The organism is Methylobacterium brachiatum (genome assembly GCF_900113845.1).
Taxonomy (GTDB): Bacteria; Pseudomonadota; Alphaproteobacteria; order Rhizobiales; family Beijerinckiaceae; genus Methylobacterium; species Methylobacterium brachiatum.
The window spans coordinates 111934-209167 of the sequence record NZ_FOQW01000013.1 but is presented as its reverse complement, the minus strand read 5'-3'; the positions used below and the strand labels follow the sequence as shown (position 1 = coordinate 209167).

Here is a 97234-nt window from a genome sequence, read left to right as displayed (position 1 = left end):
GATCGTGCCGGTGGCCATGGAGGAGAAGCTGCGCTTCGCCATCCGTGAAGGCGGCCGCACCGTCGGCGCCGGCGTCGTCGCCGCCATCAACGACTAAGCCAGGACAGCATCCTTAGCAGGGCGCGGCGGGGACCTGTCCTCGCACTCCCCGCCGTCCCTCTCAAGGTTTCAGGATTATGAACGGTCAGAACATCCGCATCCGCCTCAAGGCGTTCGATCACCGCATCCTCGATGCGTCGACCAAGGAGATCGTCTCCACGGCCAAGCGCACCGGCGCGACCATCCGGGGTCCGATCCCGCTGCCGACGCATATCGCGAAGTTCACCGTGAACCGCTCGCCGCACATCGACAAAAAGTCGCGCGAGCAGTTCGAGATGCGCACGCATAAGCGAGTGCTCGATATCGTCGATCCGACGCCGCAGACCGTGGACGCGCTGATGAAGCTCGACCTCGCCGCCGGCGTGGACGTGGAGATCAAGCTCTGAGTCCCGCTGGGACTTAGAGCTTACCGTTTCATCGCGCGAGGGAGAGACCTATGCGCTCAGGCGTCATCGCACAGAAGGTCGGCATGACCCGCGTCTTCACAGACGCGGGGGAGCATGTCCCCGTCACAGTGCTTAAGATCGATCAGTGCCAGGTGGTGGCCCACCGCACCGTTGAGAAGAATGGCTACGTCGCCCTCCAGGTCGGCGTCGGCAAGGCCAAGGTGAAGAACGTGTCGGCTGCCGAGCGCGGCCGCTTCGCGATCGCCAAGGTCGAGCCCAAGAAGAAGCTCGCCGAGTTCCGCGTGTCCGAGGACGCGCTGATCCCGGTCGGCGCCGAGATCACCGCGGACCACTTCATCCCGGGCCAGTTCGTCGACGTGACGGGCACGACCACGGGTAAGGGCTTCGCCGGCGGTATCAAGCGCTGGAACTTCGGCGGTCTGCGCGCCACCCACGGCGTGTCGATCTCGCACCGTTCGATCGGTTCGACCGGCGGCCGTCAGGACCCAGGCAAGACCTTCAAGAACAAGAAGATGCCGGGTCACCTCGGCGTCGAGCGGGTCACCACCCAGAACCTGCGCGTCGTGCGCACCGATCCCGAGCGCGGCCTGATCCTGGTCGAGGGCGCGGTGCCGGGCGTCGCCGGCGGCTGGATCCAGATCCGCGATGCGGTGAAGCGCAAGCTCCCCGCCGACGTTCCGCTGCCGGGCAAGTTCCGTGAGAACGGCGCTTCGACCTCGGCCCCCGAAGCCGCCGCGTCTGAGGAGACCGTGTGATGAAGCTCGATGTCACCACCCTCGACGGCGCCGGCGCCGGCTCGGTCGAGCTGAACGAGACGATCTTCGGCCTCGAGCCGCGGGCCGATCTCCTTCAGCGCATGGTCCGCTGGCAGCTCGCCAAGCGGCGCGCCGGCACCCACGCCGTGCAGAACCGCTCGGACGTGAACCGGACCCGCAAGAAGCTCTACAAGCAGAAGGGCACCGGCAACGCGCGTCACGGCGCAGCCTCGGCCCCGCAGTTCCGCGGCGGCGGACGTGCCTTCGGCCCGGTCGTGCGTGACCACAGCCACGACCTGCCCAAGAAGGTCCGTGCGCTGGCCCTGCGCCACGCCCTGTCGGCCAAGGCCAAGGCCTCGACCCTGATCGTCGTCGACGACATCAAGATCGAGGATCACAAGACCAAGGGTCTCATCGAGCGCTTCGGCAAGATGGGCCTCTCCAACGCGCTGATCATCGGCGGTGCCGAGGTCGACGTGAATTTCGGCCGCGCCGCGCGTGCCATCCCGCAGATCGACGTGCTTCCCGTGCAGGGCATCAACGTCTACGACATCCTGCGCCGTAACACGCTCGTCCTGACCAAGGCCGCCGTCGACGCGCTGGAGGAGCGTTTCAAATGAGTGCCGATCCGCGCCACTACGACATCATCGTCTCCCCGGTCATCACCGAGAAGGCGACGAACCTGACCGAGCAGAACAAGGTCGTCTTCCGGGTCGGCCCCAAGGCGACCAAGCCTCAGATCAAGGAGGCGGTCGAGAAGCTGTTCGACGTGAAGGTCACGGCGGTGAACACCCTCGTGACCAAGGGCAAGAAGAAGATTTTCCGCGGTCTCCGCGGACAGCGCTCCGACGTGAAGAAGGCGATCGTGACCCTGGCCGAGGGCCACACGATCGACGTCACGACCGGGCTCTGAGGACGGGTTTTAGGGATCCAAGCCGATGGCCTTGAAGACATTCAAACCGGTCACGCCGAGCCTGCGCCAGCTCGTGCTCGTCGACCGCCGTGAGCTCTACAAGGGCAAGCCGGTGAAGGCGCTGACGGAGGGCAAGAGCTCCTCCGGCGGCCGTAACAACCTGGGTCGCATCACGGTCCGCTTCCGCGGCGGTGGCCACAAGCGCGTCCTGCGCAACGTGGACTTCAAGCGCCGCGAGCAGCCGGGTGTCGCCGCGACGGTCGAGCGGATCGAGTACGATCCGAACCGTACCGCGTTCATCGCCCTGATCAACTTCCCCGACGGGAAGCAGAGCTACATCCTGGCTCCGCAGCGCCTGCAGCCGGGCGACAAGGTGGTGACCGGCGAGAACGTCGACATCAAGCCGGGCAATGCCGGTCCGGTCGGCTCGATGCCGGTGGGCACGATCGTCCACAACGTCGAGCTGAAGATCGGCAAGGGCGGCGCGATCGCCCGCTCGGCCGGGAACTACGCCCAGATCGTCGGGCGCGACCAGGGCTACGTGACGCTGCGCCTGAACTCGGGCGAGCAGCGCCTCGTGCACGGTCAGTGCTTCGCGACCGTCGGCGCGGTCTCAAACCCCGACCACATGAACATCTCGCTCGGCAAGGCCGGGCGCAACCGGTGGCTCGGCAAGCGCCCGCATAACCGCGGCGTGGCCATGAACCCGGTCGATCACCCGCACGGCGGCGGCGAGGGCCGTACCTCGGGCGGCCGCAACCCGGTCACGCCGTGGGGCGTGCCCACCAAGGGGAAGAAGACCCGGTCCAACAAGCGGACCGACGTGTTCATCCTGTCCAGCCGCCACAACCGCAAGAAGTAATCGCTATGGCACGCTCTCTCTGGAAGGGGCCGTTCGTCGACGGCTACCTCTTCAAGAAGGCCGAAGCGGCGCGGGGCTCCTCGCGCTCAGAGGTCATCAAGATCTGGAGCCGCCGCTCCACGATTCTCCCGCAGTTCGTCGGGCTCACCTTCGGTGTGCACAACGGGCAGAAGCACATCCCGGTCTACGTCTCCGAGGAGATGGTGGGGCACAAGTTCGGCGAGTTCTCGCCGACCCGCACCTTCCACGGGCACGCGGCCGACAAGAAGGCGAAGAGGCGCTGAGATGGGCAAGCAAGCCACCCCCCGCGCGCTCCCCGAGAACGAGGCCAAGGCGGTCGCGCGCATGCTGCGCGTGAGCCCGCAGAAGCTGAACCTCGTGGCGCAGATGATCCGCGGCAAGAAGGTCGACACCGCGTTGGCCGACCTGGAGTTCTCGCGCAAGCGCATCTCGACCGAGGTCAAGAAGTGCCTCGAGAGCGCGATCGCCAATGCCGAGAACAACCACGACCTGGACGTCGACGACCTCGTCGTGTCCCAGGCGTTCGTGGGCAAGGCCCTCGTGCTCAAGCGCTTCCACGCCCGCGCCCGCGGTCGCGGCGCCCGTATCCTGAAGCCCTTCTCGAACCTCACCATCGTGGTTCGTGAAGTCCGCCAGGCCGAAGCGGCTTAAGGAGGATCTCATGGGCCAGAAAGTCAATCCGATCGGTCTCCGTCTCGGTATCAACCGGACCTGGGACTCCCGCTGGTTCGCCGGCAAGGGCGAGTACGCCAAGCTGATGCACGAGGACGTCGCGATCCGCGCCGCCCTCATGAAGCAGCTGAAGCAGGCCGCCGTCTCGAAGATCGTCATCGAGCGTCCGCACCGGAAGTGCCGCGTCACCATCCACTCGGGTCGTCCGGGCGTGGTGATCGGCAAGAAGGGCGCGGATATCGAGAAGCTGCGCAAGCTCGTCGGCACGATGACCAAGGCCGACGTGACGATCAACATCGTCGAGGTGCGCAAGCCCGAGATCGACGCCACCCTGGTGGCCGACTCGATCGCGCAGCAGCTCGAGCGCCGCGTCGCCTTCCGTCGCGCCATGAAGCGCGCCGTGCAGTCGGCGATGCGTCTCGGCGCCGAGGGCATCCGCATCAACTGCTCGGGCCGCCTCGGCGGCGCCGAGATCGCCCGCCAGGAATGGTATCGTGAGGGCCGGGTCCCGCTGCACACGCTGCGTGCGGACGTGGATTACGGCACCGCCACGGCGTTCACGACCTACGGCACCTGCGGCATCAAGGTGTGGGTGTTCAAGGGCGAGATCCTTGAGCACGACCCGATGGCCCAGGACAAGAAGGCCCAGGAAGAGGGCGGCCGCTCCGGCGGACGCCGTGAGCGCGATGGCGAGGGCGGCCGCGAGCGCGGACGCCGCGAGCGCGAGCACGCGTAAGGTAGGAAGCCATGCTGCAACCGAAAAAGACTCGCTTCCGTAAGCAGTTCAAGGGCCGCATCCACGGTGCGGCCAAGGGCGGCTTCGAGCTGAACTTCGGCCAGTTCGGCCTGAAGGCGGTGGAGCCCGAGCGCGTCACCGCCCGGCAGATCGAGGCGGCCCGCCGCGCGATCACCCGCGAGATGAAGCGCCAGGGCCGTGTCTGGATCCGGGTGTTCCCGGACGTTCCGGTGTCCTCGAAGCCGACCGAAGTCCGCATGGGCTCCGGTAAGGGCGCCCCGGATTACTGGGCCGCTCGCGTCCATCCCGGCCGGATCATGTTCGAGGTCGACGGCGTTGCCGAAGACATCGCCAAGGAGGCCCTGCGCCTCGGCGCCGCCAAGCTCCCGATCCGCACGCGGGTCGTCCAACGCATCGCCGACTGAACGGAGGCTATCGTGAAGTCGACCCAGAGAGTGTCTGATCTGAAGGCGTTGTCGCCGGATCAGCTCAGTGACGAGTTGCTGAACCTTAAGAAGGAGCAGTTCAACCTGCGCTTCCAGGGGGCCACCGGCCAGCTCGAGAACGTCGCCCGCGTCCGTGAGGTCCGCCGCGACATCGCCCGCGTCCGCACCCTGCAGCGTTCGAAGACGCTGCAGGCGTCCAAGAGTTGACGAAGGGCTTAGGAGAACACCATGCCGAAGCGCGTCCTGCAGGGCACCGTCGTCAGCGACAAGGGCGAGAAGACCATCGTGGTGAAGGTGGAGCGTCGCTTCACCCACCCGGTGATGAAGAAGACTGTGCGCCGCTCGAAGAACTACCATGCCCACGACGAGGCGAATGTCGCCAAGGTCGGGCAGACGGTGTTCATCGAGGAGTGCCGTCCCTTCTCGAAGACCAAGACCTGGAAGCTGGTCGAGGACCAGGCTGCCGCGGTCGCCGAGACCGGCGAAGCCGCCTGATACACGGGAATCGGCGGCTGCGGGTTTCCGCGTCCGCCTCAACGGGGCTGGATGTCTTGAGATTGGGCTGATGCACCGTTGACGGTGCCGTCCCGACCTTTGGGACCTCCAGAACGACGAACGCCCGGACGAAGTTCGACCCTTACGGGGCCGGATTCGTGCCGGGCGTTGTCGTTTCTGATGTCGGTCGTAAAGCGGACGCGTCGGGTTGGATTCAGCCCGACGCGTCCGTGGCGTCTGCGGGTTCGAGGCAGGCCCTGCTGCTGGGTTTCCCCGACGGATCAGGACGCTGTCCCGAAGCCTCCAAAGGGCGTGACGCCCTTTGGAAGCCTGCGATGCGCCGAAGCTCTCAGGCCTCGCCCTCGTCGAGCTCGTCGTCGGTCGGCTTGGCGTTCTCCAGGATCTTCTCGGCCACGAGTCCGGAATTCTGGCGGATCGAGGCTTCGATCTTGCCGGCGATCTCGGGGTTGTCCCGCAGGAAGCCCTTCGAGTTCTCGCGGCCCTGGCCGAGACGCTGGCTGTTGTAGGAGAACCAGGCGCCGGACTTCTCGACGATGCCGGCCTTCACGCCGAGATCGATCAGCTCGCCCACTTTCGACACGCCCTCGCCGAACATGATGTCGAACTCGACCTGCTTGAACGGCGGCGCGACCTTGTTCTTCACGACCTTGACGCGGACCTGGTTGCCGATCGCCTCGTCCCGATCCTTCAGGGTCGAGATGCGGCGGATGTCGAGGCGCACCGAGGCGTAGAACTTCAGCGCGTTGCCGCCCGTGGTGGTCTCCGGGCTGCCGTACATCACGCCGATCTTCATCCGGATCTGGTTGATGAAGATCACCATGCAGTTCGAGCGCGAGATCGAACCGGTGAGCTTGCGCAGAGCCTGGCTCATCAGGCGGGCCTGGAGGCCGGGTTGGCTTTCGCCCATCTCGCCCTCGATCTCGGCCCGCGGGGTCAGCGCGGCGACTGAATCGACCACCAGCACGTCGATGGCGCCGGAGCGCACCAGCGTGTCGGTGATCTCCAGGGCCTGCTCGCCGGTATCGGGCTGCGAGATCAGCAGGTCGTCGAGATTGACGCCGAGCTTGCGGGCATAGACCGGATCGAGGGCATGCTCGGCATCCACGAAGGCGCAGACGCCGCCCTTCTTCTGGGCCTCGGCGATGGTGTGCAGCGCCAGCGTCGTCTTGCCGGAGGATTCGGGGCCGTAGATCTCCACGACCCGGCCGCGGGGCAGGCCGCCGACGCCGAGGGCGATGTCGAGGCCGAGCGAGCCGGTGGAGATCGTCTCGACCTCCTGCACCTTGTCGTTCTTGCCCAGACGCATGATCGAGCCCTTGCCGAAGGCGCGCTCGATCTGGGACAGGGCGGCGTCGATCGCCTTGGACTTGTCCTTGTCCACCGGGGGCATGTCGACCACTTTCAATGCAGGCTGGGCCATCTGGCGGGCTCCTTATGAAGGGGTTGCGCGCCATTCACAACGCGCGGCAACACCGCGTCTATGTACCTGTTTTGTTCTATTTCGGCAAGGGTGCGGGATACGAGAACGCCGCCCCGTGGGGGCGGCGCGCAGGTTCTCCACCGGGTCGGTCGCGGTCGCGGCGTCAGTCGGCTGCCATGGTCTTCTTCACGGTCTCGACCAGCTGCTTGAGGCTGAAGGGCTTGGGCAGGAAGTTGAAGGCCTCGCCCTCGGGCAGGTTCTTGCGGAACGCGTCCTCGGCGTAGCCGGAGACGAAGATCACCTTCAGGTCCGGCTGGTGCTTGCGCACCTCGCGCAGGAGTGTCGGGCCGTCCATCTCGGGCATCACGACGTCGGAGACGACGAGGTCGATCGGCTGGCTGCCCTCGCGCACGATCGCCAGGGCCTCCAGGCCGGAAGCCGCTTCCAGCACCGTGTAGCCGCGGGCCGAGAGCGCCCGGCTGTTGACCGCCCGGACGGGATCCTCGTCCTCGACCAGCAGGATCGTCCCCTGCCCGGTATGGTCGGCCGCGGGCTTGCGTGGGGCCGGCTTCTCCGGAGCCTTCGTCTTGGCAGCCCGTTCGGCGGCCTCGCCGGTTCCGGTGGGCTTGGCCGGCGCCTGGCCGGGCGCCGGCAGGTCGGCCCGCGGCAGGGCCGGGATCGCGGGGGCGGCCTCCTCGGGCTCCGCCACGGGCACGTGCCGCGGCAGGTAGATGCGGAAGGCGGTCCCCTCCCCGATCTTCGACTGGACGTCGATGGTGCCGCCGGATTGCTTGACGATGCCGAACACCGTCGAGAGGCCGAGGCCGGTGCCCTTGCCGATCTCCTTGGTGGTGAAGAACGGCTCGAAGATCTTCTCCATCAGCTCGGGTGGGATGCCCTGGCCGGTGTCGCGCACCTCGATCAGCACGTGGTCGCCCGCGGGCGCCCCGCCCCGCCCGTCCACAGTCGCGGCCGGGCCCGGATCGGTGACGTTCTCGGTGCGGATCATCAGCTTGCCGCCGTCCGGCATCGCGTCGCGGGCATTGACCGCGAGGTTCACGATCACCTGCTCGAACTGGTTGACGTCGGCCTTGACCGGCCAGACGTCGCGGCCGTGCTTCAGCTCCAGGGCGACGCGCTCGCCCAGCAGCCGCTTGAGCAGCAGGGTCAGCTCCGAGAGCCCCTCCCCGACATTCATCACCTCCGGGCGCAGGGTCTGGCGGCGGGAGAACGCCAGGAGCTGGCGGACGAGGCCCGCCGCCCGGTTGGCGTTCTGCTTGATCTGCATGATGTCCTGGAAGGCCGGATCGGTCGGCCGGTGGCTCGCCAGCAGCAGGTCCGAGTAGCCGATGATCGCCTGCAACACGTTGTTGAAGTCGTGCGCGATGCCGCCGGCGAGCTGGCCGACCGCGTTCATCTTCTGCGCCTGGGCGACCTGCTGCTCCAGCTGCCGCTGCGCCGTGGTGTCGAGGGCGTACAGGATCACGCGCTCGGCCTCGTCGGCCTGGTGGGTGGCGTCGCTGCTGTCGGCCGGGCTGAGCCAGAGCCGCGCCGAGCGCCCGCCCGGACCGCTGAGCTGGACCTCGATCGGCTCCGGGTCGGACAGGCCGCTCGCCGCACGGGCGAGGCCGGCCTCCAGGGAGGCGCGGTCGACCACCGAGTCGGCGACGTTGGGCTCGGCGCCCTGGTTGCCCTCCCCCTCGGGGCCGCCCTCGTCGGCCTGGCGCGGCACCGTGCCGAACAGACGGGTGAACGAGGTGTTGGCCCGGGCGATCCGGCCGGACCGGTCGAGGGTCGCGATGGCGATCGGCGAATTGTTGAGGAAGCGGGCGAGCCGCACCTCGGCGGCGCGCTGCGGCTCGTCGGTCTCGGCCCCGGCCGAGCGGTTGATCACGAAGGTCCGCGAGGAGCCGGGCTTGCCGTCCTTGCCGAAGGCGACCCGGTGGTAGAGCCGCACCGGCAGGGTGTGGCCGTTGCGGCGGCGCAGGTCGAGGTCGAACCGGTCGGTGCGGACTTCGCCGGGCAGGCCCGCGGTGCGGACCAGGACGTCGGCCTCCGGGGCGATCTCGGTGAGGTGTGGGCCGCCGGGGCCGACGCTCGCCAGGTCGTAGCCGAGCCAGGCCGCCAGCGTCGCGTTCATGTAGACGATCGCGCCGGCCGGATCGATCGACAGGAACCCCGCCGGGGCGTGGTCGAGATAGTCGATCGCGTGCTGGAGCTCCTGGAAGACGTTTTCCTGGCGCTCGCGCTCGGCGGTGATGTCGGCCACCGTCCAGAGCGAGGCGGCCCGGCGCGGGCGCGCCAGCGGGCGCACCGAGACCCGGTACCAGCCGAAGCCGCGCTCATGCGCCTGCGGCCCGAGCGGCGGCGACATCCGGATCTCTTCGGTGTGCGCCCGGCCGTCGCGCGAGGCCTGCGACAGGCGGTAGACCGCCTCCGAGACTTCCGGCGAGCCGACCAGGATGCGCTCGACGGGCACGAGGTTCGAGAAGGCGTCGCCGCCGGCCACCCGCAGATAGGCCTCGTTGGCGTAGATCAGCCTCCCGCCATCCTCGACCACCAGCGCCCCGTCCGGCGAGGCGTCGACGATGCCCTTGGTGATGTCGTCCCGGGTGGCGGTGCCGCTGAGCTGGAGCGCCCCGATGGCGAGCGCGAACAGGAAGAACACGCCGGCCATCGCCAGCAGGGCGAGCAGCCAGACGATCAGCGACTGGGCCTGCTCGTTGGCCACGAAGGACAGGCCGATGGCGGCTCCGACCAGCAGACCCGCGAGCACGAGCAGCAGCCCGACGCGGCCCGGCTGCTCCGAGCGGTCGATCGCGCCGTTCCCGTGAGAACCCGAGATCTGCGAGCCCGTCGCGGGCGCCGGAGGTCCAGTGACGTCGGCCATCGGCATCATTCCAGAACAATCACCCGGTTAGGCCCGCCGGCCATAGCAGGGCTCGGGCAGCACGGCATCACTCTCGTCGCGTCGGTCGTGTCGCGCCAAGCCGTGGTGCAGCCTCGCAAAAAAAGGTGGAGGAAGCGTGGCTTTTCCGCGCCTTCGGAGACGGAGTGGCACGCCGGTGCCATGGACGGCCGTCTCGGCAGACCCCATATTGCGTTTGCCTATCGAGGACAGGGGAGTCGGCGATGGCCACGGCACGGCGACAGGAGGCGGGTTCAGGCAGCCCGCGCGTCCGCGTCAGCAATACGGCAGCGAACATGATCGCGTCGCTGCACCCCTTCGACAAGGCCCAGGCCGAAGCCGCGCTGGCGACGATCAAGGCGAGCGTGCTCGACGAGGCGAAGGTCAGGAAGATCGTCGGGGTCGACAACGCCTTCGTCGCGCCTGCCGGCGATCTGCGCGTGCTCTTCGAGAATGAGGGCGATTCGATCGTCATCACCTCGATCGTCGCCCGAGACTGATGGCAAAGCCCTATTTCGACGTCCACGACTTCCGTCTGACCAACGCGGAGGCCGAACTCGCGGAATTCAGGCTCCTCCTCGACACCAACGCCGATCTTGCCGAGCGCGATCAGGTGCTCGCCAATTTCAAGACCTGGCCCAACCTCTGCGCCCTGATGGGGCAGTACAATTCCCGTCTGGGCATCGGCGATCTGATCAGGCGGGAGTTCCGGATTCTCCCCCATTTCCGGACTGATCTCACCGTCCGCCGCGCCGGGACCGACAATATTTGCTTGGTTGAGTTCGAGGGTGCGTCCGGCCGGCATATTTTCGAAGATGGCGGGCGCGGTATCGACACATGGGCACGCGCCTTCGAAAAGGGATTCAGCCAAGTCGTCGATTGGACCTGGGCGCTCGATCATTATCGCACGACCGCCGATTACGTGGACGCCTTCGGCGGCGAGCGGCCCAATATCGTAGGCGTGCTCGTCATCGGCCGCTCCACCTCCTTATCGACCTCAGTCCGCAAGGATCGGTGGGAGTGGCGGCGCAACAAGGTCAAGGCCGACAGCTTCACGCTGATCCTCGTCACGTTCGACGAGTTGTATCGCGACTTCGACAGGTGGCTTGGCCTCAGAAGGATGGATGCCGGACTCTCCTGACGGATCCCCGACATGCCCAGAGCTGTACGGTCGGAAAGCGACGTCTTCACGGTGAGCGGGGCTTGCCGCCGGCCGCTCCTCTGAAGCCTTCGCGTCGGCTCCTTGTCCAGGTGGAGACCTCAGTGTCTCGAGACCGCGCCGGCGCAGGTCTGGCGGCGCCAGTGTTACGCCGCCCGCCGGCGCAGGCGCAGGACGAAGCCGATGACTTCCGCCACCGCCCGGTAATGCTCGGCGGGGATCTCGCGGTCGATCTCCACGGTGGCGTGCAGGGCGCGGGCGAGCGGCGGGTTCTCGATCACCGCGACGCCGTGCTCGGCCGCCACGGTGCGGATGCGCAGGGCCAGGGCGTCGACGCCCTTGGCGACGCAGATCGGCGCGGCCATGCCGGCCTCGTAGCGCAGGGCCACCGCGTAGTGGGTCGGGTTGGTCACCACCACGGTGGCGGTCGGGACGGCGGCCATCATCCGCTTCTTCACCCGGGCCATGCGCAGCTGCTTCATGCGGCCCTTGACCTCCGGGTTGCCGTCCGCCTCCTTCATCTCCTGCTTCATCTCCTCCTTCGACATGCGGTGGCGCTTGCGCCAGCGGAAGCGCGCGTAGAACGCGTCGCCGAGCGTGATGGCGAGGTGCATGCACAGCATGCCGGCGAGCAGCCGGAGGCTGAGGGAGAGGATCGCCGACAGGCTCCCGGCCGGGTCGAGCCGGGCGAACACCTCAAGCCGGTCGCGGTCGTTCCAGAGCAGCACGGCACCGACGATGCCGACCGCGCCGATCTTGGCGAGACCCTTGCCGAACTGGAACAGGGCCTCGATCCCCATGAGCCGCTTGACCCCGGCCATCGGCGAGATCCGGTCGAATTTCGGCATCAGCGTTTCGGTGGTGAGCACCAGCGGGTGCTGGAGCAGCCCGGCGGCGAGGCCGGCCGCCGCCGCCATCCCGACCGGCACCGCCACCGCCTGCAGCCACAGCCAGAGGCCGCGGGTCGCCGCCTGCTTCATGGCGGTGGCGTCGTCCGGCAGGGTGTGGGCGTTGGCGAGGTAGGCCTTGAGGCCCTGGGTCAGGCTCTGGGCGATGCTGGGGGCCGCGATCACCAGGGCCAGCGTGAAGGCGCCGAGGATCGCGAAGGTGTTGATCTCGGCACTCGTCGCGACGTCGCCGCGCTCGATCGCCTGATCGAGCCGCCGCTGGGTCGGCTCTTCGGTCTTGTCTTCCTGCTCCGCGCCCTCGGCCATCTTGTCTGCTCGACCTCAGTGCACAGGGACGCTCAGCGCCCGACGAACTCGCCGAGATACCGGCCGAGATCGTCCAGGAAGACGCCCATCATGACGCCGAGCGAGCCCATCAGGATCAGCATGCCGACGAGCACCGAGGCCGGGACCGCGAGGAAGAACACCTGCAATTGCGGCATCAGCCGCGACAGCACGCCCAGCCCGAGGTTGAACAGCAGCCCGAAGGCGATGAACGGCCCGGAGATCTGCACCGCCAGGGTGAAGCCCCGGGTCAGCGCCTTGAGCGCCAGCATCAGCGCGTCCGAGAAGGCCGGGACCCCGTCCGGGGGCAGCACCACGTAGCTCTGCGCCAGGCCCTCGATGGCGAGATGATGCAGGTCGGCGGCGAAGATCAGCGTGACGCCGAGCAGCGACAGGAAGTTGCCCAGCGCGGCCTGCTGCCCGCCGTAGCTCGGATCCACCGTCATGGCGTAGGCCAGGCCGAGCTGCTGCGAGATGATCAGGCCGGCGGTCTGCAGGGCGGCCAGCACCATCCGGACCGACAGGCCGAGCACCAGCCCGACGATCGTCTCGGCGAATAGCAGCCCGATCAGCCGGGGGCCGGCCAGGCCCTCGGTGCCGCCGAGCAGCGGCCGCACGCTGGGGAACAGCACCAACGTGGTCAGCAGCGCGAAGGCCAGCCGCATCCGCGGTGATACCATCTGCTCGCCGACGCCGGGCATCAGCATGATCAGCGTGCCGACCCGCGCGAAGGTGATCAGATAGGCCGAGGCGATGCCGGGCAGGAGCAGGTTCATCGCCGCCCCTATGGCATGCGCGCGCCGCCCCTGTCCCGCCGCCGGTCGCCATCAGCCGCCGGCCGCGATGCGGGCGGCGATGCGGGTCATGTAGCCGGCCATCGCGTCGCCGATGAACGGCAGCATCAGCAGCAGCGCGGCGAAGACCGACACGATCTTGGGCACGTAGATCAGGGTCTGCTCCTGGACCTGCGTCAGCGCCTGGATCAGCGAGACGATCAGACCGACCGCGAGGGCAACGAGCATCAGCGGCCCGGCGACCTTGAGGAAGACGAAGATGCCGTCGCGCGCGACGTCGAGGATGGCCAGGCCGGTCATGGGGCGTGTTGCTCAAAGGGGAGGCAGGGGAAATCCGGGATCCGGCTGGCCCATGCTCAAATCTGCATCCGCATGATCTCTTCGTAGGCAGAGATCATGCGGTCGCGCACCGCCACCATGGTCTGCAGGGCGGTCTCGCTCTCGGCCACGGCGGTGACCACGTCCACGACGTTGGCCTTGCCGGAGGCCGCCGAGATCGCCTGGCCGTCGGCCCGCCGCCCGGCATCCCCGACATTGTCGAGGGCGTTGCCGAGGAGCTGCATGAAGTTGCCGCCGGCCTCGCCGGTCGACTGGACCTTGGGGGCCGGGCGGCCGTTGGCCATGCCCTGGACGGCGGCGTAGGCACCGGCCGCGAAATTGCTCGTCGCCATCGACTAGGCTTCCTTCGCGTTCACTTGCGCGCTCACTTGAGGATCGACAGCGTCTGCGACAGCATCTTGCGCGTGGACGTCACCATGTTGAGGTTCGCCTCGTAGGAGCGCTGAGCCTCGCGCAGGTCCATGTTCTCGATCAGCGCGTTGACGTTGGGCATCTGCACCTCGCCCCGGGCGTTGGCCGCGGGGTTGCCGGGCTCGAACTTGGTCCGGAACGCGGAGGGGTCGCGCCGGACGCGGCCCGCCTCAACCAGCTTGGCCCCGGTCTCCGGATCCATGTGGCTGGTGAAGGACGGGATCTTGCGGCGATAGGGCTCGGTCCCGGGCGAGGCCGGGGCGGAATCCGCGTTGGCGATGTTCTCGGCGATGATCCGCATCCGGCCGGACTGCGCCTTGAGGCCGGCGGCCGCCACGGTGAGCGACTTGCTGAATTCCATGGCTCAGGGCCCTCCTCCGCCGCTTGTCGACGACACGTCCGGTTCGGTTCCGGCGCGGTCAGCTCTTGCCGATGGCGATCTTCAGGGTGGTCAGGCTGTGCTGGTAGAGCGAGGCGGCGAGCTGATAGTCCGACTGGTTGTCGCCGGCCTTCATCATCTCGTCCTCGAGGTTCACCGCATTGCCGTTCGGGCGGATCTCGAAGCGCTTGGCGCCCTTGGCATCGGCCCCCGCCTCGGATTGGCCGGGGGGCGCGAGATGGGCCGGGCTGGTCAGCGCCAGGCCCGGCGAGGCGTTGATTGCGGTGCCGGTGGCCCGGTCGAAGCGCAGCTCCGCCAGGTCGCGCGGCTTGAAGCCCGGCATGTCGGCGTTGGCGACGTTCTCGGCGATCAGGCCCTGGCGTGCCTGCGCCCACTGCATCCGGGTGCGCAGCATCCCCAGGACGGGCAGGTCGGTCAGGGCCACGTTCGCCTCCGGTCTCGCGACGCCGCGCGGGATCGGGCGGGCTCGGCAAAATCTGCCGCCTGCTTGGTTAATGCATGGTTAAGCGCGGGCGAGGCCGGCCCCGGCCCGGGCCGCCACCGTGCGGCCCGCCGGCCATGTTCCTGGGGATGGCGGCGGACGGTGCTTCACAACCTCTTGTCTTGATGGCGCTAAACTTAAGGGCCTGTTAACGAAGTCTTAACGTCGTTTGCCTTGCAGGCCCGCCGGCGTGGTATGAGCGAGGCTCGTGCCGGGCGCGGCCCTGCGGCGGCCGAAACGTGCGAGTGCGTAACCTTGCAATGGCTGCAATCCGTGTTCGGTTCTGAGGGCTCCCCCATCGTCCAGTATGTCGTGATCTTCGCCGTCATCTTCACGGCGTTGGCCGCGATCGTGTTCACGGTGCGCCGCCTGACCGGTCGCAGCCTGGCCCTGCCCGGGCGCACGCCCGCCCGCGGACGCCAGCCCCGGCTCGGGATCGTCGACGTGTACGAGCTCGACCGCGCCCGGCAGCTGATCCTGCTGCGCCGGGACAATGTCGAGCACCTGCTGCTGGTCGGCGGCCCGAACGACGTGGTGGTCGAGCGCAACATCCAGCGCACCCAGCGCCCCCTGCCCGAGGCCACCCTGCGCTCCGACGCCGGGTCGGAGCCGATGGCCGAGCCGCTGCCGGACCCGCTGGCACAGGGCGGACGCCTGGCCGAGCCGCCCCGGGCCCTGGCCGAGATCGCGGGCCGCCGCTCCGAGCCGCTGTTCGATCCGGGCTTCGAGATGCCGGTCGTCGTGCCGCCGCCGGTCCCGCGCTCGGCCGCCGCGCCGCCGGTGACCTTCCCGCTCGACGTCAACCTGCTGGGCGGCGACGAGCCGGGACAGGAGGTCTCGACCCCCGCCGCTCCGCAGCCCCGCGCCGCCGAGCCTCGCCCTGCCGAGCCCGCGCCGTCGGCCCCACCACCGCCTCCGCCGCCGCTGCGGGAGACGCTCTCGCCCCGGCGGATCCTGAGCCGCACCGCACCGCCGCTGGCCGAGCCGCGGCCCAATCCGGCCTCGGAGCGCAAGCCGGACCCCGTGCCCGAGCGCGACGAGCCCGCCCGCGCGGCGCCGAGCCTGATCGTGCCGTCCGAGCGCCGGTCCGTCGATCCGGCGGTGCTCTCCGACATGGCAAGGCAGCTTCAGGCCGCCCTGTCGCGCCCGTCCTCGGCGGTGACGCCCGCGCCGGCCCCGGCTCCCGCACCCGCGCCTGAACCGACGCCCGCGCCCGAGCCGGTGGACCCGGTGGCGGCGATGATGGCCTCCGCGCCGCCGCTTCCGCCCACTCCGCCGCCCGCGCCAGTGCCCCCTGCCCCCGTGCCCCCGGCCCCGCCGCCGCGCCCGGCGCCGTCATCCCCGCCTGCGGCATCGGCCGAGCCGTCTCCGGTCGCGCCGCCGGTGCTCAAGCCGCCGGCCCCCCGGACCTCCGCGCGCGTGACGCCGCCCGCCCCGCCGCCCCCGGCCGAACCGCCCGCCGAGCCCGCGCCGGCTCCGCGGCCGGAGCCGAAGGCAGCCGGCAACCCGTTTTCCGTGGAGGAGATCGAGGCCGAGTTCGCGCGCCTGCTGGGCCGGCCTCTCGACAAGCGGAGCTGATGGCGGCCGTTTACGGACGGTTAACCGAATGCCGGAAGGCTCGGACCTCAGAGGAGGATCCGATGCTCAACCTGGATGCACAGACCGCTCAGCGAAGCCGCGCCTATCGGGCGTTCAAGCTCGACCGTGCCGGACGCGTATTCTCGGCCGAGGTCGTTCCGGCCCAGGACGACACGCAGGCGCGCCGCCGCGCCCGGGCCATGGCCACGGACGAGGCGATTGAGCTGTGGGACCGGACCCGGTTCCTCGGCCGCTACGAGCCGGCCGTCCCGATCCGCGCCTGACCGATCCGTCCCTGCCGGCCGGGACCGTCAGTCGTGCGCGGTCTCGCGCATGGCCAGGACGGCGACGAAGCTCAGCACCGCGGCGACGGCCAGGTACAAGCCGACGAACCCGATCCCGCCATAGGAGGCCAGCTCCTGGGCGATGTAGGGCGCGCCCGAGGCGCCCAGGATCCCGGCGAGGTTGTAGGTCACCGACGCGCCCGTGTAGCGGACCCGGGTCGGGAACAGCTCGGGCAGCACGGCGCCCATCGGGCCGAACACCCAGCCCATGGTCAGGAGGCTGAGGCACAGGAAGCCCAGCACCGGTGGCCAGGTCCCGGCGGCGGCCGCGTTCCCGAGCATCGGACCCATCAGAAAGCCGAGCAGGAAGACCGCGACCATGCCGGAGAGCAGCACCGGCTTGCGCCCGAACCGGTCGGCCGCCGCCCCGGAGATCACGGTCCCGATCGCCATGAAGCAGACCGCGATGCACTCGAACAGCAGGAAGGTCGGCCGGGTGTAGCCCAGCGTCCCCGTGCCGTAGCCCAGGGCGAAGACCGTCGAGAGGTAGAACACCGCGTAGACCGCCACCATGGCGAAGGTGCCAATCAGGACCGCGCGGCCGTGATGGGTCAGCATCGTCGCGAAGGGCACGCGCTCGGGCCGCGCCTCCGTCAGCGCCGCCTTGAAGGCCGGCGTCTCGGTGAGCTTGAGGCGGACATAGAGCCCGACGCCGACCAGGGCGGCCGAGGCCAGGAACGGCAGGCGCCAGCCCCAGGCCTGGAAGCTCTCGGGCGTCAGGCCGAAGCTGAGGCACAGGAAGCCGAGATTGGCCAGGATGAAGCCGACCGGTGCGCCGAGCTGCGGGAAGATGCCGTACCAGGCACGCTTGCCCGGCGGCGCGTTCTCCACCGCTAGCAGGGCCGCCCCGCCCCATTCGCCGCCGAACCCGATGCCCTGGCCGCAGCGCAGGACGCACAGGGCGGCGGGCGCCCACCAGCCGGCGGTGGCGTAGGTCGGCAGGCAGCCGATCAGGACGGTGGACACGCCCATGATCAGCAGGGACGCCACCAGGGTCGCCTTGCGGCCGACCCGGTCGCCGAAATGCCCGAACAGGGCCGCCCCGAACGGCCGGGCGATGAACGCGATCGCGAAGGTCGCGAACGCGCTGAGCTGCTGCACCCCGGGGGCGCCCGGTGGGAAGAAGACCGGCCCGATCACCAGGGCGGTGGCCGTGGCGTAGATGTAGAAATCGAAGAACTCGATCGCCGTGCCGACAAAGCTCGCGGCCAGGATGCGACCGGGGCTGGCACTCGGTGCGGCGCCGCCCGGGCCTGCGGTCTCGACAGTCTGCAGCATGATCTGTTGGTGCTCGGGCGGTACGGTGCCGCTTCAGATTGAACGCGGCGCTTTCGCACGGGGCGGCCCCGGCGGGAACCCTGAATCCGCCCCGCGGACGGCGTAGCTGTGTGAGGCCCGCGCAGCGGCCTTGCGTTCGCCCGCCCCGTTCGCCAAGCTGATCGGCCTGTTTTCGTGAGGGATGCCGGCCGCGGCGCCCTCCCCCATCACTTGAGTACTGCGATGAGAGTCACCGTCGAGCGCGCGGCCCTGCTCAGGTCGCTCGGCCACGTGCACCGGGTCGTCGAGCGCCGCAACACGATCCCGATCCTGTCGAACGTGCTCCTGCGTTCGGACGGCTCGAGCCTGCAGCTGCGCGCGACCGACCTCGATATCGAGGTCACCGAGAGCGTGCCGGCCGACGTGGCCGATCCCGGCGCGACCACGGTGCCGGCGCACGTGATCTACGACATCGTGCGCAAGCTGCCCGACGGCGCCCAGGTCTCGCTGGAGACCGGCGGTGAATCCGGCCAGATGACGATCCGCTCGGGCCGGTCGCGCTTCGCGCTCGGCGCGCTGCCGGAGGGCGATTTCCCGGATCTCGCCGCCGGCGAGATGCCGCACGGCTTCGAGGTCGCCGCCGCCGACCTCAAGCGCCTGATCGACAAGACGCAGTTCGCGATCTCCACCGAGGAGACGCGCTACTACCTCAACGGCATCTACCTGCACACGCTGGAGACCGAGAGCGGCCCAGTGATGCGCGCGGTCGCCACCGACGGTCACCGGCTCGCCCGGGTCGAGATCCCGGCCCCGCAGGGCAGCGTCGGCATGCCCGGCGTGATCGTGCCCCGCAAGGCGGTCGCCGAGATCCAGAAGCTCCTGGACGATGGCGGCGAGACCGTCGCGGTCGACCTGTCGCCCGCCAAGATCCGCCTGCGCTTCGCCGGCGGCCTGACCCTGATCTCCAAGCTGATCGACGGCACCTTCCCCGACTACCAGCGGGTGATCCCGGCCAACAACGACAAGCGGCTGACCGTGGAGCGCGACGCCTTCGCCAAGGCGGTGGACCGGGTCTCGACGATCTCGTCCGAGCGCGGCCGCGCCGTGAAGCTCGGGCTCACCGAGGGGCGCCTGGCGCTCTCGGTCAACAACCCGGATTCGGGCAGCGCAACGGAAGAGCTCGACGTCGATTACGAGGCGGCAGGCCTCGATATCGGCTTCAACGCTCGTTATCTGCTCGACATCACCGCGCAACTCGAGGGCGACACCGCCCTGTTCAAGCTCGCCGACCCGGGCTCGCCGACCCTGATCCAGGATCGCGAGGGTGCGCCGGCCCTGTACGTGCTGATGCCGATGCGGGTGTAGTCGTAGGCCGCCATGCCGAAAGCCGTCATCCTCGACCCCGTTCAGGAAGCCTCGCTCGATCGTCTGGTCGCGGCGGGTCGCTACGGTTCACCGGAGGAGGCGGTCGCCGCCGGTGTCGCGTTGCTGCTCCAGCACGAGGATCGCCTTGGGACGATGCGCGAGGCTTGGCGGGAGGGCGTCGAGAGTGGAGATTACGAACCGCTCGACGCCACGCTGGATGCCTTGGAGGCGCGCTATGCCGCCATGGAGAAGGCTGCTCCTTGAAGCCTGTCGTCGTGTCGCGACGTGCCCGAGCCGATCTGCGCGAGATCGGTGACTTCATCGCGGCTGACAATCCCGCCCGCGCTCGCAGCTTCGTCGCGGAGCTGCGCACCCGATGTCAGGCGCTCGGTCGGCAGCCGATGATGGGCAGGCCCGCGCCGGAGATTGCTCTCACCGTACGGATCCTCATATTCCGATCTTACCTGATCCTTCATCGCGTCCTCGACGACCAAATCTTGATCGATCGCGTGCTGCACTCAGCGCGCGATCGGTCCAACGTGCCGCCTTATGAGTGAACTCGACACCGCTGGATCCACACGCCTTACCCGGTTGATCGCCCGCGACTTCCGCAATCACGCCGATCTCGAACTCAACCCCGGCGCCCGCTTCGTGGCCCTGGTCGGCGAGAACGGCGCCGGCAAGACCAACCTGCTCGAAGCGATCTCCCTGTTCGTGCCGGGGCGGGGCCTGCGCCGGGCCGAGTTCGCCGCGATGGCGCGCGCCGACGGCCCGGGGGGCTTCGCCGTGTCGCTCACCCTGGACCGGGACGGCGCCGAGCATCGCCTCGGCACCGGCCTTGAGCCGCCGGGGCCGGACGGGCGCTCGAGCCGGCTGTGCCGGATCGACGGCGCCCCCGCCCCCTCGCCGGTGGCGTTCAGCGAATTCGTCCGGGTGGTCTGGCTGACCCCGGATCTCGACGGCCTGTTCCGCGGCGCCGCCGGCGACCGGCGCCGGTTCCTCGACCGGCTGGTCCTGGCGGTGGATGCCGGCCACGGGGCACGGGTCTCCGCGATGGAGCGGGCCCTGCGCTCGCGCAACCGGCTGCTCGAGGACCGGCCCGATGACGGGCGCTGGCTCGATGCGGTCGAGCGGGAGGTGGCCGAGCTCGGGGTCGCGGTGGCGCTCGCCCGCCGGGAGACCGCCGAGCGCCTGGACCGTCTGATCGCCGAGACCCGCGATGACGCGCAGCCCTTCCCCTGGGCGTCGATCCGGCTGGAGGGCGACCTCGACGACCTCGTGGCGGTCTGGCCGGCGATCGAGGCGGAGGACCGCTTCCGGCTGGCCCTGCGCAACGGCCGCAACCGCGACCGGGCCGCCGGCCGCACCCTCACGGGGCCGCAGACCACCGATCTCGTGGTCCGGCACGGCCCCAAGGACGTCCCGGCCGGCACCGCCTCGACGGGCGAGCAGAAGGCCCTGCTGATCGGCCTGGTCCTGGCCCATGCCCGGCTGGTGCGGGCGATGAGCGGCATCGCCCCGATGATCCTGCTCGATGAGGTCGCGGCGCATCTCGACCCGCGCCGCCGGGCCGGCCTGTTCGAGGCCCTCGACGCGCTGCCCGGCCAGGTCTGGATGACCGGCGCCGACCCGGCCGCCTTCGCGCAGGTGGGCGACCGGACCGAGGTGCTGCGGATCGGGGGGTGACGGGAGGCGACCGGGCAATCGGCCGCCTCACCCGGCCGTCAGCTTCGGATCCGCGTCACGACGCCCGCCGCAGGGTGATCCGCGTCAGCTCGGACGGGCGACCCAGCCGAAGGGCGAAGCCGGGCCACAGCGCGGTGCCGTTGCTGACGTAAAGCAGCATGCCCCCGACCCGGTACGCGCCGGAGACGAACCCGGCATTGCCGCGCGCCACCAGCCGGTCCAGGCCGCGGATCATGCCGCCATGGGTATGCCCCGACAGCTGCAGCGCCACCCCACGCGACGCGGCCCGCGCGGCCCGGGCCGGCTGGTGATCGAGCAGCACGATCGGCGCGCCCGCCGGGGCCCCTGCCAGGGCGGCCTCCGGGTCGGGCCCCGGATGGCCGGTGGCGGGGGCCGAGCGATCGGTGACGCCCGCCAGCACCAGCGCATGGCCGTCGCGCCGCAGGACCGTGTGGGCGTTGGCGAGGATGCGGATCCCCAGCCCCGCGAGGTGGCGCATCCAGGCATCGTGATCGAAGAAGTATTCGTGGTTGCCCGGCACGGCCCAGACGCCGTCCCGCGCCCGCAAGGCGCGCAAGGGCTCGACATCGTCCCGCCGGGACGCGAGCGAGCCGTCGATGAAGTCGCCCGTCACCGCGATCAGGTCGACCTCGAGGTCGTTGGCGCGCGCGACGACGGCCCGCGCCCAGGCGGCCGGGAACAGCCGGCTGATATGCAGGTCGGTGAGGTGCAGGATCGTGTAGCCGTCGAAGCCGGGGGGCAGGTCCGCGATCGCGACGGTGAGGTCCTTCAACGGCGGCACGCGCACGGCCTGCCGCACCGCGATCGCCGCGAGGAGCGCCGCCGCGAGGGCAGCCGCGTAGCGCCAGGCGGTGGGGATCGCCCAACCACCCCCGGGGAGGGCCAGGGATGCCAGCGCCACGACGTCGAGGGCGAGCAGCATCAGGGCCGCCAACGCGATCGCGCCGAACGCCCAGTTGAACAGCACCACCACCGGGCGGGGGAATTCGGGCGCGAAGACCGAGCCCGAGGAGATCCGGCTCCACAGGTGGTACTGGGACGCGACCAGCAAGACGCCGGCCAAGCCCAGCTTGAGCGCGAGCGGCCATGGCAGGGGCCACGCCCCCCGCGCGATGACGTAGAAAGCGGGCAGGCTGGGGATGAGGCGGATCATGGGCCGCTACATGGACCGGGCGACGACCCGAAGGCAAAGCGTGCCGCGATCCCGGGGATCTGCGGCCCATTCGGATCCGCCGCCCGATCCGGACGCCGCACGGTTTCGGCCACACTCGCGACGTAAAGGCCGAGCTTGCCTAGAGAGATCGGCCTTGCCAATCTCAGCTTAGCCGTATGCGCGACTGATGTCGCCCGGAGCGTTACCGCATCGGGCCGCGTGTCATAGGAAGTCCGGGATGATGATCAGGGACGGTTGGAACGCCGGTGCCGGCGACAGGGACGAGGCGGCTCTGCGCGGGCGCCCTGCGGGGCTTCTCAGCCGCCGGTCGTTTCTGGCCGGATCGGCCGCCGGTCTCGGCGCGCTGGGACTGGCCGGCTGCGCGACATCCGACGGCCTGCTCCTCGCCGAGGCGGCGAAGGTTTACGGGCCGATGCCCGACGAGAAGTTCCCGATCCCGGCGGTCGACATCAGCAAGGTCAATCCGAAATATTATCGCCGGACGGTCCGCTACGACACGAAGGAAGCCGCCGGCACGATCATCGTCGATCCCAGCAACTACTACGTCTACCGCGTCGAGGGCGACGGATCCGCCACCCGGTACGGCGCCAATGTCGGCCGCGACGGGTTCCTGTGGAGCGGCGACGCCTATGTCGGGCGCAAGTCCGAATGGGCGACCTGGACGCCGCCCAAGGAGATGATCAAGCGCCAGCCCGAGGCGGCGAAATACGCCCGCGGCATGCCGGGCGGCCTCGACAACCCGCTGGGCGCCCGCACCCTGCATCTCTACCAGAACGGCGCCTATACGCTCTACACGATCTACGCCAGCAGCGACCCCGAATCGATCGGCTCGGGAATCACGAGCGGCTGTGTCGGCCTGCTCAGCCAGGACATGATCCACCTCTACGCGCGCACGCCGGTCAAGACGAAGGTGGTCGTCCTGCCGGCATAGAAGGCGGATCTTCGGATCACGCCGCCCGCACGGTGGCGAGGAAGCGCGAGACCTCGGCGCCGAGATGCTCCGACTGGCGCGACAGCTCGCCGGCCGCATCGAGCACCTGGCTGGCCGCGGAGCCGGTCTCCTCGGAGGCCTGGGCGACGCCGGCGATGTTGGTCGTGACCTCGTTGGTCCCGATGGCCGCCTGGGCGACGTTGCGGACGATCTCCTGGGTCGCCGCCCCCTGCTCCTCGACGGCCGCGGCGATCGAGGTCGCCACCGAGTCGATCTCCCGGATGCGGGCCGTGATCCCTTCGATGGCTGAGACGGCCTGGCCGGTCACGCCCTGGATCTGGCCGATCTGCTGGCTGATCTCCTCCGTCGCCTTGGCGGTCTGCGCGGCCAGCTCCTTCACCTCGGACGCCACCACGGCGAAGCCCCGACCCGCCTCCCCGGCGCGGGCCGCCTCGATGGTGGCGTTCAGGGCCAGCAGGTTGGTCTGGCCGGCGATGTTCGAGATCAGCCCGACCATGTCGCCGATACGGGTGGCCGCCTGGCTGAGCGCCTGGACGAGATGGTGCGTCTCGTCCGCCTCGCCCACCGCAGCCTGGGCGAGGTTGGCCGAGCCGAGGACCTGCCGGCCGATCTCCTGGACCGACGAGCCGAGCTCCTCGGCGGCCGCCGCGACGGTCTCGACATTGGCGGCGGCCTCCTCGGCGGCGGCCGCCACCGTGGTCGACTGGCTGGCGGTCTCGGTGGCGCTCGCCGTCATGGTCTGGGCGGTCGCCTGCAGCTCGGTGGCCGAGGACGAGACCAGGCCGACGATGCCCCCCACGGCGCGCTCGAACCCGTCGGCGAGTTCCAGCATGGTCCGGGTCCGCTCGGCCGCAGCGGCGGCGTCGGCGGCGCGCCGGATCTCGGCCTCCTCGGCGGCCTTCCGGGCCACCATCGCCTTGATGCCCTCGACCGCCTTGCCGACCGCGCCGATCTCGTCCTTGCGGGCAGCCTCCGCGATCTCGGCGTCGATCTCGCCCCGGGCCATCCGCTGCAGCACGGAGACGAGGCGGTCGAGCGGGCGGGTGATGCCGATGGCGGAGATGAACACGGCCGCGAGCAGGCCGGCCAGCATCCCCAGCGCGCTGAACAGGATCAGGCTGAAGCAGGTCGCGTTGGTCTGGTCCGTGAGGTCGTCCGAGCCCTTCACCATGTAGGTGCTGATGTCGTCGGCGAGCGTGTTGCCGTTCTCCACCAGCTCGGAGAAGACCGGATCCAGCGCGGTGTGGACCAGCGCGATGGCCTTGTCGTTCTGGTTGCTGGTGCCGAGCCGGCGCACCTCGCCGACATCGCGCATGAACCGCTCGATACGCCCGTTCTGCTGGTCGATCCGGGCGGTGAAGGTGGGAGCGCTCTTGCGCAGGGTTTCGAGGGTCGGCTTCACCTTGAGCACGGCGGCCTCGAAGCCGCGATTGGCGCTCTGCATCTGCGCCTCTTCGGTCTCGGCGATGATTCGGTAGACCCAGTAATTGAGCTCGAACACCAGCCGGTTGAGCCGGCGGGCCTCGGCGGCCGCGGCCGCCTCGTTGTTGATGAAGGCGCTGTAATCCTGATCGATCTGGCGCATCCGCGACTGGGCGTACCAGACGCAGCCGCCGACGATGACGCCGATCAACGTGAGGATCACCATCAGCTTGGTGAAGATCCGGATGTTGGACAGGCGCAGCATGGAGCTTCCGTTTTGTTTGGCCCGGCCGGGCAGCACGGCATTGATGTCTATCAACGTTACAGCAAACGCGTTAAGCGTGCGCTAAAATCTGCATGTCACGCGTGAGGATGGTCAATTCTTGCCGCGAAGGCAATGTCGGATGCTTCGGAATCGCCATTCAACCGTCTGATGTGGCAGGGCGGCGTCCGAAATAGGCGTATGAATGCATGAAGTGCGGAATGAATACATTCCATAATTGAGTTATGGGGGAAAATGTGGGTTTATATTAGAGATCGTCCGATGTTGGGCGGATCTGTTTTGGTAACCGCAGCCGGACATGGGCGGTCGCTGCCGTGGCGCTGTGCAGCCGCCGATCCGATGGGAATGGCGGCAGGCCGGCCCTTTCCGCGGCAGCGGGCCGGCGCCACATAGGCCGCGTCCGACATTCTTCGCACGATCCGGAACCGCCGCCGCATGTCCAAGCCTGTCCACGCCATGATCCGCGTCCGCGACGAAGCGTGCGCGCGGGATTACTACGCGCGCGCCTTCGGCTTCGAAGTCGCGGACCGCTACGATTTCGACGACTTCACCCTGATCTACCTGCGCGACCCGGCCTCGCCGTTCGAGCTCGAGCTCACGGTGAACAAGGGCCGCGACAAGCCCTACGATCTCGGCGACGGCTACGGCCACATCGCCGTCGTGGTCGACGACGTCGAGGCCGAGCACGCCCGGCACGTCCGCGAGGGCTTCCCGGCCACCGACGTGAAGACGCTCAAGCACGGCGAGACCGTGCTGGCGCGGTTCTTCTTCGCCACGGACCCGGACGGCTACAAGATCGAGGTCATCCAGCGCGGCGGCCGCTTCGCCTGAGCGTTCCGCCCTCCCGCCACACGCCACAGCCGAGCCTCATGCCCGAGACCACCCGCATCATCTGCATCCGCCACGGCGAATCGACCTTCAACGCCGCCCGCCGGCTGGGCGGCAGCGATCCCGGCCTCCTCGACGCCCGGCTGACCCCACGGGGCCAGGCCCAGGCCTCTGAGGCGCGGGAGCGCCTGAGGGACATCCCGTTCGAGCTGGTGGTGGTCTCGCCGCTGACCCGGGCGATCGAGACCGCCGCGATCCTGTTCGGCGAGCACCCGAGCCGGCCGCGCGTGCTGGTCGAGGTGCTGCACCGGGAATGCCAGGAGAGCAGCTGCGACGTCGGCCGGGCGGCCTCCGAGATCGCCGCCGAGTTCCCGCATCTCGATGTCGGTCACCTGCCCGAAGTGTGGTGGCATGCCGAGCCCGGCTGCGAGGTCGGCGGCTACCCGGTGGAGCCGCGGCACCTGTTCGACGCCCGCGTCGCAGGATTCCGGGACTGGCTGCGGGCGCGCCCCGAGACGACCATCGCGGTGGTCGGCCACGGGACGTTCTTCTACCACCTCACCGGCACGTTCCTGGAGAACTGCGCCACCGTCGAGCTGGACCTCGCCGCCGAACCCGTCCTGGCCTGATCAGGCCGGGACCCGGCCCCGGGCGGCATCGAGGCGCGCGCGGGCGCCGCGGAGGTCGATCTCCGGCGCCTGCCGGCCGATCGCCAGGGCATCGTCGAGGATCGCGCAGGCCCGCGCCCAGACGTCCGGCACGAACGGGGCCGCGCCCTCGGCGACCTCGGCGGCGCAGCGGGCATCCTCGGCGGCGCGCTGGGCCGCCGTCGCGGTGCGGGCGACCGCGGATTGCAGGGCGCCGTCCCGCCAGCGCCGCGCCCGGGCCGCCTCCTGCGCGAGGGCGCCGCCCTGCCACGCGGCCGACCGCGCCGCCGCCAGAGCCAGGGGCAAGTCCGGCGCGCCGGCGCAGGCCTCCTCATGCTCGGCCATACCGGCCCGGGCGCAGAGCGGCGCCAGGATCCGCCGGATGCTCTCGAGCGCGAGCCGCCGGGTGCGGGCGGCCTCGACCTCCGGCCGGTCGGCGCTGCCCGACAGCCGCAGCACGAAGGCGATGAGCTGCGTCCGGGCCTCGTCCGGCATCGCGTCGTTGAGGCCGAGCGCGTAGGCCGCGATCGGCCTCGAGAAGCAGGGCGGGCAATCGGCGCTGGAGCGGATCGCCCGGTAGGGCAGCCCCGCGGCCACGATCGCCGCCTCGTTGATGCAGGTCCCGCCATCGGGGCCTGGGAAGGGATGCGATCCGGCCAGCAGGCGCCAGTTCAGGATCGTCTGGAAGTCGGCGTGCATCCGCGCTCCTCCACCGCAAGAATGCAGCGTGACACGCGCAAGTCCCGTTGGCGAGACGCGATTTCGCGTCCGGCCCCCCAGATGCCAGGGCCCTGCCCTGGACCCGCAAGAGGTCTCGGCCTTTTGAATCCGGGATCAGCCGCCGAGATTCAGCGCGAGGCCGGACAGCATCGCCACGCCCAGCACCAGCACGAAGGCGGCGGCCAGCAATTCCAGGCCGCCGATCGCCAGCACGCCCCCCTGGCCGCGGCCGCCCGCGAGCCGCAGGGCCGCGCGCTTGGCGAAGACCGCCAGGCAGGCCAGGGCCGTGGTGGTCAGCGCCGTTCCGAGCGCCATGGCCAGGACCGCCAGGATCCCCGCCCCCGGCACCCCCTGCGAAACCGCGAAGACCAGGACGAGCACGGCCCCGGCGCAGGGCCGCGATCCCGCCGCCAGGACCACGCCGGCCCGCGCGCGCCAGCCATCGAGGGCGTCGATGGTCCGGGCATCGGGCAGGTGGGCGCAGCCGGGGCCGCAGGGCGTCCCGAGCTGGACGAGCTGCCCGGCCTTGCGCCAGGTCAGCGCCAGCCCGACCAGGGCGACGAGGGCGAAGCTGACGGTCTCGATCAGGGTTCCGGCCCGGGTCACGCTCGCCGCGGTGGCATTGAGCACCACGGTGCCGATCCCGACGATCGCCCCCGCGACGAGGGCCTGGAGCAGGGCCGCGCAGGCGCTGAGCGCGCAGCCCCGGCGCAGGGCCCGCTCGCCGGCCAGGATGTAGCCGGCGATCACCGCCTTGCCGTGGCCGGGGCCGGCGGCGTGGAACACGCCATACGCGAAGGCAAGGCCGACCAGCGGCGTCCAGTCGCCGCCGCCCTTCAGCGCCACGACGGCGGCGTTGAGGCTGCGGGAAAAGCTCGCCTGCAGGGCCAGGATCACGCCGCCGACGCCGGTGGCGGCCGGGGCCGCCTCGCGGAAGCCGATGCCGAAGGGCGAACGCGGCGGTGGCGCCGCGATCCCGGGGGCGATGAGCCAGGCCAGCCCGGCGGCCACGCCGGCGGCCAGCACGACGGCGCCGGCCATCAGCCCCAGCCGCAGCCCGAGCCGCCCGAACCGGGGCGGCGCCGCGATGCCGATCCCTACGGACACGCGACCAGGACCCGGCTGGCGAACTGGACGCCGTAGGACGAGGCCGCCGTGAGCGCCTCAAAAAACGCCTCGGTCATGCCCGGGGAGCCCGCCTCGGCGGTCTTGGGCTGCTCCGTCTTCGGCCGTGTCACGGTGGCGGCGCAGCCCTGCGGCGCGCCCGCCAGGGTGGCGGCGTCCGAGCCTTCCGCGAACGAGAAGGCGACGAAGTAGGTCGGGTCGTAGACCTCCAGGGCGGCCACACCCCGTCCCTGCTGGATCGGCGCCTTGAGCGGCAGCAGGAAGCTCAGCACCAGGGCCTTGCCGTCCAGGCGCATCGCCGGCTCCTTCGGGTCGGCGAAGGCCTGGTCCTTGCCGCCGACCTTCAGCTTCGTGAAGTAGCCGAATTCGGCGAGATTCGCGGTGTTCTCGGCGGCGAGCCCGGCTAGCTCGTCGGGCGCCAGCCTGCCGTCCTTGTTGGCGTCGAGGCCCTGGGTGACGAAGGCTGTGTATTCCGGGTCGAAGCTCCAGGTGTCGCGCACGCCGACGAGCTTGCCGTCCTGGTAGACGAGCTGCGCCTTCGCGGTGACCCAGACATGGGGATGGGCGGACGCGGCGGTGGCCGCGCAGGCGAGGCCGGCGGCCAGGACCAGGGCGGCCGTCTTGGGGAAAGGCGCGGCGATCGGCATGGGGCGGCGGCACGCTCGCTGCAGAGGGGGGACCACGAGAAACGCGGTCCCTTCCTCATCCGCTGGTTGGGCGAAAGCGAGGCACCCGGCGCGGGTGGCGGCCCGAAACGATCACTCCTGCGCGTCCAGCCCCATCAGCTGGAAGCTCGTGCGCAGGTCGTTCGACATCGGGATGTCGAGGCGCTCGCCGTTGGGCAGGCGCTTCAGGAACCAGCGCTCGTAGGTCCAGCGCAGTTCGCGCGATTCCGCGAGCCGGGTGAAGGTCTGGGTGACGATCCCAGCGAGCTCGGGATCGTCCTTGCGGAACATGATGCCGTAGGGCTCGTAGGAGAGCTTGTCGGGCAGCACCGTGTAGGTCGCCCCGTCCTGGCTGTCGGTGGCGATCAGCCCGTAGAGCAGCACGTCGTCGGTGGCGAAGGCGTCCGCCTGGCCGGCCTTCACCATCGCGTAGGACGCGGCATGGTCGGGCGCCGTCACGATCTGCGCCTGGATCTTCAGCTTGGCCAGGAGGTCGCGCACCGCCTTCTCGTTGGTGGTGCCGGCCGTGACCACGACGGTCTTGCCGCCGAGGTCCCGATAGGACGCGATGCCGGAGCCCTTCTTCACCAACAGCTGCGTGGCGCTGATGTAGTCGACCGGCGAGAAGGCGACGCTCTGGCGCCGCTCGGCATTGGCGGTGGTCGAGCCGCATTCGAGGTCGATCTTCCCCGAGGTCAGGGCCGGGATGCGCGTCTCCGCGGTGACCGGCTCGTACCGGACCGCCACTTTCCGGCCGATGGCGGCCTGGATGTCGTCGGCGATCTCGCCGCACAGGTCGATGGCGTAGCCGATCACCCGGGGGCTGCCGTCCCGGTGCTTGCCCTCCACGAAGGAGAACGGCACCGAGCTCTCCCGGTAACCGAGCACGATCTCGCCGCGCTCGGCCACGTGCTTGAGCGTGCCGGTGAGCACCTCGATGGCGGCCGCGGGGCGCGGGAGCGCCGCCAGCGCCAGGGCGAGGACGCCCGCCAGGACCGAGCCGCACCGCATCGCCGACATCCCGTGCCCTCCGCGTGACCCCGTGCCGTCCTACTCGGCCGGCGAGGGAACCGTGCCGACATGGTCGAGGCGCTGGTCGGTGGCGGTGAGCTGGCCCTCCCACTTGGCCACCGCCACGGTGGCGATGCTGTTGCCGAGCACGTTGGTCGCCGAGCGGCCCATATCCAGGAACTGGTCGATGCCGATGATCAGCAGCAGGCCGGCCTCGGGGATGTTGAACTGCGCCAGCGTCGCCGAGATCACCACCAGCGAGGCGCGCGGCACGCCGGCCATGCCCTTCGAGGTGACCATCAGCAGGAACAGCATCGTGAGCTGCTGCCCCCAGGAGAGCGGGATGTTGTAGGCCTGGGCGATGAACATCACCGCGAAGGTGCAGTACATCATCGAGCCGTCGAGGTTGAACGAGTAGCCCATCGGCAGCACGAACGAGGTGATGCGGTTGGGCACGCCGAACTTCTCGAGGTTGGTCAGCATCTTCGGGTAGGCCGCCTCGCTCGACGCGGTCGAGAAGGCGAGCACGAACGGCTCCTTGATCAGGTTGAACAGCCGCATGATGCCGCTGCCCCCGAGCATCAGGAACCCGACGCCCATCAGCAGCGCCCAGAGCACCGCGAGCCCGGCATAGAACTCGACCAGGAACTTGCCGTAGGTGACCAGGACGCCGATCCCCTGCGTCGTGATCGTCGCCGCGATGGCGGCGAACACCGCCACGGGGGCGAACAGCATCACGTAGCCGGTCACCTTGAGCATGACGTCGGCCAGGCCCTCGATGCCCTGGGCCAGGAAGTGCCCCTTCTCGCCCAGCGCCGCCAGGGCGACGCCGAAGAAGATCGAGAACACCACGATCTGCAGGATCTCGTTGTTGGCCATCGCCTCCACGGCGCTCTTGGGCACCAGGTGGGTGACGAATTCCTTCAGCGACAGCGAGGCGGTCTTGAGGCCGGTGCCGGCGCCGACATCGGGCAGCGGCAGGTTCAGGTTGTGGCCCGGCTGCATCAGGTTGACCAGGATCAGCCCCAGCATCAGCGAGCAGAACGAGGCGCCGACGAACCACAGCAGCGCCTTGCCGCCGACCCGGCCGACCGCGGCGGTGTCCCCGAGATGCGCGATGCCGACCACCAGGGTCGAGAACACCAGCGGCGCGATGATCATCTTGATGAGGCGCAGGAAGATGTCCGACACGAGGGCGATGTAGCCGGCGATCTCCTTGGCGGTCTGCGGATCCGGCCAGGTGATGCTGCAGGCGTAGCCCACCGCGATCCCGAGCAGCATACCGATGAAAATCAACGTGGTGAGCCGTGAACCCGACATCGGTACTGCTCCTCGTCGCCGCCCGGGATGGACCAGCATTGATTTTCGTTAACGTGAAGCACGAACTACGCCAGGCGCAAGCCCATTCGGGGCTTGTTACTGACCTGCCCGACTGTTTTCTCGGGACGTTCGCCCGGGGTTGAAACCTGTGGCCGGAACGACGCAGCTGCGGTACGGGACTTGCTCTCCCAGCTCGCCTGCCGTCTCTGCAGGCTGGACGAAAAACCTGCGCCCGCGAGAATACATGGACGTCTTCGTACAACAGCTGATAAACGGGCTCACGCTCGGCTCGATATACGGTCTGATCGCGATCGGTTACACGATGGTGTTCGGCATTATTGGAATGGTGAACTTCGCCCACGGCGATGTGTTCATGGTGTCGTGCTTCATCGCGCTGATTACCTTCCTTCTTCTAACGACCTGGCTGGGCGTTAGTTCGATCGCCCTGGCGTTCCTGGTCGTCCTCGTGGTCGCCATGATTCTGACCGCCCTGTGGGGCTGGGCGATCGAGCGCATCGCGTACCGGCCGCTGCGCGGCTCGTTCCGGCTGGCGCCGCTGATCTCGGCGATCGGCGTCTCGATCTTCCTCTCGAACTTCGTCCAGGTGGTGCAGGGCGCGCGCAACAAGCCGACGCCGCCGATGCTCTCGGGCGGCATCACGCTGTTCGAGCGCGACGGCTACGCGGTGTTCCTGGCCTACAAGCAGTGCCTGATCATGGCGGTCACGGCCGTGCTGCTCACCGGCTTCTGGTACCTCGTGCAGCGGACCCCGTTCGGCCGGGCGCAGCGCGCCTGCGAGCAGGACCGCAAGATGGCCGCGCTGCTGGGCATCGACGTCGACCGGACGATCTCGCTGACCTTCGTGCTCGGCGCCGCGCTGGCCGCCGTCGCGGGCGTCCTCTACCTGATGTATTACGGCGTCGTGTCCTTCTCGGACGGGTTCGTGCCCGGCGTGAAGGCCTTCACCGCGGCGGTGCTCGGCGGCATCGGCTCGCTCCCCGGCGCCGTGCTCGGCGGGCTGATCATCGGGCTGATCGAGACCTTCTGGTCGGCCTACTTCTCCATCGAGTACAAGGACGTTGCCGCGTTCTCGATCCTGGCCATCGTGCTGATCTTCATGCCGTCTGGCATCCTGGGCCGGCCGGAGGTCGAGAAGGTCTGATGGCGAACTCCAAGCCCGCGACCCAAGCCGCCATCCCCGAATCGGCGATGGCCGGCATCCTGCGCGACGCCGCGCTCTACGCGCTCGTCGCCTTCGGCCTCTGCGTCCCGATCATCGCCTACCGGACCGATCCCGGCCCGGGCAGCGACCTGCTGCTGACCCCGCGCTGGGGCCTGGTGGCATGCCTGTGCGCGGCGATCTTCGTCGCCCGCATCCTCCAGCGCCTGGTGCTCCTGCGCCGGGACGCGCGGCGCGCCCTGACCCCCTCCCCGGCCCAGGCCACCGAGGCGGTCCACGGCGAGCCCGATGCCGGCCAGAAGACGTCGAAGCTCGGCCTCTGGCTGTTCGTCGGCATCGCCCTGACCCTGCCGGCGATCGCCGCGGCGGCCACCGGCGGCCTGTCCTCGGCCCGCTACTGGATCGATCTCGGCATCCTGATCCTGACCTACGTGATGCTCGGCTGGGGCCTCAACATCGTGGTCGGCCTCGCCGGCCTGCTCGACCTCGGCTACGTCGCCTTCTACGCGGTCGGCGCCTATTCCTACGCGCTCCTGTCGACCACCTTCGGCCTGTCGTTCTGGATCTGCCTGCCGCTGGCGGGCGTGTTCGCCGGCCTGTGGGGGATGCTGCTCGGCTTCCCCGTGCTGCGCCTGCGCGGCGACTACCTCGCCATCGTGACGCTGGCCTTCGGCGAGATCATCCGCCTGGTGCTGATCAACTGGACGGACGTCACCGGCGGCGGCGCCGGCATCTCGTCGATCCCGCGGGCGACCTTCTTCGGCATCCCGTTCAGCGCCGGCGAGGACGGGTTCGCCGCCCGGTTCGGCATCCCCTACGATTCGATGCACCGGCTGGTGTTCCTCTACTACCTCATCCTGGCGCTGGCCCTGTTCACCAACTTCGTCACCTTACGCCTGCGCCGCCTGCCGATCGGGCGGGCCTGGGAGGCGTTGCGCGAGGACGAGATCGCGTGCCGGTCGCTCGGGATCGACACGACGGCGACCAAGCTCACGGCCTTCGCCCTGGGGGCGGCGTTCGGCGGCATCGCCGGCTCGTTCTTCGCGGTGCGCCAGGGTTTCATCAGCCCGGAGAGCTTCAACTTCCTGGAGAGCGCGATCATCCTGGCGATCGTGGTGCTGGGCGGCATGGGCAGCCAGGTCGGCGTCGCCATCGCGGCGGTGGCCATGGTCGGCGGCCCGGAGATGCTGCGCAATCTCGGCTTCCTGAAAGCCGTGTTCGGCGAGGGCTTCGACCCCAACGAGTACCGCCTGCTGCTGTTCGGCCTCGCCATGGTGGCGATGATGGTCTGGCGGCCGCGGGGGCTGATCTCGGTGCGCCTGCCCTCGGTGTCGCTGGGCGAGCGCCGCGCCGTCTCGGGCGCGCATGTGAGCGAGGGGCACGGCTGATGGCGCTTCATCCGGAACCCCGGGCGCAGGCGCAGGCCTCCGCCCCGTCGGTGCTCGCCGTCGAGCACCTGACCATGCGGTTCGGCGGGCTCACCGCCGTCTCCGACCTGTCCTTCGAGGCCAGGCGCGGGGACATCACCGCCCTGATCGGCCCCAACGGGGCCGGCAAGACCACGGTGTTCAACTGCATCACCGGCTTCTACAAGCCGACCGAGGGCATGCTGCGGCTCGCCCATGCCGACGGCACCACGCACCTGCTGGAACGGCTGCCCAATCACGCGGTCAACAGTACCGCCCGGGTGGCCCGGACCTTCCAGAACATCCGCCTGTTCCAGGGCATGACGGTGCTGGAGAACCTGCTGGTCGCCCAGCACAAGCCGCTGATGCGCGCCTCCGGCTACACCCTGTTCGGGCTGCTCGGCCTCAAGGGCTACCGGGATGCGCAAGGGGAGGCGATCGAGCGGGCCAAGGCCTGGCTCGACCGGATCGACCTGATGGCGCGGGCCGACGATCCGGCCGGCGCCCTGCCCTACGGTGCCCAGCGCCGGCTGGAGATCGCCCGGGCGATGTGCACCGATCCGGTACTGCTCTGCCTCGACGAGCCGGCCGCGGGCCTCAACCCGCGCGAATCGGCCGAGCTCAACGCGCTGCTGCGCCACATCCGCGACGCGCACGACACCTCCGTGCTGCTGATCGAGCACGACATGTCGGTGGTGATGGAGATCTCGGACCACGTGGTCGTGCTGGATTACGGCCAGAAGATCGCCGACGGCACCCCGACCGAGGTGCGGGCGGACCCGAAGGTGATCGCCGCCTATCTGGGCGTCGAGGACGACGAGGTGGAAGCCGTGGAAGCCGAGGTCGGCATCACCGTGCCGCACGGGGACCCGACCCTTCCGGACGTGAACCGCTCGGAGGCGTCGCTATGAGCGTGGCCGGCATCAACGTCCTGGTCGAGGAGACCCGGGCGATCCAGGCGGGGGGCAAGCCCCCGCTCCTCGCGGTGCGCGACGTCTCGACCTATTACGGCAGCGTCGCCGCCCTCCGGGGCGTCGACATCGACGTCGCCGAGGGCGAGATCGTCACCCTGATCGGCGCCAACGGCGCCGGCAAGTCGACCCTGATGATGACGATCTTCGGCAGCCCGCAGGCGCGCACGGGGACGATCACCTATGACGGGCGCGACATCACCCGGATGCCGACCCACGCCATCGCCCGGCTCGGCGTCGCCCAGTCGCCGGAGGGCCGCCGGGTCTTCGCGCGCATGAGCGTGTTCGAGAACCTCCAGATGGGCGCCTCGCTCCACGGCGAGCGCTACTTCCAGGAGGATCTCGAGAAGGTCTGCACCCTGTTCCCGCGGGTGAAGGAGCGCCTGCACCAGCGCGCCGGCACGATGTCGGGCGGTGAGCAGCAGATGCTCGCCATCGCCCGCGCCCTGATGAGCCGGCCGCGCCTGCTGCTCCTGGACGAGCCCTCGCTCGGCCTGGCGCCGCTCGTGGTGAAGGGCATCTTCGACGCGATCCGCGAACTGAACCGCACGGACGGCATGACGATCTTCCTGGTCGAGCAGAACGCCTACCACGCCCTCAAGCTCGCCCATCGCGGCTACGTGCTGGTCAACGGCCGGGTCACGATGAGCGGGACCGGGCGGGCCCTGCTCGACGATCCGAACGTCAAGGCCGCCTATCTGGAGGGGGGCCATACCGGCCCGATCGGGGCATGAGCATGCTTCAGGGGATCCTGTACGAGGAGCAATCGGCCTGGCTGTTCCTGCTCGTCACCGTGGTGATGGGCGGCTGGGCCGGCTGGATGGCCGCCCGCGCGATCGCCCGGGGCTGGCGGCCGTTCTGGCAATGCCTGGGGGCCCTGCTCCTCGTGGCCGCTTCCGTGCGCTTCATCCATTTCGCGCTGTTTTCGGGCACGCTGGTCTCGCTGCACTACTATGCGATCGACGCGATCGTGGTCATGATCATCGGCACGGTGGGCTTTCGGTTCACGCGCACGCGCCAGATGACGAGCCAGTACCGCTGGCTCTACGAGAAGACCTCTCCGCTGACGTGGCGCGAACGCACGCCCGTCTCCGGCGGGGTCGGGTGAGTTCGGCCGGATCCACCGGGGCGGACCGAGTATCGAAGGGGATGTTCGCGATGAGATCGATTCTGCTGGCCGGGCTCGCCCTCGGCACGATGATCGCTGCGGCCCAGGCCGCGGAGGTCAAGCTCGGCGTCGCCGCGCCGATCACCGGCAACAGCGCCGCCATCGGCGCGCAGATCAAGAACGGCGCCAGCCAGGCCGTTGAGGATCTCAACAAGGCCGGGACTCTGAAGGGCACGACCCTGACCGTCACGGTCGGCGACGACGCCTCCGACCCGAAGCAGGGCGTCTCGGTGGCCAACAAGTTCGCCAGCGACGGCGTCAAGGTGGTGGTCGGCGACTACAATTCGGGCGTGTCGATCCCGGCCTCCGACGTCTATCTCGACGCCGGCATCATCCAGGTCACCCCGGCGTCCACGAACGTGAAGTTCACCGAGCGCGGCATGTGGAACACCTTCCGCACCTGCGGCCGCGACGACCAGCAGGGCGCGGTGGCGGGCGCCTATCTCGTGGCGAACTTCAAGGACAAGAAGATCGCCTTCGTCCACGACAAGACCCCCTACGGCAAGGGCCTGGTCGACGAGACCCTGATGGTGCTCAAGGCGAAGGGCGTGAAGCCGGTGATGTTCGAGGGCATCAACCCGGGCGAGAAGGATTACTCGGCGCTGGTCTCGAAGCTGAAATCGGCCAATGTCGATGTCGTCTATTTCGGCGGCTACTACACCGAGGCCGGCCTGATCCTGCGCCAGATGCGCGACCAGGGCCTCAAGGCCCCGATGATGGGCGGCGACGGCATGGTCGACCGCGAACTGGTGGCGATCGCCGGCCCGGCCGCCGAGGGCACGCTGACCACCTTCCCGCCGGATGCCCGCAAGAACCCGAACGCCAAGGCGGCGCTGGCGGCGTTCAAGGCCAAGAACATCGATCCTGAGGGCTACACGCTCTACTCCTACGCGGCCGTGCAGGTTCTGGCCAAGGCGATGGCCGAGACCGGCTCCAGCGATGGCAAGAAGCTCGCCGAATGGCTGCACCAGGGCAAGCCGGTCGACACGGTGGTCGGCCCGATCGCCTACGACAAGAAGGGCGACATCACCCGGCCGGACTACGTCCTGTACGAGTGGAAGAAGGGCGCCGACGGCAAGATCGACTACACCGGCAACGAACTGACCAAGTAGTCCGACCCGCATTCCGGGCCGACGCCGTCCTGCATCGCTATGCGGGGCGGCGTCTCTGTGTTCGGCGCGGTGGATTCGTCAGCCTTAATCGTTATTGCGGCCGCACCGCCGCGTGCGTACGCCCAAGAATTGTGCATGATGCCGGCGGCACGGGGAGCAGGGTGTCTCGACGGGCCGGAGGAGGCCGAATGACGGCGGAGGGGCACGCAACCGTGGACGCTCGCGCGGCGGCGGCTGGTCCTGCGTCGTCTGCCACGGTCCCGCGCGGCACCGCGGCCGGCCTCCCGGCACCATCATTGCAAAGGCCTCGCCCGAGCGGGCGGGCCCGAGCGCCGAGCCGCCAGCCGATCCCGTTCGGCCTGATCCAGGAGTTCCGTACCGATGCAGTCTGATATCGCTCGCCGCGGCCTTGCCGCGGCGCTCGGCCTGAGCCTCGCCCTGGCCCCCCTCAGCCTGCGGGCCGAGGAACTGACCGGTACCCTCAAGAAGGTGAAGGATAGCGGGGCCATCGTCATCGGCTACCGCGACGCCTCGGTGCCGTTCTCCTATCTCGGCGGCGACCAGAAGCCGATCGGCTACGCCCTCGACATCTGCTTCAAGATCGCCGACGCCGTGAAGGCCAATCTCGGCCTGCCGAACCTCGAGGTGAAGCTCAACCCGGTCACCTCCGCCACCCGCATCCCGCTGATGGCGAACGGCACGATCGACCTCGAATGCGGCTCGACCACCAACAACGCCGAGCGCGAGAAGCAGGTGAACTTCACCAACTCGCACTTCCTGACCGCGACCCGCTACGTCTCGAAGAAGTCGGCCAACCTGCACACGATCGACGACCTGAAGGGCAAGACCGTCGTGTCGACCTCGGGCACCACGAACATCAAGCAGATCAACGAGGCCAACACCGAGCGCAAGCTCGGCCTGACGATCCTGCCCGCCAAGGACCATGCCGAGGCGTTCCTGATGGTCGAGACCGGCCGCGCCGTGGCCTTCGTGATGGACGACGTGCTGCTCGCCTCGCTGGCGGCCTCCGCCAAGGACCCCTCGGCCTACGAGATCTCCACCGAGGCCCTGTCGAAGCCCGAGCCCTACGGCATCATGGTGCGCAAGGACGACCCGGCCTTCAAGAAGGTCGCGGACGAGGCCACCGCCAAGCTCTACACGAGCCCCGAGGGCAAGGCGCTCTACGACAAGTGGTTCACCAAGCCGATCCCGCCGCGCAACATCAACCTCAACCTGCCGATGAGCGCGGAGATGAAGAAGCAGTTCACCACGCCGATCGCCAGCCCCGATCCGGCCGCCTACTGAGCGTTCGCCGCGAATGATGCGCACCGCGGGACCGATCCCGCGGTGCGTGTTTGCAAGATCAGGATAGAACCGGCGCGATGAACTACAACTGGAACTGGCGGATCTTCTTCGACGCCTCGCCGGAGGGCACCGGCACCTATCTCGACATGCTGCTCTCCGGGCTCATGTGGACGATCGCCACCGCCCTGTGCTCATGGTTCATCGCGTTCTTCCTCGGCTCGTTGATCGGGGTGATGCGGACCCTGCCGTCCAAGACCGCCAACGCGATCGGCACGACCTATGTCGAGCTGTTCCGCAACGTGCCGCTGCTGGTGCAGATGTTCCTCTGGTACTTCGTGCTGCCCGAGGTGGTGCCGACGCAGGTCGGCGACGCGATCAAGCAATTGCCCGACGCGCCGTTCTACACGGCCGTGGTGTGCCTGGGCTTCTTCACCGCCTCGCGGGTGGCCGAGCAGGTCCGGGCGGGCATCCAGTCGCTGCCGCGCGGCCAGCGGATGGCCGGCACCGCGATGGGCTTCACGGTCTACCAGACCTACCGGTACGTCCTGCTGCCGAACGCCTACCGGATCATCCTGCCGCCGATGACCTCGGAATTCCTGAACAACCTGAAGAACACTTCCGTGGCCCTGACCATCGGCCTCCTGGAACTGACCGCCCGGGCCCGCTCGATGCAGGAATTCTCGTTCCAGGTGTTCGAGGCGTTCACGGCGGCGACACTGCTCTACGTGATCATCAACCTCGTGGTTGTCACCGCCGCGACCTTCCTGGAGCGCGCCGTCACGATCCCGGGCCAGCGCTGAGGCGCCGGCCCGCCCCCCGACCTTCCCGCTCCGCCGGCGCACGGCCACCGCGAACAGGCCCCGATGCTCTCGAATTTCGACTTCAACGTCATCCTCTCGTCCCTGCCCTACCTGTTCGGTCAGGGCATGGTCTTCACGGTGACGCTCACCGCCATGGCGGCCGTCGGCGGCGTGATCATCGGCACGTTGCTGGCGATGGCCCGGCTGTCGAGCGTGCCGGGGCTCAGCCACATCGCCAAGGGCTATGTCGAGCTGTGCCGCTCGCTGCCGCTCGTGCTGGTGATCTTCTGGTTCTACTTCCTGGTGCCGTATATCGGCGCCTACCTGACCGGCGCCTCGACCCCGATCCAGGTCGGCGCCTTCCCGTCGGCGCTGATTACCTTTATGGCCTTCGAGGCGGCCTACTTCTCCGAGATCATGCGCGCGGGCATCCAGTCGATCCCCAAGGGGCAGACCGGGGCGGCCTTGGCGCTCGGCATGAACTACTGGCAGACCATGGCCAACGTCGTGCTGCCCCAGGCCTTCCGCAACATGCTGCCGCTGCTGCTGACGCAGACCGTGGTGCTGTTCCAGGACACCTCGCTGGTCTACGTGCTCTCGCTCACCGACTTCATGGGCGCCGCCTCGAAGGTGGCCCAGCGCGACGGCCGCCTCGTCGAGATGTATATCTTCGCGGCCATCGTCTACTTCGTGATCTGCTTCACGGCCTCGTTCCTGGTGCGTCGCCTGCAGCGCCGCGTCGCCATCATCCGCTGACCGACACTGGAGTCCGCGCCATGACCTCGACCCCGATGCCGGCCCCGTCCGTCAAGGAACCCGTCGCCGACGCCGCCCACGCCCCCCGGGATGCCGGGCTCCAGCCCGGCACCCTCGTCGCCGGCGTGCCGGATGCCGCGCCCGGCGAGACGATGATCGCCATCGACAACATCAGCAAATGGTACGGCGACTTCCAGGTGCTGACGAATTGCACCACCAAGGTCGCCAAGGGCGAGGTCGTGGTGGTCTGCGGCCCGTCGGGCTCGGGCAAGTCGACCCTGATCAAGTGCGTCAACGCCCTCGAGCCGTTCCAGAAGGGCCAGATCACGGTCGCCGGCACCAAGGTCGCCGACAAGGCGACCAACCTGCCCAAGCTCCGCTCCCGGGTCGGCATGGTGTTCCAGCATTTCGAGCTGTTCCCGCACCTGTCGATCACCGACAACCTGACCATCGCCCAGCGCAAGGTCCTGGGGCGCAGCGCCGAGGACGCGAAGAAGCGCGGCCTCGACCTGCTGGCCCGGGTGGGCCTGAGCGCCCATGCCGACAAGTTCCCGGGCCAGCTCTCGGGCGGCCAGCAGCAGCGCGTGGCAATCGCCCGGGCGCTCGCCATGAACCCGGTGGTGATGCTGTTCGACGAGCCGACCTCGGCGCTGGACCCCGAGATGGTCGGCGAGGTGCTCGACGTGATGGTGGAGCTCGCCAAGGAGGGCATGACCATGATGGTCGTGACCCACGAGATGGGCTTCGCCCGCAAGGTCGCCGACCGGGTGATCTTCATGGATCGCGGCGAGATCGTCGAGGATGCCAAGAAGGAGGACTTCTTCGGCAGCCCCCGCTCCGAGCGCGCCCAGACCTTCCTGTCGAAGATCCTGCAGCACTGATTTTTTGCGCTGGTCATCTTGGCGTGACGGGGGCGATGCCCGCCCGCGTCACGCAGTCCGCTTGCGACCGCGCAGGCCGGTCTTGAGACCGGCCGCGAGAACCTCACCCATCCGCACCTGCCAGCCCGGGCCGGTGGCCTGGTAGCCCTCGATCACGTCCGGCGGCAGCCGCAGGGTCACGAGCTTCTTGCGGGTCTCCGATCTCGGACGGCCGCGCTGCGAGAGTCTCGCGAAGAGTGCCGGATCCAGGGCTTCGGAGGCCGGACGTGCCTGCGCGGCCTGTTCGTCGGTGACCTCCGGTGCGTCCGGATCGCGGGCGATCGCGGCCTGGATCCGGGCCTCCTCGGCGTCGCTGATCGGGCCCGCCTTACGCTTGGTCATAGAGGCTCCTCTCCTTGCGGCTGGCCGGGCGGAGGCTGATGGCCGTCACCGCCTCCGTCCCGAGCGGCGAGAACACCAGCGCCCGCAAATGCTCGTCGAGCCAGCCGATGGCGATGAATCGCGGGCGGCCGTCGGGTCCCGGATAGGTCGGAACGATGACGGCGCTGTCCCATTCGAAACGGTCGCGGGCATCGACGAAATCGAGACCGTGCCCCTCAGGCTCGGGGCGCAGGTTGATCGCGCGCTTGCGCTCATCCCAGACCATATGCACGGCAATATCGTAGTTACAGAATAACCCGCCGGCAAGGACGTTCGCACAGCGATTCCCGTGCCCTGTCCGGGCTCATCGATCGGCCACAAGAGGCGCAAGACGGTCCTAACCCGCCCCCGCCTGCGCGGCCCGATACTCGCGCCCGTGCTGGCAATAGCCCTCGACGATCCGGATCATCATCGCGCGCTTCTCGGCGTCGAGGGGGGACAGGATCCGGGCCGGGCGGCCGCCCCAGAGATAGCCGGCCTCCAGGATCTGGCCGGGATCCGTGGTGGCGCCGGCCGCCAGCATGACGTCGTCGGCGATCAAGGTGCCGGGCGCCACCGTAGCGCCGATCCCGATCAGCGCCCGGGCGCCGATCCGGCAATCGGCGATCCGGACGTTGTGCGCGATGGTCGTGTCGCGCCCGATCACCACGCCCTCGGCCCGGGTGCGGATCGCGGTGTTGTCCTGGATGTTGGTGTCGGCCCCGACCACGATCGGCCCGACCTCGGCGTTCAGGTCGCAGCAGAACAGCACGCTGGCGCCGGCCCCGAGGCTGACCCGGCCGCGCAGGCGCGCGGTGCGGGCGACGAACACGCTGTCCTCAACCTCGGGCGGCTGCCCGGGATCGGCGGCCGCGCCGTCGCCCATCCGCTCGCGCAGGCGCTCGGCCCGCTCGGCGACCTCGTCCGGGCCGACCGGCCGGCTCGGCCGCGCCGGGCTGCCGGCATAGGCGTGGCCGCCTTCGAGCTTCATGCGGGGGAACACGGTCGCGCCGGCCTCGATCACCGCGTGGTCGCCGATCTCGGCCCCGTCGAGGATGACCACGTCGTCCTCGATCACGACGTCGGAGCCCACCGTGCAGGCATGCACGACGCTGTTGCGCCCGACCGTGACCCGGTCGCCCACCTGCGTCCCGTGGGTGAGCGTGGCGATATGCACCGTCGAGCGGTGGCCGAGCCAGAACCGGTCCCCGAGGGTGATGGCCTGCCCGTCGGCGCGGATCACCGCCTCGTCGCCGATCCAGGCCTGCGTGCCGATGCGGGCGGCGCCGATCACCGTGCTGCCGCGCCCGCACCAGACCGGGCGGCTCGCAAAATCCGGCAGGACGCCCGCGTAGGGCAGGATCAGGTCGGGGGTCACACGGTCATCCTTCTCCGCCGGTTGCCAACCGATCACGCCCGCGGGCGAATGCGGCTCAGCGTGCCATATAGAGGCGCGGCCGGGTGTGACAGGCGCGGGAGCATCCCGCGCCGCCCGAAGACCGCCGGACGAGGATCGTTGGACCCGACCATGAATGCCCCCGCCCCGAGCGTCGCCATCCAGGCCGAGCCCTTCGACACCGCCGCCGAGATCGCCCGGATCGGCGCCGAACTCGGCGGCCGGGCCGGCGCGATCGTCACCTTCACGGGCCTGTGCCGGGACGAGGGCGGGCGCCTCGCCGCCCTGGAACTCGAACATTACCCCGGCATGGCCGAGGCCGAGATCCTCCGGGTCGCCGAGGCGGCCGTCGCCCGCTGGCCGCTCCAGGCCCTGCGGGTGATCCACCGGCACGGCTTGGTATCGCCGGGCGACGGCATCGTGCTGGTGGTGACCGCCTCGAGCCACCGGGTCGCGGCCTTCGAGGCGGCGGATTTCCTGATGGATTATCTCAAGACCCGCGCCCCGTTCTGGAAGCGCGAGCACCTGGCCGACGGCACCACCGGCGGCTGGGTCGAGGCCGCCGCCCACGACGACGCGGCGGCCGAGCGCTGGCGCTGATCCGGCCTACAGGATCGCGTTGAGCAGCACGGCCGCGAGGCCGCCCGCGATCGCCAGGCCGAGGAGAACCACGCTGCTGAGCTGGTCCCCCGTATCCACGGTCCGGCCGGGGCCGAGGGAACGGGTATGGGGCTCGTTGCTGCTCACGCGGTCTCTCCTGGGGCGCCCGGCTCCCTGCGGGAGCGGCTGCGCGGGCGGACAACGCGCGAAACGCCGTCCGGTCTCGGCGCACCGCACACAAGCTGATAGAGAGCCACACTTGACCATGGCCGGCCCGCGGCGTTCGTGAGCCCGCGGTACGGGAGCGGTGATGACGGACGGTCAATCTCGGGACTTGGACGGCCCGGTCGGGCCCTGGCAGGGCGCCTTGCCGCTGGCGGCCTCCGGCATCGCCGTCGTCTGCTTCACGGCGGCGCTGGCGCTCGCCTGGATGTCGGTGGGCACGCTGCTCCTGATCTTCGCGGGCGTGCTGCTCGGCGTGTTCCTCGACGGCCTGACTCGGGGGCTCGGCCGCGTCCTGCCCCTGCCCAGGGGCGTGCGCCTGACCATCGCGAGCCTCGCGGTCGCGGTCGCGGCGATCGGCTTCGGGACCTATGGCGGCGCCACCATCGTGCAGCAGGGGCGCGACCTCGGCACCACGATCAAGGACCAGGCCGGCACCGTGTCGAGCTGGCTGTCCGAGCGCGGCATCGACGTGCCGAGCCTCGCCCCGCAGGGCGGCGGCAAGGACGGCTCCACCGACGCGAGCCAGCGGGAGGGCGGTCTCGGCGGCCTCGCCAACGGCCTGCTCAAGGGCAGCAGCTCGATCGTGTCCGATGCGGGCAGCGTCCTCGGGCCGGCGGCGGCCGTGATCCTCGGATTGTTCGACGCGCTGGGAAACCTGCTGGTGATCGCCTTCCTGGGGCTCGCCTTCGCGGCCGACCCGGAGGCCTACCGCGACGGGGTGCTGCGCTTCGTGCCCCCGCAGAAGCGCCGCCGCGCGGCCAAGGTCCTCGACGGCGCCGGCGAGACCCTGCGGCACTGGCTGTTCGGCCAGCTGATCATCATGGCGGTGATCTTCGTCTGCACCTGGGCCGGGCTCGCCTTCCTGGGAATCGGTGGCGCGCTCATCCTCGGCCTCCAGGCCGGGCTGCTGGCCTTCGTGCCGACGGTGGGCCCGCTGGTGGCGGGTCTCGTGATCATCCTGGCGGCCCTGGCCTCGGGCCTGAAGGCGGTCATCGGCTCCATCGGCGTCTACCTGGCGGTGCAGTGCCTGGAGAGCTACGGCCTGACGCCGTTCATCCAGAAGCGGGCGCTGGACATCCCGCCGGCCACGATCTTCGCCGGCCAGCTGATCCTGGGCGTGATCTTCGGCCTCTGGGGCATCGCCCTGGCGCTGCCCCTGATGGCGGTGATCAAGGTCCTGCTGGAGCAGCTCTACGTCGAGGACACGCTGCACGAGCAGCCGAGCAGTTGAGGCGCGCGGCGCGCCGCCGTCACGGCCAGATCGGCGCGCCGTCCAGCCCCTCGGTTTCCGGCAGGCCGCAGATCAGGTTCGCGTTCTGCACCGCCTGACCGGCGGCGCCCTTGCCGAGATTGTCGACCACGCCCATCGCGATCACCAGGTTGCGCGCGGGATCGGCCGCATAGCTGACGAAAGCCAGGTTCGAGCCGGTCGCCCATTTGGTCTGCGGCGGCCTGTCGGTCACGCGGACGAAGGCCCGCCCGGCATAGAAGCGCCGGGCCGCGTCCAGGCACTGGCTCGTGGTGGCCTGGCCGCGGCCATAGATCGTGACGAGGATGCCGCGGGTCATCGGCACCAGATGGGGCGTGAACACCAGGCCGGCCGCGCTGCCGCCGCTCAGCCGCTCGATCGTCTCGGCGATCTCGGGCATGTGGACATGGTCGAGCAGGCCGTAGGGCACGAGGTTCTCGTTGGTCTCGGCGTAGCCGAACCGGCTGTCGGCGCCGCCCCGGCCGGCTCCGGAGAGGCCGGTCTTGGCGTCGATCACGATGTTGCCGGGCTCGATCAGCCTTTCGGCCAGCAGCGGGGCCAGCGCGGTCAGCGTCGCCGCGGGGAAGCAGCCCGGGTTGGCGACGCGGGTCCGGCCCGCGATCTGAGCTGGCCAGACATCGGCCAGGCCGTAGGCCCAATGCGCGACGTAGCGGTGGTCGCCGCCGATATCGACGATCTTCACGTCCGTGGGGACGCGCGCCAGCGCCGCTTCCGACATGCCCGTGGGCAGCGACGCGAACAGCACGTCGAGCTTCGGCAGGGCCTCGGGGTCCCATGGCTCGATCCTTAGCTCCGCCAGCTTGGCCGGGACACCGGGAAAGCGCTCCACCAAGCGGCTGCCGGCGCTGCCCTCGCCCGCGGCGTAGACCAACTCGAAGGACGGGTGGCTCGCGATCAGGCGCATCGCCTCGCCGCCGCCAAACCCGCTGATCCCGACAATGCCGACGCGGAGGCTCATGGTGGTGTCCTTCTGGAGTTCGGGCAAAAGAAAACCCCCGGAGCCGAGGGCTGCGGAGGTTCAGGAACGCGGGCCTGGGCCGGTCCGGCGGGCGGGGCCTACGGTGAGGCCGTCACGACGCGGAAGGACACGGATCGACGCGCAGCCCGAGAAGCCGCCGCTTGGGGGCAGCGACGTCGGCGTCGGTCACAGAGGGGCCGGTTCCTGGGCATGGCGCGCAAGCATGTTGCTGCCCGCCGGCCTCGTCAACCGGAATGTCGGCCCAGCCCTCGGGCGGGGACGCGGGCAGCGGCCGCGCCAGGACCCCTTCCGGGTGGCTTAGCGTGGGTTGGAGCCGCTCGGTGGAGCCGGCGACCGGACCAGTGGGCGCGATCGACCCGGGCCTCGCCCGGTTCGGTCAGACCTGCGCTTGGCCGCCGTCCACGAAGAACTCGGCGCCGTTGACGAAGCTCGCCGCGTCCGAAGCCAGGAAGAGAACCACCTTGGCGATCTCCTCCGGCTCACCGACACGCCCGAGCGGGATCCGCGAGCCCAGGGCGTCGAGAAGGCCCTGCTGCTTTTCCGCATCCTCGCCGGCCAGGCCGACGAGGCCCGGCGTGCGCGTCGCGCCGGGGCTGACGACGTTGACGCGGATGCCGCGATCCTTGAGGTCGAGGATCCAGCTGCGGGCGAAGTTGCGCACCGCCGCCTTGCTGGCCGAGTAGACGCTGAAGGCGGGCGTCCCCTCGATCCCCGCGGTCGAGCCGGTCAGCACGATCGCGCCGCCATCCTTCAGGAGCGGAAGGGCTTTCTGGACGGTGAAGAGCGTGCCCTTCACGTTGGTGTCGAAGGTCTGGTCAAACTGTTCCTCGGTGATGGCACCGAGCGGGGCGAACCCGCCGCCACCCGCATTGGCGAAGACGACATCGATCTGCGCGTGCTTCTGCTGGACCGCATCGTAGAGGCGGTCGATATCGGCGAAGGTCGCCATGTCGCCGCGCACGCCCGTCACGCGACCGCCGATCGCCGTCACGGCCGCGTCCAGCGCATCCTGACGGCGTCCGGTGATGAAGACGGACGCGCCTTCCTGCGAGAAGGCCTTGGCGGTCGCGAGACCGATGCCGCTCGTGGCGCCGGTCACCACCACCACCTTGTTCTCAAATCGGTTGGTCATCGTCGTTCCCTTCGGTTCAGCGGCGCGGCGGCCGATGCCGAGAGAGATGCGCCGACAACGATGATCCTTGCAGAGGGCAAATCTGGCACTTAGCGTTCCATTTAAGGAACGATGATGCGCCACAATCTCAACGACTACGTCTACTTCGCGGAGGTGGTGGCCCATGGCGGCTATGCCGCCGCCGGGCGGGCGCTTCGCGAGCCCAAATCGAAGCTCAGCCGCCGCATCTCGGCGCTGGAGGCGCGGCTCGGTGTGCGGCTGATCGAGCGCTCCAGCCGGCGCTTCCGCGTCACCGAGGTCGGGCAGAGCTTCTACGAGCGCTGCCGCGCGATGATGCTGGAGGCGGAGCGGGCTGAGGCGCTGGTCGCCGAGGCGCAGGTCGAGCCGCATGGCCGCATCCGGATGAGCTGCCCGGCGAATCTGGCGAAGGTGATATCCGCGATCGCGCGCGGCTTCCTCGCCCGTTACCCGAAGGTCCAGCTCCAGCTCGTCGTGACGGATCGGGCGGTCGATCTCATCGAGGAGCGGGTCGACCTCGCTCTGCGCGTTCGCCGCGCGCTGACGAGCGATGCCTCCCTCACCCTGCGCGTGCTCGGCAACTCGCGCTGGATACTCGTCGCCAGCCCCCAGACCGCGAGCCAGCTCGGCGCCGACATCGCGGATCTCGCGTCCTTCGCGACGCTCGGCACCAACGACGAGGCGGGCGAAGTCACCTGGACCCTCGAGCGCGACGACGGGGCCGTGCATGTGCTGCGCCACGAGCCGCGCATGACCTGCGCCGATTACGCCGTCCTCTGCGACGCGGCCGCGGACGGGCTGGGCGTCGCCTTCCTGCCCGACCATGCCTGCGCGGCGCATGTGGCCTCCGGCAAGCTGGTCCGCATCTTCCAGGACTGGCGGAGCAAGGACGGCATCGTCCATCTCGTCTTCACGACCCGGCGCGGCCTGCCGCCCGCCGTACGGGCCCTCATCGACCACGTCGCCAAGGAGTTTCCCGAGCTGTGAGCGGAGGCGGGTTTCGGACGTGCGCGCGGCGCCGGCGACCCGTCACCCCCGCAGGGCGTCCTCGATCATCCGGGCCACCGCCAGCGCCCGGCCGTCGTCGCCGAAGCGGCCGATCACCTGGACGCCCACCGGCAGGCGCTCGCCCGGCACCGGCACGTTCACGCAGGGCACGCCCATCAGGGTCCAGAGCTGGTTGAAGCGCGGATCGCCCGTGGAGGCCAGGGTCGCGGGGGCCGGGCCCGGGGCCGAGAAGGTCAGGATCGCGTCGTACTCGGAGAACAGGCCCTTGAGCACCCGGCGGGCCCGGTGGGCATGGCGGCGGGCATCGTCGTATTCCGCGGCCGCGATCGCCGCGCCGGCATCGAGATGCTCCCGGACCCGCGGCGGCAGCGCGTCGCGATGCGAATCGTACTCCCAGGCCAAAGCCAGCCGGCCCTCGTAGTTCTGGATGATCCGGTGGCGCTCCCAGGCGAGCGCCAGCTCCGGCGGCAGCGCGAGGTCGGTGACCTGCGCCCCCGACCGCTCGGCCGCCTGCCGGGCGCGGGCCAGGGCGGCCTCGGCTTCCGGCTCCGGCGCCTCGGCGAAATCCTGCCGCACGAGGCCGATGCGCGGCGCCGAGCCGGGCTCGCACCGGGCGATCTCCGGGCGGCCGGTGACCAGCGCCAGGGCGTGGGCGACATCCGCGACACCGGCCGCGAACAGGCCGACCGTGTCGAGCGCCCAGGAATAGGTCTTCACCCCGACCGTCGGGATCAGTCGGAAGGACGGCTTCACCGCCGCGCAGCCGCAATAGCTCGCCGGCCGGATCACCGAGCCCGCCGTCTGGGTGCCGAGCGCGAGGGGCAGCAGCCCCGCCCCCACCGCGGCGGCCGAGCCCGCCGAGGATCCGCCCGGGCTGTGGCCGGGATCGTGCGGGTTGACCGTCGCGGTCGGGTCGCTGCTCGCAAACGCCGTGGTGGTGGTCTTGGCCAGGGCCACCGCGCCGAGGCCCTTCAGGCGCGCCACCACCGCGGAATCGCCCCGGGGCCGCCAGCCTTCATAGAGCGCGGAGCCCATCTGGGTCGGCAGGCCGGCGCTGTCGATGATGTCCTTCACGCCGACCGCGATACCGGCGAGCGGCCCGGAATCCGGGATGACCGGGTCGTCGTCCAGGGTGACCAGCGCCCGCAGCTCCGGCTCCCGCGCGGCGAGGGCCGCGCGGCATAGGTCGATCGCGCCCGCGGGCGTCAGGGTGCCGGCTTCGATGCGGGCGCGGAGGTCGAGGATTGACAGCATACTGTATTCAGTCCCCGGGCCGGGTCGCTGTCAACTCAAGCGCTCGCCGCCGAAGTGGAGGCCGGTTCGGCCTCGGCGAGCGCGTGACATCGAGGGTTGAGAACCGCCCCCGACCGCATGGCGACCGGGGGCGGTTCTCGAAGGCCACAGGCCGGGCCATTCGCGAATCGGCGTTGACGAACGCTTTACGCGACCGTGCGCATCGTCTGGGTCATGTGGCGTGGCGTATCCCTGTTCTCCGCCCTGGCGCTGTTCGGCGCGGGGCTCACCGCTTGCTCGATCAACCGGTTCGAGCGGCGCGACCCGTGGCGCGACCAGGCGGAGCAAGTCTGCCTGGCGAAGAAACTGGTCGAGCCGACCGAGTTCATCACGCCGATCGCGGCGATGGACGGGCCGGGCCCGTGCGGCATGCAGCAGCCCTTCCGGGTGACGCGGCTGGCCGGCGGCACGGTGGTGATGAAGCAGCGGATGACGCTGGGCTGCCCGGCACTCGCCGAGGCCGAGGCCTGGCTCGCCGACACGATCCAGCCCGCCGCGAACCTGTATTTCGGCGTGCCGGTGGCCGAGATCAACGCCGGCTCCTATTCCTGCCGGGGGCGCAACAACCAGCCCGGCGCCAAGCTCTCCGAGCACGGCTTCGGCAACGCCATCGACGTGATGTCGATCAAGCTCGCCGACGGCCACGTCATCACGATCAAGGGCGGCTGGCGCGGGACGGAGGCCGAGCAGGGCTTCCTGCGCGAGATCTTCCTGGGCGCCTGCCAGCGCTTCACCACGGTGCTGGCCCCGGGCTCGAACGTGTTCCACTACGACCACATCCATGTCGACCTCGCCCGGCACGACCCGCGGGGCCTCAAGCGCATCTGCCAGCCGCTGATCAAGTTCACGCCCCAGCTCGTGACCGGGGCCGAGCGGCCCCTGTCGCGCCCGCTGCCGCCGCCGCGTCAGCCGGCCGCCCCGCAGGCCCCGGTGGATATCGAGGAGGACGATCCCTACGGCGTCGCGCCGATGTCGAAGGCCCCGAGCCCGACCCAGGTCGCCCGCGCCCCGGCCCGCCTGCCCGCGGCCTCGGCCTACACCGCCGCGCCGCCGGTCCGCCCCGCCCCCCGGGTCGCCGCCGCCCCCGAGGAGCCGGCGCAGGATTACGACGAGCCGCTGCAGCTCGGCGCGCCGCCGCCGAGCACGGGGCCGATCTACTGAGACGGTCGGTCTTCGGCGACTCGAAAAGAGGCCCGGACCTGTAGCGGCCGAGCCGCACAGATCGGCTAAAGCGTGCCTGTTTGCATGCGAGAGCTTGACTGGCGCCCCGGCGGGGCCATCGTCTCGCGCATGCAGGACAGCACCCCCGTTGAGGCACGCGCCATGCGCCCGATCCTTCACAGCCTGGCCCTCGGGCTGGCCCTCCTCTCCGTCGCGCAGCCGGCCCTGGCCCGCTCGGCCCGGGAGGATATCGAGCCCGCCGAGGAGCGGATCTTCCCGTTCGACGCCCAGATCCCGGGCTGCCAGGATCCGAGCGTGCTGGAGCGGGTCTCGACCAACTTCGCCGAGAAGGAGGCGAAGTACTGGAATTCGTCGATGACGATCCGGTCCTTCGACACGATCGAGCGCACCGCCTGGCGGCCCTGGGGGCTGGACACCTATCCGCGCCGGTTCTGCTCGGCCACCGTCACCACCTCGGACGGCGTGCGCCGCAAGGTCGATTACTCGGTCCGCGAGAGCCTCGGCATCATCGGGGCGACCTGGGGCGTCGAGTTCTGCGTCCACGGCCTCGACCGCGACCTGGCCTACGCCTACGCCACCGCCTGCCGGATGGCGCGGCCCTGATCATGCGCGTCCGCGCCGCCTGCCTGGCCGGCCTGCTGCTCGCGGGGCCGGCCGCCGCCCAGGATTATGGCGGCTTCAGCCGCCGGGGCGAGCCGGGCGCGTTCGATTTCTACGTGCTGGCCCTGTCGTGGTCGCCGACCTACTGCGCGGGCGTCGGCGAGCGCCGGAACGACGTGCAATGCACCCCCGGCCGCGGCCTCGGCTTCGTGGTCCACGGGCTCTGGCCGCAATACACCCGCGGCTACCCGCAGAACTGCTCAGCCGTGGAGCGGGCGCCGACCCGGCAGGCGCTCGAGGTGGCCGGCCAGGTCTATCCGAGCGAGGGCCTCGCCCGGCACGAATGGCGGGCCCACGGTACCTGCTCCGGCCTCGACCCGGCCCGCTACTTTCAGGCCGCCCGCGACGCGCGCCTCGCCGTGACCATTCCCGACGGCCTGAAGGGCGGCGGCGCCCCGCAAAGCCTGGCGCCGATCGAGATCGCCCGGCAATTCGTCGCCGCCAATCGCGGCCTGCGCCCGGACATGATGGCGGTGACCTGCACCCGCGGGCAGCTGCAGGAGGTGCGGATCTGCTTCTCCAAGGACCTGCGCGGCTTCACCCCCTGCCCCGAGGTCGCCCGCGGCAATTGCCGCGCGCCCGAAATCACCCTCGACGCCGCCCGCTGACTTTTTTGACCGTTTTCGCGGTTCGAGGCTGGACCCGGGCCGCGGGATCCGCTTGACGGCGACGCCATGAACTATCGGCACGCCTTCCACGCCGGCAACCATGCCGACGTGCTCAAGCACCTCGTCCTGGCGCGGGTGCTCGCCCATCTCTGCCTCAAGGACAAGCCGTTCCGGGCGCTCGACGCCTTCGCGGGCCTGGGCGTCTACGACCTGACCGCCGACGAGGCCTCCCGCACCGGCGAGTGGCGGGACGGCTGGGGCCGCATGGACGAACCCTTCGCGCCCGAAATCGAGGCGCTGCTCGCGCCCTACCGGGAGGCGGTGGCGGCGGTGCAGGCCCGCTACGGCGCCACCGCCTATCCCGGCTCGCCCGCGGTGATCCGCGAGGCCCTGCGGCCCGGCGACAAGGGCGTGTTCGTCGAGCTCCACCCGGAGGACGCCGCGACCCTGCGGGAGCGCTACGAGCGCGACGGGCGCACCAAGGTCCTGAGCCTCGACGGCTGGACGGCGGTGAACGCGCAGATCCCGCCCCCGGAGCGGCGCGGCCTCGTGCTGATCGACCCGCCCTACGAGGTGCCGGGCGAGATCGAGCGGCTCGGGACCCACCTAGCCCGGGCGGTGGCGAAATGGCCGACCGGCCTGTTCCTGGCCTGGTACCCGATCAAGGATGCGGCCGCGATCGACCGCATGGTCCGGGACCTCGACGCCGCCCTGCCCCGCCCGGCCCTGCGCCTCGACCTGCTGATCGACCGGCCGGACGACCCGACGCGGCTGTGCGGCAGCGGCTTGATCGTGGTCAATCCGCCCTGGCGCCTCGCCGAGGAGGCGCTGCTGTTCTTGCCGGCTCTAGCTCAGCGCCTGGCCCGCGGGGAGTTCGGCGGGTTTCGCTGCGATCCGATCGGCCCGCGGGATTGATTCGTCACTATTGGGCCGAGTTCGCGCCGGCGTCGCACTTCCTTAAGACGTTTCGCGCAGGCGCTGGGCAAGCTGTTGTGGCGACAAAGCCACATTTCTCTGCAGACCCGCGGCGGCCCTGCAAGAATGACTAAAAACTAGGCAAGTGCCATTTGTTTGCTTTTGTGTCATCGGCGGGCCGGTGTCAGCTTGACCGGGAACCAATTCCAGCGAGCTGCGACATCATGCTGAAGCGATCCACCCTGGCCGGCTTGGCCACCGTGCTGCTCTCCTCGACCGGCATCCTCGCGGCCGACCTGCAAGCCCCCGCCCCCGTGCCCGTGCCGCCCCCGGCCGAGCCCTGCAAGGCCACGCTGATCGGCCCGGCCTATGGCGGCGTCATCAAGGCCAACCCGAACCCGACCTGCTTCTCGGCCGGCCCGCTGGGGGATCTCTATGTCGGCGGCGCCGTCACCGGCTACGCCTATACCCAGACCAACCCGTTCGCGTCGTTCTCGACGCCCGCCGCCCCGAACGACCGGGACCGCTCGGCGCGGGTCGACTTCTCGAATCTCCAGGGCATCATCCAGAAGCCCGAAGGCGCGTTCCAGTTCTACGTTCAGGCGGGCGCCTACTCGATCCCGCAGCTCGGCTTCCCGACCCTCGGGACGTTCACCCAGACCGATCTGCTGTTCGGACCGGTCCCGGTGGCCTTCGGCCGGATCCAGATCAACGATGAATGGTCGGTCCAGGGCGGGCGGATGTTCACCCTGATCGGCACGGAGCTGCTGTTCACCTACCAGAACCTGAACATCAACCGCGGCCTCCTGTTCGTGCAGGAGAACTTCATCAACCACGGCGTGCAGGTCAATTACAGCAGCGGCCCGCTCTCGGTCTCGCTCGCCGGCACCGACGGCTTCTTCTCCAACGAGATCAGCTGGCTGACCGGCAACGTCGCCTACAAGCTCGACGACTACAACACGATCGGCGTGAACGGCGGCCTCAACCTCGGCCGCACCAACGCCCTCGACCGCAGCCCGCGCTACCAGTTCGCCACCCCGAACTTCCAGCAGAATAGCGGCATCTTCAACATCAACTACACCTACGCGAACGGCCCGTGGATCGTCTCGCCCTACTTCCAGTTCACCAATGTCGAGCGGGATGAGCGCGTCGGGATCACGAGCAGCGCGTCGACCTACGGCGGCGCCCTTCTGGCCGCCTACTCCTTCAACGACATCTTCTCCCTGGCCGGGCGCGTCGAGTACACCGAGCAGACCGGCGTACGCGGCGGGACCACCCCCAACCTGCTCGGCTTCGGCCCCGGCAGCAACGCCTTCTCGGTGACCGTCACGCCGACCTTCACGTTCGACCGCTACTTCTTCCGGGTCGAATACGCCCATGTCGAGCTCGGCGGCATCACGCGCGCGTCCGTCCTGGACGGCGGGACGATCGCGCCCGGTACCGGCTTCGGCCGCTACGGCAACCGCACCTCGCAGGACCGCTACATGGTCGAGACCGGTATCACGTTCTGATCCGATTCTCCGGACCGGCCTCCGGGCCGGGCTTTTCGACGACCCCCGGGCAGCCGCCCGGGGGTTTTTTCATGCGCGAAGACAAATGCGCATGCATCGCGCGGACCGGGTCGAATTCCGACTTCCTCTGTAAGTTCAAATATAGGATATCTCTATCCTGATAGATTTCGTGACGTAGATCTCCGACAACCGAACGGTTCATCCGCGTCGCTGAGCGCGCGGAACTTGCGATGCGGGCGCGGAGTCACGTATTGTCCTTTGCCTATTGTGCATGAGTGGGTTGAGGACATCTGGAAATGCCGCAGATCAAGGCTTTGTCGGACACGTTGCGGAGTGTCGCCGCGCCCGGCATGACGCCGAAGGCGTTGCGCGCGGCCGTCCGCGAGAAGCATCCCGATGCGACCAAGAAGGATATCGTGCGGGCCGCCTTCTACGCCTTGACCGAGGAGCACTCGAAGGATCTGGCCTGCCTCGCCGAGCTGCACGGCTTTGCCCTGGTGGAGCGCGTGTCCGAGGATGAGCGGTTGATCAGGGTCGACGGCCACAAGAAGAAGCGTCGGCAAAAGCCCGTCGCGGCGGCGCCCGCCGAGGCGGCGCAGGCCGCGAATTGACGGCACCGGCCGGGAGGCTGCCCGCCGGGCCGGCGTGATCGCGCCGAGTGCCGCTCAGCTCCTCCGGAGCAGGCGTCGGCCGGGACGATGCCCCTCCTCCCCGGTGTCGCGGAAGCCGAGCTTCTGAAGCAGCCCCCAGGAGGCGACGTTGCCGGGGCGGCATTCCGCCACGATGATCCGCGCCGGGAAACGCCGGACGAGAAGCCCGATGATCGCCGAGACCGCCTCGAAGGCGTAGCCGCGCCCGCGCGCCGCTCCGCCGATCCAGTAGCCGATCTCGATCGCCCCGGGGCCGCGCAGATGGGTGCCGACCACGCCGACGAGGTCGGGCCCGGCCGGGTCCGGGGAGGTCCCCGTGCCCGTCTCAGGCGCCCCCGCGGGGCGCGCCCAGGCCCCGAGGAAACGGTCCTGGCCCCGCGCGCCGCTGCGGATCAACTGCTCGGCATCGCGCACCGTGAACGGAGCCGGCAGGAAATCGACCGCCGCGGTGATCGCCGGGTCATCGGTGAGCCGGCGCAGATCCTGGGCATCCTCGGGCCGCAACGCCGCGATCGACAGGCGCGCGGTCTCGATCCGGGGCAGGTCGGCGAGGCTGTCGCGGGTGGCGCGAATGGTAAACATCATTGCGATGTGGGGTCGCGGCCGGGCCGGGAAAGGCACGGTCATACCCCCGCGGTTCATCCCGCGAAGACTTTGACGACCTGTCGAACAGAGCGCGACGGCGTCACGGATATGCCGGACGGGAACGGTTGCTTAACCTGAATCCGTCTTCATTGGGGCATCAAGTTGCGTCAGGCAAACGGGTGCGTCGATGCGGGTGCGTGGTACGGGTCGAGGGTTACGGACGCTGTCGCGCGTCGCCCTCATCGGCATCATCGGCGGCGGTGCCGCCGCCTGTTCCTCGGACGCATCGCGCCTGAGCAACCCATTCTCCAACCCCTTCTCGTCGGAGCCTGCCGCCACCGGCAGCCTGCCGGAGGGCGGCCTCAAGCCGGCGCCGGCGATCCGCACGGGCCGGATCCAGTCCGAGGCGCTCGGCGCCCCCGGTGCGGCTCCCCGCCCGGCCGCCACGGCGATCCCGGCCCCGACCCCGGCGGCCGCGCCGGCCACCCGCGTCGCCTCCACCGGCACCCCCGGCTGGAGCGCGCAGGGCGGCACGCAGATCACCGTGTCGAAGAACGACAGCCTGAACCAGATGTCGACGCGCTTCGGGGTGCCCGCCTCCGCGATCCTGTCGGCCAACGGCCTGTCCAATGCCAGCCAGATCACCCCCGGCCGGCAGATCGTGATCCCGGTCTACAACGCCTCCGGTCTGAACCCGGCCGCCGCCCCGATGACCGCGCGTCCGGCCCGGGCCGCCGAGGAGAAGCGCGAGGATGCGCGCCAGGTGGAGGCCAAGGTCGCCTCGAAGCGCGAGGAGGCCAAGGAGGCCGCCAAGCGTGAGGAGGCCAAGCGCGAGGAAGCCAAGGAAACCGCCAAGCGCGCCGCCGCCGAGAAGGAAGCGGACCGCAAGGAGGCGCTCGCCCGGGATACCGCCGCCCGCAAGGCCGCGGAGGAGAAGTCCCGCAAGGAGGCGTCCGTGAAGGAGGCCGACAAGAAGCAGCATGTCCGCCCCGGCCAGGTCGCCAAGGCGGACGAGAAGAAGGCCGATCCGAAGGCCGACGCGAAGGCCAAGGCCGAGGCGAAGGCCCAGGAAGCCAAGGCCGAGGCCAAGGCGGCCGCGAAGGCCGAGGCCGCCCAGAAGCTCGCCGAGGCGAAGGCCGCCAAGGAGGCGGCCCAGAAGGCCGCCGCCGCCGAGAAGCCCGAGAAGGTCGCCGTCAAGGAGACGCCGAAGCCGGCCGCCGCCGCGGCGCCCGCCAAGCCCGAGCCCGCCGCCACCGGGTCGGTCGCCGACGCGACCCCGTCCGAGAGCTTCCGCTGGCCCGCCAAGGGCCGGGTGATCTCGGGCTACGGCACCTCCGGCAACGAGGGCATCAACATCGCGGTGCCGGAAGGCACGCCGGTCAAGGCCGCCGAGGAAGGCACCGTGGCCTATGCCGGCTCGGACGTGAAGGGCTACGGCAAGCTGGTTCTGGTGCGCCACGCCAACGGTTTCGTCTCGGCCTACGCCCATAACGGCGAGATCGACGTGAAGCCCGGCGACAAGGTCAAGCGCGGCCAGACCATCGCCAAGTCCGGCGCTTCCGGCAACGTGACCTCGCCGCAGCTGCACTTCGAGATCCGCAAGGGCGGCTCGCCCGTGGACCCGATGTCCCAGCTCGCCAGCAACTGAGACGACACGACGCGGTTTGAGGCGGCGGTCCCGGGAGGGGCCGCCGTTTCTTTGTCAGCGCACCTGCGTGCTGAAGTTCGGCTGCGGTTTCAGGCGGCCATCCTCGCTCTGGGCCGCGACCGCGGCCGGCAGGAACTCGGCGAGCGCCGTCGCCACCCGCCCGGCGGGCAGGTTGAGGTCGTAGGCCAGCCGCTCGGTGACCGCATCCGGCAGGCATCGCGCCACAGCCTCGACCGGGACCGGGCGGTTCTCCCCGGGGCCGATCCAGGATTCGACGGCCTCGCCGTGGCCGGTCTCGCGCAGCCGGTCCAGGAAGGCGACGAGGCCGCCCGGGTAGAACTTGGCCAGCGCCAAAGCGAGCTTGCCGCTGCCGGTGCTCACGACCGCCCGGTCGGCCGCCGCGACCACGTCGCCGATCATGGTCTTCACACCGTCGAGCAGGCCCATCGCGTCGTGTCCCCCGGTTCCGTCACCGCGCCCAAGGTCGGGCGGATCGGGCCGCCGGCAAGAGCGCATGCGGCAATTGCGCGGGGGTCGTATAGGATGCCGTCGTCATCGAGGGCGTGATCCATGAAGCGCGTGCAGGCCGGTGTACTCGACGTCGCCTACCGGGAGGTCGGCCCGCCGGACGGCAAGCCGGCCGTGCTGCTCCACGGCTTCCCCTACGACATCCACGCCTACGACGCGGTGGCCGAGCGCCTTGCCGCGGACGGCGTACGCTGCCTGATCCCGTATCTGCGGGGCTACGGGCCGACCCGGTTCCGCGACGACGCCACCCTGCGCTCCGGCGAGCAGGCGGCCCTCGGCGCCGACCTTCTGGCCTTCCTGGATGCCCTCGGGATCGAGCGGGCCGTGCTCGCCGGCTACGATTGGGGCGGCCGGGCGGCCTGCGTGGTGGCCGCGCTCTGGCCGGCCCGGGCGGCCGGGCTGGTCAGCGGCGGCGTGGCCTACAACATCCAGAATATCCCGGCCGCGGGCAATCCGGCCCCGCCGGACGTCGAGCACAGGCTGTGGTACCAGTACTATCTCCACGGCGAGCGCGGCCGCGCCGGGCTTGCGGCCAACCGCGCGTCATTCTGCGCCCTGTTATGGCGGCTCTGGTCCCCGACCTGGCAATTCTCCGACGAAACCTACGCCCGCACCGCCCGATCCTTCGAAGAGAACCCGGATTTCGTGGAAGTGGTGGTCCATTCCTACCGCCACCGCTTCGGATTGGTCCCCGGTGACCCGGCGCTCGTCGAGATCGAGGCCCTCCTGGCGGCCCAGCCGGAGATCACGGTCCCATCGGTCGCGCTGCTCGGCGCCGACGACGGCGTCGGCCCGCCCCCGGCGGAGGATACCGATGCCCGGCACTTCACCGGGCCCTACCGGCGCGCCATCGTCGCGGGGGTCGGCCACAACGTTCCCCAGGAGGCGCCGGACGCCTTCGCGGCGGCCGTGCTCGGCCTGCTGTGACGGCCTGAGCGCGGGGCGTTGCTTTCGGGAAGCCCCTGGCTATAGTCCGCGCGCTTTCAGACAGGTCTGCGGACGCCGTATCCGGCGGCAGGCCTGCGTGCCAATCGCAGGAGACGCTCGTTGATCACCCCCGCCTTCGCGCAAGGGGCCGCTTCGGCCGCTGGCGGAGCGGAGATCGCCTTTCAGGTGATCCCGTTCGTCCTGATCTTCGTGATCATGTATTTCCTGATCCTGCGACCGCAGCAGAAGCGGGTCAAGGACCACCAGGCGCTGATCCGGGCGGTGCGCCGGGACGACACGATCGTCACCAATGGCGGCCTGGTCGGGCGCGTGGTGAAGGCCGTGGACGACCAGCCCGAGATCGAGGTCGAGATCGCCCCGAACGTCCGCGTGCGGGTCGTGCGGACGATGATCTCCGAGGTCCGCGCCAAGGGCGGCCCGGCCAAGGCCGCCTGACACCCCCCGTGAAGCGGCCGGCGTAACCCGCCGGCCCGAAAGAGAAAATTCCGGCCGATGCTGCGCTTCTCCCGTGCGAAGATCATCACGACCCTCGCGGCGATCCTGATCGGCCTGATGCTGGCGGTCCCGAGCTTCTTCACGCCCGAGCAGCGCAAGGGCTTCGTGGCGAGCCTGCCGTCCTGGTTCCCGACCTGGATCGTCCCGACCCGGGGCATCGTGCTCGGCCTCGATCTCCAGGGCGGCTCGCAGCTGCTGCTAGAGGTCGATCAGAACGAGCTGATCGCGTCCCAGGCCAAGGCGCTGCGCGACGACGTGCGCCGCACGCTCCAGCAGGAGAATGTCCGCGCCGACGGCGGCATCGGCCTGCTCCAGCGCGGCGTCCAGGTGAAGGTTGCGGACGACGCGGCCAGGGCCAAGGTCCTGCCCAAGCTGCAGGAATTGTCGCTGCCGATCACCAGCGCGATCGGCCAGACTGCTGCCCGCACCCTCGACATCACCGAGCAGCCCGGCGGCGTGATCCGCCTGACGCTCACCGATGCCGGCATCACCGACCGCACCCGCCGGGCGGTCAGCCAGGGCATCGAGGTCATCCGCCGCCGGCTCGATTCCACCGGCACCACCGAGCCCTCGATCCAGCAGCAGGGCGCCGACCGGATCCTGATCCAGGTTCCGGGCGAGCAGAACCCGGAGCGGCTGGAGAAGCTGCTGGGCTCCACCGCCAAGCTCGAGTTCCGTATGCTGGCCGACAGCCCCTCGGGCGACGTCGACATGCTGCCCTCCAAGGACGAGAAGGGCGCCAAGGTCCCGGTCGAGCGCCGGGTCATGGCGGATGGCGGCGAGCTGACCGACGCCCAGCCGGCCTTCGACCAGCAGTCGCATGAGCCGATGGTCAGCTTCAAATTCAACCTGCGCGGCGCGCAGCGCTTCGGCCAGGCGACCTCCGAGAATGTCGGCCGGCGCATGGCGATCGTGCTCGACAACGAGGTGGTCTCGGCCCCCGTGATCCGCTCGGCGATCACCGGCGGTTCGGGCCAGATCACCGGCAACTTCACGGTTCAGCAGGCCAACGACCTGTCGGTGCTGCTCCGGGCCGGCGCCCTGCCGGCGAAGTTCACCGTGGTCGAGCGCCGCGTCGTCGGCCCCGGCCTCGGCCGGGACTCGATCCAGGCCGGCAAGCTCGCGACCCTGGTGGCGGCGGGCCTCGTCGTCTGCTTCATGTTCGCCACCTACGGGACCTTCGGCTTCATCGCCAACATCGCCCTCATGGTCCATGTCGGGCTGATCCTGGGCCTGATGTCGGTGCTGGAGGCGACCATGACCCTGCCGGGCATCGCCGGCATCGTGCTCACCATCGGCACCGCGGTGGATTCCAACGTGCTGATCTACGAGCGCATGCGCGAGGAGAGCCATGCCGGCCGCTCGCTGATCTCCGCGCTCCAGGCTGGGTTCGACCGGGCGTTCGCGACGATCATCGACTCGAACTCGACCATGGCGATCGCCGCGCTGATCCTGTTCTTCCTCGGCTCCGGGCCGGTGAAGGGCTTCGCCGTGGTGTTCATCCTCGGCATCCTGACCACCGTCATCACCGCCGTGACGCTGACCCGGATGATGATCGCGGTGTGGTATAAGACGTTCAGGCCGAAGGCCCTGCCGTTCTGAATGAACTTCCTTTCGGGAGATGCATCGCCGCCGGTGTGATCCGCCGCTCCAAACCCCGAACCTCATCCTGAGGTGCCCGCGCCAGCGGGCCTCGAAGGAGGGATCCAGGGACCGCGCGCAGCCTGGAGGCCTCCTTCGAGGCTTGCGCGGGGCGCAAGCACCTCAGGATGAGGTCGCGGGTGGGACGGGATCGTGCCGGTGCTGACATCTCCCACACGTTAGGTCCGAAAAAAATGCGCCTGCTCCGCCTCTGGCCCGATGAATCGCATTTCGACTTCATGCGCTTCCGGCGGCTGACCTTTCCGCTCTCGGCGGTGCTGTCGCTCGCCACCGTGGTGCTGTTCCTCACCATCGGGCTGAACTTCGGCATCGACTTCAAGGGCGGCACCCTGGTCGAGCTGCAGGCCAAGTCCGGCACCGCCGACGTGGCCGCGATCCGGCACACCGCGGTGGGCTTCGGCTTCGGCGAGCCGGAGGTGCAGGAACTCGGCAACCAGGGCACCGTGCTGGTGCGCCTGCCGCTCCAGCCCGGCGAGCAGGGCCAGACCGCGGTGATGAACAAGGCGCACGCCGCCTTCGACGCCGATTACGACTTCCGCCGCACCGAGACCGTGGGCCCGCGCGTCTCGGGCGAGCTGGTCCAGTCCGGCACCCTCGGCGTCGTGCTCTCGGTGGTCGCGGTGCTGCTCTACCTCTGGTTCCGGTTCGAGCGGGAGCTGGCGCTCGGCGCCATCGTCGGCACGCTCCACGACATCGTGCTGACGGTCGGCGTGTTCATCATCACCCGCATCGAGTTCAACATGACCTCGATCGCCGCGATCCTGACCATCGTCGGCTACTCACTCAACGAGACCGTGGTGGTGTTCGACCGGACCCGCGAGCTGATGCGGCGCTACAAGACCATCCCCACGGTCGACCTGCTGAACCTGTCGATCAACTCGACCATGTCGCGCACCGTGATGACCTCGATCTCGTCGGGCCTGTCGCTCCTGGCGCTGGTCCTGTTCGGCGGCGAGGCGATCAAGGGCTTCGCCATCGTGATGCTCTGCGGCGTCGTGATCTGCACCTACTCGGCGATCTTCGTCTCGACTCCGGTGTTGATCTATCTGGGGCTGATGCTCTCGGGCGCCCGGGCGGCGGCCGAGCGCTCCGGCGTCCCGCAACCCGCGGAGTAGTTTTTTCCCGAGATGGCCGAGCAGCCGAGTCCGAAAAGCTTCGATTCCGGCTTCGTGCCGGGGCGCCACATCATCGACACCTACGGCAATGGCGGCTTCCGCTTCGCCGGGATGTCGCATCGCGGCTCGCTCCTGCTCCTGCCCTCGGGGGTGCGCGCCTGGGACGTGACCTCCCCGAAGGCGATCGACCGGACTGCGTTGCGGCCGGTCCAGGCCGAGGCGGCGGGGATCGAGCTGCTGCTGGTCGGCACCGGCCTCGACATCGCGGCGATCGACCCGTCCCTGCGCGGCTGGCTCAAGGATGCCGGCGTCGGCCTCGACGTGATGCAGACGGGGGCGGCGGCCCGGACCTACAACATCCTGGTGGCCGAGAACCGCAAGGTCGCGGCCGCCCTGATCGTGGTCGATTGATGCCGGAGGTCGACGACAAGCCCGCCGAGACCGGCCTGCCCTTCGCGCAGGCCCATTGCGAGCAATTGGTCCGGGAGGGCGACCCCGACCGCTACTACGCGACCCTGTTCGCCCCGGCCGCCGCCCGCCCGCACCTCTTCGCCCTCTACGCCTTCAGCCTGACCATCGCGCGGGTGCGCGAGGCCGCCTCGAACCCGATGGCCGGGGAGATCCGCCTGCAATGGTGGCGCGACGCGCTCCAGGGCGAGGCAAGGGGCGATGTCCGCGCCAACCCGGTGGCGGCGGCCCTCGAGGAGGCGATCCGGGTGAACCGCCTGCTGCGCCAGCCCTTCGTCGACCTGATCGACGCACGGGTATTCGATCTCTACGAGGACCCGATGCCCCGGGTGAACGACTTGGAGGGCTATTGCGGCGAGACCGCCTCGGCCCTGTTCCGTCTGGCGAGCCTGGTGATCGGCAACGGCACCGAGCCGGGCGGCGCCGGGGCCGCCGGCCATGCCGGCGTGGCCTACGGCCTCACCGGCCTGCTCCGGGCCCTGCCCTGGCACGCCCGCTCGGGCCAAGTCTACCTGCCGGCCGACGTGCTCGGCCGCTACGGCGTCACCCGCGAGGACATCACAAGCGGCCGCGGCGGCCCGGGCCTGCGCCGGGCCTGCGCCGACCTGCGCGACCTCGCCCGGACCCATCTCAAGGCCTTCGAGGCCGCCCGCCCGACCATCGCGCCGCTCGCCGGCACGGCGTTCCTGCCGGTGGCCCTGGTGGAGCCCTATCTCGCGACGATGGAGCGGGCGAGCTACGACCCGCTCAACACGATCACCGACCTGCCGCGCTGGCGGAGGCTGTGGCGGCTGTGGCGGGCCTCGCGCCGGATCGGGTGAACCCCGTCGGGTTTTCTGCTCTCGCCTTCTGTCGAAGGACCTGCACCGTCATTGCGAGCGCAGCGAAGCAACCCAGTGATGCGCGACGTTTTGTGATCGGGTGCTGCCCTGGGTTGCTTCGCTGCGCTCGCAATGACGGCGTGGCATACGCTCTTCAGAGCAGCGACGCTTTTCCCAGCGGAAGCAAAGCCTGAGGGGTCGCCTGTTTGGCTTCCTGCGTCACTCGGGTCGGGCCCGGCCTTTGAGAATATGGCCCGGCCATCGCACGCTGAGGCTCAGGTCAGTGGCACTGCGGTGACGAAGTAGGCGTTGCGCGCGTCGTCGAGGCGCCAGACTGTGCGGACCCGGGGGTTGCGTCCGTCCGGTGTGACGATCAGGCCCTCGAAAATCACCTTCACGTCGCCGCGGCCTGAGATCGTCTCACCCGCGAAGGTGCTTTCCGCCGGATGATCCAGAAGGGCGGATGAGAGCGCGAGGGGATCGTGCGTCCCGAAACCGAAACGCTTGAAGAAGCGCGCCTTCGGACCGCCTTCGATATGGGATTCATCCAGCAGGTAGCTGCTGATCTTGCGCGGGTCGAGCGACCAGCTTCGCGGCCAGTCCGGGCGGCTCAAGCGGGTCCGCGCTTCACCAGGCGCAGGTCGTTCGCCTCGACCGTCGCGAGGGCACCCATCGGGTGCGCGAACTCGACCTCGTAGGCTTCCCCGTCCCGCCAGACCCCGACGACCGTTCCCTCGGTGCCCGGCTCCATGGTCACGCCGTCGTCCGTGGTCGCGGGCGCCGTCAGGGCCACCCGGTCCAGGTCCCGAAGGTCCGACCGCGGCTCCTCACGCCTCACGATGTAGGGTGCGTCGACCGACATGCCGGTAGGATGGCGGGTCGTGAGCGACGATGCAAGGCATCGGCCTCACAGCGCCCGCGCCAACCCCGGCACCAGCGCCGCCAGGCGGGTGGGCGGGCCGAGGTCCGGCTCGGCCTCGGGGGTCGCCAGGGTCGCGATCCGGCAGCGGCCGTCCTGGATGAGCCCGGTCACCAGGCGCCCGCCCGGTTCCAGGGCCGCGCGCCAGTGCGGTGGGATGGAATCGACGCTGCCATGGACCAGGATCCGGTCGAAGCCGCCATCCGGCAGTTCGGGCGCGAGGCCGTCGGCTTGGACGACATGGACCTCCGACTGGGCGGTGAGCCGGGCGGCGGCCTCCCGGGCGAGCGTCGCGTAGCGCTCCAGGCTCAGGACCGCGCCGGCCCCGAGCTTGGCCAGCAGCGCCGTGGCGTAGCCCGAGCCGGTGCCGATCTCCAGCACCCGGTGCCCGGGCTCGACCCGCAGCAGCGCCAGCATCTGCGCCACCAGGGTGGGCGCGGTCATCGAGGCGCCGCAGGGCAGCGGCAGGGCGATGTCGCGCCGGGCCTGGGCGCGATGGGCGGGCGGGGCGAAGGGCTCCCGCGGGACCTGCTCCATGGCCCGCAGGATCGCGGTGTCCCGCATCCCCCGGCCGCGGAGCGCCATGACGAAGGCCGCGTTGCCGGCAGCCTCCTCGAGGCCGCCCAGGTCGATCACGCCGAGAAGGCCTGCGCGAAGCGGGTCAGGGTCGGCTCGTCCGTGAGGTCGAGGCGCAGCGGCGTCACCGAGATCCGCTTCTCGGCGATCGCCTTCAGGTCCGAACCGTGGCCCGGCTCGAACCGGGCCTTGGCGAAGGCCAGCCAGAAATACGGGTTGCCGCGCCCGTCCACCCGGGCATCGATCGACAGCAGCGCCTGGTTGCGGAAGCCCTGCGCCGCCACCGCGACGCCCTGCACGTCGGCCGGCTCGCAATCCGGGAAGTTCACGTTGATCAGGATGCCGGGCTCGATCCCGGTCTCCAGGATCTTGCGGACGACCTTCGGGCCATGCTCGCGGGCGCAATCCCATTTGAGCGCGCTGCGCCCGCCGGCCCCGTAGGCCTGGCTCAGGGCGATCGAGCGGATGCCGAGGATCGTGCCCTCCATGGCGGCCGCGATCGTGCCCGAATAGGTCACGTCCTCGGCGACGTTCTGGCCGCGATTGACCCCCGACAGGATCAGGTCCGGCCCGTGCTCGCCCAGGATGTGGCGCACGCCGAGGATCACGCAATCGGACGGTGTGCCCTTCACGGCGAAGCGCGTCTCGGAGACCTGCCGCAGGCGCAGCGGGTCGTTCAGCGAGAGCGAGTGCGAGACGCCGGATTGGTCGCTCTCCGGCGCCACCACCCAGACGTCGTCGGACAGCTCCCGGGCGATCTCCTCCAGGGTGGCGAGCCCCGGCGCGTGAATGCCGTCGTCGTTGGTGACTAGGATGCGCATCAGCGGGCCCCTTCGATCCGGTTGAGCCCGCCCATATAGGGGTGGAGCACCGACGGGATCGTGATGCTCCCGTCCGGGTTCTGGTAGTTCTCCATCACGGCGATCAGGGCGCGGCCGACCGCGACGCCCGAGCCGTTCAGCGTGTGGACATAGGCCGGCTTGCCGTCCTTGCCCCGGTAGCGCGCGTTCATGCGGCGGGCCTGGAACTCACCGCAGACCGAGCAGGAGGAAATCTCGCGGTGGGTGCGCTGGCCCGGCACCCAGACCTCGATGTCGTAGGTCTTCTGGGAGGCGAAGCCCATGTCGCCGGTGCAGAGCGTCATCACCCGGTAGGGCAGATCGAGCTTCTTGAGGACCGCCTCCGCGCAGGTGAGCATCCGCTCGTGCTCGTTGGCCGATTCCTCTGGCGTCGTGATCGAGACCATCTCGACCTTGTTGAACTGATGCTGGCGCAGCATGCCCCGCGTATCCCGCCCCGCCGCCCCGGCCTCGGCCCGGAAACAGGGGGTGAGCGCGGTGAAGCGCAGGGGCAATTCTTCTTCGCGCAGGATCGACTCGCGCACGAGGTTGGTCAGCGGCACCTCCGCCGTGGGGATGAGCCAGCGCCGCCCCTGCTCCATTCCGGCGCGGACATCTTCGCCGAGGGCGTCGCCATGACGGTCCGCTTCCGTGGGCTTAGTGGCGGACAGAGCGTCGTAGACCTTCCTCAGGGACGAGCCGTCGACGATGGCGAACTGATCGTCCTCGAATTTCGGCAGCTGCGCCGTGCCGAACATGGCGTCGTCCTTGACGAGCACCGGCGGCGCGACTTCCAGATACCCGTGCTCCTGCGTGTGCAGGTCGAGCATGAACTGGCCGAGCGCCCGCTCCAGCCGGGCGAGCTGGCCTTTGAGCACCACGAAGCGCGAGCCCGAGAGCTTGGCGGCGGATTCGAAATCCATCAGCCCGCAGGCCTCGCCGAGCTCGAAATGCTCCTTGCCCTCGGTCAGGCGCTCCCGGGTCGAGGCGTGGCTGCGGTAGAGCACGTTGCCGTGCTCGTCGGCGCCGTCGGGCACGTCGGGCTTGGGGCGGTTCGGGATCGCGGCGAGCTTTTCCGCGAGCGCCCTGTCGGCCTCGCCTTCCGCCGCCTTCAGCGCCGGCTCGGCGGCCTTGAGGGCGGCGACCTCCGCCATCAGGGCGGCGGCCCGGGCCTCGTCCTTGGCCTTCTTGGCGGCGCCGATCTCCTTGGCGAGCGCGTTGCGCCGCTCTTGGTTGGCCTGGGCCGCCGACACGGACGATTTCCGCGCCTCGTCGAGGGCGATCAGCTCGGCCGAGAGCGGCGCGAGGCCCCGGCGGGCGAGGTCGCGGTCGAAGGCGTCCGGGTTGTCCCGGATGGCGCGGATGTCGTGCATCGTGTCGGCTCGGATCGGCGCGCAGGCTCGGGGCGCGCGGCCCCCGCTTTGCCGCATCGCGTCCGGCGGGACAAGCGCGGGGCCGCCCTCAGGCTTTCGGCGGCGCGATCTTCAGCTGGTCGATCGCCCAGAGCCAGGTGCCGTCCGGCTGCGCCCGGGCGACCTCCACCGAGAGCGTGCCGTTGGGCAGACGGGCGAAGGTCAGGGCGAGATCGCCGTTGCGCACGGGCTCGAGCGTCTCGGGGGCCGGGAAGTCGGATTTGCGCCCCAGCAGGTTGGCGTAGAAGGCCCGGATCTCGTCATGCCCGGTGGCGACCACCCGCCCGGCGGCCAGGACCGCCCCCGGCTCGTAGAGCGCCACCAGCCCCTCGACATCGCCGGCATTGGCGCGTTGGTTGAAGAGCTGGGCCAGCGCCCCCGGCTCGGTTGCAGCGTCCCGGTTGTCTTGGGCCATGCGTCGCTCCTGTGCAGGCTAGAGTGGGAACGTCTCGGGGCGAAGGGCGGATCATCCCGTCCGCAGAAAAGCGGCGCGGCGGTCTTCGCCCGCGGGATATTCGAGATCCGGCCCGGGGCCGGTCATGCAAGGCGCCGCCCGCCGCCATCCTCAACCGTGACGGCGACCGGGATCCCGGCCTTCACGCTCTCCGACACCGTGCAGAAGCGCTGAAACTGCTCCAGCACCCGGTCGATCCGGGGCATCGCGTCGGATTCTGCGCCGAGCAGGATGCGCACGTCGATCCCGGTGATCCGCAGCCGGCCTTCCGGGTTGCGCGCCACCCGGCAACTGGCCTCGGCGGCGACGCCCTGAGCGTCCTGCCGGAACTTGCCCAGGGCGAAGACCAGGCTGGCGCACAGGCAGTTCGCCACCCCGGCAATCAGCATCTGCTCCGGGACCGGACCGGTGCCGCCGCCGATCGGGGGCGCCTCGTCGGTGAGGAGGCCGGGCAGAGCGGCGCCGAAATCGACGGTGAAGACGTAAGCTCCGACCTGGGCGATCCGGATCGTCGGTCCCGCTTCCATCCGCGCCCTCCCGGGGCCGAACCGGGCCGCCCTCGCGGAAGGTCCAACGCCCGATTCGGCTTCGCGTTCGGAACGCCCCGAGACGGATGATTTCCGTAACCGAACGCCGTAGTACGGTTGCTCGACCGATCCGGCAGCCAAACCCCCCGATCCGATGACGAGCCTCGAGACCCTGATGCCGCTCCTGGAGCGGATCGCCACCGCGCTGGAGCGGGCCGCGCCGCCCGCGGCGCCGGCCTTCGACCCGAACGCCGCCGACGCCTTCCTGTGGGGGCCCGAGCGGCGGCTGACCCCGGTGCCGCAGGTGGCCCGGGTGGAGATCGGCCTCCTCACCGGCATCGACCGGGCCCGCGATACGCTGATCGAGAACACCGAGCGCTTCGCCCGCGGCCTGCCGGCCAACAACGCCCTGCTCTGGGGCGCCCGCGGAATGGGCAAGTCCTCGCTGGTCAAGGCGGCCCATGCCGAGATCAACGCCCGCCGGCCCGCGGGGGCGCGGCCGATGAAGCTCGTCGAGATCCACCGGGAGGATATCGAGGCCCTGCCCGACCTGATGGCGCTGCTGCGGCCCGATCCGCATCGCTGGCTGGTCTATTGCGACGACCTCTCCTTCGACGGCGACGACACCTCGTACAAGTCGCTCAAGACCGCGCTCGACGGCGGCATCGAGGGCCGGCCCGGCAACGTGCTGTTCTACGCCACCTCCAACCGCCGGCACCTGCTCGCCCGCGACATGGTCGAGAACGAGCGCTCGACGGCGATCAATCCCGGCGAGGCCGTGGAGGAGAAGGTCTCCCTCTCGGACCGGTTCGGTCTCTGGCTCGGCTTCCACAAATGCAGCCAGGACGAGTTCCTGGCGATGATCCGCGCCTATGCGGAGCGCTACGGCCTCGACCTGCCGCCCGAGCGCCTGCGCGCCGAGGCGCTGGAATGGGCTACCACCCGCGGCTCGCGCTCCGGCCGCACCGCCTTCCAGTTCATCCAGGATCTCGCCGGGCGGATGGGGAAGGTGCTGGATTGAGATGGTCCGGCGCCTGAAGCATCCGGCCCACGCTTGCCCCCGTCATTGCGAGCGCAGCGAGCAACCCAGGGCTACGCACCCTCCTGGGATCGCGCGCTGCGCTGGGTCGCTTCGCTCCGCTCGCGATGACGGCTTGGCCTCTCAAAAGTCGATGGAAGCCGACAGCCAAACCGTGCGCGGGGCGCCCAGAATGAGGGCGCCGTTCGGGTTGGCGATCCAAAAGTGGTTGTCGGTGACGTTGCTCATCGTCGCCCGCAGCGTGACCGGCCTGTCCTGCAGGAGCGTCGCGTAGCGCAGGCCGAGATCCAGGGTCGTCCAGTCCGGGATCTTCGAGAAGGGCAGGTTGGTGAACGTCGTGCCGGCATAGGACGCGCCGGTATAGACGACTGTGGCGATCGCCGTGAGGCCGCGCAGGACCGGCGTGTCCCATTCGAGGCCCGCGGTGGCCTGGAAGCGCGGCGCGCCGGTGGCGGGATTGCCGTCGTAGAGACCGCCCCGGGTCCGGCGCCAGCGGGCGTCGAGCAGGGTCGCGCCGGCGATGACGCGCAGGTCCGGGACGATCTCGCCGAAGATCGTGCCCTCGAAGCCGCGGTTCCGCTGCGTGCCGCCGACGCTGAAGACGTGGGTCACGGGATCGACGTTGCCGGCCGGCTGGGTGATCTGGAAGGCGGCGAGCGTCGCCCCGAAGGTCTTGAAGTCGAGCTTCGTCCCGATCTCGTATTGCCGCGACCGGGCCGGTGGGAAGGTCTGCGCGACGTTGACCGCGGAGCCGGGCGGCTTCAGCGCCGTCAGGCCCTGGACCGCGTTGGCGTAGAGCGACAGCACCTCGGTGGGCCGCACCACCAGGCCGAAGGCCGGAGTCGTCGCGCTCTTGTCGTAGGTGCTGCTCAGGAGGCCCGTGACCGGGGCGTAACTCCCGAGCTCGATCTCCTGCCGGCGCGCGCCGACCATCAGCTCGACCAGCCCGTCGGCGACCGACATCGTGTCGGCGACGGCGTAGCTCGTCATCCGGTTGTAGCTCGACCGACCCCGGGGGAAGGCAGCCTTCGGTTGCCCCGGCCAGGCCAGGCGGACCGGCGCGTAGAGGTTGGAGTCATAGTCCGGGTAGGTGATCTGTCCGAGCGTCAGATCCTGGTCGAGATACGTCGCGGTGAACACGGCCTCGTGCTTGATCCAGCCGGTGTCGAAGCGTGCCCGGGCCCCCGTCTCGCCCGACAGCGTCGCGGTGTCGCCGGTCTGGAAGATCGAGTTCACCTTGGTCCGCCCGGTCCGATCCAGGAGGGTGAAGGCGGGGTTCTCCTGCTTGTCGTAGGTGAAGCGGTTGCCGCCGAGCGCCGCGAACAGCGTGATGTCCGAGGTCAGGTCGAACTCCGCCCGCCCGAGGGTGGTGAGGCTGTCGGACCGGGAGAAATCGAAGGTCTGGGACATGTTCCGGCGCGGGTCGGGCGCCCGGGGCACGCGCAGGCCCTCCACCGGATTGCCGCCGCGGGTCTGGGCGTCATAGGCGTCGTGCTGATAGATGACGTCGAGGAACAGCCGGAACCGGTCGCCGTCGTAGTCGAGGGCCAGCGACCCGACGCCGTTGCGCTGGGCGGTGCGGTCGATCGGCGTCGCACCGCCCAGGCCCGCGCCGTTGATCCGCACGCCGATCTGCTTCGCGTCGCCGTAGCGCCGCGCCACGTCGAACTCGGCCCCGCCCCGCGTCGTGGAAGCGTAGTCGATAGTCGCCCGGTTCAGCGGCTCGTCGCCCGCGCGCTTGGTGACGACGTTCACCGTGCCGGCGATGCTGCCGGAGATCGAGGTCCCGAACAGGAACGCCGCCGGACCCTTGAGCACCTCGATCCGTTCGAGGGGGGCGGGGTCGATCCGGTAATCTGGCACGAGCCCGTACAGGCCGTTCAGGGCGAACTCGCGGTTGTCGACCCGGAAGCCGCGGATCGTCAGCGCGTCGTAGCGGTTGCCGCTGCCGATCGAGGCGCGCACCGACGGGTCCGTGCGCGTCAGGACGTCGCCGACGCTGACCGCCTGGAGATCGCGGATCGTCTTCTCGGTGTAGCTCGCCGTGCTGAACGGCGTGCGCATGTAATCCCGGTTGCCGAGAATGCCGAGCCGGCTGCCGCGGGCGACCTGGCCGCCGGAAAACGCTTTCGGCAGGCCGCCCGCCTCCCCCTGCCCGACCCGGCCCGCGGCCGGATTGCGCGACTCGACCGAGAGCGTTTCGAGCTGGACCGCGGTTGTCGCGGGCTGGCCCGAGCTTTCCTGCGCCAGAGCGGCGTGGTGCGTCAGAAGGAGAAGCGTTGCCAGAGGTGCAACGTGGCGAACATGCGTGCAGGTCATGACGAAGCGGACGCCGATCAAGTCGTGAAACCATGTCGGCGGTCGATTCTTCTCTCCGCAGAGCGGATCGGCATGGGAATCATTGTTGGGCCAACACATCGCCGCTAGCAGCGCCGAAATGTTGGAGCAAGAAATAAAACCTAGTTTTTATAAATTATAAGCTAGAGAGATGATATATTATAGATTTGCGTGTTCGAGGATGGAATGTAGTGCAGATTTGATTTGATTTATCGAAACAGAATATCTCATATATTCGTTGGATAAACTTCAATCCTCGCCCGCAACCTCAAGGCGTCGGGAGGGGAGCGGCGGAGACGCGGGATGGGGCGGCGATCCGGATATGCTGGTGGCCTCGCGCGGTCCCGGACTCGACGCGCGTCGCCTAACGGCCGCTGGACCCGAACCCGCCCGCGCCTCGGCCCGAGCCCGAAGCGGACTCGTCCTCCAGCATTGTCAGGACCGGCCGGGTCACCCGGGTGAAGACCATCTGCGCGATCCGGTCGCCGGGCTCGATCCGGACCGGATTGGCGTCGTCGCGGTTCCAGGCCGAGACCATCAGGGGGCCCTCGTAATCGGCGTCAATCACCCCGGTGCCGTTGCCGAGCACCAGCCCGTCGCGGTGGCCGCGGCCGGAGCGGGGGAAGATCAGGCCGCACCAGTCGGGGTTGCCGATCAAGACGCAGAAGCCCGCCGGGATCAGGACCGGGGCGTTCCGCGGCGGCAGGACCAGCGGGGCGTCGAGGCAGGCATGGAGGTCGAGGCCGGCGGCGGCCGCCGAGCCCCAGCGTGGAAACCCCCAGCCCGGCAGCCGGGGGTCGAGGAGGCGCAGCCCGACTTCCGGCAGCGCGCTCACGCGCCGAGCCGCGCGATCGCCTCGGCCAACGCCAAGGTGCGCCGGGCGGCCTCGACATGCAGGCGCTCGACCATGCGCCCGTCCAGCGCGATCACCCCATGCGCCTGATTCTCAGGGGCGTCGAAGGCCGCCACCACCCGGCGTGCTTCGGCGATGTCCGCCGGGTCCGGCCCGAAGGCGGCGTTGGCCGGGCCGATCTGGCTCGGATGGATCAGCATCTTGCCGTCGAAGCCGAGATCGCGGCCTTCGGCGCATTCCGCCGCGAAGCCGGCGGCATCCCGCAGGTCCGTGAAGACGCCGTCGATCGCCTCGATCTCGTAGGCCCGTGCCGCGGCCAGGACGGTCATCAGCCAGGGACGCAGGGCGGCCCGCCCCGGGGGGCGGATCCGGCTCGCCTTCACCAGGTCGTTGGGGCCGATCACCAGGGTGGCGAGCCGTCCGTCCACGTCCCGGGCGGCGCCGGCGATCTCGGCGGCGTTGACCACCGCCATCGGGGTCTCGATCATCGCCCAGATCCGCGTCGCCAGCGGCGCCCCGAGCCGGCGCAGCCGCGAGCCCACCGCGATCAGCGTGTCGGAGCTGCGCACCTTCGGCACCAGGATCGCGGCGGCCCCCGCCCCCGCGAGCGCCGCGAGATCGGCCTCGCCGTCCTCCGTCTCGGGCGGATTGATCCGCACCACCACCTCGCGCGGGCCGAAGCCGGCTCCCGAGACGGCGGCGGCCACCATCGCCCGGGCCTCGGCCTTCTTCCCCGGCGCGACGCCGTCTTCCAGGTCGATCAGGATCACGTCGGCGGGGAGCGTGCGCGCCTTCTCCAGGGCGCGGGCATTCGAGCCGGGCATCGCCAGCACGCTGCGGCGGGGACGGATCTCGCTCATCACGCTTCTCCCGGGCCGGCGGGACGCCCTTCGGGTCGCCGATAGCTTTCCGCCGCGTCCCGGGCAAGAACGCATCGCGGGGCGAGATTGATACGGGGACGGGATGGCGCGCTGGGTCGCGGGGCTCGATGGCTGCCGGGGCGCCTGGGCGGGGGCCTTGCTGGATCTCGACGATCCCGGCCGGCACCGCTGCGCGCTGTTTCCCGACGTGGCGGCGCTGCTCGATGCGCCGGAGCAGCCCCTGATCGTCGGCATCGACGTGCCGATCGGCCTGCCGGACCGGATCCTCGGCGGCGGCCGGGCCGCCGACCGGGCCGCCCGCGCCCGCCTCGGACCCGCGCGGTCCTCGGTCTTCCCGATGCCGCCCAGGGCGGCGGTCTACGCGCCGGACTACGACGCCGCCAAGGCCGCCTCGCGGGCGGCGAGCGAGCCGCCCTTCGCGCCCTCGATCCAGGGCTACAACATCTTCCGATATGTCCGGGCCGTGGACGAGCTGCTGCGGGCGCAGCCGGACGCGCTGGCGCGGGTGTACGAGGTCCACCCGGAGGTGGCCTTCCACGCCCTCAACGGTCTGCGCCCCCTCGGGCTGCCGAAGAAGGGCGTCCGGGCCCGGGAAGGCCTGGCCCTGCGCCGGAGCCTGCTCGCGGCGGCGGGCCTGCCGGCGGCCCTGCTCGACGCCCGGGCGAAGGGCGTGCCCGCCGACGATCATCTCGACGCGCTGGCCGCCCTGGTGGTGGCCCGGGACATCCTCGATGGGTGCGCGGTGCCCCTGCCGGACCCGCCGGAGCGGGATGCCCACGGGCTGCCGGTGGTGATCTGGGCGCCGGCCGTGCGGGTGGCGTGATCGGTCGCCTCAAGCTCTTGTGACCGATCACATCTTGCTGATCGACCGCGACCCGTGTCCGTTCGGGCCGGTGCGCTCTAGCTCAGTCCCATGAGCGAACCGAATCCCCCCCCGATCCGCCACATCGCCCGGGCGATCGTCCTCGACCCGCAGGACCGCATCCTGCTGATCGCCTACGCGTCGGTCCACGCCAAGGGGCCGGATGGCGAGCCGCTGCGGTTCTGGTTCATGCCCGGCGGCGGGCTGGAGCCCGGCGAGGATCACGTCACCGCCTGCCGGCGCGAGCTGGGCGAGGAGATCGGCCGCGACGATGTCGAGATCGGCCCCCAGGTCGCGGTTTGCGACGGCCCGTTCCACCTGTTCCGCCAGTCACGCGACGCGCGCGAGCGCTACTTCCTGGTCCGCCTGCCCGACGACCGGATCGATACCAGCCGGCTCGCCGAGACCGAGGACAACCCGGTGATCGGGACGCGCTGGTGGCCCCTCGCCGAGCTCCGGGCCAGCGGCGAGCGCGTCGAGCCGGCCGGTCTCGCCGACCTGGCGGCCGATCTTGCCGCAGGGACTATTCCGACCCGGCCGCACGTTCTGACTTGGCACGATCACTGACCCGGATCTCGCACCTGCGAGATCACCCAAACTCGAGGAGACTGCATGTTCCCTGAATTCCTGACCGAGGGCTACCGCGCGTTCCTGGCGGACCGGTTCCCGACCGAGCGCCGGCGCTTCGCGCAGCTCGCCCAGAGCCAGGAGCCTCAGATCCTGGTGATCAGCTGCTGCGACAGCCGCGTCGCCCCCGAGGCGATCTTCGATGCGGGCCCGGGCGAGCTGTTCGTGATCCGCAACGTCGCCAACATCGTGCCGACCTACGAGCCGGACGGCGCCTATCACGGCACCTCGGCGGCCATCGAGTTCGCGGTCCAGGCGCTGGAAGTGAAGCACATCGTCGTGCTCGGCCACGCCACCTGCGGCGGCATCAAGGCCTTCGCCAACAAGGCCGCGCCGCTCTCGAGCAGCAACTTCATCGGCAAGTGGGTCTCGCTCGTGGCTCCCGCCGAAGCCAAGGCCGGGGATTCGAGCGCGCCCGACTACCTGACCCGGATGGAGCACGCCATGGTCAGCCAGAGCATGGAGAACCTGCTGACCTTCCCGTTCATCAAGGAGCGGGTCGAGGACGGCCGGCTCAACATCCACGGGGCGCATTTCGGCGTCGCCAACGGCGTGCTGCTGGTGCGCGATGCCGAGACCGGCGATTTCCACCCCGCCGTGGACCAGGCCGGCCGCAAGGTCCTGCCGACCGCGGTGGCCTGCGACTGAGGGACGGCCGCAAGGCGAAGCGCCGGGCTCGATCGCGATCCGGTCGAGCCCGGCTCATAGACCGCTTTGACGAGACGGGGCTCCGCGGGACGACCTATCCGCGCGCCGGATATCCGAACCTCCGCCTCATCCTTCGAGACCCTCTGGCGCGGCGGCGTCGCGACCAGACACGAAAAAGGCGGCGGGCTCGCACCCGCCGCCTTTTCCTATGCCGCCCGGCCGAGGCCGGGCGATACGCGAACTTACATGGCGCCCGGCAGACGCTGGGCGTGGTCGTAATGCATCTGCAGGGCCGGCAGGGCCTGCTGGGCGTAGTTGCGCAGGGCCGGGTTCGGGCCGCCCTGGGCATAGGCCTGGGTCATCGCGATCGACATCTGATGCGCCTGGATCTGCTGGCTGGCATAGAGGCGATCGAAGCGCGGGCCGGCCGGGGTCGCCGACAGCTCGGCGAGCATCGCCTGCTGCTGCGCGTTCGGCGGGACGAGCGTGGAGGCGCCGGTGGCGGTGGCATCGCCGCGGCCGAGGCGGCTCCCCGCCTGCGCGCCGTTGGCGGCGCCGGATCCGATGCCCTCGAGGCCGCCGACCGGGCCGCCCGCCAGGGTGCCGCCGACCACGCCGGTCGCCGCGCCGACGCCGGCGCCGACAGCGCTCCCGGCCACCGACAGCGGCGCCGTCACGAGGCCGCCGAGGCCCGGGTCACGGCCCGCCATGGAATTGGTCTCGCCGCCGGCCAGCGCCACGTTGGCGGCGCGGTGATCGCGGATCGCCTCCTGGGCGTAGGACCGCACCTTCGGGTTGCGCGACTTCGACAGGGCGATCTGCGAGGACTGGATCTCGAAGGAATTCGCCTGCATCGACTGAAGGCGGAAATCGTTCGCGTCTTGCGCGAAGGCCGGGGTCGACACAGCCAGGACGAGCGCGGACGCGGCAGCGTATTTCTTCAGCATTGTGACCTCAGTACGTGATGGGAACGCGAGCCGGCACGCTGGGCCGGATGGTGGAGCCTAGACCTCTCCCGAGGGCCAAGACCTCGCAGCCGAGACCATGCGGCGACATGCTCGCGAATTGGTTCGTCAACGGGGCTATGGACTTATGGTTCCTGCTGATTTTTTGCTTAGCCAGCGGGATTGAGGGGATTCTATTGATGCCGGCAGCGCCGTGATCCTGTTCGAAGTTCAGATCCTGCGCGCCGCGGCCGCCCTGATGGTGGTCTGGCACCATGCGCGCCACGAGGCCGGGCTGATGGCCGCCCGCGGCGCGGGGCCGGCCCTCGATCCCGGTACGGCGCTGCCGTGGTGGGGCGGGGTCGACCTGTTCTTCGTGATCTCGGGCTTCGTTATCGTGCACGCGAGCAAGAATCTGTTCGGCGCGCCGGGCGGACGCGCCCGCTTCCTGGCCCACCGGGCCGCCCGGGTGGTGCCGCTCTACTGGCTGGTGAGCCTGGTGTTCCTGGCCGTCGCCATGGTTCGACCCGATCTTCTCGGGGATGCGGCGGCGCTGCTGAGGGCGCCCGGCACCATCCTGGCCGGGTTCCTGTTCTGGCCGGCGGCCCGGCCGGACGGCACCATCCAGCCCCTCTACGGGCTCGGCTGGACCCTCAATTACGAGGCGTTCTTCTACGGGCTCTTCGCGATCGGGCTCGGCTTCGGCCGGCGCGGCGCCGTGGCCTGGCTCGCCCTCGCCCTGGTGACCTTGGTGACCGTCGGCCTGCTGGTACCCGGGCTGCCGGTGCCGATCCGGTTCTGGGCGGACCCGATCGTGCTGGAGTTTCTGCTGGGGGCCGGGCTCGCCCTCGCCTACCGGGAGGGATTTCGGCCGAGCGGGACGCTCCGTCTCGGCCTCGCCTTCGCCGGGCTCGTGGGGCTGGCCCTGGCCGCCCGCCTGCTCGTCGGCGAGGGCGCGGGCGACGGCGTCCTGCGCCCGCTGCTCGTCGGTGTGCCGGCCTGTCTGCTGGTGGCCGCGGCCCTGGGCCCGGAGCGCGCTCCGGCGCAGGTCGCGGCGGTGCCGGCACCGGTGCGCGGTCTCGTGGTCCTCGGCGACGCCTCCTACGCCCTCTACCTCGTGCATCCCTTCGCCCTGCGGCTCGGGCGCGAAGCGCTCGTGCGGCTCGGCCTCGCCCCGGCCCTGCACCCGTGGGGCGGCCTCGCCGTGATGGTCGCCGCCAGCGTCGTGGCCGCTCTGCTGGTGCACCGCTTCGTCGAGCGGCCGCTGACCCGATGGGCGAGAGCGGTCCTCGATCCGCGGGACGCGCAAAACCGTGTGCGCGCGGCCCCGACCCCGGTTCCCCCCGGGCGCCGGGCGGATTAGCCTCACGCACCGGAGGAGGAAGCCGCGATGAAGACCCTGCTCGTTCCCGTCGCGATGCACGACGGCCTGACCTCCGTGTTCGAGACGACGCGGCTCGCCGCGACCCGCTTCGGCAGCCTGATCGAGGGTGTGTCCCTGCGACCGGCCCTCGCCGAGTACGTGCCGGTCGACATGGTCGGCGGCATGACCTGGCTGCGCGACGAGGAGGCCGACCGGGCCGAGGCCGAGGAGGCGGGCGGCCGCTTCGTCGCCTTCATGGACGGGGCCGGCATCCCGCGGCACGCCCGCGACGGGCTGTGCATCCCCGAGAAGGTCGCGGATGCCGGGCCGCGCTACCGTTGGCGGCAGGACGTGCCCACCGGCGACGCGTTCCTCGGCCAATATGCCCGGCTGTTCTCGGCCACCGTGGTCGGCCGGCCCGGGACGACCGACAACGCCCCGCGCATGACCACCTTCGAGACCGCCCTGTTCGAGGGCGGCCGCCCGATCCTGCTGGCGCCGCCGACCGCCCCCACCACGCTCGGCGACGCGATCCTGATCGCCTGGAACGGCTCCACCGAGACCGCCCGGGCGGTGGCCTTCGCGATGCCGTTCCTGCGCCGGGCCGAGCGGGTGCTGGTGCTCAGCGTCGAGGGCGGCATGGTGCCGGGGCCGAGCGCCCAGGACCTCGCCCAGGCCCTGGCCTGCGAGGGCGTGGCGGCCTCGCACCGGGCCCTCCCGGCCGGCCGGCGGGCGCCGGGCGAGACCTTCCTGGCCGAGGCCAAGGCGTTCGGCTGCGACCTGCTGATCAAGGGCGCCTACACCCAGAGCCGCCTGCGGCAGATGATTTTCGGCGGCGTCACCAGCCACGTCCTGGCCCATGCCGACATGCCGGTTCTGCTCGCGCACTGAGCGCGACGGGAACCGTCGCCCACCCCTGGCGTTCGGCCCCCGCAGCCGGACCAGGATCCCCGTGACGACATCCGTAAGCCGCCTCCTCCTCGCCGCCCTGCTGACGGTCGTTGCCGCGACCGCGGTCCGGGCGCAGCCGACCACCGCCCGGTTCCGCGGCATCGTGGAATGGGCGGAGGCCGACCGCATCCAGATCCGCCGCCCCGGCGGCAGCACCCTGACCCTGCGGATGAACCCGCGGACCCGCGTCTTCGCGGTGACCGAGGCGGCCCTGCGCAACATCAAGCCCGAGAGCTACGTCAGCGTGCTGGCCGCGTCCGGGCCCGAGCCGCGCCGCGCCAAGGCGGTGACCCTGTACTCCCCCTCCGAGCGCGGCTTCGAGGCCGGCACCCAGCCCTGGGATACCGATCCGGGCGCGACGTTGACGGCGGGCTGGGTTGCCGACCTGAAGGGCGGCCGCCCGCTCCGGCTGACGCTGGGCTATGGCGGCGGCCAGTCGAGCTTCGAGATCCCGGCCGGGACCCCGGTCACCGCGATCGCGCCGGGCGAGAAGGCCCTGCTCGAGCCGGGGGCCGCCGTCACGCTGTTCGCCCAATCCGGGCCGGACGGCGCCCTCTCGGTCGGCACGATCGCGGCGGGCCGTCAGGGCGCCGTGCCCTCGTTCTGACGGAACGGAAGACCACCCACCTTGCGTCATCGATCCGCGGCCGAGGGAGGCGCGCCGCGGCGCAAGCTGCGCTACATCGTCTGTCCATGACCGAGTCCGCCTTCGCCCTCGATCCGCGCCTGGCCGCCGACACCGTCGAGGTGGGCGACCTCGCCCTCTGCCGCGTGCTGCTGATGGACGATGCCCGGTTTCCCTGGCTGATCCTGGTGCCGCGCCGGCCGGACGTCTCCGAGATCACCGACTTGTCCGAGGCCGAGGCCGCGGATCTGTGGCGCGAGACCCGCATCGCCACCGGGGTGATGCAGGCCCTGTCGAAGCCCGACAAGGTCAATGTGGGCGCGCTCGGCAACGTCGTGGCGCAGCTCCACGTCCACGTAATCGGCCGCTTCCGCTCCGACCCGGCCTGGCCGGGGCCGGTCTGGGGCTTCGAGACCCGCAAACCCTACCCGTTCCATGCCCGCGCCCAGCTGATCGAGCGCGCCGGCGCCCTGTTCTCCGCGGCCTGAACCCGAATGACAGATCCCCGCGACACCCTCGGCTTCGTCCGCAATCGCCTCGACCGGCACTCGGCCGAGCAGCCCGAGGAGGCCGTGCCCGCCTTCGACGCGCCGGATGCCCGCCTCGTCCTGATCTGCGGCGACCGGATCGTGCTGCGCGGGCCGACCGCGCTGATCACCCCCGCCGACGCATCCGCGCTTTCCGGGACGCGGATCTTCCTGGGGCACCGGGACGGCCGGCCGGTCTTCGCAGCCTCCGCGCCGGCCGAAGCCGCGGAGGGGTTTGCTGCCGGCGAGACCCGCACTCTCGACCTGCGCAGCATCGCGACCGAATCCGCCGTGGAGGCCGAGGAGCTGGGCCTGCTGGCGGTGGCCAAGTCGATGCTCGACTGGCACACCCGGCACGGCTTCTGTGCCAATTGCGGCACCGCCACCGTCGCGAAGGCCGGCGGCTTCCGGCGGGAATGCCCGGCCTGCAAGGCCCACCATTTCCCCCGGGTCGATCCCGTGGTTATCATGCTGGTGCGCCGGGGCGAGACCTGCCTGCTCGGCCGCGGCCCGCATTTCCGACCCAACATGTATTCCTGCCTCGCCGGCTTCCTGGAGCCCGGCGAGACCATCGAGGACGCGGTCCGCCGGGAGGTCTTCGAGGAGACCCGGATCCGGGTCGGCGCGGTCACCTACCGGACCTCGCAGCCCTGGCCGTTCCCCTCCTCGCTGATGCTGGGCTGCGCGGCCGAGGCGCTGGACGGCGCCATCGTGACCGACCCGAGCGAGCTGGAGGATGCCCGCTGGTTCGACCGCGCTTCCGTCGCCGCCATGCTGGACGGGACCCATCCCGAGGGGATCCAGGCCCCGCCGCCCATGGCGATCGCCAATTATCTGATGCGCGCCTTCGTGGCCGGCGAGACCTGATCGCGCCGCAAGGGCTCAGCCCTTTCCGCCGCTCGGCCGGCTCGGGTCGTCGGCCGGGTTGATGTAGTTCAACCCGAACGGGCCTGAGCCGTTGACCTGCAACTCGACCGGCTCGTCGGTGGTCCAGAGGGAATGGGGCATGTCCTCCGGCAGGTAGACGAAGCCGCCGGCCTTCAACGCCGCGCCCTGCGCCTTGTCCAGGGTCCGCCCATGCGCGTGGTGGATCGAGCCCGACAGGATCGTCAGCGTCTCCGGCTTGGAATGCGTGTGCGGGGCGATCACCGTGTTGGCCGGGAATTTCAGCCGCAGCACGAACGGCCCGGGCTTGGCCGGATCCCCGGCGACCTGGCTGATCTGCGTGCCCTTCGGCAGGTTCGCCGGCCCCGGCCCGTAGACCACCGACGCCGCATCGGGCTTGACCACCATCCCGGGCGCGTCGTGCTCCGCGGCCTGGGCAGGCCCGGCCATGAGGAGCATGGCCGCGACACCGAGCCAAGAACCTGTCGTCATGGAGCGCCTCCCGGATCCCGCGGGCGTCTTTCGCCCCGCAGGCCTTTTCTGGGGCCGGCCTGGCGGTTTCCCAGGCACGGGCGCTGGCGCAGATCGTCGCGGCCTTTCCCGTCATTGCGAGCGCAGCGAAGCAATCGAGTGCTGCGCGCGATCTCCGGAGGTGGTGCTTCCCTGGGTTGCTTCGCTGCGCTCGCAATGACGGACCGGAACGTCTGAGGAGATCCGGACCAGCTTCAGGCAGGCGGGAGCGTGAGATCGAAGAAGCGCTCAGATCGCCAACCGCGCCGGTCCCGCCTCGGCCGGCACCGCGGCCCGCATCTCCGAGAACGCCTCGCCGACCATCAGGAGCGCCGGGCCGTCGAGGCCGGCGGTTTCGACCCGGTCGGCGAGGTCGGCGGCGGTGCCGCGCAGCGAGGCCTGGTTCGGGCGGCTGACGTTGAACACCAGCAGGGCCGGAGTCGTCGGTGCCAGGCCCTCGTCCACCGCCCGGGCGAGCAGCGCACGCAGGGTGCGCTTGGGCATGTAGACCACCGTGGTCACGCTCGGATCGGCGAGCGCGCCCCAGTTCAAATCGTCCGGCAGGGCGCCGCGGCGGTCGTGACCGGTGACGAATTGCAGGCGGCGGGCGGCGTCGCGATGGGTCAGCGACAGGCCCAGCGCCGCCGCAGCCCCCTGCGCGGCCGAGATGCCCGGCACCACGGTCACGGGGATGCCGGCGGCCCGGCAGGCCTCGATCTCCTCGCCGGCCCGGCCGAAGACCAGCGGGTCGCCGGATTTCAGCCGCACCACCTGCTTGCCGGTGCGGGCGAGCTGCACCATCAGGGCGTTGATGTCGTCCTGCCGGCAGGAGGGGCCGTGCCCGGTCTTGCCGACCAGCATGGTCCGGGCCTCGCGCCGGGCATAGTCCAGGATCTCGGGGGCGACGAGGTCGTCGTACAGGATCACGTCGGCGTTGCGCAGCGCCCGCAGGGCCTTGAGGGTCAGGAGCTCCGCGTCGCCGGGGCCCGCCCCGACCAGCGTCACCGCGCCGCCCTTCGGGGCCGCCTCGGTGTCGCCGAGCAGCTCGGCCAGATCCTGCTGCGTCGGCGCCCGGTCGGGCTCCGCAAAGGCGCGGTCGGTGAAGCGCTCCCAGAAGCTGCGGCGCTCGGCAAAGCCGTGGAACCGCGCGGTGACGCCGTCGCGCCAGTCGCGGGCGGCCCCGACCCAGCGGGCGAACCCGCGGGGCAGCATCGCCTCGATCCGCGCGCGCACGGTCTGGCCGAAGACCGGGGCCGCGCCCTCTGTGGAGATGCCGACCACCAGCGGCGAGCGGTTGACGATGGCGCCGAACTTCACGTCGCAGAGATGCGGCCGGTCGACCGCGTTGACGATGGCGCCGGCGCCCCGGGCTGCGACCACGAAGGCGACGCAGTCGGCCTCGTCCTCTAGGGCACCGATGCAGAAGGCCGCGCCCCAGAGGTCGTCCGGCGTCCAGGCGCGCGCGTGCAGCGCGACGCTGCCGTCGACGATCTCGCCCGGCACCGCGCGCAGCTCGTCGCTGGGCTCGGGCGCGTAGACGTCGACATGGGCGCCGGCCGCAGCCAGGACCTTCACCTTCCAGGGCGCCCCGCCCGAGGAGCCGGCGAGCACGACCCGCTTGCCGCGCAGGGGCACGAACACGGGCAGCACCGCCAGGGGCTCGAGGCCGGCGGATTGGGTCTCGCGGGGGGCGCGGGCTGCGCGCAGGGGGACGGGGGAATCGGTCACGAGTCTGTCCTGATCGTCCTGAGCCGGATGGTCCCGTCCGCCCCCTCATCCTGAGGTGCCGGAGCGCAGCGGAGGCCTCGAAGGAGGCCTCCAGAGATCGCGCGGCCGTCTGGAGGTCTCCTTCGAGGCCCGCTGACGCGGTCACCTCAGGATGAGGGGATCTAGCAGGAGCAGCCAGCCACTCTTCTCTCGCCAGCATATCAGAAAATCACGCGGCGCGGGCGGTCTGGCCGGGGAGCATCTTGCGGATCTCCGGGATGCAGGAGCCGCAATTCGTGCCCGCCTTGCAGGCGGCGCCCACCGCCTCGACCGAGCCGGCCCCCGCCGCGATCGTGGCCGCGATCACGTCGGCGCCGACGCCGTGGCAGGCGCAGACCACCGGACCCGCCGGCGCCGTGGCGGCGCGGCCCGAGAGCAGGGCCCGGCGCTCGGCCGCCTCGGGCTCCGCGACGGCGAACAGGGCTTTGGCCGCCTCCCAATCGGGGCGGGCCTCCGCGGGGGCGTAGGCGAGGCAGGCAACGAGCCGCGCACCGTCATAGACGGCGCAACGGTAGCGGTCGCGGGCGTGGTCGGCATATTCGGCAAGCTCGAAGCCGGCCAGCGCCTCGCTCTGGATCAGCCCGCGGACCATCAGCGCGACGGCGCTGGAACTCGCCGCCGTGGCGAATTGCAGGCCCCAGCCGCCGGCGATCGCCGCCCGCGCCCACCACCAGCCCTCCGGCAGCGCCACCTGCCGGCGCGACAACAGGTAGCCGCGGGCGCGATACGCGACGGGCTCCAGCGCAGCCGGGGTCGCCTTCAGCTCGGGCTGGCCCGAGACCGGATCCGGCACGCCGCGCACCAGGGCGCCGACCCGGGCCTTCGACGCGTAGGCGCTGCCCCAATGCATCGGCATGAACAGGCTGCCCGGCACTACGCTGTCGGTGACCATCACCTCCAGCTCGGCCTCGCCGTGCTCGGTGCGCAGACGCGCGATGCCGCCCTCCGTCAGGCCGAGCCTGGCCGCATCATCCGGGTGGACCTCGACGAACGGGACGGCGCGGTGGGCCGAGAGGCGCTGGCTCTTCCCGGTGCGGGTCATCGTGTGCCAGTGGTCGCGCACTCGGCCGGTGTTGAGCACGAAGGGGAAATCCTCCGAGACCGCCTGCGCCAGGCCCGGCGGCTGCACAGCCACGAAGCGCGCGCGCCGGTCGAAGGTGTAGAACCGCCCGTCACCGAACAGCCTTGCCTTGCCCTGCGGCGCGCCCCGGGGGCCGGAGCGCTTCGGGATCGGCCATTGCACCGGCAGGTTGATGTCGTAGGCGGCGTCGCTGATGTCGGTGAGCGCACCCAGATCGAAGTCGCGGGTGCCGTTGTTCTCGTAGGCCGAGAGGCCGGCATGCTCGCGGAACACCGCGGCGGCCGAGGGGAACGCGAAGGCCTTCTCGTGGCCGAGCCGGCGGCCGATCTCGGACAGCACCGCCCAGTCGGCGCGCGCCTCGCCGGGGGCGGCCAAGAACCGGCGCTGCCGGGAGATCCGCCGCTCGGAATTGGTGACCGTGCCGTCCTTCTCGCCCCAGGCCAGGGCCGGGAGCAGCACCGTGGTCTTGCCGAGGCCCCGCACCGTGTCGGAATCCGCCATCACCTCGGAGACGACGTAGAGGTCGAGCCCCTCGAGGGCCTCGCGGATTAAATCGGCGCGGGGCATCGAGACCAGCGGGTTGGTGCCCATCACCCACAGGGCCTTGATCTTGCCCCGGCTGACCGCCTCGAACAGCGCCACCGCCTTCATGCCCTCGCCGGTGATGATCCGGGGGGCGCCCCAGAACCGGCGCACCCGGTCCACCTCTTCGGGGGCGAAATGCATGTGCGCGGCCAGCATGTTGGCCAGGCCTCCGACCTCGCGCCCACCCATCGCGTTGGGCTGGCCGGTGAGCGAGAACGGCCCCATCCCGGTCTCGCCGATGCGGCCGGTGATGAGGTGGCAGTTGATGATGCTGTTGCCCTTGTCGGTGCCCTGAGCCGACTGGTTCACCCCCATCGAGAAGGCGGTGACCACCCGGCGGGTGCCGGCGAACAGGTCGTAGAAGGCGGCGATGTCGGAATCCGGCACGCCGGTGGCCGCCGCGACCGCGGCGAGGTTCGGCGCAATGAGGCGGGCGCGGTCGAGGGCCGCGTCGAGCCCGGCGGTGTGGGAGTCCACGAAGGCCCGGTCGCGGAAGCCATTATCGGCGAGGTGCACCAGCAGCCCGGAGAAGAGCGCAACGTCGCTGCCGGGCCGGATCCCGAGGAACAGGTCGGCCTCCTGGCCGGTCTGGGTCCGGCGCGGGTCGATCACCACGAACTTGGTGCCGCGCCGCGCCTTGGCGTCGGCCATCCGGCGGAACAGGATCGGGTGGCACCAGGCGGTGTTCGACCCGACCATGACGATCAGGTCGGCCTCGTCCAGATCCTCGTAGCAGCCCGGCACCGTGTCGGAGCCGAAGGCGCGCCGGTGCGCCGCCACCGCGCTCGACATGCACAGCCGCGAATTGGTGTCGACATGCGGCGTGCCGATGAAGCCCTTCGCCAGCTTGTTGGCGACGTAATAATCCTCGGTGAGGAGCTGCCCCGAGAGGTAGAAGGCGATCGCGTCCGGCCCGTGGGTCTCGGCCACCGCGCGGAGTTTGTCCGAAACCGTGCCGAGCGCGGCGTCCCAGGAGACCCGGGCCCCGTCGACATGCGGGTGGAGCAGGCGGTTCTCCAGGGACACGGTCTCGCCGAGGGCCGATCCCTTCGAGCAGAGCCGGCCGAAATTGGCCGGATGCTCGGTGTCGCCCGCGATGGCCACGCCGCCACTCCCGTCCGGGGTCGCGAGCACGCCGCACCCGACCCCGCAATAGGGGCAGGTCGTCCGCACCGTCGGGTCTGCCACGGACAGGGTCATGGCTCGGTCCTCGAAAGTTTTGTGTTCGACATCCGCCGCAAGAGGTGGGCCGCGCTTCCTGTCACCTGACAGCGCGTGGATCGTCCCCGTTGCCGGATGGGCGCGGGCCCCCTCTCCCGTGCGGGAGAGGGGGCGCGTCGCGTTCCGCATGGGCCGCGGCCCGCACGGAGAAGGCGCGGCTAGTACACGTCGGCCTGGTAGCGGCCGGTCTTCTTGAGGGCGGCGAGATAGGCGACTGCGTCCTCGGGGCTCTTGCCGCCGAACTGGGCCGCCACGTCGATGATCGCCCGCTCGACGTCCTTGGCCATGCGCTTGGCATCGCCGCAGACGTAGAAATGCGCGCCGCCTTCGAGCCACTTCCACAGATCGGCGCCGTTCTCGCGCATCCGGTCCTGGACGTAGGTCTTCTCGCTGCCATCCCGGGACCAGGCGAGCGACAGGCGCGTGAGGATCTTGTCGTCCTTCAGCTTGGTCAGCTCGTCCTTGTAGAAGAAGTCGGTGGCCTGGCGCTGGTGGCCGTAGAACAGCCAGTTGCGCCCGGGCGCCCGGGTGGCGGCGCGCTCGCGCAGGAACGACCGGAACGGCGCGATGCCGGTGCCGGGGCCGCACATGATCACGTCCTTGGAGAGATCCGCCGGCAGGCCGAAGCCGTGGGCCTTCTGCAGGTAGATCTTGACCTTGGTCTGCTCGGGCAGGCGCTCGCCGAGATGGGTCGAGGCCACGCCCAGCCGCAGCCGGGACCGGTGGTTATAGCGCACCGCGTCCACGGTCAGGGACACGATCCCGGCATCCATCTTCGGCGAGGACGAGATCGAGTAGAGCCGCGGCTGCAACTCGTCGAGCGCCTCCAGGAAGACCTCCGCGTCGGGCCGGGCGCCGGGGAACTTGTGCAGGGCGCCGAGCACGTCGAGATAGGCGGCGTCGCCGTCCGGATCCTCGCCGGAGGCCAGGGCCTGCGCCTTCTTGCGGGCCGCGCCCGAGGTGAGCAGCGACAGCAGCTGGTAGAGGTTGTCGGGCGCCGCGCCGAGCGCGTAATCCTTGAGCAGGTGGTCGCGCAAAGTCTTGTCGCCGATCACCCGCTCGGGCCGGGCGCCGAGCTCGGCGATCACGGCGTCGACCAGCGCCGGGGCGTTGGCCGGGAACAGGCCGAGCGAGTCGCCCGCCTCGTAGGTGATCGGCGTGCCGTCCAGCCCGATCTCGATATGCCAGGTCTCCTTCTCGCCGCCCAGGTCGTTGAGGCGCCGGCGGGACAGGAACAGCGCCTCGACCGGGTTCTCCCGGCAGAAGCCCAGGGGACCGAGATCGGCCGCCGGCTTCGGGGCGTCGCCCTCGGCCTTGGGGGCGGCGGGCGCGCCGGACGAGGCGCCGAACTCCTCCTCCAGCTTCTTGAGCATGCGCAGGGTCTCCTTGCCGCCGGGCTGGCAAAGATTCAGGCGCTCCTCGTTCTTCAGGAAGATCGCGTTGGCGTAGTCGGCGCAGTTGTAGCCGCACTGGCCGCAATCCTGCTGGGCCATGGCGGCCATCAGCTTCTGCGGCTCCGGCCGGTCCTTGGCCAGGGCCATCCGGTCGCCGATCGGCACCGACGGGTCGTGCCAGGGCGCGTCGTCGTTGTCGGCAAGCTTGGGGCCGCCGGGGGGCGCCTCGCCCGGTGCGAGCGCGGTCGCTCCCGTCACCGTGGGGCCGAGCAGGGCCGCGAAGTAGCCCGAGAGCCACGAGCGCTGGTCGGCGTCGAAGGGCGCGGTCTCGGGGATCAGGACGAGGGGGGGCGCGACGTGCTCGCTCATGCTGCGGCCTTCAGGGCTGGCTGTTCCTCGGCGGCGTCCCGCAGGGCTTCGGCGCCGGTGCGGGCGGTGAAGGCCTGGAAGCTCTCGTCCGGGCCCTGCCGGCGGGCCAGGTAGGTGCGCAGCAGCGCCTCGACGCGGAAGGGCGCGTCCTCGGCTCTGACGGCCTTCCAGATCTCGGTGCCGATCTTCGGGTTCTCGGCGAAGCCGCCGCCGACCACGATGTCGTAGCCCTCGACGGTGTCGCCCTCCTCCGAGACGACCACCTTGGCGCCGATCAGCCCGATATCGCCGATGTAGTGCTGGGCGCAGGAATGGTGGCAGCCGGTGAGGTGGACGTTCACCGGCACGTCGAGCTCGGTGACGGCACGCTCGACATGGTCGGCGATGATCAGGGCGTGGCCCTTGGTGTCGGAGGCGGCGAACTTGCAGCCCCGGGCGCCGGTGCAGGCCACGAGGCCGGAGCGGATGCCGGCGGCCTTGATGGTAAGCCCGAGCGCGTCCACACGGCTTTCGACCTCAGCGACCTTGGCGTCCGGAACACCGGAAAAGATAAAGTTCTGCCAGACGGTGAGGCGGATCTGGCCATCGCCGCACTCCCGGGCGATCTCGGCCAGCGCCCGGACCTGGTCGCTGGTCATCTTGCCCACCGGCAGGACGACACCGATCCAGTTGAGGCCGGCCTGCTTCTGGGCGTGCACACCGACATGGGCGAACCGGTCGGTGGGCCGGCGCGGCGCGACATGGGCGGGGTCGACCCGGTCGAGCTTGCGGCCGAGCTTGTCCTCGACGGCGGTGAGGTACTTGTCGAAGCCCCAGGCGTCGAGGACGTACTTCATCCGGCTCTTGTTGCGGTTGGTCCGGTCGCCGTTCTCGATGAACACCCGGATGATCGCGTCCGCCACCGCGTTGCAATCCTCGGGCTTGAGGACGATGCCGGTGTCGCGGGCGAGGTCCCGGTGGCCGGAGATGCCGCCGAGCACGAGGCGCATGTAGATTCCGGGCGCCACCGCGGCGCCGTCCAGCACCTCGATCGCCTGGAAGCCGATATCGTTGGTCTCCTCCAGGGTTGGCATCACGCCGCCGCCGTCGAAGGCGACGTTGAACTTGCGCGGCAGGCCGTAGAGCGAGCGGTCGTTGATGATCCAGTTGTTCCAGGATTTCGCCAGCGGGCGGGTATCCAGCAATTCCTGCGCGTCGATGCCGGCGGTGGACGAGCCGGTGACGTTGCGGATGTTGTCGGCCCCCGCGCCGCGGGCGGTGAGGCCGATATCGACGAGCCCGTCGAGGAACGGCTGGGCGTGCTCGGGCCCGATCTCGCGCACCTGGAGGTTGGCGCGGGTCGTCACGTGAACGTAGCCGCCGCCGTGCCGGTCGGCGAGGTCGGCGACGCCGGCGAACTGCCAATGGTGCAGGATACCGTTGGGGATCCGCAGGCGGGCCATGTAGCTCACCTGGTTCGGGGCGACCCAGAACAGGCCGTGATAGCGCCAGCGGAAATTGTCCTCGGGCTTGGGCTGCTTGCCGGCGGTCGCGTCCGCGATCAGCCGGTTGTGGCTGTCGAACGGGTGCTCGGCGCGCTTCCACTTCTCCTGCTCGCAGAGCTTGCCGCCGTCCTTGACGGTCCGGTCCTGCGCCTTGATGTGGATCGCGTCCGGCCCGGTCGGCTCCGCCGGTGCGGCCGGGCTCTGCCCGATCGCCAGGCCGCCGGTCAGGCGCGCCGCCGCGATGCCTGAGGCGAAGCCTTCGAGGTAGCGCTTCTGCTCGGCATTGAAGCCGTCCAGGGCGGTCGGTGTGGTGGTCTCGGCCATCTGCGCCTCCCTAAGCCGCCAGCGGCTCGGGCGCCGGGCGCCCGAACATCAGATCTTCGACGCTCTCGACCGGATCGCCGGAGCGGATCAGGCCCTTGCACGCGCCCTGCTCGGCGATGTCGCCGACGAACACGGCCCCGATCAGCCGGCCGTCCCGCACCAGGAGCTTGCGGTAGAGGCCGGCCCCGGGATCGGACAGGACGACGGCCTCGGCATCCTCGGGGCTGTCCACGAGGCCGGCGGAAAAAACCGGCAGGCCGGAGACCTTGAGGCTGGTGGCGAGCGAGGTGCCGGCATAGGCGGCGCTCCCGCCGGCCAGATGCCGGGCCAGGGTGTCGGCCTGCTCGTAGGCCGGCTCGACCAACCCGTAGATCTGTCCGCGATGCTCGGCGCATTCGCCGAGCGCGAAGATGCGCGGGTCCGAGGTGGTCATCCGGTCGTCGACCTGGATGCCGCGGCCGATCTCCAGCCCCGCCCCCTGCGCCAGGGCCACGGAGGGGCGCACGCCCACCGACAGGACCACGAGATCGGCTGGCAGCACGGTCCCGTCTGCGAGGATCAGGCGCTCGACCTTGCCGTCGCCCTCGACGCGAGACGTGTCGGCCTTGAGCATCACCCGGACGCCGCGGGCCTCCATGGCGCGCTTCACCAGGGCGGCGGCATGGTGATCGAGCTGGCGCTCCATCAGCCGGTCCATGACGTGGAGCAGGGTCGTGTCGACCCCCAGCCGCGCGAGGCCGACCGCCGCCTCGAGCCCGAGCAGCCCGCCGCCGATCACGATCGCCCGGGCGTGCTGCACGGCCGCCCGGCGGATCGCCGCAACGTCGGCGAGGTCGCGGAAGGTGATGACCCCGGGAAGATCCATGCCGGGCTTCGGCAGGCGGATCGGCAGGGAGCCGACGGCGAGGACCAGCTTGTCGAAGGGCAGGACGTGGGTCTCGCCGACCAGGACGAGGCCGTTCTCGCGGTCGATCTGGGTGACCGGAGCGCCGGTGATCAGGCGGATGCCGTGGGCCGCGTACCAATCGAGGCCGCGAAATTCGCAGGCCGCCTCGTCGACCTCGCCGCCGAGCAGCGAGGAGAGCAGGACCCGGTTATAGGCGGCCTTGGGCTCTGCGCCGACGCAGGTGACGTCGAAGCGGCCGGGCGACCCTTCGGTTAGCCGCTCCAGAAACCGGAGCGAGGCCATGCCGTTGCCGACCACGACGAGCCGCTCGCGCGGCAGACCGGTTTGGGCGCGCGCATCCTGTGCGCTGGTGTCGTCGAACGGGGATGTCGCCATCTCTGGATCGCGTCTGGGACCTCGAGTGCAGGATCGTCGGCGGACCGCCCACGAAAAAGCCGCTGCCGGTCATCCCCCGAAGCAGGCTTGAAGCCTCAGGAGAACCGGATCAGCGGCCTCGCTGACGGCGCTGCCCGTCGTCGTTGACGGACGCGATCAACAAAGCATTTCCCGTGCCAATTGCGGCACACGGCGCTAGAATGTTAAGATCATTGATCAATCGGCGCCGCTGCTGAGGCTCGCTAGCGCCGGAGGCACTCTGGACGCGCTGCACAAAAAGCAGGCGGCGGGTCGCTTAAACGGTCAACGCGGGCAGGCGGTGGATCGCTGCTCAGAACTGAGCGCCGAGCGCGGCCGGATCGCGTGACGGTCTCATCGCGATCGCAGCGTGCCTGTGAGGCGCCTCAGGCGGCAATTGCGCGGAGCGCCATGCTGCTTCGCGGCGGACGGGATCACAGCGGGGCTTCGGCCGACGCGACGGCGTCAGGTCCGACGCTCGGGCGCGATCAGATCAACGTCGAGAGCATCGCCAGCAGGCCGAGGGTCGGCATCGCGCCGGCCACGAGGACCCAGTACCACGACGGGATGCCGCCGGGACGACGGTTATCGTTGCTGGCGCGCGGCGCCTTGGCGCCGCGGCGAACATAACGTCGAAGCTCGATCCGGCTGCGCGGATGCGATGTCGACGATTCGGTATCGAGTTTACGGCATCCGGGCATGGCAGCGATGTAACGGCCGAGACCCAGCAACGTTCCCAGCCCGCTGAAGTCTATACAGACCGCAAATGACGAAAGGGTCGGTTTGTCCTCCGCGGCTCAAACGGCCATGGCGGCACGGTACAGGTCGGGCCTGAAGACGGCCGCCGCCTCCACCTCCGGGCGGCCGTCCTGCGGGATTTGTCGCGATGCGCGCATCTGCGCCACGAGCCAGCGGACGGCCTCGACGCGCGGCTCCTGGACCCGCGCGCCGACGTCGAGAGGTCCCGGCATCGGCCGCGTCGCGCCCGCCGCGTCCAGGACCGCGACGCTCCGGAACGCCCGGTCGATCAGGTCGACATCCAGGTTGAGATAGGTCCGGTGCGCGAGGCGGTGGACGAGGTCGGCGCGGTTATCCGGGTTCGCGCACCAGTGCCCCGCGCGCGCCACCGCTCGGACCAGCGGCAGCGTCGCGCCGTCGAGTCGGGCCGACACGGCCAGGACCTTCTCGGGGGCGTCGGGCGCGAGGTCGCAGCCGAGCGCCGCAATCCGCCCGTGGCCTGCCGCCACGGCGACGGCGTTCCAAGGCGCGCCGGCGCAGTAGCCGTCGACCAAGCCGCGGGCCAGGGCCTCGACACTGTGCTGGGGCGGAACCACAACGGTCCGGAAGGCTGCGGGATCGAGACCGCCGGCCTCCGCGAACTGCCGCAGCTGGTAGCTGTGGCAGGAGAAGGGATGCACGGTCCCGAGCGTCAGCGGCCGGCCCGCGTCCCGGCGCTCGGCCGCGACCCGGGCGAAGGCTCGGGCCACGTCGGCCAGGTCCTCGCTCGCCGGTGCCATGGCCGCCCAGAGGTCGCGCGAGACCGTGATGGCGTTGCCGTTGGCGCTGAGCTGCAGCGGCACGATGAGGTCGGAGGGCGGCCCGGACAGAGCCAGCCGGCTCGCCAAAGCGAGCGGCGCCAGCATATGTGCGCCGTCGAGATGCCCGAGGGCGAGGCGGTCCCGCAGGGTTGCCCAGGACGGTTCGGCGGACAGGTCGAGCTCCAGCCCCTCGGACCGGGCGAAGCCGAATTCGTGGGCCGCGATCAGCGGCGCGGCATCGCAGAGCGGGACGTAGCCGAGCTGGAGCCTCATCCGAGCAGATCCGCCGTGGTGACGATGGCCCGGGCGATGTCGGCGATCTTGCGCTTCTCGTTCATGGCCTTGCGCCGGAGCTGCTTGTAGGCCTCATCCTCGGTGAGCCCCTTCAGGTTCATGAGGATGCCCTTTGCCCGCTCGATCAGCTTGCGGTCGGCCAGCTCGCCGCGCGCCTCCGACAATTCCCGCTGCAGACGTGCGAAGGCGTTGAAGCGCAGGATCGCGATGTCGAGGATCGACTTGATCCGCTCGGCCCGCAGCCCGTCGACCACGTAGGCCGAGATCCCGGCATCGACCGCGGCCTGCATCATCGTCGTGTCCGACCGGTCGACGAACATCGCCACCGGCCGCTCGACCTGCCGGGAGACCCCCGACATCTGTTCCAGGATATCGCGGCTCGGGCTTTCCAGGTGGATCACCACCACGTCCGGCTTGAGGGCGGTGATCCGTTCCAGCAGGTCGGCCGTGTCGGGGATCACCACGATCCGGCCGATGCCGGCCGCGCGCAGGCCTTCCTCCAGGATCGCCGCGCGGGCGCGGCTCGGGTCGATCACGGCAACGGTGAGGTTGGATTCGGTCATCGTGGCCCGGTCGGGCGGGTCTTCTCGCGGGGCGGCCCGGCTCGGGCCTCGTCGGCCAAGCAAGGTGCATGCCCTGCAACCGGCCCCACCGTTACCGCCGCGCAAACAAACGGTCTAGCTTCCGCCGCAATGCTGGGGGCATCCTGGCGCTCACGGAACGACGGTGGGGATCGGTGACACGGATGCGCAGGCCAGACCCGCTTGCCCTGACGGACGCTGTCGCCGGACGCGTGTCGATGCCGTTCCTGCCGACGCTGGTGGTCGTGGCGATCCTGGGTGTCGCCTCGATCTACTGCCCCTCGTCGCAGACGACGAACCCGGAGGCCCGCGCTGCCCTGAGCGCGCCCGCCGCCCCCTCGGCCACCGCCTTCGCCAAGGCCGCGCCCATCTCGGTGCCGGTCCGCCGTCCGGCTTCCCTCGCCTTCGCCGAGGCCTATCCGCTGGCCGCGCCGTCGGCCGCGCACCCCGTCCCGTCGGCGGCCCGGCCGGCGCTCGCCGGGCGGCCGAATCCGCATGTCGCGGTCGCGGGCCGGCACCCCTGCCCCGGTCGCCGCTGCCCCGAGACGCCGCTGCGCGTGACCGATCCCCTCGCCGCCGGCCGTGCCGAGGCCGCCGAGTCGGACGAGGCCGGGCTGCTTCCGCCCTCCGCCCTGCCCTTCGCGGCGTCGGTGGTCGGACAGCTGGTGCCCGCCGCCCGCGCGGTGGGCGATGCCGCCAGCCTGATGCGGGACGGCGCGGCGGCCATGCAGGGCTCCGTCGCCCTGGCGGTGGCCGAGTGCCTGCGCTGAGGCGCGACCGGCAATCCGACGGCGCATGAGGTCAGGCTTGGCTGTCCGCACGAAGCCTCTGGACCTCGCAACCGGGCGTCCTAGGTGCGTTGCAGCGGATGGCCGGGGCGCCTGGCTCCGCGCTGGAGCCGGGGCCGGATGGCTGCACGCATCGAGGATTACGCACTGGTCGGCGATTGCCGCAGCGCCGCGCTGATCAGCCGGCAGGGCAGCGTCGATTGGCTGTGCTGGCCGCGCTTCGATGCCGCCGCCCTGTTCACGAGCCTGCTCGGCACCGAGGCGCACGGCTTCTGGAAGATTTTCCCCGAGGCCGAGAATGTCGAGACCAGCTGGGCCTACCGCCCGGGGAGCCTCGTGCTGGAGACCCGGCACAAGACCCGGCTCGGCGAGGTCCTAGTCACCGATTTCATGCCGGTCGGCGACGGCTCCCACCTCGTGCGCCTGGTCGAGGGCGTGCACGGGCGCGTCGCCATGCGCATGGAGATGGCGGTGCGGTTCGATTACGGCTCCGCGGTGCCCTGGGTCTCCCGCTCGGAGCTGGGCGACCTGCGCGCGGTCTCGGGTCCGCACAAGGTCGTGCTGCGCACCGATGTCCACCTGAAGGGGTCGGACGCGCAGACCACCGTGTCCGAGTTCACCGTCCATGCCGGCGAGCGGCACCGCTTCGTCCTGAGCTACGGCGCCTCCCACGAGGACGACCCGCACCCGATCGAGCCGCGCAAGACGCTCGAGGCGACCGACCAGGCCTGGCGCGAATGGTCGGCGCGCTGCGCCGGCGGCACGGCCTGGGACCGGATGCTGCAGCGCTCGCTCCTGACCCTCAAGGCGCTGATCTACGAGCCCACCGGCGGCATCGTCGCGGCGCCGACCGCGTCCCTGCCCGAGGGGCTCGGCGGCGAGCGCAACTGGGATTACCGGTTCTGCTGGCTGCGCGACTCGACCCTGACGCTGATCGCCCTGATGGACGGTGGCTACATCGACGAGGCGCGCGACTGGCTGGGCTGGCTGCTGCGGGCTGTGGCCGGCAACCCGGAACAGGCGCACATCCTCTACGGCATCGCCGGCGAGCGGCTGCTGCCGGAGATCGAGCTCGACTGGTTGCCCGGCTACGAGAACTCGCGGCCCGTCCGGATCGGCAACGCCGCCGCCTCGCAGTTCCAGATCGACGTCTACGGCGAGCTGTTCGACGCGCTCTACCAGGCCCATGCCCGGGGCCTGCCGATCAGCAAGGACGGGTTGCGGGTCGGGCTGGCGATCCTCGGCCATCTCGAGAAGGCCTGGCGGGATCCGGATGAAGGCATCTGGGAGGTCCGCGGCGGGCGGCGCCACTTCACCCATTCGAAGGTGATGGCCTGGGTCGCGTTCGACCGGGCGCTGCGCATGCACGAGATGCACGAATCGGGCGCCACCGAGGAACAGGCCGCGCGCTGGCGCGCCGTCCGGGACGAGATCCACGCCGAGGTCTGCGCGAAGGGCTTCGATCCCGCGCTCAACAGCTTCGTCCAATCCTACGGGTCGAAGGCGCTGGACGCGAGCCTGCTGCTCATCGCCCATACCGGCTTCCTGCCGCAGGACGATCCCCGGGTGGTCGGCACCGTCGAGGCGATCGGCAAAGGCTTGATGCGCGACGGCTTCATCCTCCGCTACGAGACCGAGGGCCAGACCACCGACGGCCTGTCCGGCAACGAGGGGGCGTTCCTGCCCTGCACGTTCTGGTATGCGGACAACCTGATCGGCCTCGGCCGGCGGGACGAGGCGCGGGCGCTCATCGAGCGCTTGCTCGGCATTTGCACCGATCTCGGCCTGGTCAGCGAGGAATACGACGTGCAAGCCAAGCGCCTTGTGGGTAACTTCCCCCAGGCGTTCACCCATGTCGCGCTCGTCAACACGCTGCTCAGCTATACGCGCGGCGAAGGGCCGGCGGATCGGCAGGGTGGTAAGGCCAACGGAGCCCCTCCCGCCGTCCTTCGGCAGCGTGAAGCCGACAAGCGGCACGCAAGAGGCGAACTGGAAGACGCGACATCATGAGCGGCGCAGATACCCCCACCAAGGCGGATTTCGCTGAGATCGACACGCTCAGCATCAACACCATTCGGACGCTCGCGATCGACGCGGTGCAGAAGGCCAATTCCGGCCATGCCGGCGCGCCGATGGGCCTCGCCCCGGTCGCCTACACGTTGTGGAACCACTACCTCCGCTACGATCCGGCCCATCCGCACTGGCCGAACCGCGACCGCTTCGTGCTGTCCTGCGGCCACGCCTCGATGCTGCTCTACGCGCTCCTGCATCTCGCGAATGTGGCCGAGAGCGACGGCGGCAACGCGCCCGCGGTGACCCTGGAGGAGATCAAGAAGTTCCGGCAGCTCGACAGCCGGACCCCGGGCCATCCGGAGTATCATTTCACCACCGGCGTCGAGACCACCACGGGCCCGCTGGGCCAGGGCGTGGCGAACTCGGTCGGCATGGCGATCGGCGGCCGCTTCCTCGGCTCGCGCCTCAACCGGCCCGAGCTGCCGCTGTTCGACTACAACGTCTACGCGATCTGCTCGGACGGCGACCTGATGGAAGGCGTCGCCTCCGAGGCCGCCTCGCTGGCCGGCCACCTGCGGCTCGCCAACCTCTGCTGGATCTACGACGACAACACCATCACGATCGAGGGCCACACCGAGCTGGCTTTCGGCGAGGAGGTCGCGACCCGGTTCCTGGCCTATGGCTGGCAGGTGCTGCGGGTGGCCGACGCCAACGACCTGCACGCAATCTCGGGCGCCCTCGAGACGTTCCTGGCCACCCACGACCGGCCGACCCTGATCGTCGTCAAGTCGGTGATCGGCTACGGCGCCCCGAAGAAGCAGGGGACCCCGAAGGCGCATTCGGACGCGCTGGGCGAGGACGAGGTCAAGGGCGCCAAGCGCGCCTATGGCTGGCCCGAGGACGCGCAGTTCCTCGTGCCGGACGGTGTGCACGAGAACTTCCGCGACGGGATCGGCAAGCGCGGCGCCGCCCTCTACGATGCCTGGCAGGAGCTGCTCGCCAAGGCGCGGGCGGCCGATGCCGACCATGCCGAGGATCTCGCCGCCCTGCTGGAAGGCCGCCTGCCCGACGGCTGGGACAAGGACATCCCGTTCTTCGAGCCCGACGCCAAGGGCATGGCCACCCGGGAATCCTCCGGCAAGGTGCTCAACGCCATCGCGCAGCACGTGCCGTTCATGCTCGGCGGCTCGGCCGATCTGGCGCCGTCCAACAAGTCGAACCTCACCTTCGAGGGCGCCGGCTCGTTCGGACCGTTCTCGCCGGGCGGGCGCAACCTGCATTTCGGCGTGCGCGAGCACGCGATGGGCTCGATCGTGAACGGGCTCGGCCTCTCCGGTCTGCGGGCCTACGGCGCCACCTTCCTAGTGTTTGCCGACTACATGCGCCCCCCGATCCGGCTGGCCTCGCTGATGGAGCTGCCGATCTTCCATATCTTCACCCACGACTCGATCGGCGTGGGCGAGGATGGGCCGACCCACCAGCCGGTGGAGCAGCTCCTGTCGCTGCGCTGCATCCCGGGCCTCGTCACCCTGCGCCCGGCCGACGCCAACGAGGTCGCCGAGGCCTACCGGGTGATCTTCTCGCTGAAGAACCAGCCGGCGGTGCTGGCGCTGTCGCGCCAGCCGCTGCCGACGCTGGACCGCACCAAGTACGGCGCCGCCGCCGGCACCGCCAAGGGCGGCTACATTTTGGGCGATTGCGACGGCACCCCGGAGGTGATCCTGATCGGCACCGGGTCGGAGGTGCAGCTCTGCGTCAGCGCCTACGAGGCCTTGAAGGCCGAGGGCGTGAAGGCGCGCGTCGTCTCGATGCCGTCCTGGGACCTGTTCGAGCGTCAGGACGAGGCCTACCGGCATTCCGTCCTGCCCCCCGCCGTCAAGGCGCGGGTCACCGTCGAGCAGGGCAGCATGATCGGCTGGGACCGCTACGCCGGCACGGAGGGTACGGTCATCGGCATGAACACGTTCGGGGCCTCCGCGCCGATCAAGGACCTCCAGACCAAGTTCGGCTTTACCCCCGACAAGGTTCTGGAAGCCGCCCGGGCGCAGCTGG

General features: G+C 70.3%; 106 protein-coding genes (1 of these 106 cut by a window edge). 61 read left to right on the top strand and 45 right to left on the bottom strand.

The window, feature by feature from the left end:
- From BMZ47_RS18680 to rpsQ, 12 genes are all read left to right on the top strand, one after another.
- On the top strand, nucleotides 1–97 hold a 97-nt coding region (locus BMZ47_RS18680; protein ID WP_452312096.1), incomplete at its 5' end, for an EF-Tu C-terminal domain-related protein.
- A gap of 79 nt (nucleotides 98–176) precedes the next feature.
- On the top strand, nucleotides 177–485 hold the full coding sequence (gene rpsJ / locus BMZ47_RS18675) for a 30S ribosomal protein S10 (protein WP_007569268.1): 309 nt from the start codon (nucleotides 177–179) through the stop codon (nucleotides 483–485).
- 50 nt (nucleotides 486–535) lie between these two features.
- Nucleotides 536–1261 carry a 50S ribosomal protein L3 gene (gene rplC, locus BMZ47_RS18670; protein WP_007569270.1) on the top strand — a complete coding sequence of 242 codons (726 nt, stop codon included), beginning with the start codon at nucleotides 536–538 and terminating at the stop codon, nucleotides 1259–1261.
- Nucleotides 1261–1881 carry a 50S ribosomal protein L4 gene (gene rplD, locus BMZ47_RS18665; RefSeq protein WP_007569271.1) on the top strand — a complete coding sequence of 207 codons (621 nt, stop codon included), beginning with the start codon at nucleotides 1261–1263 and terminating at the stop codon, nucleotides 1879–1881. The genes rplC and rplD overlap by 1 nt, the downstream gene beginning before the upstream one ends.
- Complete coding sequence (locus tag BMZ47_RS18660) at nucleotides 1878–2174, top strand: 50S ribosomal protein L23 (RefSeq protein WP_007569272.1); 297 nt, start codon at nucleotides 1878–1880, stop codon at nucleotides 2172–2174. The genes rplD and BMZ47_RS18660 overlap by 4 nt, the downstream gene beginning before the upstream one ends.
- 25 nt (nucleotides 2175–2199) lie before the next feature.
- A complete protein-coding gene (gene rplB / locus BMZ47_RS18655) occupies nucleotides 2200–3036 on the top strand; it encodes a 50S ribosomal protein L2 (protein WP_007569274.1) in 837 nt (278 codons plus the stop codon).
- 5 nt (nucleotides 3037–3041) lie between these two features.
- Nucleotides 3042–3320 (top strand): 30S ribosomal protein S19, encoded by a 279-nt coding sequence (gene rpsS / locus BMZ47_RS18650; protein ID WP_007569276.1) that lies wholly within the window; start codon nucleotides 3042–3044, stop codon nucleotides 3318–3320.
- A 1-nt stretch (nucleotide 3321) separates the two neighbouring features.
- A complete protein-coding gene (gene rplV, locus BMZ47_RS18645) occupies nucleotides 3322–3708 on the top strand; it encodes a 50S ribosomal protein L22 (RefSeq protein ID WP_007569277.1) in 387 nt (128 codons plus the stop codon).
- Between the two features lie 10 nt (nucleotides 3709–3718).
- The gene (rpsC, locus tag BMZ47_RS18640) at nucleotides 3719–4465 is read left to right on the top strand and encodes a 30S ribosomal protein S3 (protein WP_007569278.1); all 747 of its coding nucleotides are present in this window, start codon (nucleotides 3719–3721) and stop codon (nucleotides 4463–4465) included.
- An 11-nt stretch (nucleotides 4466–4476) separates the two neighbouring features.
- Entirely contained in the window at nucleotides 4477–4890 is a 414-nt protein-coding gene (rplP, locus tag BMZ47_RS18635; RefSeq protein WP_007569280.1) for a 50S ribosomal protein L16, read from the top strand.
- A gap of 12 nt (nucleotides 4891–4902) precedes the next feature.
- Complete coding sequence (rpmC, locus tag BMZ47_RS18630) at nucleotides 4903–5118, top strand: 50S ribosomal protein L29 (RefSeq protein WP_050732915.1); 216 nt, start codon at nucleotides 4903–4905, stop codon at nucleotides 5116–5118.
- Between the two features lie 21 nt (nucleotides 5119–5139).
- Nucleotides 5140–5406, top strand: coding sequence for a 30S ribosomal protein S17 (rpsQ, locus tag BMZ47_RS18625; RefSeq protein WP_007569283.1), 267 nt, complete (start codon nucleotides 5140–5142; stop codon nucleotides 5404–5406).
- 349 nt (nucleotides 5407–5755) lie between these two features.
- Here the strand turns inward: rpsQ and recA are convergent, their stop codons facing one another.
- Nucleotides 5756–6817, bottom strand: a complete 1062-nt coding sequence (gene recA / locus BMZ47_RS18620; protein WP_370881393.1) for a recombinase RecA — start codon at nucleotides 6815–6817, stop codon at nucleotides 5756–5758.
- Between the two features lie 193 nt (nucleotides 6818–7010).
- Nucleotides 7011–9737: a cell cycle histidine kinase CckA gene (cckA, locus tag BMZ47_RS18615; protein ID WP_091863752.1), complete on the bottom strand. Its 2727-nt coding sequence runs from the start codon at nucleotides 9735–9737 to the stop codon at nucleotides 7011–7013.
- Between the two features lie 242 nt (nucleotides 9738–9979).
- On the opposite strand from cckA, the gene BMZ47_RS18610 reads away from it, so the two are divergent.
- Nucleotides 9980–10255: a hypothetical protein gene (locus tag BMZ47_RS18610; RefSeq protein ID WP_139221019.1), complete on the top strand. Its 276-nt coding sequence runs from the start codon at nucleotides 9980–9982 to the stop codon at nucleotides 10253–10255.
- Nucleotides 10255–10896, top strand: coding sequence for a Shedu anti-phage system protein SduA domain-containing protein (locus BMZ47_RS18605; RefSeq protein WP_091863738.1), 642 nt, complete (start codon nucleotides 10255–10257; stop codon nucleotides 10894–10896). Before BMZ47_RS18610 ends, BMZ47_RS18605 begins: the two co-directional genes overlap by 1 nt.
- Before the next feature lie 164 nt (nucleotides 10897–11060).
- Here the strand turns inward: BMZ47_RS18605 and flhB are convergent, their stop codons facing one another.
- Genes flhB through flgB form a run of 6 tightly spaced genes read right to left on the bottom strand, consistent with a single transcriptional unit; the run spans nucleotide 11061 to nucleotide 14514 of the window.
- Nucleotides 11061–12128, bottom strand: coding sequence for a flagellar biosynthesis protein FlhB (gene flhB, locus BMZ47_RS18600; RefSeq protein WP_007569288.1), 1068 nt, complete (start codon nucleotides 12126–12128; stop codon nucleotides 11061–11063).
- Between the two features lie 32 nt (nucleotides 12129–12160).
- Entirely contained in the window at nucleotides 12161–12922 is a 762-nt protein-coding gene (gene fliR / locus BMZ47_RS18595) for a flagellar biosynthetic protein FliR (RefSeq protein WP_007569290.1), read from the bottom strand.
- Between the two features lie 51 nt (nucleotides 12923–12973).
- Nucleotides 12974–13240, bottom strand: a complete 267-nt coding sequence (gene fliQ / locus BMZ47_RS18590; RefSeq protein WP_007569292.1) for a flagellar biosynthesis protein FliQ — start codon at nucleotides 13238–13240, stop codon at nucleotides 12974–12976.
- A gap of 56 nt (nucleotides 13241–13296) precedes the next feature.
- A complete protein-coding gene (gene fliE / locus BMZ47_RS18585; RefSeq protein WP_007569293.1) occupies nucleotides 13297–13611 on the bottom strand; it encodes a flagellar hook-basal body complex protein FliE in 315 nt (104 codons plus the stop codon).
- Between the two features lie 32 nt (nucleotides 13612–13643).
- A complete protein-coding gene (gene flgC, locus BMZ47_RS18580; RefSeq protein ID WP_007569295.1) occupies nucleotides 13644–14051 on the bottom strand; it encodes a flagellar basal body rod protein FlgC in 408 nt (135 codons plus the stop codon).
- Between the two features lie 58 nt (nucleotides 14052–14109).
- A complete protein-coding gene (flgB, locus tag BMZ47_RS18575) occupies nucleotides 14110–14514 on the bottom strand; it encodes a flagellar basal body rod protein FlgB (RefSeq protein ID WP_007569297.1) in 405 nt (134 codons plus the stop codon).
- Nucleotides 14515–14844: 330 nt separating this feature from the next.
- Here flgB and BMZ47_RS18570 point away from each other — a divergent pair, with 330 nt between their 5' ends.
- On the top strand, nucleotides 14845–16149 hold the full coding sequence (locus tag BMZ47_RS18570; RefSeq protein WP_244536859.1) for a hypothetical protein: 1305 nt from the start codon (nucleotides 14845–14847) through the stop codon (nucleotides 16147–16149).
- 62 nt (nucleotides 16150–16211) lie between these two features.
- Nucleotides 16212–16433, top strand: a complete 222-nt coding sequence (locus tag BMZ47_RS18565; protein WP_091863736.1) for a hypothetical protein — start codon at nucleotides 16212–16214, stop codon at nucleotides 16431–16433.
- A 27-nt stretch (nucleotides 16434–16460) separates the two neighbouring features.
- Here the strand turns inward: BMZ47_RS18565 and BMZ47_RS18560 are convergent, their stop codons facing one another.
- A complete protein-coding gene (locus BMZ47_RS18560) occupies nucleotides 16461–17771 on the bottom strand; it encodes an MFS transporter (RefSeq protein WP_091863735.1) in 1311 nt (436 codons plus the stop codon).
- A gap of 222 nt (nucleotides 17772–17993) precedes the next feature.
- Here BMZ47_RS18560 and dnaN point away from each other — a divergent pair, with 222 nt between their 5' ends.
- The 4 genes from dnaN to recF are packed head-to-tail and all read left to right on the top strand — an operon-like array spanning nucleotide 17994 to nucleotide 20801.
- Nucleotides 17994–19115 carry a DNA polymerase III subunit beta gene (gene dnaN, locus BMZ47_RS18555; RefSeq protein WP_007562586.1) on the top strand — a complete coding sequence of 374 codons (1122 nt, stop codon included), beginning with the start codon at nucleotides 17994–17996 and terminating at the stop codon, nucleotides 19113–19115.
- Nucleotides 19116–19127: 12 nt separating this feature from the next.
- Nucleotides 19128–19379: a ribbon-helix-helix domain-containing protein gene (locus BMZ47_RS18550; RefSeq protein ID WP_091863734.1), complete on the top strand. Its 252-nt coding sequence runs from the start codon at nucleotides 19128–19130 to the stop codon at nucleotides 19377–19379.
- The gene (locus BMZ47_RS18545; RefSeq protein WP_208601069.1) at nucleotides 19376–19672 is read left to right on the top strand and encodes a type II toxin-antitoxin system RelE/ParE family toxin; all 297 of its coding nucleotides are present in this window, start codon (nucleotides 19376–19378) and stop codon (nucleotides 19670–19672) included. The genes BMZ47_RS18550 and BMZ47_RS18545 overlap by 4 nt, the downstream gene beginning before the upstream one ends.
- On the top strand, nucleotides 19665–20801 hold the full coding sequence (gene recF / locus BMZ47_RS18540; RefSeq protein WP_091863733.1) for a DNA replication/repair protein RecF: 1137 nt from the start codon (nucleotides 19665–19667) through the stop codon (nucleotides 20799–20801). The genes BMZ47_RS18545 and recF overlap by 8 nt, the downstream gene beginning before the upstream one ends.
- A 55-nt stretch (nucleotides 20802–20856) precedes the next feature.
- On the opposite strand, the gene BMZ47_RS18535 is transcribed toward recF, so the two are convergent.
- The gene (locus BMZ47_RS18535; RefSeq protein WP_091863732.1) at nucleotides 20857–21975 is read right to left on the bottom strand and encodes a metallophosphoesterase; all 1119 of its coding nucleotides are present in this window, start codon (nucleotides 21973–21975) and stop codon (nucleotides 20857–20859) included.
- A gap of 241 nt (nucleotides 21976–22216) precedes the next feature.
- Here BMZ47_RS18535 and BMZ47_RS18530 point away from each other — a divergent pair, with 241 nt between their 5' ends.
- Nucleotides 22217–22927, top strand: a complete 711-nt coding sequence (locus BMZ47_RS18530; protein ID WP_039902777.1) for a L,D-transpeptidase — start codon at nucleotides 22217–22219, stop codon at nucleotides 22925–22927.
- Nucleotides 22928–22943: 16 nt separating this feature from the next.
- Here the strand turns inward: BMZ47_RS18530 and BMZ47_RS18525 are convergent, their stop codons facing one another.
- Nucleotides 22944–24635 (bottom strand): methyl-accepting chemotaxis protein, encoded by a 1692-nt coding sequence (locus tag BMZ47_RS18525; RefSeq protein ID WP_091863731.1) that lies wholly within the window; start codon nucleotides 24633–24635, stop codon nucleotides 22944–22946.
- A 453-nt stretch (nucleotides 24636–25088) separates the two neighbouring features.
- Here BMZ47_RS18525 and BMZ47_RS18520 point away from each other — a divergent pair, with 453 nt between their 5' ends.
- Nucleotides 25089–25484, top strand: a complete 396-nt coding sequence (locus BMZ47_RS18520; RefSeq protein WP_091863730.1) for a VOC family protein — start codon at nucleotides 25089–25091, stop codon at nucleotides 25482–25484.
- 38 nt (nucleotides 25485–25522) lie between these two features.
- Nucleotides 25523–26110, top strand: coding sequence for a histidine phosphatase family protein (locus BMZ47_RS18515; protein ID WP_091863729.1), 588 nt, complete (start codon nucleotides 25523–25525; stop codon nucleotides 26108–26110).
- On the opposite strand, the gene BMZ47_RS18510 is transcribed toward BMZ47_RS18515, so the two are convergent.
- From BMZ47_RS18510 to BMZ47_RS18490, 5 genes are all read right to left on the bottom strand, one after another.
- A complete protein-coding gene (locus BMZ47_RS18510) occupies nucleotides 26111–26827 on the bottom strand; it encodes a hypothetical protein (protein ID WP_091863728.1) in 717 nt (238 codons plus the stop codon).
- 135 nt (nucleotides 26828–26962) lie between these two features.
- Complete coding sequence (locus tag BMZ47_RS18505) at nucleotides 26963–27955, bottom strand: nickel/cobalt transporter (protein ID WP_091863727.1); 993 nt, start codon at nucleotides 27953–27955, stop codon at nucleotides 26963–26965.
- On the bottom strand, nucleotides 27946–28620 hold the full coding sequence (locus tag BMZ47_RS18500) for a DUF1007 family protein (protein WP_007562563.1): 675 nt from the start codon (nucleotides 28618–28620) through the stop codon (nucleotides 27946–27948). The genes BMZ47_RS18505 and BMZ47_RS18500 overlap by 10 nt, the downstream gene beginning before the upstream one ends.
- Nucleotides 28621–28731: 111 nt before the next feature.
- Nucleotides 28732–29658, bottom strand: coding sequence for an amino acid ABC transporter substrate-binding protein (locus BMZ47_RS18495; protein WP_091863726.1), 927 nt, complete (start codon nucleotides 29656–29658; stop codon nucleotides 28732–28734).
- 30 nt (nucleotides 29659–29688) lie between these two features.
- Entirely contained in the window at nucleotides 29689–30969 is a 1281-nt protein-coding gene (locus BMZ47_RS18490; protein WP_007562559.1) for a dicarboxylate/amino acid:cation symporter, read from the bottom strand.
- 244 nt (nucleotides 30970–31213) lie between these two features.
- Between BMZ47_RS18490 and BMZ47_RS18485 the strand changes: the two genes are divergently transcribed.
- The 10 genes from BMZ47_RS18485 to BMZ47_RS18440 all read left to right on the top strand — a co-directional run bounded on the left by BMZ47_RS18485 (nucleotide 31214) and on the right by BMZ47_RS18440 (nucleotide 40548).
- Nucleotides 31214–32131: a branched-chain amino acid ABC transporter permease gene (locus BMZ47_RS18485; protein WP_007562557.1), complete on the top strand. Its 918-nt coding sequence runs from the start codon at nucleotides 31214–31216 to the stop codon at nucleotides 32129–32131.
- Nucleotides 32131–33537 carry a high-affinity branched-chain amino acid ABC transporter permease LivM gene (gene livM, locus BMZ47_RS18480; protein WP_091863725.1) on the top strand — a complete coding sequence of 469 codons (1407 nt, stop codon included), beginning with the start codon at nucleotides 32131–32133 and terminating at the stop codon, nucleotides 33535–33537. Before BMZ47_RS18485 ends, livM begins: the two co-directional genes overlap by 1 nt.
- The gene (locus BMZ47_RS18475) at nucleotides 33537–34466 is read left to right on the top strand and encodes an ABC transporter ATP-binding protein (protein WP_091863724.1); all 930 of its coding nucleotides are present in this window, start codon (nucleotides 33537–33539) and stop codon (nucleotides 34464–34466) included. The genes livM and BMZ47_RS18475 overlap by 1 nt, the downstream gene beginning before the upstream one ends.
- Nucleotides 34463–35260, top strand: a complete 798-nt coding sequence (locus tag BMZ47_RS18470) for an ABC transporter ATP-binding protein (protein WP_091863723.1) — start codon at nucleotides 34463–34465, stop codon at nucleotides 35258–35260. Before BMZ47_RS18475 ends, BMZ47_RS18470 begins: the two co-directional genes overlap by 4 nt.
- Nucleotides 35257–35634: a DUF6867 family protein gene (locus BMZ47_RS18465; RefSeq protein ID WP_007562551.1), complete on the top strand. Its 378-nt coding sequence runs from the start codon at nucleotides 35257–35259 to the stop codon at nucleotides 35632–35634. Before BMZ47_RS18470 ends, BMZ47_RS18465 begins: the two co-directional genes overlap by 4 nt.
- Before the next feature lie 50 nt (nucleotides 35635–35684).
- Nucleotides 35685–36806 carry a branched-chain amino acid ABC transporter substrate-binding protein gene (locus BMZ47_RS18460; protein ID WP_091863750.1) on the top strand — a complete coding sequence of 374 codons (1122 nt, stop codon included), beginning with the start codon at nucleotides 35685–35687 and terminating at the stop codon, nucleotides 36804–36806.
- 381 nt (nucleotides 36807–37187) lie between these two features.
- The gene (locus tag BMZ47_RS18455; RefSeq protein WP_007562547.1) at nucleotides 37188–38111 is read left to right on the top strand and encodes an amino acid ABC transporter substrate-binding protein; all 924 of its coding nucleotides are present in this window, start codon (nucleotides 37188–37190) and stop codon (nucleotides 38109–38111) included.
- 77 nt (nucleotides 38112–38188) lie between these two features.
- Complete coding sequence (locus tag BMZ47_RS18450; RefSeq protein ID WP_091863722.1) at nucleotides 38189–38911, top strand: amino acid ABC transporter permease; 723 nt, start codon at nucleotides 38189–38191, stop codon at nucleotides 38909–38911.
- Nucleotides 38912–38974: 63 nt separating this feature from the next.
- Nucleotides 38975–39667: an amino acid ABC transporter permease gene (locus tag BMZ47_RS18445; RefSeq protein ID WP_091863721.1), complete on the top strand. Its 693-nt coding sequence runs from the start codon at nucleotides 38975–38977 to the stop codon at nucleotides 39665–39667.
- Between the two features lie 152 nt (nucleotides 39668–39819).
- Nucleotides 39820–40548 (top strand): amino acid ABC transporter ATP-binding protein, encoded by a 729-nt coding sequence (locus BMZ47_RS18440; RefSeq protein ID WP_039902772.1) that lies wholly within the window; start codon nucleotides 39820–39822, stop codon nucleotides 40546–40548.
- A 48-nt stretch (nucleotides 40549–40596) separates the two neighbouring features.
- On the opposite strand, the gene BMZ47_RS18435 is transcribed toward BMZ47_RS18440, so the two are convergent.
- The 3 genes from BMZ47_RS18435 to BMZ47_RS18425 all read right to left on the bottom strand — a co-directional run bounded on the left by BMZ47_RS18435 (nucleotide 40597) and on the right by BMZ47_RS18425 (nucleotide 42325).
- Complete coding sequence (locus BMZ47_RS18435; RefSeq protein WP_091863720.1) at nucleotides 40597–40929, bottom strand: BrnA antitoxin family protein; 333 nt, start codon at nucleotides 40927–40929, stop codon at nucleotides 40597–40599.
- A complete protein-coding gene (locus BMZ47_RS18430) occupies nucleotides 40916–41194 on the bottom strand; it encodes a BrnT family toxin (protein ID WP_007562537.1) in 279 nt (92 codons plus the stop codon). Before BMZ47_RS18430 ends, BMZ47_RS18435 begins: the two co-directional genes overlap by 14 nt.
- 111 nt (nucleotides 41195–41305) lie before the next feature.
- On the bottom strand, nucleotides 41306–42325 hold the full coding sequence (locus BMZ47_RS18425; protein ID WP_091863719.1) for a gamma carbonic anhydrase family protein: 1020 nt from the start codon (nucleotides 42323–42325) through the stop codon (nucleotides 41306–41308).
- 150 nt (nucleotides 42326–42475) lie between these two features.
- On the opposite strand from BMZ47_RS18425, the gene BMZ47_RS18420 reads away from it, so the two are divergent.
- Nucleotides 42476–42943, top strand: coding sequence for a molybdenum cofactor biosynthesis protein MoaE (locus BMZ47_RS18420; RefSeq protein WP_091863718.1), 468 nt, complete (start codon nucleotides 42476–42478; stop codon nucleotides 42941–42943).
- Nucleotides 42944–42949: 6 nt separating this feature from the next.
- Here the strand turns inward: BMZ47_RS18420 and BMZ47_RS28640 are convergent, their stop codons facing one another.
- Nucleotides 42950–43090 (bottom strand): hypothetical protein, encoded by a 141-nt coding sequence (locus BMZ47_RS28640; RefSeq protein ID WP_007562530.1) that lies wholly within the window; start codon nucleotides 43088–43090, stop codon nucleotides 42950–42952.
- A gap of 163 nt (nucleotides 43091–43253) precedes the next feature.
- On the opposite strand from BMZ47_RS28640, the gene BMZ47_RS18415 reads away from it, so the two are divergent.
- Complete coding sequence (locus tag BMZ47_RS18415; RefSeq protein WP_007562528.1) at nucleotides 43254–44399, top strand: AI-2E family transporter; 1146 nt, start codon at nucleotides 43254–43256, stop codon at nucleotides 44397–44399.
- A 19-nt stretch (nucleotides 44400–44418) separates the two neighbouring features.
- Here BMZ47_RS18415 and argC read toward each other — a convergent pair whose 3' ends face one another.
- Nucleotides 44419–45396 carry an N-acetyl-gamma-glutamyl-phosphate reductase gene (gene argC, locus BMZ47_RS18410; protein ID WP_091863749.1) on the bottom strand — a complete coding sequence of 326 codons (978 nt, stop codon included), beginning with the start codon at nucleotides 45394–45396 and terminating at the stop codon, nucleotides 44419–44421.
- A 397-nt stretch (nucleotides 45397–45793) separates the two neighbouring features.
- Nucleotides 45794–46549, bottom strand: a complete 756-nt coding sequence (locus BMZ47_RS18405) for an SDR family NAD(P)-dependent oxidoreductase (protein WP_091863717.1) — start codon at nucleotides 46547–46549, stop codon at nucleotides 45794–45796.
- 111 nt (nucleotides 46550–46660) lie between these two features.
- Between BMZ47_RS18405 and BMZ47_RS18400 the strand changes: the two genes are divergently transcribed.
- The gene (locus BMZ47_RS18400; RefSeq protein WP_091863716.1) at nucleotides 46661–47554 is read left to right on the top strand and encodes a LysR substrate-binding domain-containing protein; all 894 of its coding nucleotides are present in this window, start codon (nucleotides 46661–46663) and stop codon (nucleotides 47552–47554) included.
- 42 nt (nucleotides 47555–47596) lie between these two features.
- Here the strand turns inward: BMZ47_RS18400 and BMZ47_RS18395 are convergent, their stop codons facing one another.
- The gene (locus BMZ47_RS18395) at nucleotides 47597–48829 is read right to left on the bottom strand and encodes an amidase (protein ID WP_091863715.1); all 1233 of its coding nucleotides are present in this window, start codon (nucleotides 48827–48829) and stop codon (nucleotides 47597–47599) included.
- Nucleotides 48830–49042: 213 nt separating this feature from the next.
- On the opposite strand from BMZ47_RS18395, the gene BMZ47_RS18390 reads away from it, so the two are divergent.
- The 6 genes from BMZ47_RS18390 to BMZ47_RS18365 all read left to right on the top strand — a co-directional run bounded on the left by BMZ47_RS18390 (nucleotide 49043) and on the right by BMZ47_RS18365 (nucleotide 54355).
- A complete protein-coding gene (locus BMZ47_RS18390; RefSeq protein WP_091863748.1) occupies nucleotides 49043–50029 on the top strand; it encodes an extensin-like domain-containing protein in 987 nt (328 codons plus the stop codon).
- A 162-nt stretch (nucleotides 50030–50191) separates the two neighbouring features.
- Nucleotides 50192–50653 (top strand): hypothetical protein, encoded by a 462-nt coding sequence (locus tag BMZ47_RS18385; protein WP_007562510.1) that lies wholly within the window; start codon nucleotides 50192–50194, stop codon nucleotides 50651–50653.
- Between the two features lie 2 nt (nucleotides 50654–50655).
- Nucleotides 50656–51318 (top strand): ribonuclease T2 family protein, encoded by a 663-nt coding sequence (locus tag BMZ47_RS18380; RefSeq protein ID WP_007562508.1) that lies wholly within the window; start codon nucleotides 50656–50658, stop codon nucleotides 51316–51318.
- Between the two features lie 66 nt (nucleotides 51319–51384).
- Entirely contained in the window at nucleotides 51385–52233 is an 849-nt protein-coding gene (locus BMZ47_RS18375) for a 23S rRNA (adenine(2030)-N(6))-methyltransferase RlmJ (protein WP_091863714.1), read from the top strand.
- Nucleotides 52234–52457: 224 nt separating this feature from the next.
- A complete protein-coding gene (locus BMZ47_RS18370; RefSeq protein WP_091863713.1) occupies nucleotides 52458–53744 on the top strand; it encodes a porin in 1287 nt (428 codons plus the stop codon).
- A gap of 350 nt (nucleotides 53745–54094) precedes the next feature.
- Complete coding sequence (locus tag BMZ47_RS18365; protein ID WP_342029069.1) at nucleotides 54095–54355, top strand: hypothetical protein; 261 nt, start codon at nucleotides 54095–54097, stop codon at nucleotides 54353–54355.
- Nucleotides 54356–54409: 54 nt separating this feature from the next.
- Here the strand turns inward: BMZ47_RS18365 and BMZ47_RS18360 are convergent, their stop codons facing one another.
- Nucleotides 54410–54976: a GNAT family N-acetyltransferase gene (locus tag BMZ47_RS18360; protein WP_091863747.1), complete on the bottom strand. Its 567-nt coding sequence runs from the start codon at nucleotides 54974–54976 to the stop codon at nucleotides 54410–54412.
- 190 nt (nucleotides 54977–55166) lie between these two features.
- On the opposite strand from BMZ47_RS18360, the gene BMZ47_RS18355 reads away from it, so the two are divergent.
- A complete protein-coding gene (locus tag BMZ47_RS18355; protein ID WP_091863711.1) occupies nucleotides 55167–56627 on the top strand; it encodes a peptidoglycan DD-metalloendopeptidase family protein in 1461 nt (486 codons plus the stop codon).
- A 54-nt stretch (nucleotides 56628–56681) separates the two neighbouring features.
- Here the strand turns inward: BMZ47_RS18355 and BMZ47_RS18350 are convergent, their stop codons facing one another.
- Nucleotides 56682–57074 (bottom strand): YidB family protein, encoded by a 393-nt coding sequence (locus BMZ47_RS18350; protein ID WP_007562498.1) that lies wholly within the window; start codon nucleotides 57072–57074, stop codon nucleotides 56682–56684.
- Between the two features lie 123 nt (nucleotides 57075–57197).
- On the opposite strand from BMZ47_RS18350, the gene BMZ47_RS18345 reads away from it, so the two are divergent.
- The 6 genes from BMZ47_RS18345 (at nucleotide 57198) to BMZ47_RS18320 (ending at nucleotide 62664) form a co-directional block, all read left to right on the top strand.
- Nucleotides 57198–58082: an alpha/beta fold hydrolase gene (locus BMZ47_RS18345; RefSeq protein ID WP_007562495.1), complete on the top strand. Its 885-nt coding sequence runs from the start codon at nucleotides 57198–57200 to the stop codon at nucleotides 58080–58082.
- A gap of 120 nt (nucleotides 58083–58202) precedes the next feature.
- Nucleotides 58203–58538: a preprotein translocase subunit YajC gene (gene yajC, locus BMZ47_RS18340; protein WP_007562493.1), complete on the top strand. Its 336-nt coding sequence runs from the start codon at nucleotides 58203–58205 to the stop codon at nucleotides 58536–58538.
- A 57-nt stretch (nucleotides 58539–58595) separates the two neighbouring features.
- On the top strand, nucleotides 58596–60200 hold the full coding sequence (secD, locus tag BMZ47_RS18335) for a protein translocase subunit SecD (RefSeq protein WP_007562492.1): 1605 nt from the start codon (nucleotides 58596–58598) through the stop codon (nucleotides 60198–60200).
- A 233-nt stretch (nucleotides 60201–60433) separates the two neighbouring features.
- A complete protein-coding gene (gene secF, locus BMZ47_RS18330; RefSeq protein ID WP_091863710.1) occupies nucleotides 60434–61375 on the top strand; it encodes a protein translocase subunit SecF in 942 nt (313 codons plus the stop codon).
- Nucleotides 61376–61387: 12 nt separating this feature from the next.
- Entirely contained in the window at nucleotides 61388–61786 is a 399-nt protein-coding gene (locus BMZ47_RS18325) for an Mth938-like domain-containing protein (protein ID WP_091863709.1), read from the top strand.
- Nucleotides 61786–62664, top strand: a complete 879-nt coding sequence (locus tag BMZ47_RS18320; protein WP_007562489.1) for a phytoene/squalene synthase family protein — start codon at nucleotides 61786–61788, stop codon at nucleotides 62662–62664. Before BMZ47_RS18325 ends, BMZ47_RS18320 begins: the two co-directional genes overlap by 1 nt.
- A gap of 275 nt (nucleotides 62665–62939) precedes the next feature.
- Here BMZ47_RS18320 and BMZ47_RS18315 read toward each other — a convergent pair whose 3' ends face one another.
- The 7 genes from BMZ47_RS18315 to BMZ47_RS18285 all read right to left on the bottom strand — a co-directional run bounded on the left by BMZ47_RS18315 (nucleotide 62940) and on the right by BMZ47_RS18285 (nucleotide 67391).
- Entirely contained in the window at nucleotides 62940–63278 is a 339-nt protein-coding gene (locus BMZ47_RS18315) for a DUF6883 domain-containing protein (protein WP_091863708.1), read from the bottom strand.
- Nucleotides 63275–63526, bottom strand: a complete 252-nt coding sequence (locus tag BMZ47_RS18310) for a DUF4926 domain-containing protein (RefSeq protein WP_091863707.1) — start codon at nucleotides 63524–63526, stop codon at nucleotides 63275–63277. Before BMZ47_RS18310 ends, BMZ47_RS18315 begins: the two co-directional genes overlap by 4 nt.
- A 45-nt stretch (nucleotides 63527–63571) precedes the next feature.
- Complete coding sequence (locus tag BMZ47_RS18305; protein ID WP_091863706.1) at nucleotides 63572–64219, bottom strand: protein-L-isoaspartate O-methyltransferase family protein; 648 nt, start codon at nucleotides 64217–64219, stop codon at nucleotides 63572–63574.
- Nucleotides 64216–64980, bottom strand: coding sequence for a 5'/3'-nucleotidase SurE (gene surE, locus BMZ47_RS18300; protein ID WP_091863705.1), 765 nt, complete (start codon nucleotides 64978–64980; stop codon nucleotides 64216–64218). The genes BMZ47_RS18305 and surE overlap by 4 nt, the downstream gene beginning before the upstream one ends.
- On the bottom strand, nucleotides 64980–66371 hold the full coding sequence (gene serS / locus BMZ47_RS18295) for a serine--tRNA ligase (protein ID WP_091863704.1): 1392 nt from the start codon (nucleotides 66369–66371) through the stop codon (nucleotides 64980–64982). Before serS ends, surE begins: the two co-directional genes overlap by 1 nt.
- A gap of 88 nt (nucleotides 66372–66459) precedes the next feature.
- Nucleotides 66460–66825: a YybH family protein gene (locus BMZ47_RS18290; RefSeq protein ID WP_007562481.1), complete on the bottom strand. Its 366-nt coding sequence runs from the start codon at nucleotides 66823–66825 to the stop codon at nucleotides 66460–66462.
- Between the two features lie 122 nt (nucleotides 66826–66947).
- Nucleotides 66948–67391, bottom strand: coding sequence for an OsmC family protein (locus tag BMZ47_RS18285; RefSeq protein WP_091863703.1), 444 nt, complete (start codon nucleotides 67389–67391; stop codon nucleotides 66948–66950).
- A gap of 154 nt (nucleotides 67392–67545) precedes the next feature.
- Between BMZ47_RS18285 and BMZ47_RS18280 the strand changes: the two genes are divergently transcribed.
- Nucleotides 67546–68412 carry an ATP-binding protein gene (locus tag BMZ47_RS18280; protein WP_007562479.1) on the top strand — a complete coding sequence of 289 codons (867 nt, stop codon included), beginning with the start codon at nucleotides 67546–67548 and terminating at the stop codon, nucleotides 68410–68412.
- Nucleotides 68413–68553: 141 nt separating this feature from the next.
- Here BMZ47_RS18280 and BMZ47_RS18275 read toward each other — a convergent pair whose 3' ends face one another.
- The 3 genes from BMZ47_RS18275 to BMZ47_RS18265 all read right to left on the bottom strand — a co-directional run bounded on the left by BMZ47_RS18275 (nucleotide 68554) and on the right by BMZ47_RS18265 (nucleotide 72480).
- Nucleotides 68554–70770, bottom strand: a complete 2217-nt coding sequence (locus BMZ47_RS18275) for a TonB-dependent receptor (RefSeq protein ID WP_167369064.1) — start codon at nucleotides 70768–70770, stop codon at nucleotides 68554–68556.
- A 361-nt stretch (nucleotides 70771–71131) separates the two neighbouring features.
- Nucleotides 71132–71602 carry a dUTP diphosphatase gene (gene dut, locus BMZ47_RS18270; RefSeq protein WP_091863701.1) on the bottom strand — a complete coding sequence of 157 codons (471 nt, stop codon included), beginning with the start codon at nucleotides 71600–71602 and terminating at the stop codon, nucleotides 71132–71134.
- Nucleotides 71599–72480: an HpcH/HpaI aldolase/citrate lyase family protein gene (locus tag BMZ47_RS18265; protein WP_091863700.1), complete on the bottom strand. Its 882-nt coding sequence runs from the start codon at nucleotides 72478–72480 to the stop codon at nucleotides 71599–71601. Before BMZ47_RS18265 ends, dut begins: the two co-directional genes overlap by 4 nt.
- Before the next feature lie 103 nt (nucleotides 72481–72583).
- Here BMZ47_RS18265 and BMZ47_RS29005 point away from each other — a divergent pair, with 103 nt between their 5' ends.
- From BMZ47_RS29005 to BMZ47_RS18250, 3 genes are all read left to right on the top strand, one after another.
- The gene (locus BMZ47_RS29005; protein WP_091863699.1) at nucleotides 72584–73324 is read left to right on the top strand and encodes a DUF429 domain-containing protein; all 741 of its coding nucleotides are present in this window, start codon (nucleotides 72584–72586) and stop codon (nucleotides 73322–73324) included.
- A gap of 90 nt (nucleotides 73325–73414) precedes the next feature.
- Nucleotides 73415–73930, top strand: a complete 516-nt coding sequence (locus BMZ47_RS29000) for an NUDIX hydrolase (RefSeq protein WP_091863698.1) — start codon at nucleotides 73415–73417, stop codon at nucleotides 73928–73930.
- A gap of 45 nt (nucleotides 73931–73975) precedes the next feature.
- Complete coding sequence (locus tag BMZ47_RS18250) at nucleotides 73976–74638, top strand: carbonic anhydrase (protein ID WP_091863697.1); 663 nt, start codon at nucleotides 73976–73978, stop codon at nucleotides 74636–74638.
- Between the two features lie 242 nt (nucleotides 74639–74880).
- On the opposite strand, the gene BMZ47_RS18245 is transcribed toward BMZ47_RS18250, so the two are convergent.
- A complete protein-coding gene (locus tag BMZ47_RS18245; protein ID WP_091863696.1) occupies nucleotides 74881–75585 on the bottom strand; it encodes a DUF4142 domain-containing protein in 705 nt (234 codons plus the stop codon).
- A gap of 211 nt (nucleotides 75586–75796) precedes the next feature.
- On the opposite strand from BMZ47_RS18245, the gene BMZ47_RS18240 reads away from it, so the two are divergent.
- From BMZ47_RS18240 to nudC, 5 genes are all read left to right on the top strand, one after another.
- Nucleotides 75797–76945: an acyltransferase family protein gene (locus tag BMZ47_RS18240; protein ID WP_091863695.1), complete on the top strand. Its 1149-nt coding sequence runs from the start codon at nucleotides 75797–75799 to the stop codon at nucleotides 76943–76945.
- Between the two features lie 27 nt (nucleotides 76946–76972).
- Nucleotides 76973–77836 (top strand): universal stress protein, encoded by an 864-nt coding sequence (locus tag BMZ47_RS18235; RefSeq protein WP_007562464.1) that lies wholly within the window; start codon nucleotides 76973–76975, stop codon nucleotides 77834–77836.
- A gap of 61 nt (nucleotides 77837–77897) precedes the next feature.
- Nucleotides 77898–78503 carry a hypothetical protein gene (locus BMZ47_RS18230; protein WP_091863694.1) on the top strand — a complete coding sequence of 202 codons (606 nt, stop codon included), beginning with the start codon at nucleotides 77898–77900 and terminating at the stop codon, nucleotides 78501–78503.
- A gap of 86 nt (nucleotides 78504–78589) precedes the next feature.
- Nucleotides 78590–79009, top strand: a complete 420-nt coding sequence (locus BMZ47_RS18225; protein ID WP_007562462.1) for an HIT domain-containing protein — start codon at nucleotides 78590–78592, stop codon at nucleotides 79007–79009.
- 6 nt (nucleotides 79010–79015) lie between these two features.
- Nucleotides 79016–79915 (top strand): NAD(+) diphosphatase, encoded by a 900-nt coding sequence (gene nudC, locus BMZ47_RS18220; RefSeq protein WP_091863693.1) that lies wholly within the window; start codon nucleotides 79016–79018, stop codon nucleotides 79913–79915.
- A gap of 15 nt (nucleotides 79916–79930) precedes the next feature.
- Here the strand turns inward: nudC and BMZ47_RS18215 are convergent, their stop codons facing one another.
- The 9 genes from BMZ47_RS18215 to BMZ47_RS18175 all read right to left on the bottom strand — a co-directional run bounded on the left by BMZ47_RS18215 (nucleotide 79931) and on the right by BMZ47_RS18175 (nucleotide 92363).
- Complete coding sequence (locus BMZ47_RS18215; RefSeq protein ID WP_091863692.1) at nucleotides 79931–80425, bottom strand: cupin domain-containing protein; 495 nt, start codon at nucleotides 80423–80425, stop codon at nucleotides 79931–79933.
- Nucleotides 80426–80692: 267 nt separating this feature from the next.
- Entirely contained in the window at nucleotides 80693–82171 is a 1479-nt protein-coding gene (gene cysG, locus BMZ47_RS18210) for a siroheme synthase CysG (protein WP_370881392.1), read from the bottom strand.
- 208 nt (nucleotides 82172–82379) lie between these two features.
- Nucleotides 82380–85076, bottom strand: coding sequence for a nitrate reductase (locus tag BMZ47_RS18205; RefSeq protein WP_091863691.1), 2697 nt, complete (start codon nucleotides 85074–85076; stop codon nucleotides 82380–82382).
- Nucleotides 85077–85255: 179 nt separating this feature from the next.
- The gene (locus BMZ47_RS18200) at nucleotides 85256–86860 is read right to left on the bottom strand and encodes a sulfite reductase subunit alpha (RefSeq protein ID WP_091863690.1); all 1605 of its coding nucleotides are present in this window, start codon (nucleotides 86858–86860) and stop codon (nucleotides 85256–85258) included.
- Nucleotides 86857–88668, bottom strand: a complete 1812-nt coding sequence (locus BMZ47_RS18195; RefSeq protein ID WP_091863689.1) for a NirA family protein — start codon at nucleotides 88666–88668, stop codon at nucleotides 86857–86859. Before BMZ47_RS18195 ends, BMZ47_RS18200 begins: the two co-directional genes overlap by 4 nt.
- 10 nt (nucleotides 88669–88678) lie before the next feature.
- Nucleotides 88679–89950 carry an NAD(P)/FAD-dependent oxidoreductase gene (locus BMZ47_RS18190; RefSeq protein ID WP_091863688.1) on the bottom strand — a complete coding sequence of 424 codons (1272 nt, stop codon included), beginning with the start codon at nucleotides 89948–89950 and terminating at the stop codon, nucleotides 88679–88681.
- 506 nt (nucleotides 89951–90456) lie between these two features.
- Nucleotides 90457–90699 (bottom strand): hypothetical protein, encoded by a 243-nt coding sequence (locus tag BMZ47_RS18185; RefSeq protein ID WP_139221018.1) that lies wholly within the window; start codon nucleotides 90697–90699, stop codon nucleotides 90457–90459.
- 66 nt (nucleotides 90700–90765) lie between these two features.
- Nucleotides 90766–91779: a CmpA/NrtA family ABC transporter substrate-binding protein gene (locus tag BMZ47_RS18180; protein WP_091863687.1), complete on the bottom strand. Its 1014-nt coding sequence runs from the start codon at nucleotides 91777–91779 to the stop codon at nucleotides 90766–90768.
- A complete protein-coding gene (locus BMZ47_RS18175) occupies nucleotides 91776–92363 on the bottom strand; it encodes an ANTAR domain-containing response regulator (protein WP_007562443.1) in 588 nt (195 codons plus the stop codon). Before BMZ47_RS18175 ends, BMZ47_RS18180 begins: the two co-directional genes overlap by 4 nt.
- Before the next feature lie 236 nt (nucleotides 92364–92599).
- Here BMZ47_RS18175 and BMZ47_RS18170 point away from each other — a divergent pair, with 236 nt between their 5' ends.
- The 3 genes from BMZ47_RS18170 to tkt all read left to right on the top strand — a co-directional run.
- A complete protein-coding gene (locus BMZ47_RS18170) occupies nucleotides 92600–93151 on the top strand; it encodes a hypothetical protein (RefSeq protein ID WP_091863686.1) in 552 nt (183 codons plus the stop codon).
- Between the two features lie 111 nt (nucleotides 93152–93262).
- On the top strand, nucleotides 93263–95179 hold the full coding sequence (locus BMZ47_RS18165) for a glycoside hydrolase family 15 protein (RefSeq protein WP_280142738.1): 1917 nt from the start codon (nucleotides 93263–93265) through the stop codon (nucleotides 95177–95179).
- A protein-coding gene (gene tkt / locus BMZ47_RS18160) for a transketolase (RefSeq protein WP_007562438.1) crosses the window boundary here: on the top strand, nucleotides 95176–97234 show its 5' portion. Its footprint extends 17 nt past the window's final position; 2059 of the gene's 2076 nt are visible here — the first part of the coding sequence; it begins with the start codon at nucleotides 95176–95178; the stop codon falls past the right edge of the window. The genes BMZ47_RS18165 and tkt overlap by 4 nt, the downstream gene beginning before the upstream one ends.

Excerpts from the sequence above, each read along its gene's own strand:
- BMZ47_RS18320 (WP_007562489.1), top strand. The coding sequence starts at position 61,786 with ATGCCGGAGGTCGACGACAAGCCCGCCGAGACCGGCCTGCCCTTCGCG.
- BMZ47_RS18235 (WP_007562464.1), top strand. The coding sequence starts at position 76,973 with ATGAAGACCCTGCTCGTTCCCGTCGCGATGCACGACGGCCTGACCTCC.
- BMZ47_RS18465 (WP_007562551.1), top strand. The coding sequence starts at position 35,257 with ATGAGCATGCTTCAGGGGATCCTGTACGAGGAGCAATCGGCCTGGCTG.
- BMZ47_RS18500 (WP_007562563.1), bottom strand. The coding sequence starts at position 28,620 with ATGCCGATCGCCGCGCCTTTCCCCAAGACGGCCGCCCTGGTCCTGGCC.
- BMZ47_RS18510 (WP_091863728.1), bottom strand. The coding sequence starts at position 26,827 with ATGCACGCCGACTTCCAGACGATCCTGAACTGGCGCCTGCTGGCCGGA.
- rpsC (WP_007569278.1), top strand. The coding sequence starts at position 3,719 with ATGGGCCAGAAAGTCAATCCGATCGGTCTCCGTCTCGGTATCAACCGG.
- BMZ47_RS18455 (WP_007562547.1), top strand. The coding sequence starts at position 37,188 with ATGCAGTCTGATATCGCTCGCCGCGGCCTTGCCGCGGCGCTCGGCCTG.
- secD (WP_007562492.1), top strand. The coding sequence starts at position 58,596 with ATGCTGCGCTTCTCCCGTGCGAAGATCATCACGACCCTCGCGGCGATC.
- BMZ47_RS18420 (WP_091863718.1), top strand. The coding sequence starts at position 42,476 with ATGAATGCCCCCGCCCCGAGCGTCGCCATCCAGGCCGAGCCCTTCGAC.
- BMZ47_RS18380 (WP_007562508.1), top strand. The coding sequence starts at position 50,656 with ATGCGCGTCCGCGCCGCCTGCCTGGCCGGCCTGCTGCTCGCGGGGCCG.
- fliE (WP_007569293.1), bottom strand. The coding sequence starts at position 13,611 with ATGGCGACGAGCAATTTCGCGGCCGGTGCCTACGCCGCCGTCCAGGGC.
- rplD (WP_007569271.1), top strand. The coding sequence starts at position 1,261 with ATGAAGCTCGATGTCACCACCCTCGACGGCGCCGGCGCCGGCTCGGTC.
- BMZ47_RS18405 (WP_091863717.1), bottom strand. The coding sequence starts at position 46,549 with ATGACCAACCGATTTGAGAACAAGGTGGTGGTGGTGACCGGCGCCACG.
- BMZ47_RS18265 (WP_091863700.1), bottom strand. The coding sequence starts at position 72,480 with ATGAGCGAGATCCGTCCCCGCCGCAGCGTGCTGGCGATGCCCGGCTCG.
- BMZ47_RS18355 (WP_091863711.1), top strand. The coding sequence starts at position 55,167 with ATGCGGGTGCGTGGTACGGGTCGAGGGTTACGGACGCTGTCGCGCGTC.
- BMZ47_RS18550 (WP_091863734.1), top strand. The coding sequence starts at position 19,128 with ATGCCGAAAGCCGTCATCCTCGACCCCGTTCAGGAAGCCTCGCTCGAT.
- flgC (WP_007569295.1), bottom strand. The coding sequence starts at position 14,051 with ATGGAATTCAGCAAGTCGCTCACCGTGGCGGCCGCCGGCCTCAAGGCG.
- rpsJ (WP_007569268.1), top strand. The coding sequence starts at position 177 with ATGAACGGTCAGAACATCCGCATCCGCCTCAAGGCGTTCGATCACCGC.
- BMZ47_RS18515 (WP_091863729.1), top strand. The coding sequence starts at position 25,523 with ATGCCCGAGACCACCCGCATCATCTGCATCCGCCACGGCGAATCGACC.
- recF (WP_091863733.1), top strand. The coding sequence starts at position 19,665 with ATGAGTGAACTCGACACCGCTGGATCCACACGCCTTACCCGGTTGATC.
- BMZ47_RS18460 (WP_091863750.1), top strand. The coding sequence starts at position 35,685 with ATGAGATCGATTCTGCTGGCCGGGCTCGCCCTCGGCACGATGATCGCT.
- argC (WP_091863749.1), bottom strand. The coding sequence starts at position 45,396 with ATGAGCCTCCGCGTCGGCATTGTCGGGATCAGCGGGTTTGGCGGCGGC.
- rplC (WP_007569270.1), top strand. The coding sequence starts at position 536 with ATGCGCTCAGGCGTCATCGCACAGAAGGTCGGCATGACCCGCGTCTTC.
- cckA (WP_091863752.1), bottom strand. The coding sequence starts at position 9,737 with ATGGCCGACGTCACTGGACCTCCGGCGCCCGCGACGGGCTCGCAGATC.
- rplP (WP_007569280.1), top strand. The coding sequence starts at position 4,477 with ATGCTGCAACCGAAAAAGACTCGCTTCCGTAAGCAGTTCAAGGGCCGC.
- BMZ47_RS18170 (WP_091863686.1), top strand. The coding sequence starts at position 92,600 with ATGCCGTTCCTGCCGACGCTGGTGGTCGTGGCGATCCTGGGTGTCGCC.
- BMZ47_RS18175 (WP_007562443.1), bottom strand. The coding sequence starts at position 92,363 with ATGACCGAATCCAACCTCACCGTTGCCGTGATCGACCCGAGCCGCGCC.
- rpsS (WP_007569276.1), top strand. The coding sequence starts at position 3,042 with ATGGCACGCTCTCTCTGGAAGGGGCCGTTCGTCGACGGCTACCTCTTC.
- dnaN (WP_007562586.1), top strand. The coding sequence starts at position 17,994 with ATGAGAGTCACCGTCGAGCGCGCGGCCCTGCTCAGGTCGCTCGGCCAC.
- BMZ47_RS18215 (WP_091863692.1), bottom strand. The coding sequence starts at position 80,425 with ATGACGACAGGTTCTTGGCTCGGTGTCGCGGCCATGCTCCTCATGGCC.
- surE (WP_091863705.1), bottom strand. The coding sequence starts at position 64,980 with ATGCGCATCCTAGTCACCAACGACGACGGCATTCACGCGCCGGGGCTC.
- BMZ47_RS18440 (WP_039902772.1), top strand. The coding sequence starts at position 39,820 with ATGATCGCCATCGACAACATCAGCAAATGGTACGGCGACTTCCAGGTG.
- BMZ47_RS18390 (WP_091863748.1), top strand. The coding sequence starts at position 49,043 with ATGTGGCGTGGCGTATCCCTGTTCTCCGCCCTGGCGCTGTTCGGCGCG.
- BMZ47_RS18200 (WP_091863690.1), bottom strand. The coding sequence starts at position 86,860 with ATGAGCGAGCACGTCGCGCCCCCCCTCGTCCTGATCCCCGAGACCGCG.
- BMZ47_RS18520 (WP_091863730.1), top strand. The coding sequence starts at position 25,089 with ATGTCCAAGCCTGTCCACGCCATGATCCGCGTCCGCGACGAAGCGTGC.
- BMZ47_RS18365 (WP_342029069.1), top strand. The coding sequence starts at position 54,095 with ATGACGCCGAAGGCGTTGCGCGCGGCCGTCCGCGAGAAGCATCCCGAT.
- BMZ47_RS18535 (WP_091863732.1), bottom strand. The coding sequence starts at position 21,975 with ATGATCCGCCTCATCCCCAGCCTGCCCGCTTTCTACGTCATCGCGCGG.
- BMZ47_RS18310 (WP_091863707.1), bottom strand. The coding sequence starts at position 63,526 with ATGTCGGTCGACGCACCCTACATCGTGAGGCGTGAGGAGCCGCGGTCG.
- BMZ47_RS18290 (WP_007562481.1), bottom strand. The coding sequence starts at position 66,825 with ATGGCCCAAGACAACCGGGACGCTGCAACCGAGCCGGGGGCGCTGGCC.
- BMZ47_RS18415 (WP_007562528.1), top strand. The coding sequence starts at position 43,254 with ATGACGGACGGTCAATCTCGGGACTTGGACGGCCCGGTCGGGCCCTGG.
- BMZ47_RS18195 (WP_091863689.1), bottom strand. The coding sequence starts at position 88,668 with ATGGCCGAGACCACCACACCGACCGCCCTGGACGGCTTCAATGCCGAG.
- BMZ47_RS18470 (WP_091863723.1), top strand. The coding sequence starts at position 34,463 with ATGAGCGTGGCCGGCATCAACGTCCTGGTCGAGGAGACCCGGGCGATC.
- nudC (WP_091863693.1), top strand. The coding sequence starts at position 79,016 with ATGACAGATCCCCGCGACACCCTCGGCTTCGTCCGCAATCGCCTCGAC.
- BMZ47_RS18605 (WP_091863738.1), top strand. The coding sequence starts at position 10,255 with ATGGCAAAGCCCTATTTCGACGTCCACGACTTCCGTCTGACCAACGCG.
- BMZ47_RS18430 (WP_007562537.1), bottom strand. The coding sequence starts at position 41,194 with ATGGTCTGGGATGAGCGCAAGCGCGCGATCAACCTGCGCCCCGAGCCT.
- BMZ47_RS18435 (WP_091863720.1), bottom strand. The coding sequence starts at position 40,929 with ATGACCAAGCGTAAGGCGGGCCCGATCAGCGACGCCGAGGAGGCCCGG.
- livM (WP_091863725.1), top strand. The coding sequence starts at position 32,131 with ATGGCGAACTCCAAGCCCGCGACCCAAGCCGCCATCCCCGAATCGGCG.
- rpsQ (WP_007569283.1), top strand. The coding sequence starts at position 5,140 with ATGCCGAAGCGCGTCCTGCAGGGCACCGTCGTCAGCGACAAGGGCGAG.
- BMZ47_RS18660 (WP_007569272.1), top strand. The coding sequence starts at position 1,878 with ATGAGTGCCGATCCGCGCCACTACGACATCATCGTCTCCCCGGTCATC.
- BMZ47_RS18245 (WP_091863696.1), bottom strand. The coding sequence starts at position 75,585 with ATGCTGAAGAAATACGCTGCCGCGTCCGCGCTCGTCCTGGCTGTGTCG.
- BMZ47_RS18475 (WP_091863724.1), top strand. The coding sequence starts at position 33,537 with ATGGCGCTTCATCCGGAACCCCGGGCGCAGGCGCAGGCCTCCGCCCCG.
- BMZ47_RS18345 (WP_007562495.1), top strand. The coding sequence starts at position 57,198 with ATGAAGCGCGTGCAGGCCGGTGTACTCGACGTCGCCTACCGGGAGGTC.
- BMZ47_RS18285 (WP_091863703.1), bottom strand. The coding sequence starts at position 67,391 with ATGGAAGCGGGACCGACGATCCGGATCGCCCAGGTCGGAGCTTACGTC.
- BMZ47_RS18225 (WP_007562462.1), top strand. The coding sequence starts at position 78,590 with ATGACCGAGTCCGCCTTCGCCCTCGATCCGCGCCTGGCCGCCGACACC.
- BMZ47_RS29000 (WP_091863698.1), top strand. The coding sequence starts at position 73,415 with ATGAGCGAACCGAATCCCCCCCCGATCCGCCACATCGCCCGGGCGATC.
- BMZ47_RS18610 (WP_139221019.1), top strand. The coding sequence starts at position 9,980 with ATGGCCACGGCACGGCGACAGGAGGCGGGTTCAGGCAGCCCGCGCGTC.
- fliR (WP_007569290.1), bottom strand. The coding sequence starts at position 12,922 with ATGAACCTGCTCCTGCCCGGCATCGCCTCGGCCTATCTGATCACCTTC.
- BMZ47_RS18370 (WP_091863713.1), top strand. The coding sequence starts at position 52,458 with ATGCTGAAGCGATCCACCCTGGCCGGCTTGGCCACCGTGCTGCTCTCC.
- secF (WP_091863710.1), top strand. The coding sequence starts at position 60,434 with ATGCGCCTGCTCCGCCTCTGGCCCGATGAATCGCATTTCGACTTCATG.
- BMZ47_RS18350 (WP_007562498.1), bottom strand. The coding sequence starts at position 57,074 with ATGGGCCTGCTCGACGGTGTGAAGACCATGATCGGCGACGTGGTCGCG.
- BMZ47_RS18375 (WP_091863714.1), top strand. The coding sequence starts at position 51,385 with ATGAACTATCGGCACGCCTTCCACGCCGGCAACCATGCCGACGTGCTC.
- BMZ47_RS29005 (WP_091863699.1), top strand. The coding sequence starts at position 72,584 with ATGGCGCGCTGGGTCGCGGGGCTCGATGGCTGCCGGGGCGCCTGGGCG.
- rplV (WP_007569277.1), top strand. The coding sequence starts at position 3,322 with ATGGGCAAGCAAGCCACCCCCCGCGCGCTCCCCGAGAACGAGGCCAAG.
- rplB (WP_007569274.1), top strand. The coding sequence starts at position 2,200 with ATGGCCTTGAAGACATTCAAACCGGTCACGCCGAGCCTGCGCCAGCTC.
- recA (WP_370881393.1), bottom strand. The coding sequence starts at position 6,817 with ATGCCCCCGGTGGACAAGGACAAGTCCAAGGCGATCGACGCCGCCCTG.
- BMZ47_RS18490 (WP_007562559.1), bottom strand. The coding sequence starts at position 30,969 with ATGTCGGGTTCACGGCTCACCACGTTGATTTTCATCGGTATGCTGCTC.
- BMZ47_RS18485 (WP_007562557.1), top strand. The coding sequence starts at position 31,214 with ATGGACGTCTTCGTACAACAGCTGATAAACGGGCTCACGCTCGGCTCG.
- BMZ47_RS18395 (WP_091863715.1), bottom strand. The coding sequence starts at position 48,829 with ATGCTGTCAATCCTCGACCTCCGCGCCCGCATCGAAGCCGGCACCCTG.
- BMZ47_RS18205 (WP_091863691.1), bottom strand. The coding sequence starts at position 85,076 with ATGACCCTGTCCGTGGCAGACCCGACGGTGCGGACGACCTGCCCCTAT.
- BMZ47_RS18280 (WP_007562479.1), top strand. The coding sequence starts at position 67,546 with ATGACGAGCCTCGAGACCCTGATGCCGCTCCTGGAGCGGATCGCCACC.
- BMZ47_RS18360 (WP_091863747.1), bottom strand. The coding sequence starts at position 54,976 with ATGTTTACCATTCGCGCCACCCGCGACAGCCTCGCCGACCTGCCCCGG.
- BMZ47_RS18190 (WP_091863688.1), bottom strand. The coding sequence starts at position 89,950 with ATGGCGACATCCCCGTTCGACGACACCAGCGCACAGGATGCGCGCGCC.
- BMZ47_RS18445 (WP_091863721.1), top strand. The coding sequence starts at position 38,975 with ATGCTCTCGAATTTCGACTTCAACGTCATCCTCTCGTCCCTGCCCTAC.
- BMZ47_RS18325 (WP_091863709.1), top strand. The coding sequence starts at position 61,388 with ATGGCCGAGCAGCCGAGTCCGAAAAGCTTCGATTCCGGCTTCGTGCCG.
- BMZ47_RS18180 (WP_091863687.1), bottom strand. The coding sequence starts at position 91,779 with ATGAGGCTCCAGCTCGGCTACGTCCCGCTCTGCGATGCCGCGCCGCTG.
- BMZ47_RS18450 (WP_091863722.1), top strand. The coding sequence starts at position 38,189 with ATGAACTACAACTGGAACTGGCGGATCTTCTTCGACGCCTCGCCGGAG.
- BMZ47_RS18250 (WP_091863697.1), top strand. The coding sequence starts at position 73,976 with ATGTTCCCTGAATTCCTGACCGAGGGCTACCGCGCGTTCCTGGCGGAC.
- BMZ47_RS18565 (WP_091863736.1), top strand. The coding sequence starts at position 16,212 with ATGCTCAACCTGGATGCACAGACCGCTCAGCGAAGCCGCGCCTATCGG.
- BMZ47_RS18495 (WP_091863726.1), bottom strand. The coding sequence starts at position 29,658 with ATGTCGGCGATGCGGTGCGGCTCGGTCCTGGCGGGCGTCCTCGCCCTG.
- serS (WP_091863704.1), bottom strand. The coding sequence starts at position 66,371 with ATGCACGACATCCGCGCCATCCGGGACAACCCGGACGCCTTCGACCGC.
- flhB (WP_007569288.1), bottom strand. The coding sequence starts at position 12,128 with ATGGCCGAGGGCGCGGAGCAGGAAGACAAGACCGAAGAGCCGACCCAG.
- BMZ47_RS18530 (WP_039902777.1), top strand. The coding sequence starts at position 22,217 with ATGATCAGGGACGGTTGGAACGCCGGTGCCGGCGACAGGGACGAGGCG.
- BMZ47_RS18400 (WP_091863716.1), top strand. The coding sequence starts at position 46,661 with ATGATGCGCCACAATCTCAACGACTACGTCTACTTCGCGGAGGTGGTG.
- BMZ47_RS18385 (WP_007562510.1), top strand. The coding sequence starts at position 50,192 with ATGCGCCCGATCCTTCACAGCCTGGCCCTCGGGCTGGCCCTCCTCTCC.
- BMZ47_RS18525 (WP_091863731.1), bottom strand. The coding sequence starts at position 24,635 with ATGCTGCGCCTGTCCAACATCCGGATCTTCACCAAGCTGATGGTGATC.
- fliQ (WP_007569292.1), bottom strand. The coding sequence starts at position 13,240 with ATGACCGGCCTGGCCATCCTCGACGTCGCGCGCGACGGCATCTTCGTC.
- BMZ47_RS18560 (WP_091863735.1), bottom strand. The coding sequence starts at position 17,771 with ATGCTGCAGACTGTCGAGACCGCAGGCCCGGGCGGCGCCGCACCGAGT.